General features: G+C 64.4%; 99 protein-coding genes and 1 riboswitch (1 of these 100 only partly in view). Of the genes, 52 read left to right on the forward strand and 47 right to left on the reverse strand.

What is annotated here, in order from left to right:
• Positions 1 to 159: 159 nt before the first annotated feature.
• The 6 genes from AABB87_RS14475 to AABB87_RS14500 all read right to left on the reverse strand — a co-directional run bounded on the left by AABB87_RS14475 (position 160) and on the right by AABB87_RS14500 (position 6,469).
• Positions 160 to 540 carry a nuclear transport factor 2 family protein gene (locus AABB87_RS14475; protein WP_341971885.1) on the reverse strand — a complete coding sequence of 127 codons (381 nt, stop codon included), beginning with the start codon at positions 538 to 540 and terminating at the stop codon, positions 160 to 162.
• A gap of 47 nt (positions 541 to 587) precedes the next feature.
• Complete coding sequence (locus AABB87_RS14480) at positions 588 to 1,553, reverse strand: ion transporter (protein WP_341971886.1); 966 nt, start codon at positions 1,551 to 1,553, stop codon at positions 588 to 590.
• Between the two features lie 282 nt (positions 1,554 to 1,835).
• Positions 1,836 to 2,597, reverse strand: coding sequence for a PEP-CTERM sorting domain-containing protein (locus AABB87_RS14485; protein ID WP_341971887.1), 762 nt, complete (start codon positions 2,595 to 2,597; stop codon positions 1,836 to 1,838).
• A 149-nt stretch (positions 2,598 to 2,746) separates the two neighbouring features.
• Positions 2,747 to 3,097 carry a hypothetical protein gene (locus AABB87_RS14490; protein ID WP_341971888.1) on the reverse strand — a complete coding sequence of 117 codons (351 nt, stop codon included), beginning with the start codon at positions 3,095 to 3,097 and terminating at the stop codon, positions 2,747 to 2,749.
• Positions 3,094 to 5,892 carry a serine/threonine protein kinase gene (locus AABB87_RS14495; protein WP_341971889.1) on the reverse strand — a complete coding sequence of 933 codons (2,799 nt, stop codon included), beginning with the start codon at positions 5,890 to 5,892 and terminating at the stop codon, positions 3,094 to 3,096. The genes AABB87_RS14490 and AABB87_RS14495 overlap by 4 nt, the downstream gene beginning before the upstream one ends.
• A 10-nt stretch (positions 5,893 to 5,902) precedes the next feature.
• A complete protein-coding gene (locus AABB87_RS14500) occupies positions 5,903 to 6,469 on the reverse strand; it encodes an ECF-type sigma factor (RefSeq protein ID WP_341971890.1) in 567 nt (188 codons plus the stop codon).
• Between the two features lie 335 nt (positions 6,470 to 6,804).
• Here AABB87_RS14500 and AABB87_RS14505 point away from each other — a divergent pair, with 335 nt between their 5' ends.
• Positions 6,805 to 7,356 carry a hypothetical protein gene (locus AABB87_RS14505; protein WP_341971891.1) on the forward strand — a complete coding sequence of 184 codons (552 nt, stop codon included), beginning with the start codon at positions 6,805 to 6,807 and terminating at the stop codon, positions 7,354 to 7,356.
• 134 nt (positions 7,357 to 7,490) lie between these two features.
• The gene (locus tag AABB87_RS14510) at positions 7,491 to 9,215 is read left to right on the forward strand and encodes an alkaline phosphatase family protein (RefSeq protein ID WP_341971892.1); all 1,725 of its coding nucleotides are present in this window, start codon (positions 7,491 to 7,493) and stop codon (positions 9,213 to 9,215) included.
• A 48-nt stretch (positions 9,216 to 9,263) separates the two neighbouring features.
• Here the strand turns inward: AABB87_RS14510 and AABB87_RS14515 are convergent, their stop codons facing one another.
• Positions 9,264 to 10,103, reverse strand: coding sequence for a substrate-binding periplasmic protein (locus AABB87_RS14515; protein ID WP_341971893.1), 840 nt, complete (start codon positions 10,101 to 10,103; stop codon positions 9,264 to 9,266).
• Positions 10,104 to 10,173: 70 nt separating this feature from the next.
• Between AABB87_RS14515 and trhA the strand changes: the two genes are divergently transcribed.
• Positions 10,174 to 10,812, forward strand: a complete 639-nt coding sequence (gene trhA, locus AABB87_RS14520; protein ID WP_341971894.1) for a PAQR family membrane homeostasis protein TrhA — start codon at positions 10,174 to 10,176, stop codon at positions 10,810 to 10,812.
• Between the two features lie 21 nt (positions 10,813 to 10,833).
• Here trhA and AABB87_RS14525 read toward each other — a convergent pair whose 3' ends face one another.
• On the reverse strand, positions 10,834 to 11,757 hold the full coding sequence (locus tag AABB87_RS14525; protein ID WP_341971895.1) for a GGDEF domain-containing protein: 924 nt from the start codon (positions 11,755 to 11,757) through the stop codon (positions 10,834 to 10,836).
• Positions 11,758 to 11,832: 75 nt separating this feature from the next.
• Positions 11,833 to 12,636 (reverse strand): head GIN domain-containing protein, encoded by an 804-nt coding sequence (locus AABB87_RS14530; RefSeq protein WP_341971896.1) that lies wholly within the window; start codon positions 12,634 to 12,636, stop codon positions 11,833 to 11,835.
• A gap of 192 nt (positions 12,637 to 12,828) precedes the next feature.
• On the opposite strand from AABB87_RS14530, the gene ypfJ reads away from it, so the two are divergent.
• From ypfJ to pssA, 6 genes are all read left to right on the forward strand, one after another.
• Complete coding sequence (gene ypfJ / locus AABB87_RS14535; protein WP_341971897.1) at positions 12,829 to 13,713, forward strand: KPN_02809 family neutral zinc metallopeptidase; 885 nt, start codon at positions 12,829 to 12,831, stop codon at positions 13,711 to 13,713.
• Between the two features lie 237 nt (positions 13,714 to 13,950).
• Positions 13,951 to 14,508 carry a hypothetical protein gene (locus AABB87_RS14540; protein ID WP_341971898.1) on the forward strand — a complete coding sequence of 186 codons (558 nt, stop codon included), beginning with the start codon at positions 13,951 to 13,953 and terminating at the stop codon, positions 14,506 to 14,508.
• Between the two features lie 85 nt (positions 14,509 to 14,593).
• Positions 14,594 to 14,833, forward strand: coding sequence for an HPr-rel-A system PqqD family peptide chaperone (locus AABB87_RS14545; RefSeq protein WP_341971899.1), 240 nt, complete (start codon positions 14,594 to 14,596; stop codon positions 14,831 to 14,833).
• A complete protein-coding gene (locus AABB87_RS14550) occupies positions 14,830 to 15,753 on the forward strand; it encodes an HprK-related kinase A (RefSeq protein ID WP_341971900.1) in 924 nt (307 codons plus the stop codon). Before AABB87_RS14545 ends, AABB87_RS14550 begins: the two co-directional genes overlap by 4 nt.
• A complete protein-coding gene (locus AABB87_RS14555) occupies positions 15,750 to 16,853 on the forward strand; it encodes a nucleotidyltransferase domain-containing protein (RefSeq protein WP_341971901.1) in 1,104 nt (367 codons plus the stop codon). The genes AABB87_RS14550 and AABB87_RS14555 overlap by 4 nt, the downstream gene beginning before the upstream one ends.
• Positions 16,854 to 16,925: 72 nt before the next feature.
• Complete coding sequence (gene pssA / locus AABB87_RS14560) at positions 16,926 to 17,546, forward strand: CDP-diacylglycerol--serine O-phosphatidyltransferase (protein WP_341971902.1); 621 nt, start codon at positions 16,926 to 16,928, stop codon at positions 17,544 to 17,546.
• A 39-nt stretch (positions 17,547 to 17,585) separates the two neighbouring features.
• Here the strand turns inward: pssA and AABB87_RS14565 are convergent, their stop codons facing one another.
• Positions 17,586 to 17,870 carry a DUF2917 domain-containing protein gene (locus tag AABB87_RS14565; protein ID WP_341971903.1) on the reverse strand — a complete coding sequence of 95 codons (285 nt, stop codon included), beginning with the start codon at positions 17,868 to 17,870 and terminating at the stop codon, positions 17,586 to 17,588.
• Between the two features lie 153 nt (positions 17,871 to 18,023).
• Between AABB87_RS14565 and AABB87_RS14570 the strand changes: the two genes are divergently transcribed.
• On the forward strand, positions 18,024 to 19,478 hold the full coding sequence (locus AABB87_RS14570) for an aminotransferase-like domain-containing protein (protein WP_341971904.1): 1,455 nt from the start codon (positions 18,024 to 18,026) through the stop codon (positions 19,476 to 19,478).
• Here the strand turns inward: AABB87_RS14570 and AABB87_RS14575 are convergent.
• From AABB87_RS14575 to AABB87_RS14630, 12 genes are all read right to left on the reverse strand, one after another.
• Positions 19,439 to 20,425 (reverse strand): DMT family transporter, encoded by a 987-nt coding sequence (locus tag AABB87_RS14575; RefSeq protein ID WP_341971905.1) that lies wholly within the window; start codon positions 20,423 to 20,425, stop codon positions 19,439 to 19,441. The genes AABB87_RS14570 and AABB87_RS14575 overlap by 40 nt on opposite strands.
• A gap of 376 nt (positions 20,426 to 20,801) precedes the next feature.
• Positions 20,802 to 21,086 carry a hypothetical protein gene (locus tag AABB87_RS14580; protein ID WP_341971906.1) on the reverse strand — a complete coding sequence of 95 codons (285 nt, stop codon included), beginning with the start codon at positions 21,084 to 21,086 and terminating at the stop codon, positions 20,802 to 20,804.
• Between the two features lie 36 nt (positions 21,087 to 21,122).
• Positions 21,123 to 22,385 (reverse strand): glycolate oxidase subunit GlcF, encoded by a 1,263-nt coding sequence (glcF, locus tag AABB87_RS14585; protein WP_341971907.1) that lies wholly within the window; start codon positions 22,383 to 22,385, stop codon positions 21,123 to 21,125.
• Positions 22,385 to 23,083: a class I SAM-dependent methyltransferase gene (locus AABB87_RS14590; protein WP_341971908.1), complete on the reverse strand. Its 699-nt coding sequence runs from the start codon at positions 23,081 to 23,083 to the stop codon at positions 22,385 to 22,387. The genes glcF and AABB87_RS14590 overlap by 1 nt, the downstream gene beginning before the upstream one ends.
• The gene (glcE, locus tag AABB87_RS14595; protein WP_341971909.1) at positions 23,070 to 24,167 is read right to left on the reverse strand and encodes a glycolate oxidase subunit GlcE; all 1,098 of its coding nucleotides are present in this window, start codon (positions 24,165 to 24,167) and stop codon (positions 23,070 to 23,072) included. The genes AABB87_RS14590 and glcE overlap by 14 nt, the downstream gene beginning before the upstream one ends.
• A 3-nt stretch (positions 24,168 to 24,170) precedes the next feature.
• The gene (locus tag AABB87_RS14600) at positions 24,171 to 25,646 is read right to left on the reverse strand and encodes an FAD-linked oxidase C-terminal domain-containing protein (protein ID WP_341972093.1); all 1,476 of its coding nucleotides are present in this window, start codon (positions 25,644 to 25,646) and stop codon (positions 24,171 to 24,173) included.
• A 62-nt stretch (positions 25,647 to 25,708) separates the two neighbouring features.
• A complete protein-coding gene (locus tag AABB87_RS14605) occupies positions 25,709 to 26,479 on the reverse strand; it encodes a PhaM family polyhydroxyalkanoate granule multifunctional regulatory protein (protein ID WP_341971910.1) in 771 nt (256 codons plus the stop codon).
• A 27-nt stretch (positions 26,480 to 26,506) separates the two neighbouring features.
• Positions 26,507 to 27,487 (reverse strand): TraB/GumN family protein, encoded by a 981-nt coding sequence (locus AABB87_RS14610; RefSeq protein WP_341971911.1) that lies wholly within the window; start codon positions 27,485 to 27,487, stop codon positions 26,507 to 26,509.
• Positions 27,484 to 27,987, reverse strand: a complete 504-nt coding sequence (locus tag AABB87_RS14615; RefSeq protein WP_341971912.1) for a retropepsin-like aspartic protease family protein — start codon at positions 27,985 to 27,987, stop codon at positions 27,484 to 27,486. Before AABB87_RS14615 ends, AABB87_RS14610 begins: the two co-directional genes overlap by 4 nt.
• A gap of 189 nt (positions 27,988 to 28,176) precedes the next feature.
• Positions 28,177 to 29,730 (reverse strand): ammonium transporter, encoded by a 1,554-nt coding sequence (locus tag AABB87_RS14620; RefSeq protein ID WP_341971913.1) that lies wholly within the window; start codon positions 29,728 to 29,730, stop codon positions 28,177 to 28,179.
• 73 nt (positions 29,731 to 29,803) lie between these two features.
• On the reverse strand, positions 29,804 to 30,142 hold the full coding sequence (gene glnK, locus AABB87_RS14625; protein ID WP_058721732.1) for a P-II family nitrogen regulator: 339 nt from the start codon (positions 30,140 to 30,142) through the stop codon (positions 29,804 to 29,806).
• Positions 30,143 to 30,193: 51 nt separating this feature from the next.
• A complete protein-coding gene (locus AABB87_RS14630) occupies positions 30,194 to 30,961 on the reverse strand; it encodes a TorF family putative porin (RefSeq protein ID WP_341971914.1) in 768 nt (255 codons plus the stop codon).
• Positions 30,962 to 31,271: 310 nt separating this feature from the next.
• Here AABB87_RS14630 and AABB87_RS14635 point away from each other — a divergent pair, with 310 nt between their 5' ends.
• Positions 31,272 to 32,795, forward strand: coding sequence for a YifB family Mg chelatase-like AAA ATPase (locus AABB87_RS14635; RefSeq protein ID WP_341971915.1), 1,524 nt, complete (start codon positions 31,272 to 31,274; stop codon positions 32,793 to 32,795).
• 121 nt (positions 32,796 to 32,916) lie between these two features.
• Here AABB87_RS14635 and AABB87_RS14640 read toward each other — a convergent pair whose 3' ends face one another.
• On the reverse strand, positions 32,917 to 33,636 hold the full coding sequence (locus tag AABB87_RS14640; RefSeq protein ID WP_341971916.1) for a glycine zipper 2TM domain-containing protein: 720 nt from the start codon (positions 33,634 to 33,636) through the stop codon (positions 32,917 to 32,919).
• Positions 33,637 to 33,986: 350 nt separating this feature from the next.
• Here AABB87_RS14640 and AABB87_RS14645 point away from each other — a divergent pair, with 350 nt between their 5' ends.
• Entirely contained in the window at positions 33,987 to 34,826 is an 840-nt protein-coding gene (locus AABB87_RS14645; protein WP_341971917.1) for a PEP-CTERM sorting domain-containing protein, read from the forward strand.
• Positions 34,827 to 34,880: 54 nt separating this feature from the next.
• On the opposite strand, the gene metH is transcribed toward AABB87_RS14645, so the two are convergent.
• Positions 34,881 to 37,619 (reverse strand): methionine synthase, encoded by a 2,739-nt coding sequence (metH, locus tag AABB87_RS14650; protein ID WP_341971919.1) that lies wholly within the window; start codon positions 37,617 to 37,619, stop codon positions 34,881 to 34,883.
• Between the two features lie 54 nt (positions 37,620 to 37,673).
• A riboswitch (S-adenosyl-L-homocysteine riboswitch) is annotated at positions 37,674 to 37,762 on the reverse strand.
• Between the two features lie 150 nt (positions 37,763 to 37,912).
• On the opposite strand from metH, the gene AABB87_RS14655 reads away from it, so the two are divergent.
• The gene (locus AABB87_RS14655; RefSeq protein ID WP_341971920.1) at positions 37,913 to 39,103 is read left to right on the forward strand and encodes an HD-GYP domain-containing protein; all 1,191 of its coding nucleotides are present in this window, start codon (positions 37,913 to 37,915) and stop codon (positions 39,101 to 39,103) included.
• Between the two features lie 42 nt (positions 39,104 to 39,145).
• Here AABB87_RS14655 and AABB87_RS14660 read toward each other — a convergent pair whose 3' ends face one another.
• The 5 genes from AABB87_RS14660 to AABB87_RS14680 all read right to left on the reverse strand — a co-directional run bounded on the left by AABB87_RS14660 (position 39,146) and on the right by AABB87_RS14680 (position 43,923).
• Positions 39,146 to 40,201: a homocysteine S-methyltransferase family protein gene (locus AABB87_RS14660; protein ID WP_341971921.1), complete on the reverse strand. Its 1,056-nt coding sequence runs from the start codon at positions 40,199 to 40,201 to the stop codon at positions 39,146 to 39,148.
• Positions 40,202 to 40,326: 125 nt separating this feature from the next.
• Positions 40,327 to 41,055, reverse strand: a complete 729-nt coding sequence (locus tag AABB87_RS14665; protein ID WP_341971922.1) for a PEP-CTERM sorting domain-containing protein — start codon at positions 41,053 to 41,055, stop codon at positions 40,327 to 40,329.
• Positions 41,056 to 41,256: 201 nt separating this feature from the next.
• Positions 41,257 to 42,102 carry a ProQ/FinO family protein gene (locus AABB87_RS14670; RefSeq protein ID WP_341971923.1) on the reverse strand — a complete coding sequence of 282 codons (846 nt, stop codon included), beginning with the start codon at positions 42,100 to 42,102 and terminating at the stop codon, positions 41,257 to 41,259.
• Positions 42,103 to 42,220: 118 nt separating this feature from the next.
• A complete protein-coding gene (locus tag AABB87_RS14675) occupies positions 42,221 to 42,907 on the reverse strand; it encodes a DUF4197 domain-containing protein (RefSeq protein WP_341971924.1) in 687 nt (228 codons plus the stop codon).
• Positions 42,908 to 42,909: 2 nt separating this feature from the next.
• Positions 42,910 to 43,923, reverse strand: a complete 1,014-nt coding sequence (locus AABB87_RS14680; RefSeq protein WP_341971925.1) for a fumarylacetoacetate hydrolase family protein — start codon at positions 43,921 to 43,923, stop codon at positions 42,910 to 42,912.
• 131 nt (positions 43,924 to 44,054) lie between these two features.
• Here AABB87_RS14680 and AABB87_RS14685 point away from each other — a divergent pair, with 131 nt between their 5' ends.
• The 3 genes from AABB87_RS14685 to AABB87_RS14695 all read left to right on the forward strand — a co-directional run bounded on the left by AABB87_RS14685 (position 44,055) and on the right by AABB87_RS14695 (position 48,109).
• Positions 44,055 to 45,110 carry a DUF3108 domain-containing protein gene (locus AABB87_RS14685; RefSeq protein ID WP_341971926.1) on the forward strand — a complete coding sequence of 352 codons (1,056 nt, stop codon included), beginning with the start codon at positions 44,055 to 44,057 and terminating at the stop codon, positions 45,108 to 45,110.
• A 193-nt stretch (positions 45,111 to 45,303) separates the two neighbouring features.
• A complete protein-coding gene (locus AABB87_RS14690) occupies positions 45,304 to 45,597 on the forward strand; it encodes a BTH_I0359 family protein (protein WP_341971927.1) in 294 nt (97 codons plus the stop codon).
• A gap of 121 nt (positions 45,598 to 45,718) precedes the next feature.
• Positions 45,719 to 48,109, forward strand: a complete 2,391-nt coding sequence (locus tag AABB87_RS14695; protein WP_341971928.1) for an ATP-binding protein — start codon at positions 45,719 to 45,721, stop codon at positions 48,107 to 48,109.
• An 88-nt stretch (positions 48,110 to 48,197) separates the two neighbouring features.
• On the opposite strand, the gene AABB87_RS14700 is transcribed toward AABB87_RS14695, so the two are convergent.
• Entirely contained in the window at positions 48,198 to 48,602 is a 405-nt protein-coding gene (locus AABB87_RS14700) for a response regulator transcription factor (protein WP_341971929.1), read from the reverse strand.
• 232 nt (positions 48,603 to 48,834) lie between these two features.
• On the opposite strand from AABB87_RS14700, the gene gshA reads away from it, so the two are divergent.
• Positions 48,835 to 50,127 (forward strand): glutamate--cysteine ligase, encoded by a 1,293-nt coding sequence (gene gshA, locus AABB87_RS14705; RefSeq protein ID WP_341971930.1) that lies wholly within the window; start codon positions 48,835 to 48,837, stop codon positions 50,125 to 50,127.
• On the opposite strand, the gene AABB87_RS14710 is transcribed toward gshA, so the two are convergent.
• Positions 50,118 to 51,101: a LysR family transcriptional regulator gene (locus tag AABB87_RS14710; protein ID WP_341971931.1), complete on the reverse strand. Its 984-nt coding sequence runs from the start codon at positions 51,099 to 51,101 to the stop codon at positions 50,118 to 50,120. The two genes, gshA and AABB87_RS14710, sit on opposite strands and share 10 nt — an antisense overlap.
• Before the next feature lie 118 nt (positions 51,102 to 51,219).
• On the opposite strand from AABB87_RS14710, the gene AABB87_RS14715 reads away from it, so the two are divergent.
• From AABB87_RS14715 to AABB87_RS14730, 4 genes are all read left to right on the forward strand, one after another.
• A complete protein-coding gene (locus tag AABB87_RS14715; protein WP_341971932.1) occupies positions 51,220 to 54,177 on the forward strand; it encodes a TonB-dependent receptor plug domain-containing protein in 2,958 nt (985 codons plus the stop codon).
• Between the two features lie 109 nt (positions 54,178 to 54,286).
• Complete coding sequence (locus AABB87_RS14720) at positions 54,287 to 56,371, forward strand: S9 family peptidase (protein WP_341971933.1); 2,085 nt, start codon at positions 54,287 to 54,289, stop codon at positions 56,369 to 56,371.
• Positions 56,372 to 56,475: 104 nt separating this feature from the next.
• A complete protein-coding gene (locus tag AABB87_RS14725; RefSeq protein WP_341972094.1) occupies positions 56,476 to 58,323 on the forward strand; it encodes a potassium transporter Kup in 1,848 nt (615 codons plus the stop codon).
• Positions 58,324 to 58,474: 151 nt separating this feature from the next.
• Positions 58,475 to 60,358, forward strand: a complete 1,884-nt coding sequence (locus tag AABB87_RS14730) for a potassium transporter Kup (RefSeq protein ID WP_341971934.1) — start codon at positions 58,475 to 58,477, stop codon at positions 60,356 to 60,358.
• Positions 60,359 to 60,637: 279 nt separating this feature from the next.
• Here the strand turns inward: AABB87_RS14730 and AABB87_RS14735 are convergent, their stop codons facing one another.
• A complete protein-coding gene (locus AABB87_RS14735; protein ID WP_341971935.1) occupies positions 60,638 to 61,408 on the reverse strand; it encodes a class II glutamine amidotransferase in 771 nt (256 codons plus the stop codon).
• Positions 61,409 to 61,489: 81 nt separating this feature from the next.
• Here AABB87_RS14735 and AABB87_RS14740 point away from each other — a divergent pair, with 81 nt between their 5' ends.
• The 6 genes from AABB87_RS14740 (at position 61,490) to AABB87_RS14765 (ending at position 69,294) form a co-directional block, all read left to right on the forward strand.
• A complete protein-coding gene (locus tag AABB87_RS14740) occupies positions 61,490 to 62,656 on the forward strand; it encodes a benzoate/H(+) symporter BenE family transporter (RefSeq protein WP_341971936.1) in 1,167 nt (388 codons plus the stop codon).
• A gap of 34 nt (positions 62,657 to 62,690) precedes the next feature.
• The gene (gene gshB / locus AABB87_RS14745) at positions 62,691 to 63,635 is read left to right on the forward strand and encodes a glutathione synthase (RefSeq protein WP_341971937.1); all 945 of its coding nucleotides are present in this window, start codon (positions 62,691 to 62,693) and stop codon (positions 63,633 to 63,635) included.
• A 47-nt stretch (positions 63,636 to 63,682) separates the two neighbouring features.
• Complete coding sequence (locus AABB87_RS14750; RefSeq protein ID WP_341971940.1) at positions 63,683 to 65,923, forward strand: FUSC family protein; 2,241 nt, start codon at positions 63,683 to 63,685, stop codon at positions 65,921 to 65,923.
• 169 nt (positions 65,924 to 66,092) lie between these two features.
• On the forward strand, positions 66,093 to 67,199 hold the full coding sequence (locus AABB87_RS14755; protein WP_058722514.1) for an S-(hydroxymethyl)glutathione dehydrogenase/class III alcohol dehydrogenase: 1,107 nt from the start codon (positions 66,093 to 66,095) through the stop codon (positions 67,197 to 67,199).
• Positions 67,200 to 67,203: 4 nt separating this feature from the next.
• Positions 67,204 to 68,049 (forward strand): S-formylglutathione hydrolase, encoded by an 846-nt coding sequence (gene fghA / locus AABB87_RS14760; protein ID WP_341971941.1) that lies wholly within the window; start codon positions 67,204 to 67,206, stop codon positions 68,047 to 68,049.
• Positions 68,050 to 68,082: 33 nt separating this feature from the next.
• A complete protein-coding gene (locus tag AABB87_RS14765; protein WP_341971942.1) occupies positions 68,083 to 69,294 on the forward strand; it encodes an MFS transporter in 1,212 nt (403 codons plus the stop codon).
• Here the strand turns inward: AABB87_RS14765 and AABB87_RS14770 are convergent.
• Both AABB87_RS14770 and AABB87_RS14775 read right to left on the reverse strand, forming a co-directional pair.
• Positions 69,278 to 69,799: a hypothetical protein gene (locus AABB87_RS14770; RefSeq protein ID WP_341971943.1), complete on the reverse strand. Its 522-nt coding sequence runs from the start codon at positions 69,797 to 69,799 to the stop codon at positions 69,278 to 69,280. The genes AABB87_RS14765 and AABB87_RS14770 overlap by 17 nt on opposite strands.
• 114 nt (positions 69,800 to 69,913) lie before the next feature.
• Positions 69,914 to 71,398, reverse strand: coding sequence for a cytochrome P450 (locus AABB87_RS14775; protein ID WP_341971944.1), 1,485 nt, complete (start codon positions 71,396 to 71,398; stop codon positions 69,914 to 69,916).
• 40 nt (positions 71,399 to 71,438) lie between these two features.
• Between AABB87_RS14775 and AABB87_RS14780 the strand changes: the two genes are divergently transcribed.
• Positions 71,439 to 72,431: a helix-turn-helix domain-containing protein gene (locus tag AABB87_RS14780; RefSeq protein ID WP_341971945.1), complete on the forward strand. Its 993-nt coding sequence runs from the start codon at positions 71,439 to 71,441 to the stop codon at positions 72,429 to 72,431.
• A 14-nt stretch (positions 72,432 to 72,445) separates the two neighbouring features.
• On the opposite strand, the gene yidD is transcribed toward AABB87_RS14780, so the two are convergent.
• From yidD to AABB87_RS14795, 3 genes are all read right to left on the reverse strand, one after another.
• Positions 72,446 to 72,946 carry a membrane protein insertion efficiency factor YidD gene (yidD, locus tag AABB87_RS14785; protein ID WP_341971946.1) on the reverse strand — a complete coding sequence of 167 codons (501 nt, stop codon included), beginning with the start codon at positions 72,944 to 72,946 and terminating at the stop codon, positions 72,446 to 72,448.
• Positions 72,947 to 73,039: 93 nt separating this feature from the next.
• Positions 73,040 to 75,862 carry a M16 family metallopeptidase gene (locus AABB87_RS14790; protein ID WP_341971948.1) on the reverse strand — a complete coding sequence of 941 codons (2,823 nt, stop codon included), beginning with the start codon at positions 75,860 to 75,862 and terminating at the stop codon, positions 73,040 to 73,042.
• 178 nt (positions 75,863 to 76,040) lie between these two features.
• The gene (locus AABB87_RS14795) at positions 76,041 to 77,414 is read right to left on the reverse strand and encodes a WS/DGAT domain-containing protein (protein ID WP_341971949.1); all 1,374 of its coding nucleotides are present in this window, start codon (positions 77,412 to 77,414) and stop codon (positions 76,041 to 76,043) included.
• Positions 77,415 to 77,677: 263 nt separating this feature from the next.
• On the opposite strand from AABB87_RS14795, the gene AABB87_RS14800 reads away from it, so the two are divergent.
• The gene (locus tag AABB87_RS14800) at positions 77,678 to 79,576 is read left to right on the forward strand and encodes an amidohydrolase (RefSeq protein WP_341971950.1); all 1,899 of its coding nucleotides are present in this window, start codon (positions 77,678 to 77,680) and stop codon (positions 79,574 to 79,576) included.
• A gap of 52 nt (positions 79,577 to 79,628) precedes the next feature.
• On the opposite strand, the gene AABB87_RS14805 is transcribed toward AABB87_RS14800, so the two are convergent.
• The gene (locus AABB87_RS14805; protein ID WP_341971951.1) at positions 79,629 to 80,630 is read right to left on the reverse strand and encodes a Bug family tripartite tricarboxylate transporter substrate binding protein; all 1,002 of its coding nucleotides are present in this window, start codon (positions 80,628 to 80,630) and stop codon (positions 79,629 to 79,631) included.
• A 313-nt stretch (positions 80,631 to 80,943) separates the two neighbouring features.
• Entirely contained in the window at positions 80,944 to 81,942 is a 999-nt protein-coding gene (locus AABB87_RS14810) for a tripartite tricarboxylate transporter substrate-binding protein (protein ID WP_341971952.1), read from the reverse strand.
• Between the two features lie 309 nt (positions 81,943 to 82,251).
• Between AABB87_RS14810 and AABB87_RS14815 the strand changes: the two genes are divergently transcribed.
• Together AABB87_RS14815 and AABB87_RS14820 are read left to right on the forward strand one after the other, a co-directional pair.
• Positions 82,252 to 84,150, forward strand: coding sequence for an ATP-binding cassette domain-containing protein (locus tag AABB87_RS14815; protein ID WP_341971953.1), 1,899 nt, complete (start codon positions 82,252 to 82,254; stop codon positions 84,148 to 84,150).
• Between the two features lie 25 nt (positions 84,151 to 84,175).
• Positions 84,176 to 84,592, forward strand: a complete 417-nt coding sequence (locus AABB87_RS14820; RefSeq protein WP_341971954.1) for a hypothetical protein — start codon at positions 84,176 to 84,178, stop codon at positions 84,590 to 84,592.
• A gap of 36 nt (positions 84,593 to 84,628) precedes the next feature.
• On the opposite strand, the gene AABB87_RS14825 is transcribed toward AABB87_RS14820, so the two are convergent.
• Positions 84,629 to 85,417, reverse strand: a complete 789-nt coding sequence (locus AABB87_RS14825; RefSeq protein WP_341971955.1) for a fumarylacetoacetate hydrolase family protein — start codon at positions 85,415 to 85,417, stop codon at positions 84,629 to 84,631.
• A 38-nt stretch (positions 85,418 to 85,455) separates the two neighbouring features.
• Positions 85,456 to 86,910 carry an aminotransferase-like domain-containing protein gene (locus tag AABB87_RS14830; protein ID WP_341971957.1) on the reverse strand — a complete coding sequence of 485 codons (1,455 nt, stop codon included), beginning with the start codon at positions 86,908 to 86,910 and terminating at the stop codon, positions 85,456 to 85,458.
• Between the two features lie 105 nt (positions 86,911 to 87,015).
• Here AABB87_RS14830 and AABB87_RS14835 point away from each other — a divergent pair, with 105 nt between their 5' ends.
• From AABB87_RS14835 to ppk2, 17 genes are all read left to right on the forward strand, one after another.
• Entirely contained in the window at positions 87,016 to 87,645 is a 630-nt protein-coding gene (locus tag AABB87_RS14835; RefSeq protein ID WP_341971958.1) for a LysE family translocator, read from the forward strand.
• 84 nt (positions 87,646 to 87,729) lie between these two features.
• Positions 87,730 to 88,950: an aminotransferase-like domain-containing protein gene (locus tag AABB87_RS14840; protein WP_341971959.1), complete on the forward strand. Its 1,221-nt coding sequence runs from the start codon at positions 87,730 to 87,732 to the stop codon at positions 88,948 to 88,950.
• 2 nt (positions 88,951 to 88,952) lie between these two features.
• On the forward strand, positions 88,953 to 89,801 hold the full coding sequence (locus tag AABB87_RS14845) for a PhzF family phenazine biosynthesis protein (protein WP_341972096.1): 849 nt from the start codon (positions 88,953 to 88,955) through the stop codon (positions 89,799 to 89,801).
• Positions 89,798 to 90,550 (forward strand): alanyl-tRNA editing protein, encoded by a 753-nt coding sequence (locus AABB87_RS14850; protein ID WP_341971960.1) that lies wholly within the window; start codon positions 89,798 to 89,800, stop codon positions 90,548 to 90,550. Before AABB87_RS14845 ends, AABB87_RS14850 begins: the two co-directional genes overlap by 4 nt.
• A 140-nt stretch (positions 90,551 to 90,690) precedes the next feature.
• Positions 90,691 to 91,182 (forward strand): GNAT family N-acetyltransferase, encoded by a 492-nt coding sequence (locus AABB87_RS14855; protein WP_341971961.1) that lies wholly within the window; start codon positions 90,691 to 90,693, stop codon positions 91,180 to 91,182.
• Positions 91,183 to 91,245: 63 nt separating this feature from the next.
• Entirely contained in the window at positions 91,246 to 92,157 is a 912-nt protein-coding gene (locus AABB87_RS14860) for an SMP-30/gluconolactonase/LRE family protein (protein ID WP_341971962.1), read from the forward strand.
• A 126-nt stretch (positions 92,158 to 92,283) separates the two neighbouring features.
• Entirely contained in the window at positions 92,284 to 92,859 is a 576-nt protein-coding gene (locus AABB87_RS14865) for an ATP synthase subunit I (protein WP_341971963.1), read from the forward strand.
• Between the two features lie 2 nt (positions 92,860 to 92,861).
• Complete coding sequence (gene atpB, locus AABB87_RS14870) at positions 92,862 to 93,773, forward strand: F0F1 ATP synthase subunit A (RefSeq protein WP_058721791.1); 912 nt, start codon at positions 92,862 to 92,864, stop codon at positions 93,771 to 93,773.
• 91 nt (positions 93,774 to 93,864) lie between these two features.
• Positions 93,865 to 94,110, forward strand: a complete 246-nt coding sequence (gene atpE, locus AABB87_RS14875) for a F0F1 ATP synthase subunit C (RefSeq protein WP_058721792.1) — start codon at positions 93,865 to 93,867, stop codon at positions 94,108 to 94,110.
• Between the two features lie 38 nt (positions 94,111 to 94,148).
• A complete protein-coding gene (locus tag AABB87_RS14880) occupies positions 94,149 to 94,619 on the forward strand; it encodes a F0F1 ATP synthase subunit B (protein WP_058721793.1) in 471 nt (156 codons plus the stop codon).
• Positions 94,620 to 94,621: 2 nt separating this feature from the next.
• Complete coding sequence (locus AABB87_RS14885; protein WP_058721794.1) at positions 94,622 to 95,155, forward strand: F0F1 ATP synthase subunit delta; 534 nt, start codon at positions 94,622 to 94,624, stop codon at positions 95,153 to 95,155.
• Between the two features lie 88 nt (positions 95,156 to 95,243).
• Positions 95,244 to 96,797 carry a F0F1 ATP synthase subunit alpha gene (gene atpA / locus AABB87_RS14890; protein ID WP_341971966.1) on the forward strand — a complete coding sequence of 518 codons (1,554 nt, stop codon included), beginning with the start codon at positions 95,244 to 95,246 and terminating at the stop codon, positions 96,795 to 96,797.
• A gap of 58 nt (positions 96,798 to 96,855) precedes the next feature.
• Positions 96,856 to 97,728: a F0F1 ATP synthase subunit gamma gene (gene atpG / locus AABB87_RS14895; protein ID WP_341971967.1), complete on the forward strand. Its 873-nt coding sequence runs from the start codon at positions 96,856 to 96,858 to the stop codon at positions 97,726 to 97,728.
• A gap of 56 nt (positions 97,729 to 97,784) precedes the next feature.
• Positions 97,785 to 99,203 carry a F0F1 ATP synthase subunit beta gene (gene atpD, locus AABB87_RS14900; RefSeq protein ID WP_058721797.1) on the forward strand — a complete coding sequence of 473 codons (1,419 nt, stop codon included), beginning with the start codon at positions 97,785 to 97,787 and terminating at the stop codon, positions 99,201 to 99,203.
• A 94-nt stretch (positions 99,204 to 99,297) separates the two neighbouring features.
• Complete coding sequence (locus AABB87_RS14905) at positions 99,298 to 99,711, forward strand: F0F1 ATP synthase subunit epsilon (RefSeq protein WP_058721798.1); 414 nt, start codon at positions 99,298 to 99,300, stop codon at positions 99,709 to 99,711.
• Between the two features lie 131 nt (positions 99,712 to 99,842).
• Positions 99,843 to 100,703 carry a D-hexose-6-phosphate mutarotase gene (locus tag AABB87_RS14910; protein WP_341971968.1) on the forward strand — a complete coding sequence of 287 codons (861 nt, stop codon included), beginning with the start codon at positions 99,843 to 99,845 and terminating at the stop codon, positions 100,701 to 100,703.
• Between the two features lie 74 nt (positions 100,704 to 100,777).
• Positions 100,778 to 101,617 (forward strand): polyphosphate kinase 2, encoded by an 840-nt coding sequence (gene ppk2, locus AABB87_RS14915; RefSeq protein ID WP_341971969.1) that lies wholly within the window; start codon positions 100,778 to 100,780, stop codon positions 101,615 to 101,617.
• A 73-nt stretch (positions 101,618 to 101,690) separates the two neighbouring features.
• Here ppk2 and AABB87_RS14920 read toward each other — a convergent pair whose 3' ends face one another.
• Genes AABB87_RS14920 through AABB87_RS14930 form a run of 3 tightly spaced genes read right to left on the reverse strand, consistent with a single transcriptional unit; the run spans position 101,691 to position 103,760 of the window.
• Entirely contained in the window at positions 101,691 to 102,194 is a 504-nt protein-coding gene (locus AABB87_RS14920) for a TPM domain-containing protein (protein WP_341971970.1), read from the reverse strand.
• Between the two features lie 5 nt (positions 102,195 to 102,199).
• Entirely contained in the window at positions 102,200 to 103,111 is a 912-nt protein-coding gene (locus tag AABB87_RS14925; protein WP_445944875.1) for a TPM domain-containing protein, read from the reverse strand.
• 13 nt (positions 103,112 to 103,124) lie between these two features.
• Complete coding sequence (locus tag AABB87_RS14930) at positions 103,125 to 103,760, reverse strand: LemA family protein (protein WP_341971972.1); 636 nt, start codon at positions 103,758 to 103,760, stop codon at positions 103,125 to 103,127.
• A 99-nt stretch (positions 103,761 to 103,859) separates the two neighbouring features.
• Here AABB87_RS14930 and hemE point away from each other — a divergent pair, with 99 nt between their 5' ends.
• On the forward strand, positions 103,860 to 104,948 hold the full coding sequence (hemE, locus tag AABB87_RS14935) for a uroporphyrinogen decarboxylase (protein ID WP_341971973.1): 1,089 nt from the start codon (positions 103,860 to 103,862) through the stop codon (positions 104,946 to 104,948).
• A gap of 390 nt (positions 104,949 to 105,338) precedes the next feature.
• Positions 105,339 to 107,453, forward strand: a complete 2,115-nt coding sequence (locus AABB87_RS14940) for a primosomal protein N' (RefSeq protein WP_341971974.1) — start codon at positions 105,339 to 105,341, stop codon at positions 107,451 to 107,453.
• A gap of 39 nt (positions 107,454 to 107,492) precedes the next feature.
• Here the strand turns inward: AABB87_RS14940 and AABB87_RS14945 are convergent, their stop codons facing one another.
• Positions 107,493 to 108,185, reverse strand: a complete 693-nt coding sequence (locus AABB87_RS14945; RefSeq protein ID WP_341971975.1) for an Hpt domain-containing response regulator — start codon at positions 108,183 to 108,185, stop codon at positions 107,493 to 107,495.
• A complete protein-coding gene (locus tag AABB87_RS14950) occupies positions 108,182 to 108,898 on the reverse strand; it encodes a response regulator (RefSeq protein WP_341971977.1) in 717 nt (238 codons plus the stop codon). Before AABB87_RS14950 ends, AABB87_RS14945 begins: the two co-directional genes overlap by 4 nt.
• A 257-nt stretch (positions 108,899 to 109,155) precedes the next feature.
• Here AABB87_RS14950 and AABB87_RS14955 point away from each other — a divergent pair, with 257 nt between their 5' ends.
• Together AABB87_RS14955 and AABB87_RS14960 are read left to right on the forward strand one after the other, a co-directional pair.
• Entirely contained in the window at positions 109,156 to 110,097 is a 942-nt protein-coding gene (locus AABB87_RS14955) for an ABC transporter substrate-binding protein (protein WP_341971978.1), read from the forward strand.
• A gap of 53 nt (positions 110,098 to 110,150) precedes the next feature.
• Entirely contained in the window at positions 110,151 to 112,667 is a 2,517-nt protein-coding gene (locus AABB87_RS14960; RefSeq protein ID WP_341971979.1) for an ATP-binding protein, read from the forward strand.
• A 16-nt stretch (positions 112,668 to 112,683) separates the two neighbouring features.
• Here the strand turns inward: AABB87_RS14960 and AABB87_RS14965 are convergent, their stop codons facing one another.
• Positions 112,684 to 113,298, reverse strand: partial view of an alpha/beta hydrolase family protein gene (locus AABB87_RS14965; protein ID WP_341971980.1) — the end only. Its footprint extends 1,875 nt past the window's final position; only the last 615 of its 2,490 coding nucleotides appear in the window; its start codon lies beyond the right edge, outside the window; the stop codon is at positions 112,684 to 112,686.

Raw genomic sequence — 113,298 nt, forward strand, 5'->3', positions numbered from 1 at the left:
GGACCCCGCAGGGGCCAGGCATTCGGGGCGGCTTCTTTGCCTTCTTTCTTGGGCGCCCAAGAAAGAAGGTCGCCCGCGGGGGCGAAATCCCCGCAACCCAACTTCGACTCCAACAACCGAGAGTTAGACCACCAAGAACAAAGGCAACTCCCCCCGCCTTCACGGCAAGAAGAAATACACCTCCGCGATCAAGCCCTCCCGGCATCGATACACCACCGCCACCTGCTGCACACCCTCACCCCGGCCATGCACCCGCTCATGGTCAATCACCGTATCGCCCATCACGATGCGCTGCGTCACTTCCGCCTGCACTTGCGGGGCGGCAAAAGGGCCTTGGCGGTAAAGCTCACGAAAGGCCGCTCGCCCCTGCAACTGCGGCTGCAAAGGCAATGGCGGCATGGCCGCGCCGCTAGCCAAGCGCCAAACCCGCACATCCTCGCTGTAGCAGGCCACAAACGAGTCCAAATCCTTCGCGTTGTAGGCCAGCAATTGGGCTTGTGCCAGTTCTTCCGCCGTGCGCATCATCGTCGTCCTGCTCATCCCCTGGGCCTTCATCGATTCACTCATTGAGTCATTCATTCAGTCATTCACTCGCTGTGATACGTGGGCAACTTGGCCCCGCAATTGCGGCAAAACTTCGAGTCCGGTTGATGCCCCTCGGTCAGGCACTCATGGCAAGTGCGCGTTGTCGTTTTGGGTGGGAACTGAAAGCGCTGGGCGCTCATTTCGGCGGTCACGATGCCGGTCGGCACCGCCAGCACGCCCCAGCCCATCAACATCATCAGCGAGGCAATCGCGCGGCCCAAATCCGTCTTGGGCGTCAGGTCGCCATAGCCCACCGTCGTCAGCGTGGTGATGGCCCAGTACACCCCCACCGGGATGCTGGTGAAACCATGTTCCGGCCCCTCAACGATGAACATCACCGTGCCCATGATCAGCACCACCATCAGCACCGCCGACAAGAACACAAAAATCTTGCGCCCGCTGGCTCGCAAGGCCCGGCCCAGGCTGATGTATTCCTGCAGATAAGCCTGCAGCTTGAGGATGCGAAACACCCGCAGCAAGCGCAGCACCCGCACATCCACCAGCGCATACAAGCTGGGCTCAAAAATCGCGAGGTAAGTGGGCAGCACCGCCAGCAAATCCACCAGGCCGTAAAAGCTCAGCGCATAGCGCAGCGGGTGGCGCACACACAGCAGGCGCAAGACGTATTCCGCCGTGAAGGCTGCGGTGAAGAAGTACTCAAAGCCGGTGAGCCAGGGGCCGTAGCGGCCGCGCAAATTGCCCACGCTTTCCAGCATCACCAGGGCCACGCTCAGCAGCACCATCAGGATCAGCGCCAAATCAAAGCGCCGGCCGGCCCGCGTGTCGGCCTCAAAAATGATGGTGTAGCAACGCAGGCGCCAGCCGCTCAGCGGCTTGCCGAATTCAGCGTTGGGTGCAGAGCTGTTGGCTGCAGCGGCTCTGCCTGCGGCGGCCCGAGCGGCCGAAGGCTGGTGCGCCGCAGGGGCGGCGGAAGAGCGAGAAGCGGAGGAGGAGTTTTTGCGCGCCATCCCCCAAGCCTAACTGAGGGCGGCTTGAGTTCAGCCGTCGAGTTGGCGAACAAGCTAGGTGCCCTTGTTCTGGACTTCCGGCCACCCGCCACCGCCTCGGCAGCACTCAGTGTGCGAGGCGCGTCGGCGACGGGTTTCTGCAAAAGCGCATTGCACAGCACCGCCGCTAGAGCGGTTGGGGTCAGGGCCGTTGGGAGCGGTTGGCGCGGTCGAGGTCTGGCCTCAAATTTAAACTTCAACGTAAAGGCCTGACCCCGTTCCGACCTTCCGTCCCTGAAAAGTTCAACGCGCCTGCGCAGGCCGACCCTTGCGGCGCAGGCGCCAGGCTAGGCCCAGGCCCAGGCCGCCGAGCAGCGCGAAGGCTGCGCTTGACGGTTCGGGCACGGCGGCCAACATCGTGCCGTTGAGCACAAAAGGCAGTTCCACGCCGACTTGGCTGCCGGCATCCAGGATGGCGGCGAAGCTGCTGCCGGCCGCCGAATACATGGCATTGCCAAGGCGAGCGTCCGAGGTGGGCGCCGTCCAAGGCCCGGAGCTGAGCGAGCCTGTCATGCTCCAGCGCAACCAGTAGTGCCCAGCGCTCAGGCTCACATCGGCGATGTCGGCGCTGGCGCGGTAAATTGGCCGGGTTTTGTCGGTCAAGTTGCTCTCGGTGACCCGGTAGCCGAGCAGGCCGCCGTTGCTCAGCGCGGTGATGCCGCTGGCGATGACGCTGCCGTTGTTTGCGTCGCCGGCCAGGATGCTCCAGCTGACGTCCTTCAGTGTGAAGGCTGTGGCGTTGTTCTGCAGCGCAAAGAAGTCGATGCTGCTGATCAGCCAGCCCGCGCCAGTGACGGTGAAGTCCTCGGCCAGTGCGTTCTTGGAAGCGGATTTCGCGCTGAAGCTGAAGGTCGCGGCCTTGGCGGCCCTGATCGACAAGCCGTTCGCGTCCACTACCGGGCCGTTGTTGTACAGCTCGGCGGCGCTTGCCCAGCCGGGCGCGGCGCTCATCAAAACAGTGCTGAGGGCCAGCGCGGCTGGGCGGAGGAGGGCGAGTTGCTTCATGCGGTCTGCTACCAGTCTGTGAGCTTGTGTGTTTGCTTGCTTGCTTTGTATGGCCGAACTCAAATCGCGAAGCAAAAAAAACCACAAGGCTTGCGCTTGTTCGGCGCGCGCAGTATCGCAGCCCGGCAAGTCAGCTCAGCGGACCGAAATCATTCCGGATCGTTTCTGATGAGCGGGTCATGGCTCAGGCTGCGGCCGCTGCTGTCTTCCACCACATTGATGGTGAAGTTCAGCGTGGCTGCCTTGGAGCAGCGGTCGCGCATAAAGACCTGGGTCGCGCTGACCGCCCACAGGTCGGGGAAGTCGGTCGTCGCCTCGCTGAAGACGATGGGCGCTGCGGGTTCGAAGCTATAGCCCGGCGTGGCCAGATCAAACTCGATCAGGCCGTTGCTGGTGCGGACGGTGATTTCGGCGGGGACGGTGGTGACCGTGGGCGGGTCGGTGGCGTCGCTGACGTTGACGGTGAAGGTGAAGACCGGTTTGTCGCTAGGTGTTGTCATGGTTTCCCTGTTGGCTGAGCTGAAGAAGTTGGCGCCTTTTGCAGCAGCGTTCGGAGTCGGAGGTAGTCCGGGTGCCGATAGCTGGAGGCCTCCAGCTTTTCGGCCAGCCGGCGCGCTTCTTCAATTGCATTCAAGCGGAAATGGGCCAATGCGGTCACGGCCAGCGCCGGCGCATCTGATTTTGTGACATCTGCACGCAAGCGCTCGACGGCCGCTTGCCAATGCAACTTGGCTTCGGTGACTTCGCTACTGCCCAAAAGCTCACCCAAGCTCAGTTCGACTCGGGCCAGTATCAGGCGCTGGTCTTTGTTGATGCGCGTGCCAGCCTGGATGCGTGCCTGCATATCGGCCATGTAGCTGGTCATCTCGGCGCTCAGCGCGTGGACTTGTGCTTCGCTGCGTTCGATCTGTGCTCGAAGCCACAGCAGACGACCACGCAAACTGCCTTGCCACTTCATCTGCTTGGCGTCCGTGGCCAGCAATAGAGCAATATCTGTCTTGAGCTGGTTCAGCAAGGGGGTCAGGTCTTGCCCACCACGGGCCACGCGGATTTCGGCCAAGCCTAAGCGCAGGGAGCAGAGTCTTTCCAAGGTATCAAGATTGCTCGTGTCTGCCGCAGTCAGCAGTTCGAGTTGTGCGACCGCCTTTTCGGATTCCTGCTGGGCAGCTTCGTTGTTCCCCGTAAAGAAAAGGGAACGGCTGACGTCATGATGAGCGTTGGCCTCTTGGTCCTGCATCAAGTGGTCCTGATCGCGGTTGGGAATGCCGCTCAGCACAGCCAGCTTGTTCTGGTCGGCCGCAAGGGCCTGCGTATAGCTTCCCAGGTATTGATGCGCCCGCGAGATCCAGCCCAGCGTTGAAATCTGTTGATCCCGCAAATCGGCTTGCGTCTTGGCCAGGTCCTCATAGACAAGCAAAGCCTCTTGGAAGTTTTGCAATGCCGCCTGAGCCTGACCGGCCTGCAGCTGCAAGATACCCAGGTTGCCCCTCGCATGCGCCCGCTCGGCCAGCCAATCCGGCTTGCCCGCCGCCAGCGGCCCAAGCTGCTCGGCCAATTCCAGGTAGCGCTTGAACTGCTTTTCGGCCTGCTCCGCCTGGCCCTGCCGCCTGGCGGCATCGCCAACCCAGAACACGCTTTGCGCATGGTCATAAATGCGCTGGCCGTCTTTGGGCGCGCGCTGCAGCAGTTCGGCAGTGCTGCCGGCGGCCGCGTCATACATGCGGCTGGCCTCGTCGAGCTTGCCGCGTTGCTGGGCAATCTGGCCCATCAGGTGCAGCGCCCGGGCGCGCCGGCCCAGTGCGTCAGCGTCCAGGCGGCCGGTTTGCTGGGCGGCGTAATAGCCCAGCGCCTTTTCGCCCACGGCATCCAACACATCCAGCCGGCCCACCGGCTCCAGCTTTTTGCGCAGATCGCCGAGCATGAATTCGATCAGGCCCTCGGCCTGGGCGCGTTGCGCTTGCGCCTCCTGGCCCTGGCGCAGCGCCACGCCGATGCTGACGCTCAGTGTCAGCAGACCCAGGGTGCCGGCCGCCACGGCGACGCGATGACGGCGCACAAACTTGGACAGGATGTAGGCGGCGCTGTCCGGCCGCGCGCTGATGGGCTCATGCGCCAGCCAGCGGCGCAGTTCCTCGCTCAGGGCGGCGGCATTGGCGTAACGCTCGGCGGGCACTTTTTTGAGCGCCTTGGCGACGATGGTGTCCAGATCGCCGCGCAGTTCGCGGGCGGCTCTCTTTTTGCTGAGGTCTTGCGCTTTGCCTTCCGCACTCTTGCCGCGCACGGCTTCGGAGAGTTTTTTGGGTTCCACCTCGACGATGCCGCGCATGCGCTCCAGCGGGGTGGTGTTGGCGTCGTTGTCGTTGGTGGCGGTGGGGTGGCGGCCGCTGAGCAGCAGGTAAAGCAGCACGCCCAGGGCATAGACGTCGGTGGCGGTGGTGACTTCGCTGCCTTGCACTTGCTCGGGCGCGGCGTAGCGGGGCGTGAAGGCGCGGCCGGCTTGCTGGGTGAGTTCGGAGGCGGCGCCGGCACTGGTGGCTGAACCCGTACCGGCACCCCCAGCAGCCGCGCCTGCCTCGTCGCTGGCTTCCAGCAGCTTGGCGATGCCGAAGTCCAGCAGCTTGACCTCGCCGTTAGCGGTCACGAGGATGTTGGACGGCTTCAGGTCGCGGTGCAGGATCAGCCGCGTGTGGGCGTGGGCCACGGCGGCCAGCACATCGCGAAACAGCAGCACGCGGGCGCGGGTGTCCAGGCCACGGCTGTCGCAGTATTGGTCGATGGGCTGGCCGGCGATGTATTCCAGCACCAGATAGGGGGCTTTGCTTTCGGCGGCCAGGCCGGCGTCCAGCAGGCGGGCGATGTGCGGGTGGGCCAGGCGGGCGAGGATTTGCCCTTCGCGGGCGAAGCGGCCGGCGTCCCCCGGGCCGACGAGGCCGGCCGAGAGGAATTTGATCGCCACCTCGCCCTCGAAGCGCCCGTCGGTGCGCCGCGCCAGCCACACCGCGCCCATGCCGCCATGGCCAATCTCGCGCACCAGGGTGTAGGCGCCCACCAGTTGGCCGGCGGCCAGGGTGTGGGCGGCCAGGCCGAGCAAGGGGGTGGCCAGATAGTCGGCCGCCTCTTGCTTGGCCTGGCGGGCTAGCAGCTCGGCCAGGTCGGCGGCCAACTCGGGGTCCTGGCGGTGCAGGGCCATCAGGCGGCTGGCGCGGGCGCTGAGGTCCAGGTCCAGCAATTCGTCCAGCAGGGGGCTGAGCTCGGGCCAGCGGGCTTTGTTGATGATGCGCTTGGCTTGACTCATCGGGGGCAATTCACTCTTGCAGGGCGAGGGAGAGAAACAGCCGGGCTTTTTGCCAGTCGCGCTGCACGGTGCGTTCGGTCAGGCCCAGGGCCTCGGCGATTTCGGCCTCCAGCAGGCCGCCGAAGTAGCGCATCTCTACCACCTGGGCCAGGCGCGGCTCAAGCGCAGCCAATTCGTCCAGGGCTTCATGCACGCGCAGGATTTCGTCGTCGCGCTGCTGGGGCAGCTCGGCATGGGCGGTGTTGAGGGTGATGTGGGTTTGCCCGCCGCCACGGCGCTCGGCGCTGGCGGCGCGCACCAGGTCGATGACGATGTGGTGCATGGTTTTGGCGGCGTAGGCCAGGAAGTGGCGGCGGTCGGCAAAGTCCAGCCCGGCTTGGGCTTGCAGGCGCAAATAGGTTTCATGCACCAGGCCGGTGGCGTCCAGCAGGGTCAGCTCGCCCGATTTGTGCAGGCGGCTGCGCGCCAGGCGCTGCATCTCGCCATACAAAAGGCTGAGCGCGCGCTCGCCCGCCTGGGTGTCGCCCGCGGCGGCGGCTTGCAGCATCTGGGTGATGTCGCTGGCGCTGGTGTTCACGTGATCCTCAATCCCTCGGTGTCTGTCTGACTGTTTTTTATCTGATTCTTGCCTCGGCACCGTGGGGCCGGGGTGGCGGCTGCGGGTGACGTGGGGGCAGGTCTTGCCCGGGCGGCGTGGCGCCTTTGCCCTCACTCTAGCGCCTGGCTTGCAGGGGCGGCAGTGCCGGCTAAAAAATTTTGCAATTCGGATGTCGGGTTTGTCGGCGGCAATCCGTTTTAAGCAATGAGGGCATGTTTGCGTGGCAAGGTCTGGGGAGGCCTGCATGGAGAACGCACCGCGCAGACATGGCCTCAATCCATTGCAGAACAAACGAAACCACGAGTTCGCCGCGCATGTTTCAGCCTACCGACAACGCCATTGCCTCTGCCGCCTCCGCCGCACGTTTGAGCTTGGTGGCAACGCCCGCGCCAGCCGGCGCACGCAAGCGCCCGGGCCGGCCGGAGGTTCTGAGCGTGGCGGACGAGGCGGGCTTGCTGAAATTGCTGCAGCGCGAGTTGGTGGCCAGCCGCCGCTGCGGCGCCGAGCCGGCTTTGCTGCTGATTGCCATTCAGGGCTTGAGCAGCCACGGCCAGCAACTCGTCACCCCAGCCCATTTGAACGGTGCGCGCCACGCCCTGGGCGAGCGCCTGCGCGGCCGGGTGCGCAGCCATGATGTGGTGGTGCGCCTGGACGCCAGCCAGTACGCGGTGATCCTGGGCAATATGGCCCAGGCCCGGCCCGAGTTGGTGCAGCAGCGTTTGCAGCAGCAGTTGGCGGGCACTTACGAGATCGAAGGCCAATGCGTCAGCCTGAGCCTGCGCATGGCCAGTGCCTGCGGCGAGCGCCAACGCCTCAGCGCGGCGGAGTTGCTGGCGCTGGCGCAGGGCCGCTTGCAGGGCCAGTAATCGGCAGCCCGGCCTTTGCTGGGCGAGCAGCGAGCGCGCGGCGCGAAAAACTGGCGGGCGCAGAGCGGCGCAAGCTGCTGTGATCGCCAGTGAATCGACTAAGCTTGCGGGCTGCGAAAACAATAAACAGCCCCATGTTCAAGCTCAAAATTTCATTCGTCCTGCTGGCCAGCAGCGCCCTTCTGGGTTGCGCGTCCGGCGGCAAACCAGCACTGCAGGCTACCAGCGCCGATAAGGCCCCGCTGATCGCCAAGGCGGGCCAGGATGTGGCGCCGCCCAAGCTGGTCGTCTTCATGGTGGTGGACGGTTTGCCGATGCGCCAGGTGCTGAACTACCGGGACCAACTGCAGCCCGATGGCTTCAAGCGCTTTCTCGACCGTGGCACCTGGTTTGCCAATGCCCATTACGGCCATGGCCACACCGTCACGGCGGCTGGCCACGCGGTGATGTTGACGGGCGCTTACCCGCAGCGCACCAGCATCATCAGCAATGAATGGCGTGACCCCAAAACCGGCGAGATGGTCTATTGCACCCAGGATACGGCGCACACCTACATCGGCAACAAGACCGCCCCGCTGGCAGGCACCAGCCCACGCAATCTGCGCGCCGAGACGGTGGGCGATGTGCTGCGCGGCGTGGACCCTGCGGCCAAGGTGATTGCCGTCTCCGGCAAAGACCGCGGCGCCATCCTGCCGGCCGGCCACAAGGGCACGGCCTATATGTATATGAGTGAGACGGGCCAGTTCGCCTCGAGCACTTACTACATGCCCGCCCACCCGCAGTGGGTCAAGGACTTCAATGCCGCCAAGCCGGCCGACGCCTTCTTCGGCAAGACCTGGGCGCCGCTGCTGCCCGAAGCGGCCTATGCCCGCTCGGTGCCGGACGGTCAGTTCTGGCAAGTCAACTCGGGCAATGGCAACAAGCTGCCGGCCATCTTGGGTGACAAGCACGAGAAGCCCGGCCCCTTGTTCTACGCCAATATCTTGCCCTCACCTTTTGGTGACGAGCTGACCCTGGCCTTTGCCCGCGCCGCCATCGAAGGCGAGGGCCTGGGCGGCGGTGTGCGCGCCAAGACCGATATCTTGTCGGTGAGCCTGTCCAGCCATGACTATGTGAACCATGCTTTCGGGCCGGAGTCGCGCCTCTCGCACGACCATTTCCTGCATCTGGACCGCTATCTGCAAGGCTTCTTCCAGTATCTGGACGCCAAGGTCGGCGCCGGCAACTATGTGGCCGTGCTGACCGCCGACCACGGCTTTGCCGACACGCCCGAGTGGGCCAAGTCGCAGGGCCGTGATGCGGACCGGGTCAACCCGGCGCAGGTGCTGTCTTGGGTGAATAGCGGTTTGGTGAAGAAGTTCGGCGAGGGCCGCTGGGCCACCGCCTTCTCGGCCGCCGGTGTTTTGTTTGACGACAAGCTGATGGCCGCCAAGGGCGTCAAGCCCGCTGATGTCTACGAAGAAACCAAGGCTTTGCTGCTGCAGATGAAGGGTGTTGCCGATGTCTTCACGCTGGCGCAGCTGCAGGGTACGGATACGCAGACGCCGTATCTGGCAGCGATGCGCAAGTCCTGGCACCCGGATGTGGCCGCGCCGGTGCAGATCCTGGTCAAGCCGGGTTGGTTGTTCGGCTCCCGTGTCGGCGGCAGCTCGCATGGCACGCCGTATGAGTACGACACCCATGTGCCCATCCTGAGCTGGGGCCCGGCCTGGGTGGGGCGTGGCGAGGTGAAAACGCCGGTGGAAGTGGCTGATATTGCGCCGACCCTGGCGAACATCTTGCATGTGCGCTCGCCCGCGCAAGCGCAGGGTCGGGTCTTGCCCCTGCCCAAGCCCGCCGTCGCTGCGGAATTGAAGTAAGTCTGCTGGCTTCGCCCAGCCAGGGCGGGCCTGCCGGCCCTGGCCGCCTTATTCCAGGCTGAGCATGGGATAGCGGGCGATGATGGCCGCCATCGCCCCGTCGCGCCGCATGGCATCGAAAGCCTGTTGCAGCTTGTGCCGCAGCGCCGGCTCGGAGGCCAAGTTCAGCGCCATCGACGAGGCCGTTTCGCGCAGCTTCAAAACCGGCTCTAGATCGGCGAAGTTATAGCCGTGCTGCTTGAGCATGGCCGGGGCCAGCACCCGGCTGATGGCCAGCAACTCGACCCGGTCGGAGAACAGGCGCCGCAGGGCGATGCTGTAGTCGGTGCTGCGGTCGAGGTGCTGTTCGCTGTCCAGCCCCAGGGAAAGCATCTCGCGCTCCGAGATGTCGCCCATCACCACCGCGGTGCGGTATTGGCGCAGGTCCTGCACGCTGCTGACGTTGACATCCAGCCTGGCCTTGCGCCGGAACACCATGCCGTGGCGTTTGGAGATGGCGCCCAGCCAGTAGAAGGCTTTCTCACGCTCGGGCAGGCGCACGATGGTGGGGATCAGCACGGCAGAGTCGCCTCGCGCCTTGGCCATCACCCGCTGCCAAGACGAAAACTCGAACTTGGGGCTCAGCTCGGCCCGCCGCAGCATTTCGCGCACCAGCTCCACCGCATAACCGGCGGGCTCGCCTTGCCCATCGCGGAAGGAAAAGGGCGGCAATTCCTCCATCATGACGCTCAGGCTGGGCTCGCTGTCGGCCGCCTTGGCTTCCCCGCGAGCTGCCGCCATCGCCATGCCCGCAGTGGCAGCCAACAAGTGGCGCCGCGTCAGGCTCGGCTCCGCCCAGCCGTGACCGGTGCTGCCAAGTGGCGGATTTAAGCGGGCGGGGTCTGACATGGCGCAAGTGCTTGTCGAATCTGAGGGGCCTTGTCGTCAACGGTCACATGAAGACTGTAAGAATGCCTGCATGAGCGCACGAAATCAATCTTTGGGCGAAGAGATTGCCAACGCCATCAGTCATGGCCTGGGCTTTTTGCTGGCCGTGGCGTCTTTGCCCATCCTCAGCATTGCCGCGGCGCGGCAGGGCGAAACACGCCATGTGGTGGCGGCCTGTGTGTTCTCGCTCACCATGATGCTGCTGTATCTGGTGTCCACGCTGTTTCACGCCATGCCGGAGGGCCGAGCCAAGCTGTGGCTGAACCGGTTGGATCATGCCGCCATCTATTTATTCATCGCCGGCAGCTACACGCCCTTCGCCCTGGGCGTTTTGCATGGGGCTTGGGGCTGGACGCTGTTTGGCTTGGTGTGGGGATTTGCCGGCCTGGGCGTGACGGCCAAGCTGTTCAACCGCCTGCGCCACCCGCTCTGGTCAACCGGGCTGTATGTGGCGATGGGTTGGCTGGTGATCTTTGCCCTGGGGCCTTTGACGGCGCGCATGGCCGCCGCTGGCTTGGCCTGGCTGGTCGCGGGCGGCGTGGCCTACACCTTGGGGGCGATCGTGTTTCTGCTGGATGGCCGCATCCGCTATGGCCATTTCATCTGGCACTTGTTCGTGCTGGCCGGCAGCGGCTGCCATTTCTTTGCTGCGCTCTGGTACGCGGTTTAGCACGCAGGATTTAGCGCGCCCTCATTCGGCCAGCACGTAGCGATTGCGGCCGGCCAGCTTGGCGCCGTAGAGCGCCGCATCGGCACGGCACAGCAGGGTTTCGGTGTTTTCGCCCCAGCTGGCTTGCGCCAAGCCCACCGAGCAGTGGTAGCCTAGCTCTGGATGATCCGGCAGGGGCCGGGCCTTGCGCACCCGCTCCAGCAAGCGCTCGATGATGGCTTGGGCCTGCGGCAGACCGGCGGCCGGTAGGATCAGCAAAAACTCATCACCCCCGAGGCGGGCACAGCCGTCCTCGCGGCGGCTGCCGGCCTGGAGCTGGCGGGCGAAGTCGATCAAGGCCAGATCGCCGGCCGCGTGGCCGAGGCTGTCATTGATCTGCTTGAAGTCGTCCAGATCGAGCAGGGCGACGCAGAGCGGCCAGGGCTCGCTGTCCATCAGGGCTTGATCCAGCAGTTGCAGGCCGTGGCGGCGGTTGCTCAGGCCGGTCAGCGCGTCGGTATTGGCGGCGGCCAGGGCCTTGACGTGGGCTTGGCGCAGGGCGCGGCCTTCTTGGCGCAGATTGCTGATATCGCTGGCGACGCACAGCATCCAGCCCTGTTGCTGAATGCTTTCGGTCATCCAGATCCAGCGCCCGTCGCACAGGTCGGCCTCGAAGGCCCGGTGCGCTGTTTTGCCGCGGCGGGAATGCACATTGGCGATCCAGGCCTCGATGTCTTGGGTTTCGATGCAGGCGCCGCGCCGGTGGGCGTAGTTGTCGCGCATCATGTCGGACCAGCTCATTTGCCCGTCGGGCTGCACGGCATAAGCGGCGCGAAACGCGCGGTTGGCATAGCGCAGCACATCCTGCGCATCAAACAGCGCCACCAGCAAGGGACTTTCTTCATGCATGCCGAGCAAGATGCCGGCCAATTCATCCTGCACTTGCAGGCCTTGCATGTCGCTCATCGACACCTCCAGAGAATGGCCCTATTCTGAGCCAATCAGCGGCGCGCGGCGGGAAAGTCTGGTGGCTAGTGCGCCTCAGCGTCGGTTGATCTCGCCCGAGCCGCTGACGTTTTGTTTGAGTACCGGGCGCCCGGCATAGCTCAAGTCGCCCGAGCCCTGCAAGGTGGCGTCGAGGTTTTGGGTTACGCCCAGGCTCAGGTCACCTGAGCCGCTCAGCTGGGCCCGGGCGCTGCTGCCGTTGAGGCTGCGCGCGTCCACATCGCCCGAACCCTGCAGCAGCCAGTTCTGCCGCTCGGCACGGCCGGCCACCGTGCAGTCGCCTGAGCCGGACAGCTTGGCGTCGAGCTCGTTCACCTCCAGCAAGCCGATGCGCAAGTCGCCCGAGCCATTCAGGCTCAGGCTGAGCTTGTCGCCCTTGAACTTGTCGATGGCAATATCGCCGGAGCCGCTGGACACCAGGGTTTGCAGGTTTTTGCTGTCCACCCACACGGTGGGGGCGTAGCGGGTGCTGAAGCCCGTGCCGGGCAGCAAACGCAGGATCAGGGTGTCGTCTTCGACGCGGGTGTCGATCAGAGGCTCGATATTGTCATCGGCGGAGACGCGGGCGGCGTCGGTGCTGGCCTGACTCAGGCGCACATTCATCGGGCCTTCGAGCCGCAGCTTGCTGAAGGGGCGCAGGGTGCGCGCCTTCTCGACGATCACGCCCGAGCCCTTGATGCGCTTGCCGGCGGGGCCGTAGTCCGTCGGACCGCTGAAACTGGCCGTCCAGCTATTGCCGTGGTTTTTGATGCGCAATTCCCAGTCATTGCTGTCGGCGGCGTGGCTGAGTCCAGTCAGTGCGAGCAGTGCTGTGGCGGCGATCAGTTTGAACTTGGGCATGGCGGCTCCTTGGCGTGGCATTTTGGCAATCGGTGGCGCCTTTGAAGGCACCAGCAAAGGGTGAGAATTGCCCGCAGTGTGGCGTTGACCATGCCGCCGCACCAAGCGGGACGCGACAGGCCGCACAATCCGCGGCACAGACGGTAGCGCCGCTGGGCGTGGAACAGAGCAGAACAGCACAAGGAGCCCAAGATGAAGTGGGAAGGTCAGCGCGAGAGCGAGAACGTCCAGGATTTACGGGGCAGCAGTGGAGGCAGTGGCGGCGGCCGGGGATTCGGCGGTGGCCGCGGCATCGGCTTGGGCGGCATCGTCATCGCTTTGCTGGCTTCCTGGGCCTTTGGCATCAATCCCATGACAGTCTTGGGCTTGCTTAGTGGGGGCGGCGCGCCGCAGTCCGAGCCCACGGCGCAGCACGCGCCTGGGGCTAAGCCGCAAGATTCTGCCGGACGCTTTGTCAGCGTGGTATTGGCAGACACCGAAGATGTGTGGGGCAGCTACTTCGCCGCCCAACAGCAGCAGTACGCGCCGCCCAAGCTGAGCCTGTTTCGCGGCAGCTACAAGACCGCCTGCGGCATGGGTGAGTCGGCCATGGGCCCGTTTTACTGCCCGGCCGACCGCACGGTCTATATCGATCTGGCGTTCTACGACACCTTGCGCACCCGTTTGGGCGCGCCGGGCGACTTTGCCCAAGCCTATGTGATTGCCCACGAAGTTGGTCACCACTTACAGAATTTGCAAGGCACGACCGAGAAGTTGGATCGCGCCCGCCAGCGGGTTTCCGAGCGTGACTACAACGCGTTGAGCGTGCGCCTGGAGTTGCAGGCGGATTGCTATGCCGGCGTTTGGGCCAAACACTCGCAGCAAAGCAAGGGTTGGCTGGAGCAGGGCGACATCGAGGAGGCGCTCAATGCCGCCGCCCAAATTGGCGACGACAAATTGCAGCGCCAGGCGCAGGGCCGGGTCGTGCCCGAAAGCTTCACCCACGGCAGCAGCGAGCAGCGCGTGCGCTGGTTCAAGACCGGCCTGGCAGCGGGTGAGCTGAAGGCTTGCAACACCTTTGGTGCCGGCGCTGTCTGAGCTTGGCCCCGGGAGAATTCCCGAATTGCCGAAATATCGCCTCAATTCAAGGGACACCACCCGTTCAAGGGGGGGGCGCGCGATGGCGGCAGCCATCGTTGTGTGGAACACTCCCGTGAAAGTCTCACCGCTCGACTCTAGTCCTCTTGCGCTAGGTCAGGTACCGATAAGCCGCAGGGAGAAATTGTCATGAACCAGCATCAACAGCAACCGCTAGATTCAGGCCAAGAGCCCGCCATGCCCCAAGTCGCCGCTACAGCCGCGTCTCGCATGGAAGCTCGTCGCCGCCTGCTCAAGGGCGGCTTGGCGCTGGCACCTGTGGCCATGACCGTGACCAGCCGGCCAGTGCTGGGTGCCAACCTTGAATGCCACGGCCCGACCGGCTTTCAGTCGGCCAATGTCAGCCGGGCCGTGGGCAAGACCGTGGATTTGGCTTGCGGCACGCGCAAGCGCCCTTCGGATTGGGCTTTGGCAACAACGACCTTCCCACAGGGCTTCACACGCAATACGCGCTTCTCTGACTTTTTCCCTGGTAGCAGCATCCCAGCGGGGACAACTTTTGGGGGCATCCTGGCGATGAGCTCCAGTACTTCGGCCGATGTCAAGATTGGCCGCTTGGTGGTTGCTGCGATTCTGAATTCGGTTACCGCAACGGTACCCTCGCGGGCGCAGATCATTGCGCTCTGGAATGGTCATGTGAACAAGACCTACAGCCCCTCTGGTGAAGCACCCTGGGATGACGCCAAGATCATCAAGTATCTGCAGTACACCATGGGCACGGTCGTTAGCTTCTGAATTTTCAAGCGACGAAGTTCAAGGGTCTGGCGTGCCGGGGGCACACACACATCAGTGGCGGGTGCTGAATTCGGCATCCTTGCGCATGCGCTTGCTTGACGAGCAGCAGCTGGTGTTCAATGAGTTGACGGGCGACACCCATTTGCTCTCCTTCAGCGGCCAGGAATTGCTGGGCTTTCTGGTCGATTCTTCTCCCCAAGCCTGGACCAGCGCGGCCTTGAGTCAGGCGCTGCTGGGGGAGAGCGACGCGGCGCTGGAAGCGCGCATCACGCAAAACCTGAACTACCTCGAGCAGCTTGGCTTGATCGAGCAATTGCCCTCGTGAGACTGGCGCAACTGCAGGCTGAGGCCCTGAGATCAGCCCTGCGCGGCGAGGGCTTGTTGATCCGCACCGGCCCGGTGCTGGTGCGCATCCGCTCCCGGCTCGACAGCGTGGCTGACGCGCTGGCCACGCTTTACGCCGATCAAACCCTGGGCACGGCCGAGGAATTCTGCGATTTCGACACTCGCATTGACGCGGTGGACGGCTTGCGCCACTGGTTGCGGCCGCAGGCGCAGTTCTCGTTTGAGGGCATTCGGCCCTTCAAGCCCATGGCCTTGCCGCATGCCTCGGCCATGCTGGAATGGGGCTTGAACTGGTGTGTGTCCGGGCACTGCCACCAATACATCATCATTCACGCGGCGGTGGTTGAGCGCGGTGGCCGGGCCATGGTGCTGCCGGCGCCGCCTGGCTCGGGCAAGAGCACCTTGTGCGCCGGGCTGGTGAATCGAGGCTGGCGTTTGCTGTCGGATGAGCTGACCTTGATCGACCCGCAAACCGGCGAGTTGGTGCCGCTGGCACGGCCCGTTAGCTTGAAAAACCGCTCCATTGAGGTCATCAAGGCCTTTGCGCCGCAGGCCGTGTTCGGCCCGCTGACGCGGGATACGGTCAAAGGCACGGTGGCGCATATGAAACCGCCCACCGACAGCGTCTTGCGCAATACCGAGCGCGCCCGGCTGGCTTGGGTGGTGTTCCCTCGCTATGTGGCGGGCAGCCCGGTGACGCCGCAGCCTTTGCCGCGCGCCGAGGCCATGATGGCCTTGGTGGACAACGCATTCAACTACCACTTGCATGGCCGCCAGGGCTTTGAGACCTTGGTGGACCGCGTGGCCGCCTCGCATTGCCTGCGCTTTGAGTACAGCGATCTGGAGCAGGCCTGCCAATTCTTCACCCAGCTGGCGGATGCTGCGGAGGTGTCGCCATGAGCCTAGGTCCGAGCTTGCTGGTGCAGGCCCTGGCGCGGCCGCAAGACTGCCTGGGCTGGACGCTGCGCCAATGGGAGTTGCTGCTGCAGCAAGGCCGCCGCGCCAATCTGCTGGGCCGCCTGGAGGTTGCCTTTGAGCGCGCCGGTGTGCTGGCGCAGTTGCCGCCCGGCCCGCAAAAGCATTTCGATTCGGTGCGCCGCGTGGCCGATAGCCAGCGCCGCGCCGTGCGCTGGGAGGCCCGCAAGATCGCCCAGGCCTTGCAAGATCTCAAAATGCCGGTGGTGGTGCTCAAGGGCGCGGCTTACGCGTTGAGCGAGCTGCCGCTGGCGCAGGGCCGTTTGTTCTCGGATGTGGATATTCTGGTGCCGCGTGATCGCCTGCCCGGCGTCGAGGCTTCCTTGATGGCCGAGGGTTGGCAGACCGGCCACCATGACGCCTACGACCAGCGCTATTACCGGGAATGGATGCACGAGATCCCGCCGCTGCAGCATGTGCTGCGTGAGACGGTGATTGATGTGCATCACAACATCTTGCCGCTGAGCGGGCGCATCCAGGTCGACGCGGCCAAGCTCTTGGCGAATGCCCAGCCGATTGCCGCTTGGCCGGGGCTGTACCGGCTGGCCGATGTGGACATGGTCTTACACAGCGCCTGCCATCTTTTCCTCGACGGCGAGTTCGACAAGGGCTTGCGTGACCTGCTGGATCTGGACGGCCTGCTGCGCCACTTTGGCAACGAGCCCGCCTTTTGGCCCGCACTCAGCGCGCGCGCTTTTGAACTGGGCCTGGCCCGGGTGCTGTTCTACGCCCTGCGCTACACCGGCCTGGTGCTGCACACGCCCATGCCCGAGATCAGCGCGGCCTTGCGCCAGGCCGGCCCGTCGGCCGGGATGTTGATGCTGATGGACGCGGTTTTCCTGCGCGCCCTGCAGCCCGATCACCCCAGCTGCGAGGACGGCTGGACCGGCAGCGCGCGGCGCTTTTTGTACCTGCGTGCACATTGGATGCGCATGCCCTTGGGGCTGCTGTTGCCGCATTTGATTCGCAAGGCACTGCGGCGCGAGCCCGAAGACGAGGCGACGCCGCCGGCACCGGCCGCCTAACCGCTTCGGTCCTGCGGCCAGGTCACTGGCTTGTTCGCCCGCCTGCCCGCTCCCATCGCGTATGCTTTGCGCATGAAGCCACGCAACAAACCTTTCGCCATGATTCGCGAGTTCCATCTCGCCGACTGGTTCACCCTGGGCAATGCCTGCGCCGGCATGGGCGCCCTGTTTTCGGTGATGTCCTATCTGCAGACCGGTCAGGTTCTGCACATTTACTACGCCTGTGCCCTGATCCCGGTGGCCTTTGTCTTTGATGTGCTGGACGGCCGCATCGCGCGCTGGCGCCAGCAGCAATCGGTGCTGGGGCGCGAGCTGGACTCCTTGGCCGACGTCATCTCATTCGGCGTGGCGCCTGCCGCCATTGCTTATGCCTGCGGCATGCAGGGCTTGTACGACCGCATCATCCTGGTCTTCTTCGTGGCCTGTGGCGTCTCGCGCCTGGCCCGCTTCAACATCACGGCCGAAGCGCTCAGCGAAGGCGGCAGCAAGGTCAAGTATTTCGAGGGCACTCCCATCCCCACCTCTTTGCTGCTGGTGATCGTGCTGGCCGTGGCCGCCATGCAAGGCGCCATTGGCGAGCAGATGTGGGGCGGCAAGCTGGACTTGTTCGGCTTCTATTTGCACCCGCTGGCGCTGATGTACGCGGTGTCGGGCTCGCTGATGGTGAGCCGGATTCGGATCCCTAAAATCTAAGACTTGAGCGATTCGCTCAGTCCCCATTAGCTCCGCTTCTCAAGTCAAACTCAGCCGCACCCCCGCCGCCCCGGCCGCACTCAGGTAGAAGCGCGCCGGGCCCAGCAAATGCATTTGCTGGCCGGCCTGAATGAACACATCCTCCGGCTTGCCCTGTTCGGTCAGCCACAGGCAGCCATGGCTGACGCGCAAGGTGCGCGATTGCCAGGCGCGCAGCGGCAGTGCCAGCGGCGCCTGGGCGGCAGCAAGATGAAGCTCGGCTTGGCGCTGTGAACCTGGCAGCGTGGCGGCGGAATGCGCATCGGTTCTGAGTAAGGTGTCCATGGCTGCAAGCTTGCGCCCTGCGCGCCGGCGGCAACAGAGGCACAGCGGCCCCAAGCAGGCAAGCACAGGCGGGCGTTTTGGCGGCACTGTGTTGGCTGGCTTTGCCCTCATCTGTATTGCTTGTAACCGCGGTGTACCGTACAGAATCGGCTCATGACCTATTCAAACCGCACCGAGCCGCTCTATCTTCAAATTGCTGACCGGCTGGCGCGCTCCATCCGTGCGGGCACCTTGGCGCGGGGCGAGCGCATGCCCTCGGTGCGGGACTTGGCGCGCCAAGAAGGCGTGTCGCAATCCACCGTCGTGCAGGCCTATCACTGGCTGGAAGATGCGCGGCTGATCCACGCCAAGCCGCGCTCGGGCTACTTCGTGCAAAGCCGCCCCGAGCCTTTGCCCGAGCCCAAGGCCTCACGCCCCAGCGGGCGCTGCTGCTCGGTGCGGGTGGGTGATCTGGGGCGCGAGGTGCTGAATCTGGCCGCGCAGCAAAACATGGTCTCCTTCGGCGCGGCCTGCCCGGGGCCGGAGATGTTCGACCAAGAACGCGTGCGCCGCGCCCTGACTCGGGTGGTGACGCGCCAGCGTGATCTGCTCTGCACCTACCCGCTGGGTTCGGGCCGTGAGGAGGCGCGCCGCGCCGTGGCCAGGCATGGCCTGAGCCTGGGCTGCGTGCTGCATGCCGACGACATCGTCATGACCAATGGCTGCATGGAGTCCATCACCCTGTGCCTGAAGACGGTCACCCAGCCCGGCGATGTGGTGGCGCTGGAGTCGCCCACTTACTTCGGCTTTCTGGAGATTCTGCAAAGCCTGCATCTGCGTGCGCTGGAGATTCCCACCCACCCGCGCCACGGCATCTCGGTGGACGCGCTGCAGCTGGCGCTGGAGACGCAAGACGTCAAGGCCGTGCTGGTGGTGCCCACGCTGTCCAACCCGCTGGGCGCCTGCATGCCGGTGCTTGAGCGCAAGCGCCTGGCTCAGTTGGTGGCCGCGCATGACATCGCCTTGATCGAGGATGTGATCTACAACGACCTGGCCGAGCAAGATGACAAGCGCCGCGCCGTCAAGTCTTTCGACACCAGCGGCCATGTGATGCTGTGCGGCTCCTTCAACAAAACCCTGGCGCCGGGCCTGCGCCTGGGTTGGGTGGAGGCGGGGCGCTGGTCAGCGCCGCTGCGCAAGATCAAGGATGTGCAGTCGGGCGCGCAAACCGCGGTGCTGGAGGTGGCACTGGCCGATCTGTTGAGCCAAGCCGGCAACGAAGCGGCGCTGCGCCAGATGCGCGCTAGCATCGCCGCGCGGGTGGACGAGGCGCGCGGCTTGATCGCCCAGAGCTTCCCCAAGGGCACCCGGGTCACCGACCCGGCGGGTGGCTACATCCTTTGGGTGGAGCTGCCCGGCGGCCTGGATGCGGTGGCGCTTTACGAGGCCTGCCTGGCCGAGAACATCTGCATCGCACCCGGCCAAATGTTCAGCGTCAGCCCGCGCTTCCGCTCCTTTGTTCGCCTGGGCGTGGGCGGCCGTTGGGGGCCGGAGCACCCGGCCGCGCTGCGGCGCATCGGCGCCTTGGCTCAGGCCTTGCTCGAGGCGCCGGGCTTGGCGGCAGCCTGAGGCTTGATGCGCAGCGCCCACCACACGCCACTCACCAGCAACGCGATACCCAGCACGGTCAAGGCCGCGGGTGCCTGACCGCTGAGCGTGAAGGCATAGGCCAGCGCGGACAGGGTTTCGAACACAATCAGCTGCCCGACGATATTGGTGGGCAGGCGCTGGCTGGCCTCGTTCCAGCACAGCGTGCCCACCCAGGAGGCAAACAGGCCCACGGCCAGCATCAAGCTTGCAAAAGCCAAGGGCCGCTGGCCCAGCGGCAAGCTGAAGTCTGCGGGCAAGGGCGGCAGGCCGGCGCTGTGCAGGCCCAGTAGCAGCGCGCCGCCCAGCAAAGACATGGGCAAGGTCACCAGACCCTGGGCGGTGGCCCAGACGCGTGGGCTGCGGTCCGCATGCGCGCGCAGCCAATCGGCATTGCGAATCGGGTACCAAGTCCAGCAGGCCACGGCGGCCACCGCCAGCAGGGCGCCTTCCAGGTAATGCTGAAAATTAGCCTGCGGCTTGGCGGCGAGTTGGCTCAGCTCGGTCTGGTTGACGCAGGCAATGCCCAGCGCGATCAAGGCCAGCGAGGGCGCCAGCCGGGCCCAGGGCAGCAGACCGTCGCGCGCGCGATTGCGCCGGTTGGAAATGACGGCAATCACCACCGGCAGGGTGCCGATGATGACGGTAGGCAGCGGCCCGCCGGCGCGCTGAATCGCGGCCGCCAGGCACAGGTAGTAGAGGAAGTTGCCGATCGCGCTGAGCTTGCAGGCCTCCAGCCAATCAGCGGCTTTGAGCTCGCGCAGGGCGGCGCGATCCATCAAGGCCAGCGGCAAAGCGATCAAGCCAAATGCCAGGTAACGGCCCACCACCAGCATCGCGGCCGGATAGTCCGGCAGGAGCAGGGGCGCCACAAACACCAAGCCCCACATCAGGCCGGCGCCCAGGGCAAACAAGAATCCTATCCACATGGGCGCAGTGTGCCTTGGCTCAGCGGCGTCTTCGCCTCTTGGGGTGGGTAAGTTTTGCGCGGGCCCAAAAAGAGAAACCGGACATCACGATGGCGATGCCCGGCTCTCGGCTCGGCTGGCTTGTCCTGGCAAACGCCGGACTGGCTGGCACAGGGTCCCTTGCGGGCTCCTCCCCCTGTTGTCTGATCTCGCATTGTCCGAAATCGGTATGACAGTGGTGCTGTGGTTTGCCCTTGATCGTGTGACGCGAGGGCGCTATGCGAACAATTTGAGGTTTTCCCGTGAATCTCCTGGCGGCGGCAGGCGGGTGCTGTGCATCCAGGGCTGCATGAGCAATCCTTGCGACCCTTCTCCGAGAATTGCGGGAACAACAGGGCTAAAGCGTGGGCTCGGGTCTCACCCATTCCGAAGGGGCGATGCCAAACAACTCTTCCGCACAGGCCAACGCCTCTTCCTCGGTTTCATGCCAAGAATCCGCGGCATACCGGCCATCCAAGGATTGGTAAACCAGCAAGAAGTTCTTGTTGCCATCGCTGGTGATCTCAAATCGGAACGCCAATTCGAGGGCGTTGTCATCATCCAGATCAGCCGGCGACCAGCCGCTATTGGGGTGGCCGAGGATGCGGACGACGCGGCTTTCGAGGATTGCGTAGGATTTCATTGAGGCGCTCTAACTCTGTTTTCCACGGACAAGCTCTCAGGCGCCAGGCAAGCAGTCCGCCAAAACCTCAACCCAATGCCGCACCGGCGTGCTGGTGCCGCTTTGCAGATGTTGGATGCAGCCGATATTGGCCGAGACAATCGTCTGCGCATGCAGGGGCGCCAGGGCTTGCAGCTTTTGGTCGCGCAGCTGTTTGGACAGTTGCGGCTGCAAGACCGAGTAAGTGCCGGCCGAGCCGCAGCACAGATGGCTGTCACAGCTGGCCAGTTTGACTTCGAAGCCCAGGGCGCGCAGGCCTTGCTCGACACCGCCGCGCAGCTGTTGGCCGTGCTGCAGGGTGCAGGGCGGGTGATAGGCCAACTTCTCGCGTGGCGTGCCTTGTTGCTGAGCACCTAGCTGCGGCAGCAGCAGCGGCACCAAGTCGGGCAGCAACTCGCTCAGGTCGCGGGTGATGGCGCTGATCTGCGCGGCCTTGTCGGCATAGTCGGGGTCATGAGCCAGGGCGTGGCCGTAGTCCTTCACCGTGACGCCGCAGCCCGAGGCGTTCATCACCAGGGCCTCGATCTTGCCGGCCTCGGTCAGCCCGGCCACAAGCGGCCACCAGGCGTCGATATTGCGGCGCATATCGGCCAGGCCACCCATCTGGTCATTCAAATGGCTGCGGATAGCGCCGCAGCAGCCGGCGCCATCGGCCACCAAAGTCTGAATCCCGGCAGCATCCAGCACCCGCGCCGTGGCGCTATTGATATTGGGCGCCATGCTGGGCTGCACGCAGCCCAGCAACAAGCCCATCTTGCGCGGGTGCTGCTTGCGGGGCCAGTCATGCGCGCTGCCGGGGGCTTTGCCAGGCACTTTGTCTTGCAGGGTGGTGGGCAGCAGGGGGCGCAACAGCTGCCCCAGGCGCATGGCCGGCGCGAAGGCGGGCGAGGTCAGGCCTTCTTTCAAAAGCCAGCGCACGGCGCGTTCCCCGGCGGGGCGCTCAACCTTGGCCTCGACGATGCCGCGGCCGATTTCCAGCAATTGGCCGTACTGCACGCCCGAGGGGCAAGTGCTTTCGCAGTTGCGGCAGGTCAGGCAGCGGTCCAGATGCAGCTGGGTGCTGCGGGTGGGCTCGGCGCCTTCCAGCACTTGCTTGATCAGGTAGATGCGGCCGCGCGGGCCGTCCAGCTCATCGCCTAGCAGCTGATAGGTCGGGCAGGTGGCGGTGCAAAAGCCGCAATGCACGCAGCGGCTCAAAATGGCCTGGGCCGCCTTGCCGTGGCTGGTGCCGCTGAACTCTTCGGCGAGTTGGGTTTGCATCAGGCGCTTTCCTGTCGTACGCGGTAGCTGAGGGTCCAGAAATAGTCCAGCTCACGCCATTGAATCTCGTCCGCAATGCCGGCCAGCAGGCGGCGCATCTGCGCTTCGCTGGGGAAGTTTTTCAGCACCTCGTGCTGGCTGCCGTCGCTGAGGCTGCGCAGCTGATAGCCATTGCCTTCCGCGTCCTTGCGGCTGATGGGCGTGCTGTCGCCTTCTACAAAGCGGTTGTCCATCAGCACCACGCGGGCGCCGTCTTGCAGCTGGCTGTGCAGGCCCAGCAACCATTCGCGCTGGCGTGCCTTGGGCACATGCGAGAACCACAGGCCGGCAAAGCCAGCGTCAAAAGGTGAGGGCGTGTCCGCCGCCACAACGCCGGGCGCGTAGGCGTCGGCCAGCATGAAGGCGACCTTGTCGAAGTCCAGGGGCTTGGCGCGGGCCTCGGCCAGGGTCTCTGGATTGATGTCGGTGCCCAGCCAGTGCTTGGCCTTGGCGGTGGCGGCGGGCAGCCAATAGCCCGTGCCGGTGGCGATCTCCAGCACCGTGCGGCCGCTGAATTGCTGGCGTAGCCAGGCTTTGATTTCGGCCAGATTGGCTTGGCGATGCGGCTTCTCAAACACCGCCTCATATTCCTTGGCGCGCTGGGCGTAATAGCGCTGCATGGCCAAGTCGCTAGGATCTTGCGGCTCAGAGTCCGGCATAAAGCCTCCCTGGATTGAAGATCCCTTGGGGATCGAATGATTTTTTTAGTTCTCGATGAATGCGCAGCAAGGGGGGCGGGAGCGGTGCAAAAACGCCCGCGCTTTTGTCCGTGGCGCGGAACAAGCTGGCGTGGCCGCCCGCTTGTGCGGCGGCCTCACGCACCTGGGCGGCGGGCATGGCGGTGGTGAGCCAGCGCTGGGCGCCGCCCCATTCCAGCAATTGCTCGCCGTGCAGCTTGTCCAGCGCGGGCGCGGTTTGGGGCAGGCTCAGGCGCCACAGCGCGGCGCCGCCTTGCACGGCCCGCTGGGCCGCTTGAAAGAATTCATCGCTTTGGTCGCGCAGGCCGAGCCAGAAGGGCTGCGCCAGCTCGGGCGCGATCAGCTCGCCACCCAGGCTCTGGCGGGCCGCGTCCACCGCCGCTTGTGCGCCACTCAGGCGCAGCAGCAGGGCGCCATCCCACCAAGCGCTGGCATTGATGGGCAGGGGCAGGCCGCCCCAGCGATTGAGCTGATTGAGCGCATGCGCCTGGCTCTGTTCGAAGCGCAAAGTGGCCTCGGCCACCGGCAGCGGCAGCACCTTCAGTGAGACCTCCAGAATCACCCCAAGAATGCCCATCGAGCCGGCGATCAGGCGCGAGACGTCGTAGCCGGCCACATTCTTCATCACCGTGCCGCCGAAGTTCAGCGCCTCGGCCTGGCCGTTGAGCAGGGTGATGCCCAGCACATGCTCTCGCAGGGCGCCCATGCTGGCGCGGGCCGGGCCGCTCAGGCCACTTGCCACCATACCGCCCACCGTTCCTTGGCCACCGAAGCGTGGTGGCTCAAACGCCAGGTGCTGGTTTTGCTCTGCCAGCACCTGCTCCAGCTCGGCCAGCGGCGTGCCGGCCTTGACCGTCACCACCAACTCGCTGGGCTCGTAGCTGCTGATGCCGCGCAAGCTGGCGAAATCGCTGATGCGCAACGGCAGGCCTTGCGGCACTTCGCCGTAAAAGGACTTGCTGCCCGAGCCCAGCAGCTGGACCGGGGCGCGCTCGGCGGCGGCGCTGCGGATGTGTTCTTGAATCTCCGTCAAGGCAAGTGTCATCAGTCAAAACCTCGGCAAATCGGGGTGGGCCAGCAGGCCGCGGCTGACATGCATGCGGCCGTATTCGGCGCAGCGGTGCAGGGTCGGAATGACCTTGCCGGGGTTGAGCAGCTCGGCGCCGTCAAATGCGCGCTTGACGGCCATCATCTGCTCCCGCTCGGCGGCCGAGAACTGCACGCACATGCTGTTGAGCTTTTCGATGCCCACGCCGTGCTCGCCGGTCACGGTGCCGCCCAGGGCGACGCTGGTTTCCAGAATCTCGGCGCCAAACTCCTCGCAGCGGCGCAGCTGATCGGGGTCGGAGCCGTCAAACAAAATCAGCGGGTGCAGATTGCCGTCACCGGCATGGAAGACATTGGCGCAGCGCAGCTGGTACTTCTTTTCCATCTCGGCAATGGCCAGCAGGATGGCGGCCAGGTTTTTGCGCGGGATGGTGGAGTCCATGCACATGTAGTCGGGGCTGATGCGGCCAGACGCGGGGAAGGCATTCTTGCGCCCGCTCCAAAAACGCAAACGCTGAGCCTCATCGGCACTCAGCTCGATGCGGCTGGCGCCGCTGCTCAGCAGCACGGCCTGCATGCGCTCGATCTCTTCGGCAACTTCCTCGGCGGTGCCGTCGCTCTCGCACAGCAAAATGGCCTCGGCCGTCAGGTCGTAGCCGGCATGCACAAAGTCTTCCACGGCCGCGGTCATGGGCTTGTCCATCATCTCCAGGCCGGCCGGGATGATGCCCGCGGCGATGATATTGGCCACCGCCGCGCCGGCTTTGCGCACATCGTCGAAGCTGGCCATGATGCAGCGGGCCAGTTGCGGCTTGGGGATCAGCTTGACGGTCACCTCGGTGGTCACCGCCAGCATGCCCTCGCTGCCGACGATCAGGCTCAGCAAGTCCAGGCCCGGCGCATCCAGCGCCGCGCCGCCGAACTCCACCGCTTCGCCTTCCATCGTGAAGCCGCGCACAGATAACACGTTATGCAGGGTGAGGCCGTATTTAAGGCAGTGCACGCCGCCGGAGTTCTCGGCCACATTGCCGCCGATGGTGCAGGCGATCTGGCTGCTGGGGTCGGGGGCGTAGTAGAGGCCGTGGACGGCCGCGGCTTCCGAGATGGCCAGATTGCGCACGCCGCATTGCACGCGCGCTGTGCGCGCCACCGGGTCGATCTGCACAATCTGTTTGAACTTGGCCAGGCTCAGCGTCACGCCCGCCGCATGCGGCATGGCCCCGCCCGAGAGCCCCGTGCCCGCGCCCCGTGCCACCACGGGCACGCCCAGCGCAAAACAGCTGCGCAAAATGGCCGCGACCTGTTCTTCGGTCTCCGGCAAGGCCACTACCAAGGGGCGCTGCCGGTAGGCGGTCAGGCCGTCGCATTCAAAGGGAATCGTGTCCTCGGCATGCCAGAGCAGGGCATGGCTGGGCAGGTGCTTGGACAGGGCCGCGACCACACGGGCCTGCGCTTGCACGCGCTGGTTGGGATCGATGACAGAGGAGGCGCCTTTGGCTTCAGGCGCACTAGTTGCTGCGTTCACGGGCGGGATGCTTCTCAGGGCTTGCTTTTCTTGACGGCGTTGCGCACCGCCGGCTTGTGGGCACTGGCCTTGGTGGCAGGCTTGGTGGCGGGTTTGGCCGCCAGGCTCTTGCTGACCGATTCCACCATGCTGCCGGCCACGGCGCCGGGCACAGCCGCCGCCTTGCGCAAGGTGTCGCCCGCGGCGTCAAACGATTGTTTGACGATGGCGCCGGCCAAGTTCTTAGCGGCGTCGGTGGCGTTTTCCTTCATCGCTGTGGCGGCCAGCTGGGTGAACTGCTGGCTCAGCGCGCCCCACCACTGCAGCGGGTCTACGGCGGCCGGGATGGCCGGGGCTGCTGTTTCAGATTTGTCGGCCTTGGCTTTGGCGGCGGGCTTGGGTGCTGGGGCAGGGGCAGGGGTCTTGGGCAAAGTTTGCGCGGCGGCGGCCATCACCTCCGGGGGAATGCCAGGCATGGCCGGCCAGGCGGGGGTGGACATGGCCTCGGCGGTGGGCAGCTTGAGGGCATTGCTCAGCTCGGCCAGCGGCACATTCAGCGACTTCAGCGTCGACAAGGTCATGCGCTGCACCTCCAGGGCCTGGATGGTGGCGCCCAACATGCGGGCGTTTTGTTCGAGCCAGAACTGCACGGTGCGCAGCTCTTCGATGCGTTTGCCCAGCTCTTCCGGGTTGAGCGTCGGCGCCACCCACTGGCCGATGCCGGGCAAGGCCGCCCCGGCGTTCTTCACCAAGCCTTGCAGAAAATCAAAACCGGGGACGAATTTGCTGAAGCTGTTGTCGGCCATGCTTTTGTGCTCCTTCAAGAGGGTCGTTCAATGCGAGGGGGATGACGCGGGCTGATGGTACGACGGATGCAATTGCTGCACCTCGAAGCCGTGCTCTTGCTGCAACAGCAAGGGCAGGGCGCGCGGCCCGCTCAGGTGCAAGCTGCCGACGGCGGCCAGCACCCGCCGGCCCTGCTTATGCAGCGCGGCAATGCCTTCGGCCAGGCCGGGGTTGCGCTCGTCGTTGAGGGCGCGCAGCTCGGCGCGGTCTTGCGCGTCGCCCACGCAGTCGCACCAGTCCGCATAGTTGCTCAGGGTGGCCATATCGCTGTTGGCCCAGGCCTGCGCCAGGCGCCGCGTGCTTTTGCGCAACTGGCCTTGTTCCAGCTGTTGCAGGCCTTTGCGCAGCTGGGTTTGTGCTTCCTTGGCATCGGTGGGCAGCAGCGCTTGTAGCTGGGTGTCCACGCTTTCCAGCGCATGGATGGGCACGCCGCTTTGGCGGGCCCAAGTGGAGAGCATCAACTCTTGGCCGAAGCTGGGGTCCATGCCGTCCCAACGGGCGTCCAGTGCCATGTAATTGCTCAGCTGCAGCAAAGGGTGAAGATGGGCCAAGGCCTGTTCGGGCAGGCAGGCTGCGCGTGCTTGGGCAGCCAGGCGCTTTTGCAGTGCGGGGCTGGCATGAAAGGGCTGGGCATGTTGGGGTGGCGCGCTCAGGGCTTGCAGGGTGGCGGGGTCGCTGAGGTCCAACTCCAGGGCCAGGCTGTCACTCTGCTTCATCGCCTCACGCAGCTTTGGGCCTGGGAAGAACCAGGCCATGCGGCCGATGTGCAGGGTGCCGTAGAGATAAGAGTCATGGCCGCCCTTGCGCAGGCGGTAGAGAAAGCCTCGGTCGGGTGCGGCCGCGGCCAGCTCGGCGGCTTGCGCTGCGCTGGGCAAGGCGGCTTGTGGCGGGCAGACGGGCTTGGCCTGGGCCTGCGGCAGCGGCAGGCTCAGAGTTAAGGCGAGGCTGAGCCTTAACAGTAGCTTCATGGCTTGGCGTTGCGGATCAAGAGTTCGCCGCCATGCTGGGTGAAGCTCAGCTTGGACAAGATGTCCATGCCCAGCAAGGGCGCATCGAGCGCGGGCAGCACGGTGACGGGCAGGCGCTGCGCGTTCACGCCGCCCTGCAGGCGCACATCGGCGCGGGCCCGGTAGCCCCGCGCCACGCCGCCGGCGGTGTTGGAGGCCACCTCGGCTTCGGCCCGCAGCCCCACTTGCTCGGCCAGAGCCTGCGGCAGTGCGGTGCTGGTGGCGCCGGTGTCGACCAGAAAGTCCACCGCCACGCCGTTGACCTCGCCGGGCCAGTGGAAATGACCATCACTGGCGCGGCGCAAGGTGATCTCACCGCCGTTGATGGACACCAGGCTCTGCTTTTGCTGGCGCTCCCAGGCCTTGAAGCCCAGGAACACCAGCAGCATCAGCAAAAGCCAGATGGTGGCGAGTTTGAAATAGCTGGGGAGTTCTTTGTGGGGGCTGTTGGCATGGCTCATGCCGACACCATGCCAGATTTTTGCGGAGCCAGAAGGCGTCGGCTGCAGGTTTTCGCCACTTGGAAGCGCACAAAAGAACAAGGCCAGCTGAACTTTCGTCCCGCTGGCCTTGCTGTGTGTGGGTGACTAGTCCGTCACCTGCCTGGCGCGCCAGTCAATGCTGGCGTGCCGGGCCTGTCCATCACTTTTTTACTTGTGATAAGCAGTCTCGCCGTGCGAGCTGATGTCCAGACCTTCGCGCTCTTCTTCTTCCGTCACGCGCAGACCGATCACCAGATCAACCACCTTGAAGGCGATCACCGAGACAACGGCCGACCAGATCACTGTCACGCCAACCGCCTTGGCTTGCACCAGGACTTGAGCGGCGATGGAGTAGGCGTCAGCCGTCACCGTCGTTGCCGTGACCCAGTCACCGACAAAGCTGGGACCGCCCAGGGCAGGAGAGTTGAACACGCCGGTCAGCAAGGCGCCGACGATGCCGCCCACGCCGTGGACACCGAACACGTCCAGCGAGTCATCAGCACCCAGCAGCTTCTTCAGGCCGGACACACCCCACAGGCAGGCGAAGCCGGCGATGACGCCGATCACCAAGGCGCCGCCGATGCCGACATTGCCGGCTGCAGGCGTGATGGCCACCAGGCCAGCCACAGCACCCGAAGCCGCACCCAGCATCGATGCCTTGCCCTTGAGCAGCGCTTCACCGACCGACCAGGCCAGCACCGCAGCCGCGGTGGCGACAAAAGTGTTCATGAAGGCCAGGGCAGCAAAACCATTGGCTTCCAGGGCGGAACCGGCGTTGAAACCGAACCAGCCCACCCACAGCAGCGAGGCGCCGACCATGGTCAGGGTCAGGCTGTGCGGGGTGAAGGCTTCCTTGCCGTAACCGACGCGCTTGCCGATCATGAAGGCGCCCACCAGGCCAGCCACAGCGGCGTTGATGTGCACCACGGTGCCGCCGGCGAAGTCCAGCGCGCCCCATTGCCAGATCATGCCGGCGCTGCTGGTGACCTTGTCGACCACATCGGCGCTGGTGTAAGCGTCAGGGCCGGCCCAGAACCAGACCATGTGCGCGATCGGCAGATAGCTGAAGGTGAACCACAGGGCCAGGAAGGCCAGCACGGCGGAGAACTTGGCGCGCTCGGCAAAGGCACCGACGATCAAGCAAGCGGTGATGCCGGCAAAGGTGGCCTGGAAGGCGGCAAACACCATTTCCGGGATGACCACGCCCTTGCTGAAGGTCGCCGCGTTGGCGAAGGTGCCGGTGGCGTTATCCCAGATGCCCTTCATGAACAAGCGGTCAGTGCCACCGATGAACTGGTTGCCTTCGGTGAACGCCAGGCTGTAGCCGTAAAGCACCCACAGCACCACGATCATCGAGAAGGCCACCATCACTTGCATCAGCACCGACAGCATGTTCTTGCTGCGCACCAGGCCGCCGTAGAACAGGGCAAGACCTGGCACCGTCATCATGATGACCAGCAGGGTGGACAGCATCATCCAGGTGGTGTCGCCCTTGTTGGGCACCAGGGCCGGAACGGCGGCGGCTTCGGCAGGCGCGGAAGCTGCGGCTGCTGCGACAGGCGCAGTGGCGGCAGCAGGCGCGGGCGCGGAAGCGGTGTCAGCAACGACAGCGCTGGCGGTAGCTGCCGCAGAGGCCGCGGCGCTGGCAGTGTCTTGCGCCCAGGCGGCGGGTGCGGCGAGCACCGTGGCGGCCAAGGCCAGACTGGCAAAGAGTTTCTTCATGTTCGAGTCTCCAGACGGGGGGAGCAAATTGAGCGTTGAGCGTGTGGAATCGGGCGCTGGTGCGCCCTGCGCTTTACAGGGCTTCGTTGCCGGTTTCGCCGGTGCGGATGCGCACGACCTGGTCCAGCGGCGAGACGAAGATCTTGCCGTCGCCGATCTTGCCGGTCTTGGCGGCGCCTTCGATGGCCTCGATCACTTGGTCGACCACGGCGTCATCTACGGCTGCTTCGATCTTCACCTTGGGCAGAAAGTCCACCACATACTCGGCGCCGCGGTACAGCTCGGTATGGCCTTTCTGGCGGCCGAAGCCCTTCACCTCGGTGACGGTCAGGCCTTGCACGCCGATGGCGCTGAGCGCTTCGCGCACTTCGTCAAGCTTGAAGGGCTTGATGACTGCAGTGATCATTTTCATGGTGGTTTCCTCGCGTGGTTCTATCTATCGTGATGCGGTGAGGCCGGCGGCTCAGAAGGTCTTCTTGACCGACACCACCAGATGGGTCTTGCCCAGGTTCTTCAGGGAGTCGGCATTGGCGCCGCCCATATAGGCGTCGGAATCGGTGCCGATGACGGCGGCGCCGAAGGTGAAGCCGGCGTAGTCCTTGTTCACCGTCAGGGCGTAGTCGGTGTAGCTGCCGGCGCTGAAGTTCTTCACCTTCTGGTAGCCGATATGCGGGGTCAGGGTGAAGCCCTCGCCCAGGTCGAAGGTGGCCGAGACATCGAAGTAGCCGCTGCCCTTGCTGTCGGCGGTGCCGAACAGATTGGTCACGCTGTGTGAGTATTTGGCAATCACCGGGCCGAAGCTCAGGGCGCCATAGACCTCGGTGGTGTTGGCGCTGGGGTTCAAGTTGTTGCTGGGGTAGATATAGCCCAGCACGCCGACGTCCATGGTCAGGCCCTTGGCCACTTCGGTCTTGTAGCCGCCGTAGAGGTCGATCTCGGCATTGGCGCCGCCGTTGTAAGGCGCGTCCTTGATCCACTTGATGGTCGAGGCCCAGGCGCCGACGTAGAAGCCGCTTTCGGACGCGTAGTCCACGCCACCTTGCAGGGCTGGGTCCATGCGCGATTGCGACAGGCCGCGGTAGCGGTACTCGCTGGTCAGGCTGAGGTTAAAGCTCAGTGGGCTGGCGGCTGCGGCTGCCGGCTCTTCGGCCAAGGCGGGCAAGGCAGCCGAGGCCAGCGCTAAGGCGAGGGCATGGGCGAGAGCGAGCGAGACGGGGAAGGCTGACTTCATGGCAAGACTCCTGGCAGTTTTCGAATGAAAGGAAGAGAACAAGCTTGGCGAAACACTTCGCTACAGGCATTGCAGCTTCCGTGCCAACTAGAACCCTGGCCCGCCCGCGCGCTCAAATCGCCACCCAGCCCCCGGGTCTGCCCTGAGTCGCTAAGCTCATCCCAGCACTTACCCTGAGTGACGTGGGCGACGAGCGCACCAGCACGGGGGTCGTGCGCAATGCCCTCTGCATCATCTTGGTGCGCGCACCGCCGCTGTGCGCAAGCCCTGCCAAAACCTGCTGCCAGCGCCCAAAAGGGAGTGTTTTTGCATGTCACTCGCCCTGCTTCATAGCCGCTCGCTCGATGGCATGAGCGCCGTTGCCGTCAGCGTGGAGGTCCATCTGGCCAACGGCTTGCCCAGTTTTACGCTGGTGGGGCTTGCCGACACCGAGGTCAAAGAAGCTCGGGAACGGGTGCGTGCTGCCTTGCTCAATAGCGGCTTGAGCTTCCCGCATAACAAGCGCATCACGGTCAATCTGGCACCAGCTGAGCTGCCCAAGGAGGGTGGCCGCTTTGATTTGCCGATTGCGCTGGGCCTGTTGGCGGCCAGCGGGCAGATTGATGCTGCGCGGCTGGCCGAGCTGGAATGTGCCGGCGAGTTGTCGCTGGGTGGGGAGCTGCGCCCGATTCGTGGCGCCTTGGCCATGAGTTTGGCCATCAGCCAGGCGCAACATCAGGGCGGCCCGGCGCGCGCGCTGCTCTTGCCTAAGGACAGTGCCGCCGAAGCGGCTCTGGTGGAGGATGTGCAAGTGCTGGCCGCTGGCCATTTGCTGGAGGTGGTGGCGGCGCTGCAGCCGGCGAGCGAGGAGGCGCTGCCGCGCGCGCAAGCCCTGCCGCGTCTGTCAGAGGCTGCAGGTCCCGATCTGCGCGATATCAAAGGCCAGGCTGGCGCCAAGCGGGCCTTGGAGGTGGCCGCGGCTGGCGAGCATTCCTTGTTGCTGGTCGGCCCGCCAGGCACCGGCAAGTCCATGCTGGCCCAGCGTCTGCCGGGCCTACTGCCGCCATTGAGCAAAGAGGAAGCCCTGGCCTCGGCCGCGGTGCTGAGCTTGGCTGGCCAGTTTCAGCCGCAGCGCTGGGCCCAGCGAGCGATGCGCAGCCCGCATCACACGGCTTCAGCCGTGGCCCTGGTGGGTGGCGGCTCGCCACCAAGGCCGGGTGAAATTTCACTGGCCTTGCATGGTGTTCTGTTTCTGGACGAATTGCCGGAGTTCAATCGCCAGGCCCTGGAGGCTTTGCGTGAGCCGCTGGAGACCGGGCGCATTTTGATCTCGCGGGCGGCCCGGCAGTCGGAATTCCCGGCGCGCTTTCAGTTGGTGGCGGCCATGAACCCTTGCCCTTGCGGGCAATTGGGCAATGCGGCCCAGACCTGCCGTTGTACGCCCGATCAAATCAGCCGTTATCAGGGTCGGCTGAGCGGCCCCTTCCTGGACCGGCTCGACATCTCCATCGAGGTGCCGGCCGTGCCACCCGCCGTGCTGGCGGCTCAGCCCGCCGGCGAAGCCAGCGCCACGGTGGCAGCCCGGGTGGCGCGGGCGCGTCAGCTGGCCTTGCAGCGCCAGGGCTGCAGCAATGCGCGTTTGACGGTGGCCCAGCTGGATCAATTCGCTCAGGCCGAGCCTGCGGCCCTGGCCTTTTTGCAAAAAGCGGCCGAGCGCCTGGCTTGGTCTGCCCGCAGCTACCACCGCATCTTGCGGGTGGCGCGCAGCATCGCGGATTTGGCCGAATCCGAGCAGATTCAAAGCGCCCAGATGGCCGAGGCGGTGCAGCTGCGGCGTGGGCTGGGCAAGAGCTGAGCCCGTGAGGATTGGGGAGCCGCTAGCCCCGCGGCCTTGGCAATGAGCAAAGCCCCTGGCGGGGCTTCGGTGCGTTTGCGTAGGCCAATTGAGTCGGCCCTAGAGCGACGTTGAGTCCGCCTTAAATCGGCGTCAGTTCACCATCACGCACGCGCACCGTGTCGTTGATGCGCACACGCGGGGCTTCGGCATATTCGTAGCTGCGGGTGCTGTTGTCCGAGAAGCTCACTTTGACCACCCAGACGGTGCGGGCGTTGCGCTTCTTCTCCATCTCGTTGCCAAAGTAGCCGCCGGCCGCTGCTGCGCCCACGGTGGCCAGCTTCTTGCCATTGCCGCCGCCCACTTGGTTACCCAACAAGCCGCCCAGAACGGCGCCACCCACGGCGCCCAAACCGCTGGCCTGGCCTTCATGCACCACTTGCTTAATCGACAAGACGGTGGCGCATTCCTCGCACCGTGCCACTGCTTTGCTGGGCTCCGGCTCGGCTGCGGCGATTTGCGTTTCAGGCGCTGGGGCAGGTGCTGCTTGATGGCTGGCGGGCTTGCTCGGCTTGACGGCCGGCTTGGCACTTGGCTGAGCCTGCGCCAGCTTGGGTGTCGCTGAGGCCGAGGCCGCGACGTTGCTGGGCAGTGCACTCAAGGCATTCGGCGTCTCAGTATTGCCAGGCGAGGGCGCGGCGGCGGCATCGCCGTTGACGGCCACAACAGGCGCAGCGGTATCGTTGGGCGCTGAGCCCGATTGCGAGCGGCCCAAGGCATAGACCCCAGCCAACAAGGCGGCCAGCAGGGCGATGCCGATATAGCGTTGTGACGCGGAACTGGAAACGGAAGAATTTGTCATGGGTGGAAATTAGCGAGAAAAACAGTAATGGCAAACCCCTAGTTCTGAAGCATGCCACGCCCGTCCTGCGATTCAGCGGAAACGCGCATCCAGCTTGTAAGTACTTGTCAACCTTGCCTCGCCTGCAGCAAAAGCAAGCGCACAAAGACTGCGCCACGAATTGAAATGCCTATGGCAAGGCGTGCCAAACACCATACCGCCCCAGGAACGAGGGGCGCGGAAAACCCCATTGGCGAGCGCAGCGCTTCTTGAAACACTAACTCGCAGAATGCTCAGCACCTGCGGATGGACGCAGTACTTGCAGAGCTGAACATGCAAACCTATTCAAATCATCCCTGGGAGGGATCTCGATGCAGCGCAAACTCTTGGTCGCAGCGGCACTAGCTGGCCTGTTGGCTCAACAAGCGGCTATTGCCGATGTGCAGAGCAGTATCAGCCTGAGCGGCTTTTCGGTGTCCTTGAAGGACTTGAATAGTTTTGACAATGTGGCGGCTGATTTGAGCTGGGCCAGCAACTGGTTCATGAGCACGGGTAGCTACTCGGCAACGCAGGCGGGCTGGAATCCGATCAGCGGCAACTACACCAGTGCCAATTGGGCGCCTGATGTCCGTAACTTCCATTACGAAAGCAACTGGGGCACCCAGATCAGCACCAGCTCCATGTTTGGACAGCAGTCAATTTCCTCCACTGGCGCAGGGCTTACCGATATCAGCCTGTCTGGCGCGGTGCATGCCGGCCAGCGCGAAAGCTCGTCGGCTTATCTGGCACAAGGCTTCACGCTCAGCGCGGGGACGCAAGCCACTTTTTCCGTGCTTATCACAGCCCAGTTTGCGGGAACTGCCTACACAGGAACTTGGGTTCCCGCAGGCCTTGGCTATGACATTCGCGCCGGGGCCAACTACTTTGCAGCACTCAAAGCGGGGTCTGTCTCCAATAGCTCGAACATGAACGGCTCTGGCAACTGGCTGGCGGACACTGATGCGTTCGAAGGCAGCACCGACGGCGAGCGCTTGAGCCTGACTATCAAGAACACCTCCAGCCAGTCCAAAACCTATATGTTCAGCGCCAACGCGCAGATGTGGGCACAGGAATTGACGGCTGCCGCCGTTCCCGAGCCCAGCAGCTACGCCTTGATGGCTCTGGGCTTGGTCGGCCTGGGGGCTCTGATGCGCCGCCGCGCCCAAGCCTGATCGGCCCAATCTGATTGGAGGCCCGCCTTGCCTGCGCAAGAGCGGGCTATTTTTTTACAACAGCGGCGCCAGCGCCCGCTCGGCCCCGAGCTTGTCCAAGGCCATGCGACGGCCCCAGTCCGCCACCTGATCGGCGCCGATGCGCCCGACATTGAAGTAGGCCGCATCGGGGTGGGCGAAGTAAAAGCCCGAGACGCTGGCGGCCGGGGTCATGGCCATGGATTCGGTCAGGCCCATGCCAATTTCTTCCGGCGCCAAGACCCGGAAGACTTCGCGCTTGACCAAGTGGTCCGGGCAGGCCGGATAGCCCGGCGCCGGGCGGATGCCGCGGTATTTCTCGTCGATCAAGTCCTCGGCCGTCAAGGCCTCGTCGGCGGCATAACCCCAGAACTCCGTGCGCACCCGTTGGTGCAGGCGCTCGGCAAAGGCTTCGGCCAAGCGGTCGGCCAGGGCTTTGAACATGATGGCGGAGTAGTCGTCCAGGTCGGCCAGGAACTGCGCTTCCTTCTTCTCCACGCCCAGGCCCGCGGTGACCGCGAACAAGCCGATGTAGTCCGGCACGCTGCCCTTGGGCGCGATGAAATCGGACAGGCAGCGATTGGGGCGCTTCACGCCGTCGACCACCGGCCGCTCGGATTGCATGCGCAGGCCATGCCAGGTCATCAAGACCTCGCTGCGGCTCTCATCGGTGTAGATCTCGATGTCGTCGTCATTCACCTGGGCGGCGGGGTAGAGGCCGAACACGCCATTGGCCTGCAGCCAGCGGCCTTTGATCAGGCGCTCCAGCATGCGCTTGCCGTCGCTGAATACGCGCTGCGCCTCGGTGCCAACGATCTCGTCTTTCAGAATCGCGGGGAAGGGGCCGGCCAAGTCCCAGGTCTGGAAGAAGGGGCCCCAATCAATGCTCTGGGCCAACTCGGCCAGGTCGTAATTGCGGATCACGCGGCGGCCGATGAATTGTGGTTTGGGTGGCTGGTAAGCCGCCCAGTCCAGCTGCGCCTTGTTGGCGCGTGCCTGCGCCAAGCTGACCATGGGGGTCTGCTTTTTGTTGGCGTGCAGTTGGCGCACTTGCTCGTAATCGGTCTTCAGCTCGGCGATGAACTTGGCGGCGCGCTCGTCCGAGAGCAGATCGCTGCACACGCCCACGCTGCGCGAGGCATCGGGCACATAGACCACCGGGCCTTCGTAATGCGGCGAGATCTTGACGGCGGTGTGCACCCGGCTGCAGGTGGCGCCACCAATCAAGAGCGGCGTGCCGCGCGAGCTGAAGTACTCGTCGCGCTGCATTTCCGCGGCCACATGCTGCATCTCTTCCAGGCTGGGCGTGATCAGGCCGGACAGGCCGATGATGTCGGCCCCTTCGGCCTTGGCGCGCGCCAGAATGTCCTGGCAGGGCACCATCACGCCCATATTCACGACCTCGAAGTTATTGCACTGCAAGACCACGGTGACGATGTTCTTGCCGATGTCGTGCACATCGCCCTTGACGGTGGCGATGACGATCTTGCCCTTGGGCTTGGCTTCGCCGCCGGCGGCAATCATGGCCAGCTTCTCGGCCTCGATGTAGGGCAGCAAATGCGCCACGGCCTGCTTCATCACCCGGGCCGACTTGACCACCTGGGGCAGGAACATCTTGCCCGCGCCAAACAAATCACCCACCACATTCATGCCGGCCATCAGCGGGCCTTCGATCACATGCAGGGGCCGGCCGCCGCTGGCTTGAATCGCCACCCAGGCTTCCTCGGTGTCGGCGGTGATGAATTCGGTAATGCCGTGCACCAGGGCATGGCTCAGGCGCTGATTCACATCACCCGCGCGCCAGGCCAAGCGGGCGGTGTCGTCAATGGCCATGCCCTTGGCACGCTCGGCCACTTCGATCAGGCGCTCGCCGGAGTCGGCGCGGCGGTTCAACACCACGTCTTCGACGCGCTCGCGCAGCTCGGCATCCAGATCGTCGTAAACGCCCACCATGCCGGCGTTGACGATGCCCATGTCCATGCCCGCTTGAATGGCGTGGTAGAGGAAGACGGTGTGAATCGCTTCGCGCACCGGGTCATTGCCGCGGAAGCTGAAGGAGACGTTCGAGACGCCACCGCTGACCTTGGCGCCGGGCAGGTTCTGCTTGATCCAGCGGGTGGCGTTGATGAAGTCCACAGCGTAGTTGTTGTGCTCTTCGATGCCGGTGGCGATGGCGAAGATATTCGGGTCGAAGATGATGTCCTCAGGCGGGAAGCCGACCTCGTCCACCAGCATGCGGTAGGCGCGCTCGCAGATCTCGATCTTGCGGGCATAGGTGTCGGCCTGGCCTTGTTCATCGAAGGCCATCACCACGGCCGCCGCGCCGTAGCGGCGCACCAGCTTGGCCTGGCGTTTGAATTCGGCCTCGCCTTCCTTGAGCGAGATCGAGTTGACGATGCCCTTGCCCTGGATGCATTTGAGGCCAGCCTCGATGACGCTCCATTTGGAGCTGTCGATCATGATGGGCACGCGGGCGATTTCGGGCTCACCGGCGATCAGGTTCAGGAAGCGCACCATGGCAGCCTGGCTGTCCAGCATGGCCTCGTCCATATTGATGTCGATGACCTGGGCGCCGTTCTCCACCTGCTGGCGGGCCACGGCCAGGGCGTCTTCGAACTGGCCGTTGAGGATCAGCCGGGCGAATGCCTTGGAGCCGGTGACGTTGGTGCGCTCGCCCACATTGACGAACAGCGTGCCCGCGCCGATCAGCTGGGCCTCCAGGCCGGAGAGCTTCATCGGGGGTGGGGTGACGGCGGAGTGTGCGGACGACGACATGGCGGACCTCAAGAGACGGTGGGCCGCAAACTCACCGCGGCCCAAAGGATAGGGATTCGGTGAGCGTCGTTGCTGGGCGCCTGCGGCACCCTTGTCCAAGCCTGGCAAACCCTTGACGGTTTGTCGCAACGCTCCTTGAACCAGGGCGCGATTTTACGCACAGGCATGGGCTTGAATCGCGTCCCATTCAAGCCGTCGCGCCAGATGCCGACAAAATAGCGTGCTTGGCCCTGCGTCAAAAATGCAAAAAGCCTGCGGACACCCTGCGCAAAACGAAAACAAACGAGCCCACTTTGGATCTGATTCCCTTTCCCCCTGTTGCCCTGCGCTTTGGCCAAGAGCTGCCCTATTCCGTGCGGGATGCCGAGGGCAAGCTGCTGATTGCCAAGGGCCATGTCTTGCTCGACAGCCCGCAGGTGCGCCAGATGATTGTTCGCGGCGTCTGGGTGCAGGCCCACGAAACCAAGGAATATCAAAAAGCCCTGGCCCACAAAATGGACACCTTGATGCACCAGGGCGCCGCGCTGGGCGCCATCATCAAGGCCGAAGCCGAGCTCAAGACCGAGCGCCAGGTGCGCCCCGAACTGGGGCCGCAAGCCGCCTGGGCCGATTTGCGCGTGCACGCCGCCAGCGTCTTGCGCGAGCCGCGGCAGGAGGACTTCAAGGCCCGCTTCCAGCAATTGCATAACGAGTCGCTGGAACGCTTGCTGCGCCAGCCCGATGCCACGCTGATGCTGCTGATCTTCGACGCCAGCATGGACTTCAACCAGTACAGCGCCCGCCACGCCATGCTGTGCCAGGTGCTAGCCGAGCTGTGCGGCCGCCAGCTGGGCCTGCCCGACGAGCAGCGCCTGGCCCTGACCCAGGCGGCGCTGAGCATGAATATCGGCATCACCGCCTTGCAAGATCGTTTGGCGGCGCAGCAAGACCCGCCCTCGGAGGCGCAGCGCCGCGATTTGATGGGCCATGGCGACCGCAGCGCCGAGTTGCTGCACAGCCTGGGCGTGCGTTCCGAGCTGTGGCTGCAAACCGTGCGCCTGCACCATGAGGCCGGCCCCGGCCCGCTGGCCGAGCGCTCGCCGGCCGAGCATTTGGCCCGCTTGCTGCGCCGCATCGATAGCTTTGCCGCCCGACTTAGCCCGCGCCGCTCACGCCTGGCGCTGCCCGGCGCCTCGGCCGGCCGCTCGGTCTATCTGGATGAGTTGCGCCAGCCCGATGAGGCCGGCGTGGCCATCGTCAAGACGCTCGGGCTTTACCCGCCCGGCAGCTTGGTGCGCCTGGCCAATGGTGAGGTGGGCATGGTGTTCAAGCGCGGCCACAGCGCCACCGAGCCGATGGTGGCGGCCCTGCTGGGCAAGAGCGGCAACCCCTTGAGCGAACCGGTGCCGCGAGACACCCGCCTGGCCACCCAGGCCATCGCCGCCAGCCTGGCGCCGCATGAGATGAAGCTGCTGGTGACGATGGAAAAGCTCCTGCGGCTATAGCCCCGGGCTATGCCTGGGCCTAGCCAGAGGGCAAGGGTGGGCTTAGGCCTCGACCAAGCTGCTGAAGAACTTGTCGCCGCTGAGTCGCGGCTTGTAGGCCGAAACCTGAGCCGCAATGGCCGCGATATGCGCGGGCGTGGTGCCACAGCAGCCGCCGGCGATATTGAGGAAGCCGCTGCGGGCGAACTCGCTCATCAGGCGGCCGGTGACATCGGGCGTCTCGTCAAAGCCTGTGTCGCTCATCGGGTTGGGCAGGCCGGCATTCGGGTAGCAGCTGATCGCCACATCGCCGGCCGCCTTGGACAACTCCTCGATATAGGGGCGCATCAGTGTGGCGCCCAGGGCGCAATTCAGGCCAATGGCCAGCGGCTTGGCGTGGCGCACCGAATGCCAGAAGGCGGTGACGGTTTGGCCCGAAAGAATGCGGCCCGAGGCGTCGGTGACGGTGCCGGAGATGATCACCGGCAGGCGCTCGCCCGTGTCTTCCATCAACTCGTCCAGGGCGAAGATGGCGGCCTTGGCGTTGAGGGTGTCGAAGATGGTTTCCACCAGGAACAGATCAACCCCGCCTTCCAGCAAGCCCTTGGCCTGCTCGTAGTAGGCCGCACGCAAGGTGTCGAAGTCGACATTGCGGGCACCGGGGTCGTTCACATCCGGGCTGATGGAGGCGGTGCGCGGCGTCGGGCCCAAGGCGCCGGCGGCAAAGCGGGGCTTGTCCGGCGTGCTGTATTTGTCGCAGGCCTGGCGCGCGATCTTGGCGGCAGCCACGTTCATTTCGTAGGCGAAGGCCTCCAGGCCGTAGTCTTCTTGCGCCACCGAGGTGGTGCCGAAGGTATTGGTCTCAATGATGTCGGCGCCGGCGGCCAGGTATTGCTCGTGAATTTCCAGAATCACGTCCGGCCGGGTCAGCACCAGCAGGTCGTTATTGCCCTTCAAGTCCTTGGGATGGTCGGCAAAACGCGTGCCGCGGAAGTCCGCTTCGGTGAGCTTGTAGCGCTGGATCATGGTGCCCATGGCCCCGTCCAGAATGGCGATGCGCTGCTGCAAGATGGCGGGCAGGGCCGCACCACGGGTAAGGGCTGGAGACGTCGTGTTCATGCCCGCATTGTAGAAACGAAGCGCACAGCCCCGGGCATCCCATGAAAAACGCCCGCTGCCGGGGTAGGCTGCGGGCGCATCTTTGTGTCATATGGGTGGGCGCTGGCCCCCCAGAAAGTAGTGGCTCAACAAGCCTTGCGACGGCGGACCACGCCCAGCATCAAGGCAGCACCAGCCAGCATCAGTGCGTAGCTGGACGGCTCGGGTACGGCAGCGGTCATGCCATTGATGGCGAAGGGCATCTCGGCCGTCAGACCCGAACCAGTGTCTGTCCAAGTTGCATAAGCGCCTCCCGAAGTAGCCTGTTGGGCATTGCCGATGCGGCCATCTGAGACCGGCGGTTGCCAGGGGCCAGAGGCGAGCGAACCCGTCAGGCTCCAGCTCAGCCAGTAATGGCCGGCAGCCAAAGTGAAGTCGGTGACATCGGCCTGCGCCTTGTAAATGCCGCGGGCCGTATTGGTCAATGTGGTGGGCGTCACGCGATAGCCCTGCAGACCACCATCGGTGAGCTTGGTCACGCCCGAGGCCACGACAGTGCCGGAGTTGACGTCGCCGAGATGGATGGCCCAGGTGGCTTGTTGGAAGGTGAAGCCGGTGGAGCTGGTCTGATAGCCGAAGAAGTCCAGGCTGCTGATGTTCCAGCTCTTGCCGGCCGCGATGGTGAAATCATCGGCCACCGAATTACCGACACTGGTTTGATCGCCCAGCCCCAAGGTCGTGTTGGGCGAGGTCAAGACGGACTTGCCGTTAGCGTCTACTACCGGGCCGTTGTTGTAGATTTCGGCGGCCTGGGCCGCGCCAGCACTGAGTGCCGCGGCAGCGGCAGCAAGAGTCAAGAATGCAAAGCGTGTCATTGTTAGTCCTTTGGTCTATCGCTTTTTGGGCTTCAGCACGGACATGCGAGGCTGGGCCGCATGTCATGGGTTCGTACACCCTGGGTTGAATGACCCGAGGCCGAACGCAGACACACGATAGCAACAATGCCAGGGGGCGCTACCCCCCTGTTCCTGGCCCTGGAAAACCCCAGGGATGGCGCTTGTTTTCGCCGTTATGGCTCAGCGGGCAGGGCGATTGCGCGGGCCGCGTTGGGCGCGATCACCGCCCTTGTTGTCGCGTCCTTCGCGGCCTCCAGCGCCGCTGGGGCCATTCGGGCGCGCATTGCGGGGCGCGAACTGCGGACGCGCTTCACGGGGTGGCTGAGCGGCACGCTCGGCCCGGGCGATTTCCAGCAGGCCGGGCAATTCCGCTTCCGTCACGCCCTTGAGCACGCAGAAGTTGGGCAGCGTCAGGGTGGTGCGCTCGAAGTCGTGCAGCAGGCCGGCGCGGTTGCGCGCCTGGGTCTGGGCCAGATCGCGCTCGGCTTGCTCGGCCGCCAAGCGTTCTTGTTGCAGGCCACGGCGGCGAGCCAGCTCTTCGCGGGCAGCCAGGCGGTGCTCTTCGCTCAGCTCGGCCACGGCTTGGCCATCCAAGTCGAAGCGGTGGGTGGCTTTGCCCAGGGCGATCAGATAGCCGGTGTTGCCGGTATGGCGGCGCAGAAAGCTCGACAGCTGGGCCTTGCTGAACTGGGCCGGAGCGCGCTCTTGAATATCGGCTTGGATGCGCAGCTTCAAAGGCTTGAAGACACCGCCACCGAAGATGGCCGGGAACAGCGCCTTGAGCTTGGCCGCGCATTCGGCGGGCGACATCTCGGGCGTGGCCTTGGCGGTGGCTGCGGCAGGCTCGGCCGGCGCAGCGTCGCCCTCAGCCGGGGCAAGATCGGTCGCAGCTGCAGCAGCATCAACTGCCGCGTCGTTGGCGGTCACGGGCGCAACAGCCACAGGGGTCTCGGCAGCTGGGGCGGAGGCCTCGTTCGAACCCTCAGGGGCGTTCAAATCGGCGGTCTCAAGAGAAGAATCGTTCATGGCAGGCGCGCTAGTGCGGCAAAAGTTCAAGCCGCTATTGTCCACCGCCGCGGCAGCCTGCTCTCAGGCTTTGCATTTCAGACCCTGGTAAAGGCTTCACCGCCCGAGCAAGGCCGCTTCAAAGCCCGCCGAAAACCTTCTTGAGAATCGCGCTGCCAGTGCCCACTGGGTCTTTGCGGATCTTGCGTTCTTCCTCGGCAATCATCAGGAACAAGCCGTCCAAGGCCCGGCCGGTGACGTATTGCTGCAGATTGGCGTCCTGGCTCTTGATCAGGCCCAGGCCGGCGGCTTTGCCGGCCACGGCGTTGTACTTGTCGGCCAGCGCCACTTTCTCGGTGGCATGGGTGACGATGGGCAAAAACTGCTTGCTGAGCGGCTCGCGTGTTTTGCTGACGAAGAACTGCGTCACCGAGTCGTCGCCGCCTTGCAGCAGGCGCACGCCGTCTTCCACGCTCATGGACTTGATGGCTGAACTCAGCAGCGGCCGGGCCGCTGGCACGGCCGCTTCCGCAGCGCGGTTCATGGCCGTCAGCAGGTCTTCGACCTGTTGGCCTTGACCCATCATCTTGAGCAGTTGCACGCCTTCTTTGAGCTGACCGGGCAGCTCGATGCGCACCGCGGGGTTGCCCAGAAAACCGTCCTTCTTGCCCAGATTGGCAATCGCCGCATCGGCCCCGCGGGCCAGGGCCGCGCGTATGCCCGAGGCGGCATCGCCTTCGCTGACAGCCGCCCAGCTCGGGCGCAGCGCCAGCAGGGCCGGCAGCAAAAGCAGGGTTCGGCGGTGGTGTTGGTGGCGCAAGCTCATGCTCAGATCTCCGGGTTGGGGTTGTCCAGCGCTTCATGCAGGGAGACGACATCTTGGTCGATGGCGCCGAACATGCTCAGGCCGTCGCGGCCCTTCATGTCGATGCGAATGCTGTCGCCGAACTTCATGAATTCGGTTTTGGGGGCGCCGCCTTCGATGGTTTCGATGGCGCGTCTCTCGGCAATGCAGCTGTAGCCCCGGCTCCAGTCCTTGTTGCTGACCGTGCCCGAGCCCACGATGCTGCCCGCGCGCACCTGCCGGGTTTTGGCAATGTGGGCAATCAACTGGCCAAAGTGGAAAGTCATCTCCGGCCCGGCTTCGCAAAGCCCCACCTTGCGGCCATTCCACATCGATTGCAGGCTCAGTTCGACCCGGCCGCCGCGCCAGGCCTCGCCCAGCTCATCGGGGGTGACAGCCACCGGGCTGAAGGCCGTGGCTGGCTTGCTTTGGAAGAAGCCAAAGCCCTTGGCGAGCTCGGCCGGGATCAGATTGCGCAAGCTCCAGTCGTTAGCCAGCATCAGCAGGCGCACACCGTCCAGGGCCTGATCCGGGCTGGCACCCATGGCCACATCGCCGGTGATCACGGCGATCTCGGCCTCGAAGTCGATGCCCATGGCTTCGGAGACGAAGCGCGCCGGGTCGCAGGGGCCCAGGAAGTCATCACTGCCGCCTTGGTACATCAGCGGGTCGAGGTAGAAGCTCTCTGGCACTTCGGCGCCACGTGCCTTGCGCACCAGCTCCACATGGTTCAGATAGGCCGAGCCATCGGCCCATTGGTACGCGCGCGGCAGCGGCGCCATGCACATCTTGGGGTCAAAGTTGAAGGCGTGGCGCAGCTTGCCGTGGTTGAGGCTGATGGACAGCTCCTCCAGCTGCGGGGACAAGAACCCCCAGTCGTCCAGCACTTGCTGCAGGCGGGTGGCGATGCCATTGGCGTAATGCGCCTGGCTGAGATCACGCGAGACGACGACCAGCTGGCCATCGCGTGAACCGTCTTTGTAGGTGGCAAGTTTCATGGGTGCGGCAAGGCTTGCGAAGAAGCGGGAACAATGCAAGTCTCGCATTCTCACCTGCGGCTGCGCGCGACTGCTCGCGCCAAGCTGTTGGCCCTTGTTCGTTCGCCCTTGCTCCGGTTCCTGCTCTCGCCATGTCCGCCCGTTCCGCATTCTTGTCGGCCTTGCCGCGCCGCAGTACCCGCCAGGCTCTGGCGGCGGCCGTGCTGCTGAGCTTGCTGGCCCATTTGGCTTTGCTGCTGCCGGCCAAGCGTGCGGCAGAGCCGGCCAGCGCGGTGCGCAGTGTCAAGGCCTTGATGGCGCTGCAAACGCGGGCATTGGTGCCGCAGCCAGCCGTGCAAAGCGCGGACAGCGAAAGCCCTTCTGTCCAGGCAGCCATTTCTGCTGTCATCGCACGCGGGCCCGCGCAGCGTCCGCCGGCAAAGCCAGATTCCCCCAGCGCGACAGCAAAGACGCCGCTCTCCGCCGCCCCCTTGGCTTTGGCCGATGCCACCGCACTTGCCGCCGCAGCTCCCGCCCGCCCCGGCAGTGCCCCGCCCAGCGGCGAATGGCATTACCTGCTGCGTTCTGGCGAGCGCGAGGGCCAGGCCAAGCTGGTCTGGCACAGCGAAGCCGGCCGCTACGCTCTGCGTCTGGAGCGCCAGCTGGAAGGTCGCGCCTTGCCCAGCTGGCATAGCCAGGGCACGCTGGACGGGCTGGGCCTGGCCCCGCAGCGCTACACCCAGCAACGCCGTGGGCGCGAGCAGGCGGCGATCAATTTCCGCGCGGGCGAAGGTCTGCTGAGTTTTTCCGCCAGCGATGCCCTGCTGCCCTTGGAGCCGGGCACGCAAGACCGTCTGAGCTGGTGGCTGCAGCTCAGCGCCCTGGTCGAGGCCGACCCGGCCTTCTACTCCGCCGGACGCAGCTTCAGCTTGCGGGTGGCGGGCTTGCGCGGCGTGGCGCTTGACTGGCAGTTCGAGGTGCTGGGCCTGGTGCCGTTGGCGCAAGACGATGGCAGCAGCGTGCTGGCCCTGCAACTGCGCCGCGCGCCTGTCGGCGCCTATAGCGGCGAGGTGCAGCTGTGGCTGGACCCGGCCCGCCATCACTTGCCCCTGCGCCTGAACTTTGAGCAGCCCGATGAGCAGGGCTGGAGCCTGCGCCTGCAGCCCGAACCCTCGTCTGGGCCGGCCGCCAGCGCCGCTGGCACCTGATCTGCGGGGAAACACGCTCCCTCACTTGCGGGAATACCGTCAATTTTTTGCGTCAGCAACACAAATTTCCTGATCTGAGCCTCCGAAGTGCCGCGTGATCTGAGACTATTTGTGCATGTGGTGGCGCCGTCTAGTGCCGATAAGGCTTGAAAGTGGCGCCGCTGGCCGCAGGTGATGCTGATAGGAGGTTTCCATGCACATGCTCTACAACTCCCCCAGCTTCAGTGTTGTTAAGTTCGACATACAGGTCAACGAGCCGCAGATGGGCGAGTTCCTGCAAGCCAATCCCGAGTTGCAACTGCAGCGCGGGGGCTACGAGATCGTCGACAAGTTCAGCCGCAAAGAAATCTTCATCGAAGGCGCGCTGGCCCAGCAGTTCCAGGACGGCGTTGAGGCCTTGATCGAACAAGACCCGAGCGAAGAAGACCTCGACGATTTCATCGAGAGCTTCGCCAGCATGGGCCATCAACCCGTCGTCATGCACTGAACCCGAGACCGGCGACTAGCCTTCGCCGGCGGGTGAAAAAGAGCGCTTGTACTGTGCGCCGAGCTAAGCCAAGATCGGGCAGCGCCAGGCTTGAGCTGGCGGCTTGATTGCGAGGGATGCCATGGTGAAGCGCTCAACCGCTGTTGTGAGCCCGACCGCGCCGCGAGGTGCCGCGCGGCCGCGTGCCGCCGCCGCGAGCAGCGCCGAGTTCAAACAAGACGGCCGCGTGCTGCCCTCGCCCGGGCTGAAGAACGCCGCCGTGCTGGACCGCATGTGCTCGCAGTTCGTGCTGACGCTGACCGTCAAGCATGCCGGCAAATTCAATCTGCGCCGCGACTTCAACGGGCTGCTGTCCTTTACCGGCCGTCATTTGGTTTGGCCTGTGCGGGTGCTGGGCCGGCTGCGCGACTACCTCAAGCTGCGCTGCCAGAACAACGAACTCTGGACCGGCCACGAAGCCCTTAGCGATGAGGACTTCTTGCTGCGCTACGGCGTTTGGACCGGGCCTTTTTCCGAGTCCACCTTGTTCTTCTACCTGGACGAATACGTCAAGGACGCGCCCAAGGACATGCTGGCTCTGCTGGCCACCACCAGCGAATGGCTGGACCGGCAGCTCAAGCGCGAATCCACCCTGGTCGAAACCAATATCGACGCGCTGGGCAATCTGCTGCAACTCAACCCTGCCGAACGGGCGCTGCTGCTTTACGGCACCCTGGCGCGCTACCAGCGCGAGTTGCGCGGCGCGCTTGTTGAGTTCAAGGTCAATACCGCTCAAGAAGCCTTCGCCACCATCGCCGCCGTGGCCGGTGTGAATGCCCAGGAAGTGGCCGAGGCCTTGCGCGCCGGTTCGCGGCTGGAGCGCATCGGCATGGTGGAGAACCTGATCTCCGAGCACAACATCACCGATCTGGCCGATCTGATGAAGGTGAGCGACCAGCTCCCGCCGGTCTTGATGCGCGAGTACAAAGGCCCGCATGATTTGATGGCGGTGTTCACCCGCCCGGCCTCGAAAAGCAGTTTGACTGCAGCCGATTTTGATTTCGTCAGCGACGATCTGGGCGTGGTGGGCAGCCTGCTGCGCGAAGCGGTGGCGCGGCATGACGCCGGCGTGAACATCTTGCTCTACGGCCCGCCCGGCACCGGCAAGACCGAGCTGGCCAAGGTGGCCGCGCAAGCCGCCGGGCTGGATCTTTACGAAGTGGAATACGCCGACCGCGATGGCAACTCGCTCTCGGGCCGCGACCGCTACCGCTCGCTGCAGATCAGCCAGGTTTTCCTCAAGGCCAGCGCCAATGTCGCGCTCTTGTTTGATGAGGTGGAGGACGTGTTCCCGCCGCTGTCCAGCGACACCGCGCAGCTGATGGCGCGGCTGGATTCCAGCGGCGAGCAGCCGGCCAATGGCTCGGTCAGCGGCAAGGCCTGGGTCAATCAGATTCTGGAAACCAACCCGGTGCCGGTGATCTGGGTTACCAACCGCATCGAGCAGATCGACCCGGCCTTCCGGCGCCGTTTTCAATATCACCTGGAACTGAAGTCGCCGCCGCCCGGGGCGCGCTTGCGCTTGGTCAGCACGGCGCTGGCCGATGTGCCGGTGGCGGAAGGTTTTGCCGCGCGCCTGGCCGAGCGGCGTGGCCTGACCCCCGCGCAGGTGCGCACGGCCGTGCGTTTTGCCCAATTGGCCGGCCCGCCCGAGGACTGCGAACGGCTGATCCTGCGCCAGCTTGAAAACGCCGACAAAGCCCTGGGCCACGCCAGCAAGGAGCGCGGCGCCCGGCCCATGGTGACGCAGTACGCGCTGGATTTGCTGAACTGTGAATCGCGCTTTGAGATCCCGCGCATCGTCGCCGCCTTGCAAAGGCGCAGCAGCGGCAATCTGTGTTTTTACGGCCCGCCGGGCAGCGGCAAAACCGCCCTGGCCGAGCACATTGCCCAGAGCCTGCAAAAGCCCTTGATGATCCGCCAGGCCAGTGACTTGAGCAGCAAATTCGTCGGCGAGACCGAGCAAAACATGGCCCGCATGTTCGAGGCCGCCGCCAGCGAGGGCGCGGTGCTGCTGCTGGACGAGGCCGACAGCTTCTTGCGCAGCCGCCGCATGGCCGAGCGCAATTACGAGGTCTCCGAGGTCAATGAGATGCTGGCCGGCATGGAACGCTTTGCTGGCATTTTTATCTGCACCACCAATCTGTTCGAAGACCTGGACGAAGCCGCCTTGCGCCGCTTTGCCTTCAAGATTGCGTTCAAGCCGTTGCGCGCCGATCAGCGCGAACGCATGTTCCGCCGCGAGGCGCTGGGCGACGATGAGGCTGCCTTGGATGCTGAGCAAACGGCCCGTTTGGCCGCGCTGGATGTGCTGACCCCGGGCGACTTCGCGGCCGTGCGCCAGCAGGTGGAAATCCTCGGCGAGGCGCTCACACCGGATGAGTTTTTATCTCAGCTGGAGGCCGAGCACCGTGGCAAGCCTGGGGTGCGGCAGCGGCGTGGCATCGGTTTTGCGGCGGCGCTGAAGCATTGAGTGTTGCACGCTCAGCGTGCGCGTTCGAGTGGTGGTGCTGAGCGAAGCTTGTCAGCCAAGCTTTGGCAGCAGGCGGGCCGCCCCTCGCTCAAATCCCCTCGGGGTCGACGCTCTCTGTGGGGCGGTTGCGCAAGAGCAGTTCGGTCAGCTCCAGCAGCTTGGCGGGGCTGAAGGGCTTGGTGAGAAAGATATTGGCGCCGGCCTCCAGGGCGCGGGCCTTGGTGGCGGGGCGGATGTCGGCGCTGAGCACCACGACCAGGGCACTGGCCAGGGCGGCGTCCGCGCGAATGCGTTGGCAGACTTCGATGCCGTCCAACTCGCCCGGCAGCATCACGTCCAGAAACACCAGGTCGGGCCGCAGGGTTTGCGCCATCGCCAAGCCTAAGCTGCCGTTGGGCGCCTCGTAAAGCGTATGGGTGGATTCTTCCAATGACCAACGTACTAAGCGGCGGATCTCGGCTTGATCTTCGATAAGCAAAATCTTGTGCGGCATGTTGGAAGGCTCGGCGGAGCACTGAGAAGCTTCGCGCATATTACTTTGCAATTAGGGGGCTTGGCATTGGCGCGGGCAGCCCCATGTGAACAACGGCACGGGCCTGTCGGGCTTGCGCCTGCGTGTGCCGGCTTGCTTGCCAGCCCGCATTTGGCTTTTCTGAGCGGATGCCCGACTCGCTCCTAGAATCACTCCACCCTTTCCGCCTCCCGCTTCCCCGAGTACATCCGCCATGGTTCCCCACCTCATCACCGCACTGACAGGCCCGATCAATGAGTTGGAGCAGCGTGTGCTCGAATCCATGCCAGCCATTGAGCGCTGGTTCCGGCTGGAGTGGATGGAGCACACGCCGCCCTTCTACAGCTCGGTGGATCTGCGCAATGCCGGCTTCAAGCTGGCGCCGGTGGACACCAATCTGTTCCCTGGTGGCTTCAATAATCTGACGCCGGAGATGCTGCCGCTGGCGGTGCAGGCCGCCATGGCCGCCATCGAAAAGATCTGCCCCGAGGCCAAAAACCTGCTGCTGGTGCCCGAGAACGACACCGGCAATAGCTTCTACCGCAGCAATCTGGCCACCCTGGTGCGCATCTTTACCCAGGCGGGCTTGAATGTGCGCCTGGGCAGCATGGACCCCGCCGTCGTCGGCCCGACCGAACTGGCCATGGCCGACGGCAGCAGCCTGACCCTGGAGCCGCTGCTGCGCACGCGTGGCCGCCTGGGGCTGAAGGGCTTCGACCCCTGCACGGTCTTGCTGAACAACGATTTGTCGGCCGGTGTGCCGCGCTCGATTGAACATCTGCACGAGCAATACCTGCTGCCGCCCCTGCATGCCGGCTGGCCGACACGGCGCAAGAGCCAGCATTTCAAGGCTTACGAGGAAGTGGCCAAGAAGTTCTCCAAGCTCCTGGGTATGGATCACTGGCTGATCAACCCGGTGTTCACGCCACTGCAAAGCGCCGACTTCAGCGCCGGCGCGGGGCTGGAGGCCCTGCAAACCCAGGTCGACACCATCCTCAACAAGACCCGCCGCAAGTACAAGGAATACGGCATTCAGGAGAAGCCCTTTGTGGTCATCAAGCCCGATGCCGGTACCTACGGCATGGGTGTGCTGACTGTGCGCGATGCCAAGGATCTGGCCGAGTTGGGCCCGCGCAAGCTCTTGGGCCCGGTGGACGATGGCGCGGCCGCCGAGCATCAAATCATCGTGCAAGAAGGCGTGGTCACGCATGAGCGGGTGCATGACGCTGTCGCCGAGCCGGTGGTCTACATGATGGACCGCTATGTGGTCGGCGGCTTCTACCGCGTCCATGCCGACCGCGGTGTGGATGAGAACCTCAACGCACCCGGCGCCAGCTTTGTGCCGCTGGCGTTTTCGCAGTCTTCGCAACTGCCGCGCTTGGGTGAGAAGCCTGGCGTCAGCGCACCCAATCGCTTCTATATGTACGGCGTGATCGCCCGTTTGGCGATGTTGGCGGCGAGCTACGAGCTGGAAGTCACCGACCCGGAAGCCGAGATCTACGCCTGACTTGGCTCCCGCCGGGCGTAGTCCCCGGCGACCTGATGCAGCAAGGCCTTGAAACGTTCCACCAGCTCTGACTGGGGTTCGCGCAGATGCCAGAGGGCCAGGTCGGCCAAGCCCACCTTCGCCTCCAGCGGCAGGATCTTGACGATGCCTTGCTGGGCGGCGAGCCGTGCCACATGCAGCGGCATCATGGCCAGCAAGGGCAGGCGTTTCATCATGTTGAGCACCAGCATGATGTCGCCGGTCTCGATCAGATTGCTCGGGGGTGCCAGCCCCAGCTCTTGCCACATACGGTCCATCAGGCCCCGCATGCGTGTGCCGGGCAAGGGGCCGACCCAGGCCAGTTCATTGAGCTGAGGCCAGTCCAGCTGGCGCTGCTTCGACAAGGGGTGGATGCAGCTGATCACCACCACCTCGTTTTGCTTGAGCAAGACCTGACCCTCGATATCGGGAGGCATCTCGATCGGCGGCACACGCGCCAGCACCAGATCGCGTCGACCTTGGCGCAGCTCGTCAATCAGATCGGTGAGCGCATGGGTGCGAACGCTGATGGTCACCAGCGGACGTTCCAGCTTCATCAAGGCCATGGCATCGGGCAGGAGCTGGGGCAGGGCGGCATTGGTGGCGCCGATTTGCAATTCACCATGGGTGCCGCGCACGATGGACGCCACATCCTCGCTACCGCGCCGCAGGTCAGCCTCCAGCTTGCGGGCCAGGGCGATGAGCCTTTCACCCAGCGCTGTGGCGTGAAAACCGCGCCCTCTGCGCATGAACAGGGTTTGTCCTAGGCCCAGCTCCAACTCGGCCAATGACTTGCTCACGGCGGGCTGTGTGACATGCAGCAACTCGGCCGCTGCGCCGATGCCTTTCCCCTCATTCAATGCAAGGATCAGGCGCAGATGACGCAGGCTCAGGCGCTTGGCGATGAAGGCCTCGGCCAACTGCGGATCGGCGGTGGGAGGTGTCGGTATAACCATCGGAACACTCTAGCAAACCAAATGTCATAAATACCTGGTAGCGGGCTCTTAATGTGCGGGCTTCGGCTGCGCCCTGACAGTGAGCGGGGGGCAGCAAATATCTGTGAGGAGGATCCCCATGAAGCATCGCCACAATCTGTTGATGTTGGCCGTTATCACCTGCTGCGGTACGGCATTCGCGCAAGATGCAGCCACGCCCGCCAAGATCGAACGCGTCGAGGTGACGGGCAGTTTGATCAAGCGCATCGACAAAGAAACGCCTTCAGTGGTGCAGACCATCTCGCGTGAAGACATTCGCAAGTCGGGCTACGCCAGCATCGAAGAGATGTTGCGCACGGTCAGCGCGGTGGACACATCGTCCATCGGCGACGGTGCCGGCTCTGGCTTTGTCTCGGGCTTGTCCACCATCTCGCTGCGGGGCTTTGGCTCGCAAGGCACGCTGACCCTGGTCAATGGCCGTCGCCTGGCGCCTGCCGCCGCAGTTGACGTCAACTTCGGCCGTGGCAATCTGGTCAGCGTCAACACCATCCCCAAGGGCGCGGTGGAGCGCATCGACATCTTGAAGGACGGTGCCTCGGCCATGTATGGCTCCGACGCCATGGCCGGTGTCGTCAACTACATCCTGCGCAAGGACTATGTGGGCGGGGAGCTGGGCGGCAGCTACACCGTCAACAACGACGGCGTGGGCGGCACTCGCTCGGCCAATGCAGCTTTTGGCTTCGGCAATCTGGCCACCCAACGTTTCAACGTCTATGGCGGCTTGGAGGTCAGCAAGCGTGATCGCGTCATGGCCACCGATCTGCGCAATCAAGGCAATCCGGGCTTGGCCGATCAGGTCTTGAACCTGGACGGCAGCCTGTCGCGCTTTGCCCCCAGTTCGGCGGCTTCACCCTATGCCAACTACTACCGTGTGCCCACCAGCTTGTCTGGCCGCACCACGATTGACGGCTATAGCGTCGCCAATAACAGCGCTTCGGGCGTGAACTTCCTCGGTAGCCTGGCGGGCTGCCCCGACGAGATGTTGGTGGGCAAGGGCCTGCCTCAGCGCCTGCCGGGCTTCTTGCCCGCCGGCACAGGCACCGACTACGGCACGGCCAATATGCCCAAGGGCATGTGCCGCTTTGATCTGGACAGCGCCACCGAAATCATCTCCAAGCAGGACCGTATCGGCGGTTCGATGCGCGGCACTTTTGCTGTCACACGCGACTTGACGGCTTATGCCGACGTGATGTTGTCCAAGACCACCACCGAGTCTTTGGTCACACCGCGTGCCCTGACCACCAGCTTGTTCACCCAGAGCACCGCCAAGAACGCCGTGCAGTGGCCCAAGCTGGACGGCACGATGCAGAGCTTCCCGGCCATCGTGCTGCCGGTGGGCCACCCGGACAACCCGACCAATGGCCAGGCCAAGCCCGAGGCGGTGCAACTGCTTTACCGCTTTGCCGACATCCAGCGCAGCGACACCACCGAGCTGCAAGCCTCGCGCTTCACCGTGGGCCTGGAAGGCGCGGTGGGCGATTGGGACATCGACAGCGCCCTGCTTTACAGCCGCCAGAACATGAGCCGTGTGCGCGGCAATGAGTTGCGTGCCTCCCTGCTCAGCAAGGCCATTGCCGACAAGACCTATCGTTTCGGCAAGCCCAATGATGCGGCGGCCATCGCCAGCGTGGCTTCGGACGCCGTCATCGACGGCAAGGCCAGCATCGCTTCGGTCGATCTGCGCGCCAGCCGTCTCTGGTTCGACATGGCCGGTGGCAAGGCCGGTGTGGCCCTGGGTGCCGAATTCCGCCGTGAGACCCTGGACTCGGTGCCCAACGACGCCTACCAAAGCGGCGACTTCATTGGCCTGGTGGCCAACGGCGCCTCGGGCGCCCGCAACTCCACCGCGCTGTTTGGTGAGTTGAGCCTGCCGGTGCTGAAGGACCTGGAAGTGCAGGCCGCTCTGCGTGCGGAGCGTTACAGCGACTTCGGCAACGCCAATACCGGCAAGCTGGGCTTCAAGTGGACGGCGGTGCCTTCGGCCATGCTGGTGCGCGGTACGGTGGCCACGGGCTTCCGTGCGCCCTCAATCTCGCAGATCGGCACTTCCTACGCCTCGTCCTTCCACTCCTTCGGTTCTTACGCCGTGGTGGATCCGCTGCGCTGCGACACCAGCAATCCTGCCAAGCCCATCAGCAAGTCTGATCCGGCCAATAGCCGCGACTGCAATGTGCTGGGCTTTAGCTCGCGCACGCCCAATCCGGGCAGCATCGCCACCACCATCGCGGCCAATCCAGACCTGAAGCCGGAGACCTCCAAGTCTGCGACCCTGGGCCTGGTGTTCTCGCCCAGCAAAGCGGTGGATCTGAGTCTGGACGCTTGGTATTTCGAGCGCCAGAACGAGATCCGCAGCCAGCGCGGTGTGGACATCATGGAGGCCGCCGCCAAGAACCCCGGCGCGCCTAACCCGCAGATCGTGCGCGATCCCAATCCCACGACCTGGTTGCCAGGTGTGGCCAATAGCGGCCCCATCTTGATGTTGGTGCGCCAGTACGGCAACTACAACTGGACCAAGACCGGCGGCCTGGACTATGACCTGACCGTGCGCTTCCCTGACACCGAGTTGGGTCGCTTCAAGCTCAAGGTGGACGGCACTTACACCCGCCGCTACGACTACAAGATCCTGGCCAGCAGCGACGTCACCTACGCCGTGGGCACGACCAATTCGGATGTACCCAAGACCAAGGTCAAGGCCACACTGTCTTGGGACGCCGGCAATTGGGACAGCTTTGCCCGCGTCTCGCATTCCGACGGCCTGAAGCGCTCGACCACCGACACCTGCCTGAGCTCGACCTCGGCGTCCAACACCTTGCTGCGCGACAACGGCTACTGCTACAACACGCCGCAGCAGTCCTTGGACCTGGGCACCACCTATCGCGGCTTCAAGAATGTGGCCTTGTCGGCCACCGTCTTGAACGTGATGGGCCGCTACGGCTTCAGCTCCGGCGTGCCTTCGGTGTTCAACTATTACGACCAAGGCGCGACCGACCAGCTGGGCCGCCGTTACACCATCAGCGCCAGCTATTCGTTTGATTGAGGCTTGATGATGGGCGGTGCTGCTGAGGCAAGCTCAGCGCACCGTTGTTCGCCAAGGGTCAATGCTCGCGCATTGGCCCTTGTTTTCTTGAGCTGGCGAAAGGCCGGAAATGAAGAAGTACCAAAGAACTTTGCAGGCTTGGCTGGGCGTGCTGCTGCTCAGCGCCTTCGCGCCGGGTTCACTATTTGCGCAAGAGCGTCGCTTGGAGCCCGGCCCCAGTCTCATCGCCGAGGGCATTCCGACCCTGTTCAAAACCAGCCAGCCGGCGGCCAAGGAGCTTGTCAGCGCGCGCTTTGTCGACTGGCATCCTCAGCGGCGCGAAATGCTGGTGTTGGCCCAGGCCGGTGGCAGCCTGCAATTGCATCTATTGAATGCCCCTGGCGCCAAGCCGCGCGCCTTGACCGAAGGGCGCGACGCAGTGGCCCAAGCCAGTTGGGAGCCGGAGCGCGGCGATTACTTGGTATTCAGCCGTGACCAAGGCGGGGACGAGGCCTTTCAGCTCTATCGCCTGAAGCCATCTGCCCAGGCCGAGCCCTTGGCGCAGCCGCTGCGCATCAGTGGCGCGGAGGGCCGAGTCAGCGACTATCAGTTCCTGCCCCAGGGCCGCGGCTTGGTCTATTTGTGGGAGCGCTTGAATCGACAGTCCGAGGCGGGCGCCAAGGCCGCGCGGCCGCTGAGTCGCTTGATGTGGGTGGATCCCGCGCAAGAGGCGCCCCAGCCGCGCGAGTTGGCAGCGGTGGAGGGCGGGCGTTTTACCGATTTGGCCGTCAGCACCGGCGGGAGCATTCTGCTCCTTCGCACCGTCCAGGGGCGCAGCCAGCTCCTGCGTTTTGACTTGGATGGCAAGCCCGGTCGGCCGCTCGGCGCTGCCCAAGACAAGGCCGAGGAAGATGTTGAGCAAGCCCAGGCACTCGCGCCGACCGATGCGCTCTGGCGCCGGCAGGCGCTCAAATCAGACTACCGCCATCTGGTGCGCCTGGATCTGGCCAGCGGCCAACGCCAGCCCTGGCTCAGCGAGATGCAGTCGGATCTGGAGGCCTTGGCCGTGCCGCCCCGCGCGGACGGCCGGCCAATGGCCTTGTTGAACAATGAGCAAGGCATCTCGGTCTTGCGCTTGTTCGATCCGCTGCAGGCCCAGACGCCGCCGCGCCGGGTCTTGACCCAGTTGCCGGCCGGCGTCACGCGCAATCTGCGCTGGCATGGCACCTTGCCCTTGCTGGGCTTTGAACATGCTTCGGCCCAAAGCCCTGGTCGCATCTATGCCTATGACAGCCAGACCGAAGAACTCCAGCTCTGGGCCGGCCGCCAGGAGGCGGGCAGCGGGGCGGAGTACAGCAGCCTGCAGTGGAAGAGCTTTGATGGCTTGCAGATCTCGGGCCTGCACATTGCGCCGCCCGCCCGCTTCCAAGGCCCACGGCCGGTCTATATCAGCATCCATGGCGGCCCGTCCTCGCAGTCAAGGCCCGGCTATTTGAATGCGACCCTGCGCCATCTGGTCGAGGTCATGGGCATGCATGTGATCCTGCCCAATGTGCGTGGCTCGGACGGCTTCGGCAAAAAGTTCTTGGGCCTGGACAACGGCCGCCGCCGCGAGGATTCGGTCAAGGACATCAGCGCCTTGCTGGATCTGATCGCCAGCCGCAGCGATATGGATGCGGCCAAGGTTGTGGTCGCGGGCGGCAGCTATGGCGGCTATATGGCGCTGGCCGTCGCGGTGCATGAGTCCAAGCGCATCGCCGGCAGCATCTGCCGGGTCGGTATCGCCAATTTCGTTTCGTTCTTGGAAAACACCGAGAGCTACCGCCGCGACAACCGCCGCGCCGAGTACGGCGACGAGCGCGAGCCCAAGATGCGCGAGTTCTTGCAGCAGATCTCGCCCTTGAACCGGGCCGAGGCGGTCAAGAAGCCGCTCTTCATCGTGCATGGCCGCAACGACCCGCGGGTGCCCTATGCGGAGGCGCAGCAAATGGTGCAGGCGGTGCGTGCACACGGCACGCCGGTGTGGTTCTTGACCGCTGAGGACGAGGGGCACAGCTTCACCAAGGCGGACAACCGCGACTATTTGTTCCAGGCCACGCTGGAGTTTGTGCGGCGCGTCACGGCTGCGCCGCTTGACCCGTTCGACGCCGCCGGAGCCAAACCTGAAAGCGAGGCCTTGGTCAAGACCCCAGTTGTTTTAGCAAAAGACGATTGACGCGGTGCAGCAAAGCAAGCGCAAAATGGCGTTTTGGTTTGACGCTGCTTCGCTCGCAGCAATATCACGTGAGTTCACCCAATTCGGCGCATTCGCCATCGGCCATGGCCGGTTTGACCCTGGGGGCCTTGGGCGTCGTTTACGGCGACATTGGTACCAGCCCGCTGTACGCCTTGAAAGAGGTGTTCCATGGCGGCCATGTGGCGCCGACGCCCGACAACATTCTGGGCGTGCTTTCGCTGCTGTTCTGGACGATGACCATCATCGTCTCGCTCAAGTACGTGTTGCTGATTCTGCGCGCCGACAACAACGGCGAAGGCGGCTTGATCGCCATGCTGGCGCTGGCCACCAATGCGGTGAACGGCAAGCCGGCGCTACGGCGCCGCTTGATGCTGGTCGGCATGTTCGGCACCGCGATCTTTTACGGGGACGCGGTCATCACCCCGGCCATGACGGTCTTGGGTGCGGTGGAGGGCATTGATGTCTACGCGCCGCAGTTCCATGAGGCCATCCTGCCGCTGACACTGCTGGTGCTGGCGGGCTTGTTTGCCGTGCAGCGCATGGGCACGGGCGGCATCGGCAAGGCCTTCGGCCCGGTGATGGTGCTGTGGTTTGTCAGCCTGGCGCTACTGGGCCTGCCGCATGTGGTGGAGAACCCGCAGGTCTTGGCGGCCATCAACCCCGCCTATGCCTGGCACTTTTGTATGACCCACAAGCTGGTGGCTTTCATTGCCCTGGGCGCTGTGGTGCTGGTGGTCACCGGTGGTGAAGCCCTGTATGCCGACTTGGGCCACTTTGGCAAAAAGCCGATCCGCATCGCCTGGTACGGCATCGTCATGCCTTCGCTGGTGATCAACTATTTCGGCCAAGGAGCGATGCTGTTGGACAACCCCGAGGGCATCAAGAACCCCTTCTTTTTGCTGGCACCGAGCTGGGCCGAGATCCCCTTGTTCGTACTGGCCACGCTGGCGGCCATCGTGGCCTCACAGGCCTTGATCACGGCCGCGTTTTCGGTCACCAAGCAGGCGGTGCAACTGGGTTTGCTGCCGCGCATGCGCATCCTGCACACCTCGGTGCGTGACACCGGGCAGATCTATGTGCCCTTTGTGAACTGGGGCCTGTTTGTTTTCATCGTCTTGGCGGTGGTTTTGTTCGGCTCCTCCAGCAAGCTGGCGGGCGCTTACGGCATTGCCGTCACCATCGACATGACCATCACCACGGTGATGACCTTCTTCGTCATTCGTCACGGCTGGAAGTACCCCTTGCCGCTATGCCTTCTGGCCACCGGCTTTTTCTTCGTCATCGACCTGACCTTCCTTGCCTCCAATATGCTCAAGCTGGTGGCCGGCGGCTGGTTCCCGCTGATGATTGGCATTGCCATGTTCACCTTGATGCTGACCTGGAAGCAGGGGCGGCGCCTGCTCAGCAACCGGCTGCGTGACGATGCCATTGAGCTGAAGAGCTTTCTGGAGGCCATCTTTATCAGCCCGCCGTTGCGGGTGCCGGGCACGGCGGTGTTCTTGGCGGCAGAGGCTGGCGTGACGCCGAACGCCTTGATGCACAACCTCAAGCACAACAAGATCTTGCATGCACAGAACCTGTTTGTGACCGTCAAGCATCATGAAGTGCCCTGGGTGGCGCCCGAGAAGCGCCTGAGCTTTGATAGCCTGGGCCATGACTGCTGGACGGTCAGCCTGCATTTCGGTTTCATGAATGAGCCGGATGTGCCTGAGGCCCTGCAGCTCTTGCGCCAGCATGGGGTGATGATGGAAGAGATGGAGACGAGCTACTTCCTGTCGCGGGACATCGTCATCCCCACCATCGGCAGCGGCATGGCGCTGTGGCGCGAGAAGCTGTTCGCCAATATGCACCGCAATGCGGCGGCAGCGGCTGACTTCTTGCACCTACCCACCAACCGGATCGTGGAGCTGGGGTCTAAGGTCGAAATCTGATTGCACAAGCGCCTGAGTGCCGCCGCCGCGCTCGCTGCCGCACCTTTGCGGCTGCCGGGCCATATCAGTCGAATTTGATGCGGTGCAGCAAAACAAGGCGCAGAATGCCTGTTTTCGATCAAGACGGCGCCTTGCGGCGCCGTACCCATCTGTGAGTTCTGAAACTACTGCGCACGGCAAATCGGCTTTGGCTGGCTTGACCCTGGGGGCGCTCGGCGTCGTTTACGGCGACATCGGTACCAGCCCGCTCTATGCCTTGAAAGAGGTGTTCAACGCGGGCCATGTGCCGCTCACACCGGCCAATATCATCGGCATCTTGTCGCTGGTGTTCTGGACTCTGACCATCGTCGTGTCCTTGAAATACGTCACCTTGATCATGCGGGCCAACAACAAGGGCGAAGGCGGCACCATGGCCTTGCTGGCGCTGGCCGGCACCGCGGTGGCAGACCGGCCGCGTTTGAAGCTGGCCCTGCTCTTGATGGGCATCCTGGGCGCGGCCATGTTTTATGGCGACGGCGTAATCACCCCGGCGATTTCGGTCTTGTCCGCGATCGAAGGCCTGGAGTTGGCCACGCCGGCTTTCAAGCCCTATGTAGTGCCCATCACTTTGGGTATTTTGTTCGGCCTCTACGCCATTCAAAAGCACGGCACCGGCGCCATGGGCGTGGTGTTTGGCCCCATCACCCTGATCTGGTTCTTGGTGATTGCCTACTTCGGTGTGGTCTGGATTCTGCGTGAGCCGGCCGTGCTGGCCGCCATCAACCCGCTGCTGGCGCTGGAGTTCGCCTTGACCCACGGCCATGTCACGCTGGTGGTGCTGGGCGCGGTGTTTCTGTCGGTCACCGGTGCCGAGGCCTTGTATGCCGATATGGGCCACTTCGGTCCCAAGCCCATCCGTCTGGCCTGGTTCGGCCTGGTCTGGCCGGCCTTGTTGTTGAACTATTTCGGCCAGGGCGCGCTGCTGCTGTCCAATCCCGCGGCGGTAGAGAACCCCTTCTTCCTGATGGTGCCCGAGGGCTTGCTTCTGCCCATGGTGGGCCTGGCCACCATGGCCACAGTGATTGCCTCGCAAGCCACCATTTCCGGCACCTTCTCGGTTACCAAGCAGGCGATTCAGCTGGGCTATCTGCCGCGCATGCGGGTGATTCACACCTCCATCAAGGAAACCGGCCAGATCTACATTCCGGCGGTCAATTGGATGCAGTTCGGTGCCATCGTGGCGGCTGTGGCCTTGTTCGGCTCCTCCTCTGCGCTGGCCACGGCCTACGGCATTGCGGTCACGGCCACCATGGTGCTGACCACCTTGATGACCTTCTTCGTTATCCGCTACCTCTGGAAGTACCCGGCTTGGCTTTGCTATGGCGCCACCGCCTTCTTCTTGTCGATTGAGCTGGTGTTCCTGTCCTCCAACGTCCTCAAGGTGTTCTCGGGCGGCTGGTTCACGCTGGCGATTGCGGGCGCGGTGTTCACCGTCATGCTGACCTGGAAGCAGGGCCGGCGCTTGCTCAGCGACAAGCTGCGTGAAGACGCGATCGACCTGAAGAGCTTTCTCGACGCGGTCTTCATCAGCCCGCCGCACCGCGTGGTGGGCTCGGCCGTGTTCTTGTCCGCCGAGCCGGGCACGACACCTAATGCCTTGCTGCACAACCTCAAGCACAACAAGGTGCTGCACGAGCAGAATATCTTCGTCACCGTCAAACACCACGAAGTGCCCTGGGTGACGGCAGCGGAGCGGGTTCATATCGAGGAGCTGGGCAATCGCTGCTGGCAGGTCAGCCTGAACTTCGGCTTCAAGGACGAACCCGATGTGCCCGCCGCGCTGACGCTGTTGGCCAAGCATGATGTGCAGCTGGACGATATGGAAACCAGCTATTTCCTGTCCCGCGACATCGTCATTCCCACCATCGGCAGCGGCATGGCCTTGTGGCGCGAAAAGCTCTTCGCCAGCATGCACCGCAACGCGGCGGCCGCGGCCGACTTCCTGCACCTGCCCGCCAACCGGATTGTGGAGCTGGGCTCCAAAGTGCAAATCTAATAGCTTTGCGGGACAGACCGCCCGAGGGGGGTACCCCCGAGTAGCTCTGTCCCCAACTGATCAGAAGTCTTGCGGGACAGACCGCCCGAGGGTACCCCCGAGTAGCTCTGCTTGGCCGCTGGCAGGCGGCCAAGCCTCCGTCAGGCGCCAATCAGGCCGCAGGGCCTGATTGGGTCCGGACGAAGTCCCCAACTGACTAGACGCTTTGCGGGACAGACCGCCCGAGGGTTGGGCGCCTGAGTAGCGCTGTCTCCAACTGAAGCCCGCGCCCAGCTCGGTTTAAGCCAGCGCCTCGCTGCGCTGCCCCTCTTCCGATAAGTGCACCACCATGCCCTGCGGAATCAACTCCCAGCCCTCATGCTCGCCTTCCAGCGGCTCCGAGGCAATCACATGGCCAAGCTCGCCATGCCGATGAAGATAGAGGGTAGGGGCGCGCTTATCGCTGGAAAAGCGGAAGGCGTGAATGGACTTGCCATCGGCCAGCGCGGCCGAAAAGCGCAGGGGCTGGTCGATGCCCAGCACATGCATCATCGCCAGCGTCTCGTTGAGCACTTGGCCCACAGCCTGGGTGATGCTGTCGCCCATTTCCATGCGGTTGATGATCATCAGGAACAGCAGTTCCGAGTCGGTCGCACCCTGGCGGTGGGCATAGAGATGATCGGATAGGCGCGACTCCATCGCACGGCGCAACTGGCCATAACCGCCAATCTGGCCGTTGTGCATGAAGAGATAGGGGCCGTAGTGAAAAGGGTGGCAGTTCTGCCGCGCGATGCCGGTGCCGGTGGCGGCGCGCACATGGGCAAAGAACAGCGGTGAGCGCACATTGCTGCACAGGGCGAGTAGGTTTTCGTCTGACCAGGCGGGCATCACCTCGCGGTAAATGCCGGGGCTGCTGCGTTCGCCATACCAGCCGATGCCGAAGCCGTCACCGTTGGTGACTGCCTTGGCCTCATCGGCCCGCAGCGACTGGCGCACCAGCGAGTGGCGCGGCGTGCAGACCAACTCTTCCAGAAAAATCGACTCACCCAGATAAGCAAGAAATCGGCACATAGGCGTCAGTTTGGCAGCAAGGCGTGGGGTCGGGAATCAGTAGAACTGCGCTGTGCGAAAGCCTTCGCTATGCTGGCGGGCATGACAAGCTGGCTTCGCGATCTTTCTGTTTCGGCTGTGGTGGCTGGTTTTGTAGCGGTTTTGGTGGGCTTCACCAGTTCGGTGGCCATCGTGTTCCAGGCCGCGCAGGCGCTGGGCGCCACGCCGGCGCAAACCAGTTCCTGGATGTGGGCCTTGGGCCTGGGCATGGGCTTCACCAGCCTGGGATTGTCCTTGTGGAGCCGCCAGCCGGTGCTGACCGCCTGGTCCACGCCCGGCGCGGCGCTGATCGCAGCAACCTCCGGCATCCCCATGGCCGAGGCGATTGGCGCCTTCTTGGTCTGCGCCGCTTTGATCATCTTGTTCGGCATCACCGGTTGGTTCGAACGTTTGATGGACCGCATCCCGCTGGCCGTGGCCTCGGCCCTGCTGGCCGGGGTGCTGGCGCGTTTCGGCCTGGACGCGGTCTTGACCGTTAAGACCGCGCCCCTGCTGGTGCTGAGCATGGCTGCGGCCTATCTGCTGGGCAAGCGCCTGTGGCCGCGCTATGCGGTGCCGGGCGTTTTGCTGGTGGGCGTGGCGGTGGCCGCCGGGCAAGGGCGCTTGCATTGGGGCGCGGTGGAATGGGCTTGGGCGCAACCGGTCTGGACCACGCCGGCCTTTAGCGTGGCGGCCCTGATCGGTGTGGCGCTGCCGCTCTTCCTCGTCACCATGGCCTCGCAAAACCTGCCCGGCGTGGCCGCGCAGCGGGCCTCGGGCTATCGCGCGCCGGTGTCGCGCAGCATCACGGTGACAGGTCTTGCCAGCCTGCTGCTGGCGCCCTTCGGTGGCTATGCCTTCAACCTCGCGGCCATCACGGCGGCGATCTGCATGGGCCCCGAGGCGCATGCCGACCCGCGCCGCCGCTACCTGGCCGCTTGCGCGGCCGGGGTGTTCTACATTGCCGTGGGCCTGGCCGGTGGCGCGGTGGTGGGCTTGCTGGTGGCCTTTCCGCGTGAGTTGGTGGCGGCGATTGCCGGCCTGGCTTTGCTGGGCACCATCGCCGGCGGCCTGAGCGCCGCGCTGAAGGAAGAAAAGCACCGCGACGCCGCCATCCTGACCTTTCTGGTCACGCTCTCCGGCCTGAATCTGCTCGGCATCGGCTCGGCATTCTGGGGCGTGGTGGCCGGCAGTGTGGCGCTATTGGTGCAACACTTGCGTTCGAGATAAAGACTGATTGAATGATTGACTGGAAGCTATTGCCATGAAACTGCTGTTCGTTGCCGACCCGATCGAGACCTTCAAGACTTACAAGGACTCCACCTTCGCCATGATGCGCGAGGCCGCCAAACGCGGCCATGAGATCTGGGCCTGCGAGGTGCCCGATCTGGTGTGGCGCAGCGGCGGCCGTGTGCTCGCCCGCAACGCGCGCGCCCTGACCCTGACCGGCGACGCGAAAGACTGGTACAGCGTGGCCGCCACGCAGGAGCTGGTGCTGGCCGAAACCGACGCCATCGTGATGCGCAAGGACCCGCCTTTCGACAGCGAGTTCTTCTACGCCACCCACTTGCTGGGCCAGGCCGAGCGCGAGGGCGCGCGCGTCTTCAACAAGCCCGCGGCGCTGCGCGATCACCCCGAAAAGCTGGCGCTGATGGAGTTCCCGCAGTACTGCACGCCCACCTTGGTGACTCGCTCGGCCGAGGTGGTGCGCGCCTTCCATGCCGAGCACAAAGACATCATCCTCAAGCCCCTGGACGGCATGGGCGGCACTGGCATCTTCCGTGTTGGCGCGGACGGGCTCAACCTCGGCGCCATCATCGAAACGCTCAACAAGGACGGCGCCGAAACCATCATGGTGCAGCGCTATTTGCCCGCCATCAGCCAGGGCGACAAGCGCGTGCTGGTGATTGGCGGCGAGGTGGTGCCTTTCTGCCTGGCGCGCATTCCGCAAGGCGGAGAGGTGCGTGGCAACTTGGCTGCCGGCGGCAAGGGCGTGGCCCAGCCGATCAGCGCGCGTGACCGTGAAATTGCCGAAGCCGTGGGCCCCATCCTGGCCCAGCGCGGCCTGCTCTTGGTGGGCCTGGATGTGATTGGCGACTGCCTCACCGAGATCAATGTCACCAGCCCCACCTGCTTCCAGGAAATCACCGACCAGACCGGCTTCGACGTCGCCAAGATGTTCGTCGATGCCTTGGAGCGCAGCCTCTGATGCGGCTGCTGCCGTTTGCTTCGCTGCAAAGTTGAAGCCCTGAGGCCATGCTGCGACAGCTTCCCCTCGCCCGGCACCTGACGGCTGCCCACATCAACGGCATCGGCGTGGCGCTAGGTGTGGCGACGGTGCAGGCGCTGTTCAGCCTGCTGCTGGGCCTGCCGGTCGGTTTGGCGGCAGCCGGTGGCGCGGTTTGCGCCAGCTTGCCGGATGTGCCTAATCCGCCGCAGCGGGTCTTGATGCGGGTCTTGCCGGCTGCCTTGGTTGCCGCCCTGGTGAGCTTGTCGGTGGGCTTGCTGCGGGCGTCACCGCTGGCGATGACGCTGCTGATCGCGCTGATCGCCTTTGCCAGCTTGCTGAGCATGGCCTGGGGCGCACGCGCCGGGCCGCTGTCGTTCACCGGCGTGTTGGCGCTGGTGTTTGCCATGGCCTGGGAGGCGCCGGCCACGCCGCTGGATGCCCTGATCCACGCCGCCTGGGTGGCGGCCGGTGCGCTCAGCTATGCGGTGTGGGCGCGATTCATGGCCGTGTTGCTGCGCCGCCGCTACCGCGAACTGGCGGTGGCCGCGGCCATGCGTGCCGCGGTGCGGCGCCTGCGTTCACGCGCCGAGCGTATTCGCGGCGATGTGCCGCTGGCCGAGGCCGGCATCCGCGCTTCGATTGCTGACGATGTGCTGCTGGCCGAAGCCTTACAAGCGGCCCGCGATCAGGTTTTTGCCGCCCAGCCCTCGGCCCACAGCCGGCGTCAGATCGATCTGGTGCTGGGCCTGATCGAGCTGCGTGACTTGTTGTTGGCCAGCCGGCTGGATCTGCATTTGCTGGGCGACGATGCGGCCGCCCTGGCTTGGCGCCATGCCCTGGCCGACACCTTGCTGCCGCTGGCTGCGGCGTTGGAAGAACTGGCGGCGCATGTGGACCGCGGCGCGCCTTTGCCGGAGGTCTCGCCCCAGCAATCGCCAGCGCTTTGGCGTGCGGATCTGGCCGCCCGCCTGGCTAGTGTTCAGGCGCCGGCGGGAGATGCTCGCCTCCACTTGGTGGACGCTTTGCAAAGCCGCATCGGCCATATGTTTGACGACATCGCCGCGATGGTGGCGCGCTGCCGCCAGCCTGACCGGGCCAGCGCCTGGACGCGTGAGCAGTTGCAGCTTTTCGTCTCGCCCGAGGGCTGGCCGCTGGCGGCGCTCAAACCCCATCTGAGCCTGCAGTCCAGCGTGATGCGCCATGCTTTGCGCGGCGGCTTGGCGCTGTCGCTGGCCTATGCCTTAGGGTTGATGTTGCCCTGGGCGGCCCACCCGCATTGGTTGGTGCTGAGCGTGTCGGTGGTGCTGCGCGGCAATTTGGAGCAGACCTTGTCGCGCCGCAACGACCGCATCATCGGCACCGTTATCGGTTGCCTGCTGGTGCTGGCCCTGGCGCAAGCAACGCGCCTGGGTGCCGGGCACGGCATCTTGGCCTTGAGCTTTTTGGTGGCGGTGGGCGTGGCCCATGCCTATGTGAATCAACGCTACCGGGTGGCGGCCACCGCGGCCACTTTGATGGCCTTGCTGCAACCCTTGCTGCTGGCAGCTGGCACCCAACCGGCGGTGGGTGAGCGCCTGGCGGATACGGTCATCGGCGCCTTGCTGGCCTGGGCGTTTTGCTTTGTGCTGCCTTCTTGGGAGCGCCGCAGCCTGCAGCGCCTCAACGGCCAGTTGCGCCTGGCCCTGGGCCGGCATGCGCGCAATGTCTTGCAATGGGCGCCGACGCAAGCCCAGCAACTGGCTCAGCGCCTGAGTCGCCAACAGGCCTACACGGCCTTGGCGGCGCTGGCCGCAGCGGCCCAGCGCACACGGGTGGAGCCGCGCAGCGTGCGCCTGCCCGAGCCCGAGATTGAAGCGGTGCTGAGCCATGGTTACCGGCTGATGGCTTTGCTGGGTGCCTTGCAACAACTGCTCAGCCGGCGCCGCGAGCGCCTGGACCCGACCCAGAGCCCGGCCGCCTTGCAGCTGAGCCTGGCCGCGCTGCTGCAGGCCTTGCAACAGCCAGGCCTGCCGGCGCCGGGATCGTCCACAAACGCTGAAAGCCTGGCAGGCGCCTCCGACCTTGCCGCAGCGGAAAGCTCGGCCGCTGCCGAGCGCCTGAGCACGCCCTTGGAAGACGAAGTCTGGCCCGAGCACCTGAGCCAGCAAGACCTCAGCCCCTGGTTGCTGCGCCGCCTGGGCCTGTGCCAGCGCGAGGCTGCCTTGCTGAGCGAGGCCATGCAGCGCCTGCAAACCGCCATGCCGCCCGAGCCGGCCCGCCAGCGCTGAACTGACGGGCTGACCCCCACGTTAAGAATGACCCGCGGTCAGCACAGCCGCGGCCTGCGGTTTATGCTCTGCGCCATTCGCAGGCCCAGGCGCCACGGGCATGTCCCGTCTGGCCTGCGCCGCGCTTCTCCTCCCCCAAAGTCCTTCACAAAGAAAGCCTCCCACCATGATCACCACCCGCGCAGCCGTGGCCTGGAAAGCCGGTGCCCCCTTGACGATTGAAACCGTGCAGCTCGACGGCCCGCGCGCCGGCGAAGTCCTGGTGGAAGTTAAAGCCACCGGCATCTGCCACACCGATTACTACACCCTCTCCGGCGCCGACCCGGAGGGCATCTTCCCCGCCATCCTGGGCCACGAGGGCGCGGGCATCGTGCTGGAAGTGGGCGAGGGCGTCACCTGGCTCAAGCCCGGCGACCACGTCATTCCGCTCTACACGCCCGAGTGCCGGCAGTGCAAGTTCTGCCTCTCGCGCAAAACCAATCTCTGCCAGGCCATCCGCCCGACCCAGGGCAAGGGCCTGATGCCCGATGGCAGCTCGCGCTTTTCCATCGACGGCAAGCCGATCTTTCACTACATGGGCACCTCCACCTTCGCCAATCACATCGTTGTGCCCGGCATCGCCCTGGCCAAGATTCGCGAGGACGCGCCTTTTGACAAGGTCTGCTACATCGGCTGCGGCGTGACCACCGGCGTGGGTGCCGTGCTGTTCACCGCCAAGGTCGAGGCCGGCGCCAATGTGGTGGTGTTTGGTCTGGGCGGCATTGGCCTGAATGTGATCCAGGGCGCCAAGATGGTGGGGGCCGACAAAATCATCGGCGTGGACCTGAACCCCGAGCGCGAGGCCCTGGCCCGCCAGTTCGGCATGACCCACTTCATCAACCCCAAGGAACACGCCAACGTGGTGGACGCGATTGTTCAACTCACCGACGGCGGCGCGGACTATTCCTTTGAGTGCATCGGCAATACCAAGGTCATGCGCGACGCGCTGGAGTGCACCCACAAGGGCTGGGGCCGCAGCATCATCATCGGCGTGGCCGAGGCCGGCGCTGAAATCAGCACCCGGCCCTTCCAACTGGTCACCGGCCGCAAATGGGAAGGCAGTGCCTTCGGCGGCGCGCGCGGCCGCACCGATGTGCCCAAGATCGTTGATTGGTATATGGAAGGCAAGCTCAAGATCGACGAGCTGATCACCCACAAGCTGCCGCTGGAGCGCATCAACGAAGGCTTCGATCTGATGAAGCGCGGTGAATCCATCCGCTCGGTGGTCGAGTTCTAAGCCCATGTTTGAGCCGATCTCCACCCATGCCAGCTTCGGCGGGCAGCAGCAGTTTTGCCGCCATGACTCCGAAGTCATCGGCCTGCCGATGCGCTTCGCCTTGTTCGTGCCGCCCGCACCCAAAGGCCTGCTGATCTTTCTGGCCGGCCTGACCTGCACCGAGGAAACCTTCACCATGAAGGCCGGCGCGCAGCGCGTGGCCGCTGAGCTGGGCCTGGCGCTGCTGATGCCCGACACCAGCCCGCGCGGCGCCAATGTGCCGGGTGAGGCCGAGCATTGGGACTTTGGAGTCGGTGCCGGTTTCTATCTCGATGCCACCGCCGAACCCTGGGCCCGCCATTGGCGCATGGAGAGCTATATCACCGAGGAGTTGCTGCCCCAGGTGCTGGCCGCCTTGCAGTTGCCGGCCGACAAGGTGGGCATTTTTGGTCACTCCATGGGCGGCCACGGGGCCTTGACCTTGGCCTTGCGCCACCCCGACAAGTTCCGCTCGGTCTCGGCGTTTGCCCCCATCGCCGCGCCCAGCCAATGTGCTTGGGGCCAGAAAGCCTTCAGCGGCTATCTGGGGCCGGACACCGCCAGCTGGGACGCGCACGATGCCAGTGCCTTGATGCTGCAGGCGCCCGGAGCAGGCGTGCTGTTCCCCGCCGGCATCTTGATCGACCAGGGCATGGCCGACAAATTCCTACTGGAAATGCAGCTGCTGCCCGAGCGCTTCGAAGCCGCCTGCCAGACCCGCGGCCAGCCGGTGACGATGCGCTGGCATCTGGGCTATGACCACGGCTATTACTTCATCGCCAGCTTTGTTGAGGACCACCTCAGGCACCACGCCAAGGCCTTGCTGGGCTAAGCCAGGCCGCATCCAGCGCGCAGCACCGGCCTCATGAAACCACTGGACGCCCAACAACTGCGCCGCATCCCCGCCAGCATCTGGGTGCTGGGCTTTGTCAGCTTGCTGATGGACGTTTCCTCCGAAATGATCCACAGCTTGCTGCCGCTGTTCATGGTGAGCGGCCTGGGCGCCAGCGCCCTGACTGTGGGCCTGATCGAAGGCATGGCCGAGGCCACGGCCTTGATCGTCAAAGTGTTCTCCGGTGTCTTGAGTGATTACCTGGGTCGCCGCAAAGGCCTGGCGCTGCTGGGCTATGGCCTGGGCGCGCTCAGCAAGCCGCTGTTCGCGCTGGCGCCGGGCATGGGCTTGGTGGTGACGGCAAGGCTGATCGACCGGGTCGGCAAAGGCATTCGCGGCGCGCCGCGCGATGCGCTGGTGGCCGACCTGACGCCGCCGCAAATCCGCGGTGCCGCCTTTGGCCTGCGGCAGGCACTCGACACGGTGGGCGCTTTTCTCGGCCCGCTGCTGGCGGTGGGCTTGATGCTGATGTGGGCGAATGACTTCCGCGCCGTGTTCTGGCTGGCGGTGATCCCTGGCGCCCTGGCCGTGCTGCTCTTGCTGTTCGGTGTTCAAGAGCCGCCGCGCAGCAGCACGGCGCCGCGGGTCAACCCGATCAAGCCCGCCAATCTGCGCCGCCTGAGTGCCGACTATTGGTGGGTGGTGGGCATTGCCGCGCTGTTCACCCTGGCGCGCTTCAGCGAGGCTTTTCTGGTGCTGCAAGCGCAGCGCACGGGCGTGCCCATGGCCTGGGTGCCGCTGGTGATGGTGGCGATGAATCTTGTCTACGCCCTGGCCGCCTACCCCTTTGGCAAGTTGTCAGATCATTTGGGCGAGTCCAAGCTCGGCTTGCTGGCGGGCGGCCTGGTGCTGCTGATCGCGGCGGATCTGGTGCTGGCCCGCGCCGAGCATTGGCCCATGCTGCTGTGCGGTGTGGCCCTGTGGGGCGTGCATATGGCCATGACCCAGGGCTTGCTGGCCACCTTGGTGGCCGACACGGCCCCGCCCGATCTGCGCGGCACCGCCTATGGCTTTTTCAATCTGCTCAGCGGCCTGGCCATGTTGCTGGCCAGCGCGGCGGCCGGCTGGCTGTGGGACGCGCATGGCGCCCCCAGCACCTTCTACGCCGGCGCGGGCTTTTGTGTGCTGGCGCTGCTGGTCTTGCTGGCCTACGCCAGGCGCACGCGGATTAGCGCAAGCGTTTGACGCGGGCGGTCTCGTTGCTGCCCTCGAGTTCCAGCATGAAGCTGCCCATGGCCGCTTTGCGGATCTCGACCTTGGGGTTCTTGAGGTAGACCACGGCGCGGCTGCCATCAATCACCTGCCAGGCCTGGCCGTTGCTCAGATAAATGATCTGGTTCGGGCCCCAGCCCTCGAAGAGGCCGTCGATCTGGCCGCTGATGACATTGGGTTCGTTCTTGGGTCTGTTCGTCAGGCCGAAGGTGTCGGCGACCGGGGCGGCGGCTGTGGCTGTGCTTGATGTCGCTGCTGCTGCGGCCGTGCCCACAGCCAACGGCACAGTGCTGGCTGCTGGCGCTTGGGGCTGCTTGGCCGTCTGATCGGCCAGGGCGTCGTAGCAGCTCAGCCGGGCTTTGGCCTCAGTCAGGGCGCGGCAGCTTTGCAGGCCGGCGCTGGGCAGCTCAGCCGCTTGAACCAAGCCGGCCATCAGGCCGGCGGCAGCGAGGAGGGCGATGGCTGCGGGGGCGGTCATGGGCTTGCGGCTAGGCGTGTGCATCGGGAGGCTCTGGGCTGATGGCGATGCCGCAAGCATATCGCCCTGCTTGGCCTGCCCCGCCCCGGGCTTTCCTGCCCGAGGCGGCGCCCGTCAATCAGCCCGAGCATCCAAGCGCCGATGCAAGCGCAGATGCAAGGGTTCATGCGGCCGCAAAGTGATGTTGAGCGTCGGCCGTGGCGGCTCGGCGCCGGGCACGGGTGAGAAGCGGAAGCGTTGCAGCAGCAGGGCCGCGATCAGGGTGATTTCGGTCATGGCGAAATGCTGGCCCAGGCAGACGCGTGGGCCGGCACCAAAGGGCAGGTAGGCGCCGCGCGGGATGGCGTGGGCCGCATCCGCCGCAAAGCGCTCGGGCATGAAGGCATCGGGCTGGGGAAACCAGCGCGGGTCGCGGTGCATCACGCCGGGCGTGAGCCGGATCATGCTGCCCTTGGGCAAGTGCCAGGGGCCGATGTCCAGGGCCTGCGTGCAGCGCCGTGTCAGCAGCGCCGGGGCGGGCGGGAACAGGCGCAGCGCTTCCTTGATGGTTTGCCCCAGATAGGGCAGGGCGGCCACATCGGCAAAGGCCGGGGCGCGTTGCTCAGGGCCCAGCAAAGCCTGAACTTCGGCGCTGGCCTGCGCGGCCGCCGCCGGGTGGCTGGCCATGCACCAGGCCCACCAGGTGAGCGCCACGGCGCTGGTTTCATGGCCTGCTAAGAAGGTGGTCATGCACTCGTCGCGCAGCTCTTTGTCGCTGAGGGCCTGGCCTTGTTCGTCACGCAAATCCAGCAGCATGCTCAGCAAATCTTGCGGCCCGGTGTGGCCCTCGGCCAGCAAGCGGCGGCGGGCAGCGATCTGGCCCTCCACCAGCTCATTCAACACCCGCAGGGCTTGCCGCTTGGCGCGCTTCCAGGGCGCCCACAGCGGCGCGCTGACGGGGTAGAACATCTCGCGGAAGCCCTCTTGGCTGAGCACGCGCAGGGCGGACTCGGCGGCGCGGGCCAGTGGCGTGGCGCTGCAGCTGAAGGTGGTGCGCAGAATCACGTCCATGGTCAGCTCGGTCATGGCGTGTTCAAAGTTCAACACCACGGGCGTATCGCCATGCGCTTGCGGCCACTTGGCGAGAGCCGCCTCACCGGCCTGCACGATGAGCGGCGCCAGCGCCGTCACCCGTTTGGGCGCAAAGCCCGGCTGCAGCATCTGGCGCTTGCGCTGCCAGGCGGGGCCTTCGGCAATCAGCACGCTGTGGCCATGGGCGGCAGCCATCACCTCGGTGCCGCGCTCCCAGCGGATCAGGCCTGCATGCGCGGCCACCAATAATTCGCGCACCGCATCGGGGTGGAAGAAGCTGTAGTCGCGGAACTGCGCCAGCCGCATATAGACCACATCGCCATGCTGGCGCTGCACACCCTGCAAAAAGCCAAGGTAGTCGCGCCCCATGGCGCGCAGCTGCGGCAGGCCGAACCAGCGGCAGGCCGGGCCAGGGGGCAGGGCGGGCCGAGTGGGGCTAGTGGACGGTTCGGGCACGGTCTTGACGGTGTTGTTCATGGCCGCCATCTTGCCCACCCGCAGCGCCCCTGTCTTGAACGAAAACGACATCGGCGCAGTGGCTGGATGCGCCCCTACACTGGACGCCACCATGCATGCCGAGCCTGCCGATTCATACGCCGATTCATACGCTGATCCCAGCGCGGAAGCTTGCCTTGAGCTTGATGATCCGCGTGAGCACACAGCGGTCAGCTTGGGTGAGCCGGGCCTGCATCCGCTGACACGCGCCAGCCTGATCCCGCCGCGGCTGAGCCTGGGCTCTTGCGTGCGTGGCTATATGACGCGCGATTTGCGCGCTGCCGCCGACTTGAGCTCCGCGCAGCGCAGCACCTGGTTTCCGGTCTCGCCGGTTTGCACCATCACCTGGTTTTTGCAAGGGCAGTGCGCCGAGGTGCTGTGTGAGCCGGGCGATGAGCTGGCGCAGCAAGAGCGCGGCCTGCGCTTCTTGCCCGAGCTGCCGTTTTTGGCTGGCCCGCACAGCCGGCCCACCAAGTTCCGCACCTTCGGCCCCGGCCACAGCTTTGTCGTGGTGCTGATGCCGGATGCCTTCAAGGTGCTGACCGGCCTGGACCTGCTGCAATGCCAGGACGCTGTCTTGCCCCTGCACGCGCATCTGGGCGCCGATTGGCAAGCCATGTCCGCCGCCGTGCAAGCCGCTGCGGATGACGCCAGCCGGGTGCGCGTGTTTGAGGATTTTTTGCAGCCGCGCTGGCAGCAATGCCGTGCCGAGGGCGGCCACGATATGCCGCGCTATCGCGATTGGATGGAGGCCTTGGCGGTGCGCGCCATCGCCGCCGGCAAGGGCCGCAGCATGCGCCAGGTGGAGCGCCGCATCAAGGCCTGGAGTGGCCAGTCCCTGCGCCAGCTGCAATCGGTGAGTCGCGCAGAGCAAAGCTTTTTTCGCGTGCGCGAAGCGCTGGAGCGCGGCCAGGTGGTGTGGACCGATCTGGCCTATGAATCGGGCTATGCCGACCAAGCCCATCTCTGCCGCGAAACCCGCCGCGTCACCGGTTTCAGCCCCGAGCTTTTGCGCCAGCGCATCGAGACGCATGAGGCCTTCTGGGCTTATCGGATCTGGAGCTAGCTCAGCGCGAAGCCTTAGGGTGCGGGCTTGTCTTGATTTGGCTTGCGCTCGCTCTGCTTGGGCGGCAAATGCCTGCGCCTTTCCGCCCAGCGCTCACGCGCGCGCTCCGCCTTGGTCTGCCGCCGGCTCGGCCAATCACAGCCGCTGCAGCCGTTGCAGCAGTCACACCAGGACAAGGCATCACACAGGCCCGAGAACATGCGGCTGCTGGGGATGTCGCAAGAAGGGCAGTCCCCCGGCAGGTCGCAGCCTGCATCGCAAAGCCCGCGCTGGCCGGCTTGGGCCAGGCGAGGTGAGGGTGCGCAGCCGTAGCGGCGGTGCGCAATGCCGCAGCGCTGCAGGCGTTCGCGCAGCAGACCCAGGCCCTGCCAGCAGCCATGGCGGCGTATCACCCGATAGCCCAGGGCGGAGCAACTGGCGCGGCCGCAGTGCACGCGGTAGGCGCAGCTGAAGCCTTTGTACGGGGACAGCCAGCGCTGATAGGCGCGGATCAGACCCAAGGCAAGAAGTCGCATGAGATTTTTTTGGGGGAATGAAAACGGCCCGAGACGCAGCCCCTGGCGGGGCCACGGCGCGGGCCGTGGGTCAGCTTAAACGCAGGCTGAGGGTCAGGGCTTGCCTGCTTCCTTGCCGTCTGTGGCGGCTGCCTTCTTCGCGGCGGCCGCAAAGTCGCCGGCATAGATGTGCAGGAACTTGGCCGGGTCAATCGCCTTGCGCAGCGCGGCGTTGACTTGGTCCAGCGTGGCCTTGCTGATCTGATCTTCGCGCTGCTGCGCGAAGCTCATCGTGCGGCCGGTGTGCAGCTGGCTGACCAGGCTGCCGGCCAGGCTGGCGTCTTGGGCGCGGCCGATTTTGGATTGCTCCAGCAGGGCTTGCTTGGCGTCGGCCAGTTCGGCGGCGCTGATGCCGTCCTTGATCAGCGCAGCCAGCTCTTCGCTGACGGCGGCTTGCACGCGAGCCAGATTTTGCGGGGCGTAGATGGCATACATGATTGCGCCGCCGACGGGCTCAAAGCTGCCGGCGCTGAGCTGGCTGCCCGCACCGTAGCTGATGCCTTCCTTCTGGCGCAGACGGTCCATCAAGCGCGACTTGACGCCGCCACCCAGCACCTTGTTGGCCAGGGCCAGCGGCACATAGTCCGGCGCGTCGTCCTTCAGCGCGAGTGGCAGGGCGGCGACATAGAAGGCATTGGCCTTGTCGGGGGCTTCGAGCTGAGTCGCGCCGGGCTTGGCGGCGCTGGGCTCGCTGACCAGGCGGGCAAACTTGCTCTTGCTCTTCCAGTCGCCGAACAAGGCCTTGAGTTGGGCTTGCGCCTCGGCATTGTCGAAGTCGCCAACCAGGGCCAGCTTGGCGTTGTCGGCGCCGTAGAAGTTGCTCCAGAAGCGCTTCACATCTTCGAGCTTCAGGGCCTTGAGCTGGGCCGCGCTGTCGTCAAAGCTCATGAAGCCGCGCACATCGCCCTTGGCGTAGGGGTTGCGGGCCTTGTCCAGGGCTTGTGAGGCCATGGCTTGGGGCTCGCTGCGCTGGGCGTCGATCTGGGCCAGGTTCTCTTTCACCGACTGCTCAAACTCGCTGGCCGGGAAGGTGGGCGCACGCAAGATTTCGCGCAGCAAGTCCAGCACAGCGGGCAGGTTTTTGCGGGTGGTGTCGAACTGCACATTGACGGTCTGGCCGCTGCCGCTGATCTGCAAGCGCGCCTTCAGCTCGTCGAGCTTGGCGGCGATGTCGGCGCGGCTGAGCTTGCCAGCGCCGCGGTTCAGCAGCTCGACGGTCATGGCGGAAGTGGTGGCCTGGTTCATCAGGCTCTTGGCGTCGCCAAAGTCCAGGCGCAGGGAGCCGCTGACGGTTTCGCCGCGTGTCTTCTTGGCGGTCAGGGCCAGCTTCATGCCATTGGGCAGGGCGCTGCGCAGGGTGCGCTGTTCGATATTGGCGGGGCTGGTGTCGAAGTTCTCGCCCTCGGCCACGGCGGCACGGCCTTGGTAGCCGGTCACCAGCTTGGCCACGTCCACGGCGGCCGGCATCACGGCGCGGTCGGGCGCCTTGGTGGGCACGAACTGGCCGTAGGTGCGGTTGCTTTCCTTGAAGTAGTTCTCGGCCACGCGCTGCAGGTCGGCCACGGTCAGGGCCTCGATGCGGTCACGCTGCAGGAAGAACAAACGCCAGTCGCCCGAGGCGATCGACTCCGACAGCTGCACGCCCAGGCGCTGCGGGTCGTTCATGGTCTTCTCGATCTCGCTTAGCAAGCTGGCCTTGGCGCGCTTGAGTTCGAGTTCGGTGATGGGCTTGCTCTTGATTTGCTCCAGGCCGGCGATCAGGGCGCTGCGGGCCTCGGCCAGCTTCTGGGTCTTGCCCAGCTCGGCCATGAAGATGATGTAGCCGGGCTCCGCCAGCTCAAAGTTCCAGGGCGCGATGGAGACGGCCTTCTTGCCCTCCACCAAGCTCTTGTGCAGGCGACCGTTGGGCGAGTTGGCCAGCACCTCGGCCAAGGCGGCCATGGCGGCGGAATCGGCGTGGCTGGCGGCAGCGCTGCGATACAGCACAGCGGCCAGCTGGGTGTCGCCATTGCGGCTCAGAGTCACTTCGCGGGCGCCGTTTTGCACCGGGTCTTGGGTGTAGGTGGGCGCCAGCACGCGGGTGGGCTTGGGCAGCGCACCGAAGACGCGCTCAATCTGCGCCAGGGTCTTGGCCGGGTCGAACTTGCCCGAGACCAGCAGCACCGCGTTGTCGGGCTGGTAGTACTGGCGGTAGAAGGCTTGCAGGTTTTCGATCTTGACGTTCTCGACGTCGGTGCGGGCGCCGATGGTGCTCTTGCCGTAGTTATGCCAATCGAAGGCGGCTGCGGCCATGGCCTGCCACAGCGAGCGCTGCGGGCTGTTCTCGCCCATCTCCATCTCGTTGCGCACCACCGAGAACTCGGTGTCCAGATCCTTGCGCGCCACATAGCTGTTCACCATGCGGTCGGCTTCCATCTCCAGCGCCCAGATCAGGCTGTCTTCATTGGCGGGGAAGGTTTCGAAGTAGTTGGTGCGGTCGTAAAACGTGGTGCCGTTGAACTGCATGCCGCGCTTGCCCAGCTCTTGCATGATGTTGCCGCGCGTGGGCGTGCCCTTGAACACCATGTGCTCCAGCAAATGCGCCATGCCGGTTTCGCCGTAGTTCTCATGCCGGCTGCCGACCAGATAGGTGATGTTCACCGTGGTGGTGGGCTTGGAGGCGTCGGGCGCCAGCAGCACGCGCAGGCCGTTGGGCAGGCGGTATTCGGTGATGCCCTCGACCACGGCGGTTTGTTGCGCCTTGGCAGTGGCGCCCGCTGTGGCTGCAGCCGGTGCGGCAGCTGGGGCAGGGCTTTGGGCAAAGGCGTCAGCGGCCGGATACAGGCTCAGGCTGCCCAGGGCAGCGGCGATCAGAAAAGCGGTGGTACGCAAACGCATCGAATGGCTCCGAGGATGTGGGTGTCAGGTCTTGCCTGCCTGCGGGGTAGGCTGGCGGGCAAGCGGCCCAGTATAGGCAGGCCCAAGGAGGCCTTTTTGCTGGCGCCAGGCACTCTTCACCTCGGGGCGGCTGCAGGCCGCCCGCCATGAACAAAGCGTTAACTTTTGCGCGCTTGGGCTAGCTCAGCTGCGCGTCCGCCCCGGCCAGGGCTTGGGCCGGCAGGGGCGCGGGGCTGGTGGCCGGCGCAGCCTGCTCGCGGGTGGCGAGTTCCAGCCGCGTGAAAGCCTCGCCCACCAGCGCCATCAGGCGCGGTGCGTCGGCCACCTGGGCATGGTCGGCAAAGAGGCTGACCTGAATCTGGCCGGCATAAGACATCAAGGCAAAGCCCACGCCCATGGTGCCGGCCTGCGGCACCCAACACGCCATGCGGCTCAAGCGCGCACCGGCCAGATAGCGCAGCTGCGTCGGGCCTTCCACATTGGTCAGCACCACTGAGCCCTTGCTGGTGAAGATCTTCAGCAGCAGGTTCTGCAGCAGGCGCGGCAAAAAGCCGGTGAGCGTGAGGAAGAACATGGTGGCATGCGGCTGATGCGAGGCCTTGATGGCGCGCATATGGCGGCTGGTCTGGCGCAGTTGCTCGCTGGCGTCGGCCTCGCAGGTGGGCAGGTCCACGGCCACCAGGCCGAAGTGGTTGCCCAGCAAGAAGGCATCGCCCTTATTGCGCAAATTGAAAGTCACGGCGCCACGCACCGCACGCTCATCAACCCGCTCGCCTTGCTCTTGCAGGTATTGCCGCAGCGCACCTGCCACCGCCGCCACCCAGACATCGTTGATGGTGGCATTCATGCGCTTGGCCACGCTGCGCAGCATGGCCAGGTCCAGCGGGGGCAGCAGCAGCAAGGATTTCTCGCGGCTCAACGGCGCCTTCAGGCGGGTGCGCAGATCGGGGCGCAGCAGGGTCAGGCGCGCCAGTTGCGCGCTGATCCGGCTCCAGAACAGCAGGCGCTGCGCCTTCTTGCAAATCGGGTTGACCACCGCTCGGCAATGCTGGGGGTGGCCTTCGAGGGCGGGCGCAAAGCCGTGGTCATGGCTGTCGTCGGTGAGGTGCTTGAGCACATGCATCAGGCCTTCACCATCGGTGATGCAGTGGTGCAGGCGGAACACGATGGCATAGCCGCTGCCGCGATGCTGCACCACCTGCATATGCCACAGCGGCCGCTCATGCGGCAGGGCGTGCAAGGCTTGGGCGGCGAAGTGCTGTTGCAGTTCGGCGTCGTTGAATTCCTGATCAAGCCGGGTGAGCTCCACATGGCGGCGGATGTCGAACGCTGGGTCGCGCACCCAGCAAGGGGCGCCATTGCGCTTGGCCACGATCTGGGTGAAGCGCGGGTAGTTGGGCAGGCGGTGCTCGATGTTGGCGCGCAGCTCCTCGAAGTCGAGCCGGCCCTCGAAAACGAGCACGCTATTGATCACCATCAGGTTCTTGCCCGCGTCCATGCGGAACCAGGAATAGTCGCGGCGCGTCATGGGGGCGAATTCGAAGGGGTTCATGGTGGGCCCACGTTTTGTGACTGCTTCAGAGGCGTTTGGATGGCGTCGCCATGATGCGCAGGTGTGCCGCCTTAGCGCTGACTTTGCGAGCCAAGTTCTTGGTTTTGGGTACCCTCCATTCGATCGGGCGGGTCAACCCCAGCTTCTGCCCCGGCCCCGGCCGAGGGAGGCGTTAGACGCCCGAAACGGGGACGCGCAGCGCATGCGGGACTGGCTGCGCCTTGCCCTAATATGGCAGCTCAGCAATCCAAAAGGGGACGGTCGTGCGATTTGAAAATCATCGTTGGGCGGCCGCTGCCCTGGCGGGTTTGGCACTCAGCGTGCTCGGCGCCGGTGCAGCCCGCGCCTGTGAAGACTGTGTGGACGATGACCCGGCCGACGCGATCTATTTCGGCGGCCCCATCGTCACCGTCAACGATGCCCAGCCGAGCGCGCAGGCTGTGGCCATTCGCGCCGGCCGCATCATCGGCGTTGGCAACAAGGCCCAGCTCACGCATGAGTTCAAGGGCGCCAAGACCCGCTTGGTCGACCTCAAGGGCAAGACCATGCTGCCCGGCTTCATCGATGCCCATGGCCATATGAGCAGCGTGGGCCTGCAGGCCGTGGCCGCCAATGCCTTGCCGCCACCGGATGGCCGTAATAGCTCAATCCCGGCGCTGCAGAAAACTTTGAAGGACTGGGCTGCCGCCTCGCCGCTGCCGGGCAAGTACGGTCTGATCGTCGGCTTCGGCTATGACGATTCCCAGCTCAAAGAGCAGCGCCATCCAACTCGCCAGGAGCTGGACGCCGTTTCCACCACGCTGCCGGTGATCGTGATTCACCAGTCCGGCCATCTCAGCGCCTACAACAGCCGGGCGCTTGAGTTGGCTGGCCTGACGGCGGCATCCAAAGATCCGCAAGGCGGCAAGATCCGCCGCGAAGCCGGCTCGCAAGAGCCCAATGGCGTGTTGGAGGAAACCGCCCACTTCGCGGCCCTCTATCAATTCCTGGCCAAGCTGGGGGCGGGCGAGAGCATGGCCTTGCTCGAGGCCGGCCAGCAGCTCTATATGAGTTTTGGCCACACCACGGCGCAAGACGGCCGCACCGACCCCGGCACCCTGAGCCTCTTGCCCAAGGCGGCCGAGTCCGGCAAGCTCAAGATCGATGTGGTGGCTTACCCGGACTTGGCGGTCTCGGCCGAGGACCCGCTGCTGCGCAGCCCCTGGCAGGGCCGCAAATACCGCGATCACTTCCGCATCGGCGGCGTCAAGCTCAACTTCGACGGCTCGCCGCAAGGCAAGACCGCCTGGCTGAGCAAGCCTTATTACAAAGTCCCGGAAGGCGAACCCGCCAGCTACGCCGGTTACGCCACCTTCAAGGATGAAGAGGCCAACGCCCTGGTCACCAAGGCCTTCAAGAATGGCTGGCAGGTGCTGGCGCACACCAATGGCGACGCGGCGATTGCGCAGTATCTGAATGCCATCAAGGTCGCGACCGAGGCCGTGCCCGGTGGCGTGGACCGCCGCCCGGTGATGATCCATGGCCAGACGCTGCGCGCCGATCAAATGGACTTGCTGCAGGCCCAGGGCGTGTTCCCTTCGCTCTTCCCCATGCACACTTTTTACTGGGGCGACTGGCACCGTGATTCGGTGCTGGGCCCCGAGCGTGCCGCCAATATCTCGCCCACCGGTTGGATGATGGCGCGCGGGATCAAGTTCAGCTCCCACCACGATGCGCCGGTGGCTTTGCCGGACACCTTGCGGGTGCTCTCGGCCACGGTGAATCGCACCACCCGCACGGGCAAAGTGTTAGGCCCTGAGCACCGCGTCGAGCCCATCGTCGGCATCAAGGCCATGACTTTGTGGGCGGCGTATCAGCACTTTGAGGAAGCGGAAAAGGGCAGCATCGAGGTCGGCAAGCTGGCCGACTTTGTGCTGCTGGACAAGAACCCTTTGACCTACCCGCGCCTGAAGATCGCGAGCATCAAGGTCATGGAGACGATCAAGGAAGGGCAGACGGTTTATCTGCGCGCCGGCGCGGCCAAGTCCAATGCGGTCAAGGGTCAGTCCGCGCAAGTCCAGGGCTGCGCCGAGTCAGCGGATTGCTTCCGCCTAGCCAGCCGGGCCTTGGGGGAGGCCGGGATGATTACTCTGCATGGAGCCGCTGAAGGCCACAGGCATTGATGGCTTGACGAGCAAAAAAAGGGGGGCCTTGCGGGCCCCCTTTGTCTTGCGCTTAGCCCAGCTTCAGCAGGTGCAGCACCACGCGTGCGGTGGTCTGCTCGGTCTCCACCAATTCGGCGAAAGGCGCGCCGCTGGTGTAGGCATTGCTCCAGCGGTTCTTCTTCAGCTCGGCTACCCAGGCCGGGCTGGCGTTCAAGGCTGCGCTCAGGCGGATGTGCTTTTGAATTTGGGCCGGGTCCAGGCCGGGCGGGGCGAACAGGCCGCGCCAGTTGGAAATATCGGTGGCCACGCCCTGGCTGCGCAGGGAGCGGATGCCGTCGCTGTCGGCGCGGCTGGAAATGGCCAGGGCGCGCACCGCGCCGCTGTCCAGGGCTTGCTTGGCTTCCGAGAAACCGGTGATGCCCACATCCAGCTCACCTTTGCCCATGGCCGTCAGCAACTCACCGCCGCCGGCAAAGGGCTGGTAGCTCAGGTTGGCCGGCGGAACCTCCAGGGCGCGACCCATCATGCCCATCAGCATATGGTCGACGCCGCCAGCGCTACCGCCGCCGAAACGGATGCTCGCGGGCGCCGTCTTGAGCTTGGCGTTCAGATCGGCCTGGCTGCGCAGGGGTGAGTTTTTGGGCACGATCACCACCAGCGAGCTGGCTGTCAGGCGGGCGATGGGTGTCACCCGGCGCATGTCCACCGTAGCGCGGTTCAGGGCGATGGCGCCCAGCATCACCATGCCGCCCACCATCAAGGTACCCGGCTGGCCGGCGTACTTTTCGACGAAATAGGCCAGACCGGGCACGCCGCCCTTGCCGGGTTTGTATTCAAACTCGACCTGCTCCACCAGCTTGCTGGCCTGCAAGGACGAGGCCATGGCGCGTGCGGTCTGATCCCAGCCGCTGCCTTGGGCAGCGGGCACCAGCAGGCGCAGCGGACCATAGGCTTCAGCGGGCTTGGTGGCTGCCGCAGTCGCCATTGACTTGGCTTGTGCCAGGGCCATGCCCGGCAAGGCCGAAGCCGCAGCAGCGCCGGCGCCAGCCAGCAATATGGTTCTTCTTTGCATCTCGATACCCAGGTTTCGCTCACAAGAAATGGCAGTCTTGCGTGGGGCCAAGGCTGCTGAAGCGCGGGATTCTGGCAGGCGCTTCGCCTAAGCAGAGCCACAGAAGACGCCGTTTTGCCAATTCCTTGGCTGAATTGAGCGCCGCCTGGGCGGCGTGGTCAAGCCGAGCGCCACCAAGCGCCATGTCTTGTCGGGCCTGGGGCTTGGGGTCATCAAGGCCGTGGCGACGCATCTGCAACGGGCGGCAAGAGCCCACATGCATGGATGGCTGGACGAAAAAAAGGGGCCCTTGCCGGCCCCTTTTGTCTTGCGCTTAGCCCAGCTTCAGCAGGTGCAGCACCACGCGTGCCGTGGTCTGCTCGGTCTCCACCAATTCGGCGAAGGGTGCGCCGCTGGTGTAGGCATTGCTCCAGCGGTTCTTCTTCAGCTCAGCCACCCAGGCCGGGCTGGCATTCAAGGCCGCGCTCAGGCGGATGTGCTTTTGAATCTGCGCCGGGTCCAGGCCGGGTGGCGCGAACAGGCCGCGCCAGTTGGCCATATCGGTGGCCACGCCCTGGCTGCGCAGGGAGCGGATGCCATCGCTGTCGGCACGGCTGGAAATGGCCAGGGCGCGCACGGCGCCGCTGTCCAGGGCTTGCTTGGCTTCCGAGAAGCCGCTGATGCCCACATCCAGCTCGCCCTTGCTCAAGGCCGCCACCAACTCGCCACCGCCGGCAAAAGCTTGGTAGTGCAGGCTAGCGGGTGGCACTTCGAGCGCGCGACCCATCATGCCCATCAACATATGGTCGACACCGCCGGCGCTGCCGCCGCCGAAGCGAATCGAGGCCGGCGCGGCTTTGAGCTTCTCATTCAACTCGCCCTGGCTGCGCAGGGGCGAGTTCTTGGGCACCAGCACCACCAGCGAATCGGCCGTCAGGCGGGCGATGGGTGTGACCCGGCGCATGTCCACGGTGGCGCGGTTCAGGGCAATCGCACCCAGCATCACCATGCCGCCCACCATCAAGGTATTGGGTTGGCCGGCGTACTTTTCGACGAAATAGGCCAGGCCGGGCACGCCGCCCTTGCCGGGCTTGTACTCAAACTCGACCTGCTCCACCAGCTTGCTGGCCTGCAAGGCCGCGGCCATGGCGCGAGCTGTCTGGTCCCAGCCGCCGCCTTGGGCCGAGGGCACCAGCAAGCGCAGCGGACCATAGGCTTCGGCGGGTTTGGCGGCTGCCGTGGCGTTTGACTTGGCTTGCGCCAGAGCCATGCCCGGCACGGCCGAGGCCGCTGCGGCGCCGGCGCCTGCCAGCAAGATGGTTCTTCTTTGCATCTGGAAACCTGATTCGATCACAACAATAAATGGCAGCCGCGCATGCTGCGGGTCTGCTGAAGCGCGGGATTCTGGCAGTCGTGCTGCCTAGTCAAAACTACAAAATACGCAGTTTTGCCAATTCCTTGGCTGAATTGAGCTTTTGCGGCGTCGCTCGCGCCGCGGAGCCCGGCTTTGTCCACCCAGGCTGTGGGTAACTATGGGGATGTCCACTGGCCAATCGTCGGCAGGGCCCTATTCATCGATGTTTTGCTGCTTTGCTCGAAAATGTGGCAGTTTGGCGGGCGGCGTCAACGACAATCGAGGGCTATGGCAGTCCTATCTATCTCCAACGCCCATCTCGCTTACGGCCACGTTGCCTTGCTCGATGGTGCCAATTTCTCGCTCGAAACGGGTGAGCGCGTCGGCCTCATTGGCCGCAACGGTACCGGCAAATCGTCGCTGCTGAAGGTGCTGGCCCAGATCGACAAGCTCGATGACGGCCTGCTGCAATTGCAGCAAGGCCTGACCAGCGTCTACGTGCCCCAAGAACCAGAGTTGCGGCCCGAAGCCAGCATCTTCGACGTGGTCAGCGAGGGCGTGGCCGAGGCCAAGGCCTTGCGCGAGCGTTATGAGATCCACGATCCCGAGGACGACCTGGAGTGGGTGGCCGAGCGCATTGAACACCTGGGCGCCTGGAACTGGGAGCAGCGGGTGGAAGAAACCTTGCAGCGCCTGAACCTGGACGGCACCCGCATTGTGGGCGCCTTGTCGGGCGGCCTGAAGAAGCGCGTGGCCCTGGCCCGCGCCCTGGTGGCCCAGCCCGATGTGCTGCTGCTGGACGAGCCGACCAACCACCTGGACTTGGATGCCATCACCTGGCTGGAAGAGCTGCTCAACGGATTCAAGGGCAGCTTGCTGCTGATCACCCACGATCGCAGCTTCCTGGACAACGTGGCCAATCGCATCGTCGAGTTGGACCGCGGCCAGCTGCGCGGCTATCCCGGCAACTTCGCCGCCTTCACCGCCGCCAAGGCCTATGAGCTGGAAAACGAGGCGCTCTTCAATGCGCGCTTTGACAAGATCCTGGCGCAAGAAGAAATCTGGATTCGCAAGGGCGTTGAAGCCCGCCGCACCCGCAGCGTGGCCCGCATTCAGCGCCTGGAAAGCATGCGTTTGCAGCATGCCGCCCGCCGTGATGTGCAGGGCAAGGTCAAGCTGGACATCGACACCGGCGGCGCCAGCGGCAAGATCGTGGCCGAGCTGGATTGCGTCAGCAAGAGCTACGGCGGCCGCACCATCGTGCGTGACTTCACCGCCACCATTCTGCGCGGCGACAAGGTCGGCCTGGTGGGCGCCAACGGTGCCGGCAAGACCACGCTGCTGAAGATGATTCTGGGCCAGCTCGAACCCGACAGCGGCAAGGTCCAGATGGGCAGCAAGATCAATGTGGCCTATTTCGACCAGATGCGCGATGTGCTGGACCTGGACGCCACCCTGGCCGATACCATCAGCCCCGGCAGCGAGTGGATCGAGATCGGCAACCAGAAGAAGCATGTGAAGAGCTATCTGGGCGACTTCTTGTTCTCACCCGCGCGCGCCAATTCACCGGTCAAGAGCTTGTCCGGTGGCGAGCGCAACCGCTTGCTGCTGGCGCGCTTGTTTGCCCGCCCGGCCAATGTGCTGGTGCTGGACGAGCCCACCAACGACCTGGACATCGAAACCCTGGAACTGCTGGAAGAGCTGCTGGCCGATTACGACGGCACCGTCTTCCTGGTCAGCCATGACCGCCGCTTCCTTGACAACGTGGTCACATCGACCATCGTCAACGAAGGCGACGGCCGCTGGCGCGAATACGAAGGCGGCGTGCAGGACTGGTTGATCCAATCCAAGCGCGCAGCCGCCATCCGCGCCAAGCAGGAGCCCGCCCCGGCGGCGGCAGCTGCTGCAGCGCCTGCGCCAGCACCTGCCCCTGCGGTTTCTCCCGATGCCCTGGTGTCGGCCAAGCCACGTAAGCTCAGCTACAAGGAACAGCGCGAGTTGGACGAGCTGCCCGCCAAGGTCGCGGCCCTGGAGGCCGAGCAAGTGCAACTCAATGCTTTGCTCAACGGCACCGAGCTCTACACCAAGGGTGCGGCGCGCATTGCCGAAGTGACCGAGCGGGCCGCCAAGATCGACGAAGACTTGCTGATGTTGATGGAGCGCTGGGAAGTTCTCGAAGCCAAGTAAACCAAGCACGGGGAAGGGCAAAAGCATGGACTTGCAACAGGAATGGGTGGCACTGCAAAACAAGTTCGAGCAATACGAATTTGTCGCCTGGGCCAACAAGCTCGCGGCCGTGTTTTTGCTCGCTCAGATGAATGCGGGGCGCTTGGTGCTGGCGCTGATTGCCCTGCTGTGGCTGCAAGAGGCCGTGCTCAAGACCTTCCAATCCCGCCTGGGCGAGCGCCTGCTCAAAGTGGAGCAGGGCATGCGCAAGGGCGTGACGGACGCGTTCTCGGCCGGCGCCATGCAGTTGCACAGCGACTGGCTGGCCAGCCGCCCCGGCACGGCTGGCTTGCTGTCGCAAATGCTGCGCCAGTTGCTGCGCCCGACCGTGGCCTTGCCCTATCTGCCGCTGATGCTGTTCGCCTGGTATCGCACCGGTCTGTGGACCGGCATCTGGTACTGAACCGGCGCAGGCAAGCGCAACGCGTTTTAAAGCGCGTTAAAGCGCGATTTGCAATTCACCCAGGCCGCTAAAGCCCAGGCTGAGCTTGTCGCCGGGGTGTAAACCCAGCAAGACCAACCAGGCGCCGGTGGTAACCACCGTGCCGGCCTGGACGCTGGCACCGTTTCGGCTCAGATGGCGCAGCCAAGCCGGCAGCAGCCACGTCGGGTCGCCCAAGGGGTGGCTGCCGCTGGCGCGTAGCGGCGCTTCATCATTGCGTTGAATCCAGCACGACAGCGCCGCCCAGTCGGGTGGTTGCTGAGGATCAAAAGCCTGCCAGGGTCCCAGGGCCAGAGCGCCATGCGACAAGCAGTCGGCCTGGCGCAGCAGCGCCGGCGCCTCACCCGCTTCGGCCCAGCGTGAACTGACCAACTCCGCTGAGACGGCGAAGGCGTCCACCAGCTGCATGGCCTGGGCATGGCTCAGCTGGGCGGCTTCTTGTGCGCTGATGTCAACGCCGATGCGCAGGGCGATTTCGGCCTCGATGCCAGGCGCGCGCAGGCTCAGATCGGCGAAGCTGGCCGGGCTTGTGCGAACGCCTGCAGGCGCCAGCGGCGCATGGCTCAGCTCGCTGCTGCGGCTGGCGCCGCCACTCTTCCAAAACTTTGCGGCCTGTTGGCCTGAGGCCCAGCCCAGGCGGGCGGACAGCTGGTCTTGCACCGCGTAGGCGCTGGCGCTATCGGGCACGCAGGCCGTCCAGTCGGCGGCCGGCAAGACCTGACCGTCGGTCCGGGCCCGGGCCAAGGTTTGCGACAAGTTGTTGAGGCTGTGCGGTGCTTGTGTCATGCGAGTGAGTGTCGCAGCAAGTGCTTGCCGCAAGGGCTTCAGCCGCCACGCTTGCGGCAATGCTCCAGCAATTTCCAGAAATGGGCGTCTTGCGCGGTGGCGTAGTTGATGCGCATCAGCGTGCCGGGTCGGCGCGTCGGGCTGAACAGGGCGCCTGGGGCGATCAGCCAGTTCTCGTTCATCATTTGCTGGGCCAGCTTTTCGGTGTCCATGCCCGTGTCCAGCCAGCCGAACAGGCCGGCGGGCGGCGTCACCGAGTGGCATCCCGCCGCCTCGGCCAGGCGCAAGCTGCGCTGGCGCGCCGCGTCCAGCCGGGTCAGCACCCGCTCGGCATGGCGGCGCAGCAAGCCTTTTTCCAGGCAATGCGCCACGGCGCGTTCCAGCAAGGGGCTGGTGGTGAGCGTGCTGAGCAGCTTGAGTTGGGTCAGCGCCGCGATGCGTGCAGGGCTGGCCGCCACATAGCCGACTCGCCAGGCGGGGGTGAGAATTTTCGAGAACCCGGACACATAAATGGTGCGCCGCAGCCCGTCCAGGGCCGACAGGCGCGGCGCGTGATTGGGGGCTAGAAAGGCGTAGGTGTCGTCTTCAACGATCTGGAAGTCGGCGCTCTCCGCCAGCTTGAGCAATTGGTGGGCCTTGGCCAGCGAGAGCGTGTTGCCGGTCGGGTTGTGCAGCACCGACACGGTGACGTAGAGCTTGGGCGCGTGCTGGGCCACCAGCTGGGACATCACTTCCAGGTCGGGGCCGTCGGCGCCGCGCGGCACCGGCAGCAAGCGCATGCCGGCCTGGCTCAGGCGGGCGAACTCAATCGCCCAGCCGGGCGCGTCCACCAGCACTGCGTCGCCGGGCTGCAGCAGGCTGCGGGTCAGCAGATCCAGCGCGTGAGTGGCGCCCACCGTGCTGACGATTTGCTCGGGTGCCGCTGCGATGCCGAGGTCGCTCATGCGCGCCGCCAGGGCCTCACGCAGGCGGGCGTCACCGGCCGGCTCGCCGTAGTGCAGGGCCAGCTGGGCGCTGGCGCTGCCTTCGTTCAAGACCTTGCGCATGGCGGACTGGATCATGGGCAGATCCAACCACTCGGCCGGCAAGGTGCCCAGGCCGGGCGCACGCTTGGCATCAGCCTGGAACATGCCGCGAATCAGCGCGCTGGCGTCCACCGGCGCCGTGCTGGCGGGCTGTGGGCCGGCGCGGCTGGCCCGCTGGGTGGATGCGAGCGTTTCACGGACAAAAAAGCCGCGTTGTTTGCGCGCTTCCAGCAGGCCCTGAGCCAGCAACTGGTCATAAGCGGCCACCACGGTGTAGGGGCTGACGCCATGCTGGCGCGCGCAGTCGCGCACCGAGGGCAGGCGGCTGCCGGGCAGCATCAGGCGCTGCTGAATGCGCTCGGCATAGCGGGCCGCCAACTGCTGGGCCAAGGGCGTGGCGGATTGGCGTGAGAGGCCATTGGCGCCATGGGAGATCGCCGTTGCCATGCCGCTTGTGTTGGTGTTCATGCCGATACAGATGCGTTTTATGTTCTGAAAAGTGTACTGGTTCTGTGCTGTTGGCGGCAATAGACTGGCAGCAATGAAAGTGCCTCGCCCAAGGAGTTTGTGAGCATGAATACAGAAATGACGCTGGCCGTGATGGGCTTCGCCGCCGTGAGTTCCATCACGCCGGGGCCCAATAACATGATGCTGCTGGCCTCCGGGGTGAACCATGGCTTTCGCGCCACCGTGCCGCATATGTTGGGCATCAGCATTGGCTTTGCGATCCTGATGTTGGCGGCCGGCTTCGGCCTCGGGGCCTTGCTGACCCAGTGGCCCCAGCTGCATTTGGGGCTGAAAGTGGTGGGCATTGGCTATATGGTCTGGCTGGCCTGGCGGCTCTGGCATGCGGAGGCTCCGGCGCAGCCGGGCCAATCCTCGGCCACGGGATCAGCAGCCTCGGCAGCATCGGCCGGGCCGCTGGGCTTTTGGGGCGCGGCGGCCTTTCAGTGGGTCAATCCCAAGGCCTGGATGATGGCCGTGGGTGCGGTGGCCGGCTTCATTGCGCCGCACAGCGGGGCCGGGGCGGTGCTGGTTTTGAGTCTGATCTGCGCCAGCGTCAACCTGCCTTGCATCAGCGTCTGGGCCCTGGGTGGCGCCAAGCTGAGCCGCCATCTGGCCGAGCCCAAACGCCGCCGTGTGTTCAATGCTGTGATGGCGATCTTGTTGTTGGCCAGCATCTGGCCGATGCTCAAGACCTGAGCCGGGCGCCAGCCGGGTGCTCGCAGGCCTCACAATCAAGCATCAATCAAAATTGCCTTTTTGCAAAAATCGGAGACTGTTCAGATGACGACCACGCCCCCTTCGGCCTTCCACCTGGCGCGTCGTGCCGCGCGCATGAACCCTTCCGTCATCCGCGAGATCCTCAAGGTCACCGAGAAGCCTGGCATCTTGTCCATGGCCGGTGGCCTGCCTTCCAGCGACACCTTTCCGGTCGAGGAAATCAAAGCCGCTTGCGACCGGGTGCTGACGCAGAACCCGCGCGAGGCCCTGCAATACGCCGCCAGCGAGGGCTTTGCGCCCCTGCGTGAGTGGGTGGCGGCGCGCGTTGCGTCGCTGGGCATGACGGTGTCGCCCGACCAGGTGCTGGTGACCAGCGGCTCGCAGCAGGGCCTGGATCTGGTGGGCAAGATTTTGTGTGACGCCGGTGCGCCGGTGGCGGTGGAAACGCCCACCTATCTGGGGGCGCTGCAGGCCTTCACACCGTTCGAGCCGAATTTCGTCAGCCTGGAAAGCGACGAGCAAGGCGTCTCGCCCGCCGCGCTGGCGCGCTTGCCGCATGACGCCCCGGGCACGCGCTTCGCTTATCTGCTGCCCAATTACCAAAACCCCACCGGTCGGGTAATGAGCGCACAGCGCCGCATCGACGCGATGGAAGCCGCCCGCACAGCCGGCGTGCCGGTGATTGAAGACAACCCGTATGGCGACCTTTGGTACGACGAGCCGCCGCTGCCCTCGCTGTCCAGCCTGTGGCCCGAGGGCTCGGTCTATCTGGGGAGCTTCTCCAAGGTGCTGACGCCGGGCTTCCGTTTGGGATTCTTGATCGCTCCGCAGAGCCTCTATCCCAAGCTGCTGCAAGCCAAGCAGGCGGCCGATTTGCACACGCCCGGCTTCAACCAGCGCGTGGTCTACGAGGTGATTCGCAATGGCTTCCTTGACGAGCATGTGCCCAAGATTCGCGCGCTTTACAAGGCCAACCGCGATGCCATGGCCGAAGCGCTGAAGCAGCATCTGCCGGCCGGTTGTGAATACCAAACGCCCAAGGGCGGCATGTTCTTCTGGATCCGCCTGCCGGAAGGCTTGGATGCGATGGATTTGCTGCCCAAGGCGGTGGATGCGGGCATTGCCTTCGTGCCCGGCGCGGCCTTCTATGCCCAGGCGCCGGATCCGCGCGCGCTGCGCCTGTCCTTTGTGACGCTGACGCCGCCGCAGATCCACGAGGGTGTGGCCATTCTGGGCCGGGTCTTGCGTGAAGCTCTGGACGGCGCGATTGAACACGCGCCATGAGTTTGCAAACGCGCAGATTCGCTCAAGTTGATGTGTTCACGGCCATGGCCTTGCGGGGCAATCCGCTGGCCGTGGTGATTGACGGCGAGGGCCTCAGCGACGCCGCCATGGCCGCTTTTGCCCGCTGGACCAATCTCAGCGAAACCACCTTCATCCTGCCGCCCACCGATGCGGCCGCCGATTACCGGGTGCGCATCTTCACGCCCGGCGGCGAGCTGCCTTTCGCGGGCCACCCAACCCTGGGCACGGCGCATTGCTGGCTGGCCAACGGCGGTGTGCCCAAGACCAAGGGCATGCTGGTGCAGGAATGCGGCATCGGTCTGGTGCGCGTTAAGCGCCAGGCTGACCGCAACAAGGAGCGCCTGGCCTTTGCTGCGCCAGCGCTGCGCCGCAGCGGGCCGGTCGAGCCGGAGCTGCATGCCCAGGTCTTGCGTTCCTTGCGCCTGAGTGCCGAAGATGTGTTGGACGTGCAGTGGGTCGACAACGGCCCGGCCTGGATGGCCGCACGCCTGAAAAGTGCCTCCGCCGTGCTGGACTTGAAGCCGGATTTTGTGGCGATGCAAGGGCTCAAGCTGGGCGTCGTCGGTGCCTACCCCTCGGGCTCGCCCCAGCAGTTTGAGGTGCGTGCCTTTGTGCCTGATCTCGGTGTGCCAGAGGACGCCGTCACCGGCAGCTTGAACGCCGGCCTGGCCTTGTGGTTGCAAGGGGCAGGTCTTGCCCCGGCCAAATACATTGCCGCGCAAGGAGCGGCGCTGAGCCGTGCCGGCCGGGTGCATGTGCAGCGCGAGGGTGATGAGGTCTGGGTCGGCGGCGATGTGACGCCCATGATCGAAGGCGTGGTGCGCTTGTGAAACACAGCGAGGCGCTGTTCCGTGAGGACGCGCAGCTGCGCGAATGCGGCGCCACGCTGCTGCGGATTGACGAGCGCGGCTTGCTGCTCGACCGCACGGTCTTCTATCCCCAGGGCGGCGGCCAAGCTGGCGATTCGGGTGAGCTGCTGCTGCCCGATGGTCGCGTGCTGGTGTTGGCCGATACGCGCAAGGGCAAGGATGAGGGTGGGCGCGGGGGCGATGAAATCTTGCATCTGCCCGCCGCCGGGCAAGAGGCCTTGCTGGCCGAGTTGAGTGCGGGCCAGCCTGTCTCGGCAAGGATCAACTGGGAGCGCCGCTTTGCCCATATGCGTTTTCACACCGCTACCCATCTGCTGTGCGCTCTGGTGCCACAGCCGGTGGACGGCTGCTCCATCACGGCCGGCTACGCTCGCCTGGACTTCCATATGAGCGAGCCGCTGGACAAGGACGCCTTGACCGCCGGCCTGGCGCGCTTGGTGGCTGAGGCGCATCCGGTGAGTCAGCGCTGGATCAGCGACGCCGAGCTCGATGCCAACCCCAGCCTCGTGCGCAGCATGAGCGTGCAGCCGCCGCGTGGCTCCGGCCGGGTGCGCTTGCTGGAGATTGCCGGCGTTGACTTGCAGCCCTGTGGCGGCACCCATGTCAGCAACACGGCCGAGATCGGCGCTGTCATCGTGACCAAGCTGGAGAAGAAAAGTGCGATGACCCGTCGGGTCGTTCTGGGCTTTGCCCAGGAGGGCGAAGCCTGAAGCACTTTTCTTCGGGGAGCACTCATATCCGCGCAGCGGATGTGGGTGATCACCAAAAGATGACCGGCATGATCCGCAGCGGCGCTGAAAATCGCGCTGACCCTGGCGCTCGCTGCGGCGCTATGTAAACTGTGCGCCTCATGGCCAGCCCCGAAATACAACTCGTCACGCCCGATTCCGCTGAGGCTTGGGCTTTGGTGCGCGATATGTTGCGCGACTACCAGGCCAGCTTGTCGGTGCACCTGGGCTTCCAGGATTTCGACCAGGAATTGCTGGACTTACCCGGCCAATACGCCCCCGAGCCTGGTGGCTTTTTGCTGGCGCTGGTGGACGGTGCGCCCGCGGCTTGCGGTGGCTTCCGGCGCTTGGCCGATGTTGACTACGCCAATGCCTGTGAAATGAAGCGCCTCTATGTGCGCCCGGCATTCCGCCGCTTTGGCTTGGGGCGCATGCTGGCCCAAGGCTTGATCGACGCGGCCCGGCAGTCGGGTTACTCCGTGATGCTGCTGGACACTCTGGACGATATGGAGGCGGCACGCGGGCTTTACGAAAGCCTGGGCTTTGAGTCCATCCCGCCTTATTACTTCAACCCGATTCCCGGCGCGCACTATTTGAAGGTCGAACTCGACTGAGTGAGTCGGTTTCACGCGGTTACCACCGTAGGATGGCGCTTTGCTTGTTGCGAGCCTCCAGCCATGTCCGCCAGCCCTGCGCCCTATCTGATTGAATTGGCTCACGCCACACCCGCCTCCCTGGGGGAGTCGCCGCTGTGGGACGCGGCCACGCAAAGCCTATTCTTTGTAGACATTCCCGAGCGCCGGGTACTTCGCCTGCGGACTGAGACCGGCGACTTGCGCCATTGGCAGCTCGATAGCGAACCCGGCTGCATCGCGCTGATCGAGGGTGGTGGCTTGTTGCTTGCGCAGCGCAATGGCCTGTGGCGCCTGGATCCCGAAACCGGGGTGCACACCCAGCTGGCCGCCGCACCTTTCGATAGCGCGGCCCAGCGCTTCAACGATGGCAAGCCAGATGCGCAGGGTCGCTTCTGGGTCGGCACCATCGATGATGCGCGCCTGCCGCACGCTGGTTTGTATCGTTATGCCGGCGGCGCCATCACGCGCATGGCCGAAGGCATCGTCACCTCCAACGGCTTGGCCTGGAGCCCGGATGCGTCGCGCATGTATTGGTCAGACACCAAGGCGCATGAGATCTATGCACTGAGCTTCGATGCCCAGGCCGGCAGCATCGGCGAGCGCCAGTTGTTCGCTAAGTTCCCGTCGCGAGTGGCTGAGCAGCCTTTGGAGGCTTATGCCGGCCGGCCCGATGGCGCCGCAGTGGATGTGGAGGGCTGCTACTGGGTGGCGATGTTCGAGGGTCAACGGCTGTTGCGGCTCTCGCCTGAGGGTGCGGTCTTGAACGATATTGCGCTGCCTGTGCGCTGTCCGACCATGCCTGCGTTCGGCGGCGCTGACCTGCGCACGCTCTACATCACTACGGCGCGCGCGGGTCGTCCGACCGAGGAGTTGGCGGCCCAGCCCTGGGCCGGCTGCGTTCTGAAAATGCGCGTCGATGTGTCTGGCTTGGCGCCGAACCGGGTCAAGCTCTGAGGCTTGAGTTGGGCCAAAACGGCGCTGTGAAGCGCCTGGCGGCGTTCGGCCTGAGCAGTCGGCTCTAAAAATCCTCGGGTTTGCCCATATAATCTTTGGGTTTTGCCGACAGGCGTTCCGAAAGTCATGGGTCAAAACCAAGTGCCGAATAGCAGTGAAGGCCGTGGTGGCCATGGCAGTAGGGGGCTTGTAAGCCAAGGAGTGCAAACTCCCTCGCTTGATCCGAAGTCATGGCCGTCTTGGGATGATGAGGTCGAGCCAGAGTCTTTCAAGGTGCTGTCGCGAGAAGAAGCGCAGGCCTTGCGAGTCAAACACCCGCCGGTGTCACCCTGGCGAGTGGTCGCAGCGCAAGCTGCGGTGGGCGTGGTGATGGCAGTGCTTTGGGTGTTGTTCACCGGGCAGGCCAGCAAAGGGTGGTCGGCGCTTGCGGGCACGGCTACCGTGGTTTTGCCAAATGCCTTGATGGCGTGGGGCATGACCGGGCTCTCCAGAGGGATTCCAGGCGCTGAGGCGCTGGGCTTCATGTTCTGGGAGTTGATAAAGATTATGTCGAGCGTTGCCATGTTGGCAGCGATCGTGGTTTGGATGCCTGATCTGAGTTGGCCGGCGTTGCTGGTGGCTTTGGTCGGGTGCTTGAAGGTTAATTGGTTGGCTCTGCTTTGGCAGGGTCGGTTGAAACAAGTACAGCGGGACGGTATCTGACGATGGCAGCCGAAGAGCACGCACAAGTTGCACAACAGCACGCGCCGAACGCGGGCGAATACATCCAGCACCATTTGCAGCACATGCAAATGAACTTCTCGGGTGAGATGGTCAAGCAGACCGACATCGTTGACTTCAGCCTGTTCAATCTGGACTCGCTGATTTATTCGGTGATCCTGGGTCTGATCGGTTGCTTCGTGCTTTGGCGCGCCGCCCGCAAGGCCACCTCCGGCGTGCCGGGTCGCTTCCAAGCGGCTGTGGAAATCTTGTCCGAAATGGTCGAGAACCAAGCCAAGGGCGTGATCCACAATGCCACCAGCCGTAAGGTGATTGCACCTCTGGCGCTGACCGTGTTCGTCTGGATCTTCCTGATGAACTTCATGGACATGCTGCCGGTTGACCTGCTGCCTGCGCTGTGGGCCAAGATTTACGGTGGCATGGGCCACGACCCGCACCACGCTTATATGCGTGTGGTGCCGACGGCCGACTTGTCCACGACTTTGGGCTTGTCGACCAGCGTGTTGGTCATGTGCTTCTTCTACAGCATCAAGATCAAGGGCATCGGCGGCTGGACGCATGAGCTGCTGGCCGCGCCTTTCGGTGACAAGTGGTTCCTGTATCCGGTTAACTTCCTGATGCAGCTGATCGAGTTTGCAGCCAAGACCGTGTCTCACGGTATGCGGTTGTTCGGCAATATGTTCGCTGGCGAGCTGGTGTTCATGTTGATCGCGCTGATGGGCGGGGTCTGGGCCTGGGAGTTGAACCCCTTGTCGGGTGGCTTCTGGCTGGGCCTTGGCCATCTGGTGGCCGGGACCGTGTGGACGCTGTTCCACATCCTGATCATCACCCTGCAGGCCTTCATCTTCATGATGCTGACCTTGATCTACACCGGCCAGGCTCACGACTCTCACTGAGTTGGCGGCACTGACTGATTGCTGATCACGTATTTCCCTAGTTTTACCTTTCTTTTTTCTTTTCTTTCTTAAATCCATTCAGGAGCAAATCATGGAAAACATCCTCGGTCTCGTCGCGCTGGCTTGCGGTCTCATCGTTGGTCTGGGCGCTCTGGGCGCTTCTATCGGCATCGCGCTGATGGGTGGCAAGTTCCTGGAATCTTCGGCTCGCCAGCCTGAGCTGATGAACGAACTGCAAACCAAGATGTTCATCTTGGCTGGTCTGATCGACGCTGCCTTCCTGATCGGTGTGGCTATTGCTCTGCTGTTCGCATTCGCCAAGCCTTTCGCCATCTAATTGATGCGCCAACCTTTCACGGTTGAAAGGATCGTGCTGTGAATATCAACGCAACCCTGTTCCTGCAAGCAATCGTCTTTGCGATTCTTGTGTGGTTCACCATGCGCTTCATCTGGCCTCCCATGATGAAGGCCTTGGATGAGCGCGCGCAAAAGATCGCCGACGGCTTGGCCGCGGCCGACAAGGCCAAGGCCGAGTTGGCTAACGCCAACAAGAAGGTCGACGAGCAATTGGCACTGACCCGTGGCGAAACCACCAAGCTGCTGGCCGACGCTGAAAAGCGCGCCGCTGGCATCGTGGCTGCTGCCGCTGGAATCGCCGAAGAGAAGGCTGCCAAGATCGTGGCTGACGCGCAAGCCGAAGCTGCGCAGGAGTCCGTGCGTGCCCGTGAGGTTCTGCGTGAGCAGGTCGCCGCATTGGCCGTCAAGGGCGCCGAGCAGATTCTGCAGCGTGAGGTCAATGCCAGCGTGCATGCCGAATTGCTGGGCCGTCTGAAGACGGAGCTGTAATCATGGCAGAGCTCGCAACCATTGCCCGCCCGTACGCTGAAGCGCTCTACCAAGTCGCTCAGAAGCACGACGTCAAGGCTTGGGCTGACAAGCTCGATGTGCTGGCTGCAGTGTCGCAAGACGCCGATCTGCGCCAGTTCGCCGACAGCCCCAAGTCAACGCCTGAGCAGGTGCTGGCCGTTCTGACGGCCGCCGCCAAGCAAGACCTGACCCCCGAGCTGCAGAACTTTCTGCAGGCGGTGATCGCCAACGGCCGGCTCACTGCCTTGCCTGAAGCGGTGGCACAGTTTCATGTGCTGGCCAATGCGGCTGCGGGCGTGGCTGATGCGCATATCTACAGTGCCTACGCCATCGAACCGGCCCAGTTGGCCGAAGTGATGGTGTCGCTGGAGAAGCGTTTCGGTCGCAAGCTCTTGCCACAAGTCACGCTCGAGCCCTCACTGATTGGCGGTATCCGTGTGGTGGTGGGCGACGAGGTGTTGGACACCTCGGTCAAGCACCGTCTGGAACGCATGAAAGTGGCGCTCACCGCCTAAGGGCGAAACGAGCGCGACGCCGACACCTAACCGTTCATCCCTGCGTCGGGCACTGGCAACAGTGGCCCGGCCAGGTGGGAGCCTCGCAATGAATTTGAATCCTGCAGAAATTTCCGAACTGATCAAGAGCCGTATTGAGGGTCTTGGCGCTTCGACCGACGTGCGCAACCAAGGTACGGTTGTGTCCGTGTCCGACGGCATCTGCCGCATCCACGGCCTGTCCGACGTGATGCAAGGCGAAATGCTGGAGTTCCCCGCCGGTGCCGATGGTCAGCCCACTTATGGCCTGGCCCTGAATCTGGAACGCGACTCGGTCGGTTCCGTGATTTTGGGTGCTTACGAGCACATCTCCGAAGGCGACACCGTCAAGTGCACGGGCCGCATTCTGGAAGTGCCGGTTGGTCCCGAGCTGATTGGCCGTGTGGTCAACGCCCTGGGTCACCCCATCGACGGCAAGGGCCCGATCAACGCCAAGATGACGGACGTGATCGAAAAGGTCGCTCCCGGCGTGATCGCCCGTAAGTCTGTGGACCAGCCTGTGCAAACCGGCCTGAAGTCCATCGACTCCATGGTGCCCGTTGGCCGCGGCCAGCGCGAGCTGATCATTGGTGACCGTCAGACCGGCAAGACTGCCGTCGCGATCGACGCCATCATCAGCCAGAAGGGTCAGAACATGACCTGTATCTACGTCGCCATCGGTCAGAAGGCGTCGTCGATCAAGAACGTCGTGCGCGCTCTGGAAGCCAACGGCGCGATGGAATACACCATCGTCGTGGCTGCTTCGGCCTCTGAATCCGCTGCGATGCAGTACGTGTCGGCCTACTCGGGCTGCACGATGGGCGAGTACTTCCGCGACCGCGGTCAAGACGCGCTGATCGTGTATGACGATCTGTCCAAGCAAGCTGTGGCTTACCGTCAGGTTTCGCTGCTGCTGCGTCGTCCTCCAGGCCGTGAAGCCTACCCTGGCGACGTGTTCTATCTCCACAGCCGTCTGCTGGAGCGTGCAGCTCGCGTGAATGCCGACTATGTCGAAGCTTTCACCAAGGGCGAAGTGAAGGGCAAGACCGGTTCTTTGACCGCGCTGCCAATCATCGAAACCCAAGCCGGTGACGTGTCCGCTTTCGTTCCGACCAACGTGATCTCGATCACCGACGGTCAGATCTTCCTGGAAACCAGCCTGTTCAACGCCGGTATCCGTCCCGCGATTAACGCCGGTATCTCGGTGTCGCGCGTGGGTGGTGCTGCTCAGACCAAGCTGATCAAGTCCCTGTCCGGCGGTATCCGTACCGACTTGGCCCAGTACCGTGAACTGGCTGCGTTCGCGCAGTTCGCTTCCGACCTGGACGAGTCCACCCGCAAGCAGCTGGACCGCGGTGCTCGCGTGACCGAGCTGCTCAAGCAAGCTCAGTACTCGCCCCAGCCGATCAGCCTGATGGCTTCGACGCTGTACGCGGTGAACAAGGGCTTCATGGACAGCATCGACGTCAAGAAGGTTCTGGCTTTCGAACACGGCATGCATCAGTTCCTGAAGACCAGCCACGCCGCTCTGCTGGCCAAGCTGGAAGCCGACAAGGCGATGGACAAGGATGCTGAAGCCGAGTTGAACGCCGCCATCACGGCCTTCAAGAAGTCCTTCGCTTAATGCCCATGACGGGGCGGCTCACGCAAAACTGAACCGCCCCATCTGAACAGGAGAAATCATGGCATCAAGCAAGGAAATTCGCGGCAAGATCAAGTCGGTCGAGAACACCAAGAAGATCACCAAGGCCATGGAAATGGTCGCGGCTTCGAAGATGCGCAAGGCCCAGGAGCGCATGCGCTCTGCTCGTCCTTACAGCGAGAAGATCGGCAATATCGCCGCCAATCTCGCCCAGGCCAATCCCGAGTACCAGCACGCTTTCCTCGTCCAGAACGAAGGCGCCAAGGCAGTCGGTTTTGTCGTGGTGACGACGGACAAGGGCCTGTGCGGTGGTTTGAACACCAATCTTCTGCGCGCTGCGACGACCAAGTTGAAAGACTTGGAAGGCGAAGGTCAAAAAGCTGAGGTCGTTGCCATCGGCAACAAGGGCCTGGGCTTCATGAACCGCATCGGCGCTAAGGTGGTGGCTCAGGTCACGCAGATGGGCGATCAGCCGCATATCGACAAGATCGTCGGCCCGGTCAAGGTGTTGCTGGACGCGTATGTCGAGGGCAAGCTCTCGGCCGTCTACCTCTGCTACACCAAGTTCATCAACACGATGAAGCAAGAACCGGTGGTTCAGCAGCTCTTGCCGCTGAGCGCCGAAGGCATGAAGACCGGTGGCGGCCAGCACTCGTGGGATTACATCTACGAGCCGGACGCGCAATCCGTGATCGACGAGCTGATGATGCGCTACGTCGAGGCACAGGTCTACCAAGCCGTGGCAGAAAACATGGCGTCCGAGCAATCGGCACGCATGGTGGCGATGAAGGCTGCGACCGACAACGCCGGCACCCTGATCGGTGAGCTCAAGCTGGTCTACAACAAGACCCGCCAGGCTGCCATCACCAAAGAGTTGTCCGAAATTGTCAGCGGCGCGGCCGCTGTGGGCTGATCTCAGCCCCCAGCACGCTCCAGCAATAGCTACGAATACTGATTGAAGGAAACGATATGTCGAACACTCAAACCAACGCCGTTGGCAAGATCGTTCAGTGCATTGGCGCGGTGGTGGACGTGGAGTTCCCCCGCAACCAGATGCCGAAGATCTATGACGCGCTGAAGATGGAAGGCTCCACGCTGACGCTGGAAGTCCAGCAACAGCTGGGCGATGGCATCGTGCGTACGATTGCTCTGGGTTCGTCCGACGGCCTGCGCCGCGGCACCCAAGTCTTCAACACCGGCGAGAACATTCAAGTTCCGGTCGGCAAGGCGACTCTGGGCCGCATCATGGACGTGCTGGGCGCGCCCATCGACGAGCGTGGCCCCGTGGCTCAGACGCAAATCGCGTCGATCCACCGTCAAGCTCCCGCTTACGACGAACTCAGCCCCTCGCAAGAGCTGCTGGAAACCGGCATCAAGGTGATTGACTTGATCTGCCCGTTCGCCAAGGGCGGCAAGGTGGGTCTGTTCGGTGGCGCCGGCGTGGGCAAGACCGTGAACATGATGGAACTCATCAACAACATCGCCAAGGCCCACAGCGGTCTGTCGGTGTTCGCTGGTGTGGGTGAGCGTACTCGTGAGGGTAACGACTTCTATCACGAGATGGCCGATTCGGGCGTCGTGAACCTCGAGAAGCTCGAAGACTCCAAGGTCGCCATGGTTTACGGCCAGATGAACGAGCCTCCAGGCAACCGTCTGCGCGTGGCCCTGACCGGTCTGACCATCGCCGAGTCCTTCCGTGACGAAGGCAAGGACGTGCTGTTCTTCGTGGACAACATCTACCGCTACACCTTGGCCGGTACCGAAGTGTCCGCGCTGCTGGGCCGTATGCCTTCCGCCGTGGGTTACCAGCCTACGCTGGCCGAAGAAATGGGCCGCTTGCAAGAGCGGATCACTTCGACCAAGGTCGGTTCGATCACGTCCATCCAGGCCGTTTACGTGCCAGCGGATGACTTGACCGACCCCTCGCCTGCGACGACTTTCGCCCACTTGGATTCCACCGTTGTGTTGTCGCGTGACATCGCTTCGCTGGGTATCTACCCCGCCGTGGACCCGCTGGACTCGACCTCGCGTCAGCTGGACCCGAACGTGGTCGGCGAAGAGCATTACCTGACCGCCCGTGGCGTTCAGCAAGTGCTGCAGCGCTACAAGGAACTGCGCGACATCATCGCGATTCTGGGTATGGACGAGCTGTCGCCTGAAGACAAGCTGGCCGTGAGCCGCGCTCGTAAGATCCAGCGTTTCCTGTCGCAGCCTTTCCACGTGGCCGAAGTGTTCACCGGCTCGCCCGGTAAGTACGTGCCTCTGAAGGAAACCATCCGCGGCTTCAAGATGATTGTTGCTGGCGAATGCGACCACCTGCCTGAGCAGGCCTTCTACATGGTTGGCACGATCGACGAGGCCTTCGAGAAGGCCAAGAAGCTCGGCTAAGTTGCCGCAGTGAGTGCAGCTTGAGCGGATCGGTCGGTGGCAACACCTGCTGATCCCTTCAAAGCCTCACTTGTTCACTCAAAGGAAGATTGAAATGGCAACTATCCATGTGGATGTGGTCTCCGCCGAAGAGCAAATCTTCTCCGGCGAGGCCAAGTTTGTTGCATTGCCGGGTGAGAGCGGTGAGCTGGGCATTCTGCCTAAGCACACGCCCTTCATCACCCGCATCAAGCCCGGTGCTGTGCGCATCGAGAAGGCTGACGGCGGCGAAGAGTTTGTCTTCGTGGCCGGTGGCATTCTGGAAGTGCAACCTGGCCGGGTGACCGTGCTGGCCGACACCGCGATTCGCGGCAAGGACCTGGACGAAGCCAAGGCCATCGAAGCCCGCAAGATCGCGCAAGAAGCCATGAAGAACGCCAAGTCGGACATCGACTTCGCTGCCGCTCAAAGCGAATTCATGGCGATGGCTGCGCAGATCGCTGCGTTGCAGAAGTTCCGCAAGCGTTAATCCAGTTAACGCGCAAGCGCTGCAAGGAGACGCCCGCCAACGAGAGTTGGGCGGGCGTTTTTCATCGTGGTGCCAGCTGAGTCTCATCAGTTCCCTGATCGCCCAATAACCCGTATTTCTCCTCATCCGCCATGTCCACACCGATCGCCATCACCCGCCACCAAGGCCTGGACGCCTTGGAACTGCTCGCCCCTGACGGTGCCCGCGCCACCGTGTTGCTGCATGGCGGCCATGTGCTGTCCTGGGTGCCCGCCGGCGCTACCGAGCAGCTCTACGTTTCGCCCACGTCGGCCTATGTATCCGGCCAGGCCATCCGTGGCGGCGTGCCGGTGATCTTTCCGCAGTTCGGCGATCGCGGCCCCTTGAAGAACCACGGCTTTGCGCGCAGCAAGCCATGGCAGTTGGTGATGGCCGAGCAGGGCGCTGACGACGCCCTGGCGGTGCTGCGCCTGACGGACGACGCTGCGAGCCGCATGTTCTGGCCGCATGCCTTTGAGCTTGAGCTGAGCTTGCGTGTCAGCGGCCGGGTCCTGCAGATTGAGCTGGCTTGCGTCAACAAAAACGAGAGCGAGGCCTTCGACTTCACCGCGGCGCTCCACAGCTACTTCCGCATCAATGATCTGGATGAATGCAGTGTCCATGGCCTGTCGGGCCTGCACTACTGGGACAAGGTTGACGGCGCGGAGAAGACCCAGCGCGTGGAGTTGCTGCTGCCCGCGGGCGAGTTGGACCGGGTCTATCACCAGGTCAAAGAACCCATGCTGCTGCGCGAGCAGGGCATCAGCACCGAACGCCGTTTGCAGATTCAGCAGCAAGGTTTTGATGATGCGGTGGTGTGGAACCCGGGCCCCACAAAGTGCGCCGCGCTGAGCGATATGCCGGACCAGGACTACATGCAAATGCTCTGCATCGAGGCGGCCACCGTGGAGCACCCGATCCGCCTGCAAGCGGGCGAAGAGTGGATTGGACGCCAGGACCTGATCTTGCTCTGAGCCGCGCCTCTCAAGCAGCCTCTGCGGGGGTTAAGCTCCACCCTTCAATTGACGCATTGACGATGGAGGCGCGGATGGGAACAGGAAAGGCGAAAAGCAAGCTCAAGCCGAGCGCTGTTGTGGCTGAAGCCGCTGAGCCCAAGCGGCTCAGCAAGTCAGACTACCTTGCGCAACTCGAGCCTCTGCATCTCGAGCTCAACAATATGGCGCGCTGGTTGCAAAAGACCGGCAAACGCTTGCTTGTGCTGGTGGAGGGGCGCGATACCGCTGGCAAAGGCGGCGTCATTTCTGCGATCTCCGAAACCTTGAACCCGCGCCAATGCCATACCGTGGCGCTGAGCAAGCCCAGTGACCGGGAGCAGGGCGAGTGGTACTTCCAGCGCTATGTGCCGCACCTGCCGGTGGCGGGTGAGATCGCCCTGTTTGACCGCAGCTGGTACAACCGCGCCGGTGTCGAGACGGTGATGGGCTTTTGCACGCCGGCGCAAACGCAAGCGTTTTTGCAGCAGGCGCCTGCATTTGAAAAGCTCTTGGTCGATGACGGCATCTTGCTGTTCAAGTACTGGTTGACCGTGGACCAGCAGCAGCAGGAAATCCGCTTTGCGGAACGCTTGGCCGATCCGCTCAAACGCTGGAAGCTCTCTCCCATCGACCTGCAAGCCCGCGCCAAGTACAAAGAGTATGGGGAAGCCCGCGAGGCCATGCTCAAGGCCACGCACAGCAAGCATGCACCCTGGGCCTTGGTGGATTTCAACGACCAGCGGCGTGGCCGGCTGACCCTGATCCGCCATCTGCTGGATCATCTGCCCGATGTGTCCTGTGCACCGACCAAGCTGAAGTTCCCGCCCTTGGGTCAGGCGCCACTAACGGAAATTTTCGGCGGCAAGCTCAAGCCTTTGCCGAACAAGTTCTGAACCCGACCTGCATCGTGGGCCAGGGCGTCGTGTAGCAGTCTAGGCATTCCTTCTGCTGGCCTTGGCCCCAAAATCAAAGAATCACCACCCGGTCCGGCAATTCGTTGGGGTTGATAGTGCCGGGCCGCAAGGGGAAGTGCTCGGCCAACAGGGCATCGACAGCTGACACGGCTTCGATCAACCCAGCCTCACAGCCGCCGCCCTTGAGTTGCTCGCGCAACGCCGCGACCACGCTCTGCCATTCTGCCGCCGTGACGTGGGCGTTGAGGCCGCGATCGGCCACGATCTCAATCGCCCTGTCGGCAATCTGCAGATAGATCAGCACCCCGTTGTTGGCTTCGGTGTCCCAGACCCGCAGCTTGCCGAACAGGGTAACGGCGCGCTGGCGCGCCGTCAGGCCCTTCCATAAATACGACAGCGGCAGGCCGCCCTCTACGCAGATGCAAATCTCGCCGCTGTGATGGCGCTCGCTTTGGAGGACCAGGGCCTGCAGGTTCTCGACGGCGGCTTGCGGCAGCAGACGCTCCACATCTTTGTGGTCGATCCAGCGGTGTTTGAAAAAGCGTTGCAAGGTCATCTTGTTCACCAATCACCGGAGGCACCGCCGCCGCCAAAGTCGCCGCCGCCGCCCGAGGAAAAGCCGCCTCCGCCGCCGCCACCAAAGCCGCCGCCACCGCCACCGCCTCCACCTCCGCCAAAGATGATGGGGCCGCTGCCGCCTCCGCCACGTCTGCCCCCGCCGCCGCCAACGCCCATCACGCCGACCAAGACGAGCGCAACCACGCCCGCCAGCCCCGCCACGATCAGGCTGCCCGCCAGCACCCAGCCCAGTACGCCAGCGGCGCCGCCGGTCAGCAGGCTGCCGAGTTTGCGGCCGAAGATGCCGGTCAACACGGCGCCCAGCACCGGCACGCCAATAAAGATCAGCGCGCCGAGTTCTTCAAAGTTAAAACCTTGTGAGGAGGCCTTCTTGGCGCCGGACGGTTGGCTGGGCAAGGGCAGGTTCTCGCCGCGTATGCGGGCCAGCAGTTGATCGACGCCAAGATTCAAGCCGCCCGCGTAGTCGCCCTTGCGAAAGGCCGGTGTGATGGCGTTCTGGATGATCTGGCTGGCGGCCAGGTCGGGCACAGCGCCCTCCAGCGCCTTGGCCACCTCGATGCGCACCTTGCGGTCATTCTTGGCCACGACGATCAGCATGCCGTCGCCCACGCCGCGCCGGCCGATCTTCCAGCTCTCACCCACGCGTTGCGCGTAGGCGGCAATGTCTTCCGGCTGGACGCTGGGCACGAGCAAGATCACCAGCTGGGAGCCGGCCGCTTGCTCAAAGGCAGCCAGCTTGGCCTCCAGGGCGGACTGCTGCGCTGCGCTGAGCGTGGCGGTTTGGTCGATGACACGGCCGCTCAGGGCCGGAACGGGCAGAACGTCCTGGGCCCACAAAGCCGGTGCCCAAACCAGGCACAGCAGCAAGGCCCAAAGACTTGCAAGGCGGCGCATCATGGGCGCTGCCTTATTTAGAGGCAGCTGGGGCGGCAGGCTTGGCGGTATCGAAGCTCACCGCCGGCGCGGTGCTGATGGCTGCGGCGTTCTCGACCGTGAAATTGGGCTTGACCTCATAACCCATCACCTTGGCGGTGAGGTTGCTGGGGAAGCTGCGCGCCAGCACGTTGTACTCGGCCACGCTCTTGATGTAGCGATTGCGGGCCACGGTGATGCGGTTCTCGGTGCCTTCGAGTTGCACGCGCAGATCCTGGAAGCCTTGATTGGCCTTGAGGTTGGGGTAGTTTTCGCTCACCACCAGCAAGCGCGACAGCGCGCTCGACACTTCGCCTTGCGCGGCCTGGAACTTCTTCAGCGCCTCGGGGTCCTTGGCCAGCTCGGGCGTGACTTGGATGCTGGTGGCCTTGGCGCGGGCCTCGATCACCTTGGTCAGTGTCTCTTGCTCGAAATTGGCCTCGCCTTTGACGGTGTTGACGATATTGGGGATCAGGTCGGCACGGCGCTGATACTGGCTCAGCACCTCGGACCAACTCGCCGTGACGCTTTCGTCCAGCTTCTGGAACTCGTTATAGCCGCAGCCCGACAGGCCCACGGAAGCGGCGAGAACAAGGGCGGCCAGGGACGTGCGTTGGAACATGCGGGTCATGAAAATCCTCCAGAAATTGATCGTGCAACGAGGCGAAGTATCACTCTGCTTTGAGCCATATCGAATGGCAAGGTTCACGAGCAAGGATAATCGCGGCCCATGAGCGCACCATTACAAAACGACACCTTCCTGCGCGCCTGCCTGCGCCAGCCCACTGACTACACCCCCGTCTGGCTGATGCGCCAGGCCGGACGCTATTTGCCCGAGTACCGCGACACGCGTTCCAAGGCCGGCAGCTTCATGGGCCTGGCCACCAATCGCGACTACGCGACCGAGGTCACGCTGCAGCCGCTGGAGCGCTATCCGCTGGACGCCGCCATCCTGTTCAGCGACATCCTCACCGTGCCCGACGCCATGGGCTTGGGTCTGACTTTCGCGCAGGGCGAGGGCCCCAAGTTCGCCAAGGTCGTTCGCGACGAAGCCGCCGTGGCTGAACTCGCCGTGCCGGACATGAACAAGCTGAAGTATGTGTTCGACGCTGTCTCGTCGATCCGCAAAGCCCTGAACGGCCGCGTGCCCTTGATTGGCTTCTCCGGCAGCCCTTGGACGCTGGCCTGCTATATGGTCGAGGGCGGTGGCTCGGACGACTACCGTCAGGTCAAGAGCCTGATGTACGCCCGCCCCGATCTGATGCATCGCATCCTGGCGATCAATGCCGACTCGGTGGCCCAGTACCTCAACGCGCAAATCGAAGCCGGCGCGCAGGCCGTGATGATTTTTGATTCCTGGGGCGGCGTGCTGGCCGACGGCATGTTCCAGCAATTCAGCCTCGAATACTCCCGCCGCGTATTGGCGCAGGTGAAGACCGAGCATGAAGGCAAGCGCATTCCGCGCTTGCTGTTCACCAAGGGCGGCGCCCTGTGGCTGGACGAGCTGGCCGATGCCGGCGCCGATGTGGTGGGCCTGGACTGGACTGCCAATCTGGGCCGCGCCCGCGCCCAGGTGGGCAACCGCGTGGCCTTGCAGGGCAATCTGGACCCCAACGTGTTGTTTGCCCCGCCAGACGCCGTGCGTACCCAGGTGCGCGCCGTGCTGGACAGCTTTGGCAACCCGCGCCGTGCCGACGGCAGCTGGGATGGCCATGTGTTCAACCTGGGCCATGGCATCAGCCAGTTCACGCCCCCTGAACACGTGACAGCCTTGGTGGACGAGGTGCATAGCTACTCACGCAAGCTGCGCGCACTTTGACGGAGCAAGCGCCGCGCCAGGGTGTTTTCTGGCGTGGATAAAACGTGAAGTAAGCACTCAGGTTTTGACTTATCCCCAAAACAGGGCAGCTTGCCCACAGGGGGAATCCATGTTGCAGCGCAGCCTATGGTTTTCCCGATTGAATGCTAAGTGCTTGATTTAAAACAGTTTGTAAACTTTCCCCCGAAATTCGTCGTCGACGGCTGGCTTGGGTGACAGAGACAAATTGATACGGTTGCCAGCACTTTTCCCACAAAGTTATCCACAGCTGAATTGGCGCTCAAATCGGCGCCATTCCTGGCCCTTCTAAATCATGCACTTAGCGCGTAAATCTAAGGTTAGGACTAAGAACTTATCCGGGAATAGCTGGGTTTGGCCGGGCGCCTGCGCATGAGTGAACCGGTGGCTGATGCGTCCGCCGACCAGCCCGCCGCGATGGTGAGGCTGCGTGTGGCGGTGGATACGCCGCAACACAGCGGCTTGACTGGGCCGCTGGACTATCTGAGCCCTCAGCCGCTTGCTCCGGGCAGCTTGGTGCGCGTGCCGCTGGGGCGGCGTGAGCTGATGGGCATTGTTTGGCCGGGGGAGCCCTCTGGCGACACCGACCCGGCATTGCTGAGGCCCATTTTGTCGGCCTTGGATGGCTTGCCGCCGCTCAGCGCCGCCTGGTGCCAGTTGGTCGAATTCGCGGCCAGCTATTACCAGCGCAGTGTGGGCGAGGTGGCTTTGTCGGTGCTGCCGCCGCAGCTGCGTGAGCTGGACGGGCAAAAGCTCAAGCTGCGCCTTAAGCGCGTGGCCAAGCTGGGGGCCGAGTCCCGGGGCGCGCAAGCAGAGGCGGGCCGTGCGGCCGCAGCCCAGCCGCCCGAACTCAGCCCCGCGCAAGCCGAGGTATTGCGTCAGCTGGACGAGATGCTCACCAGCCCGGCCCCCGCGCCGGTCTTGCTCTACGGCATCACCGGCAGCGGTAAGACCGAGGTCTATTTGCGCGCGGCCGAACATGCGCTGCAGCAGGGGCGGCAAGTGCTGGTCTTGGTGCCCGAGATCAATCTGACCCCGCAGCTGGAAGCCCGCTTCGCCGAGCGCTTTGCCGACCGCAGCATCGTCTCCCTGCACAGCGGCCTGACGCCGGCGCTGCGCCTGCGCCACTGGCTGGCCGCCCACCTGGGCGAGGCCGAACTGGTCTTGGGCACCCGCCTGGCCGTGTTCGCCTCGATGCCCCGCCTGGGCCTGATCGTGGTGGACGAGGAGCATGACCCCTCCTACAAACAGCAAGACGGCGCGCGTTATTCGGCGCGCGACTTGGCGGTGTACCGCGCCCATCTGGAGAAGCTGCCGGTCATCCTCGGCTCGGCCACGCCGTCGCTGGAAAGTTGGCAGCGCGCCAACGAGGGGCGCTACAAGCGCCTGGCCTTGCCCGGCCGCATCGGCGGCGGCGCCTTGCCCAAGGTGCGCTTGTTTGACATGAAGCTCTTGCCGCTCAGCAAGGGCGTGACCACGGCGCTGACGCGGCCGCTGATCGAGGCCTTGCGCAGCCGGCTCGAACGCGGTGAGCAGAGCTTGATCTTTCTGAACCGGCGCGGTTATGCGCCGGTGTTGCACTGTGGTGAGTGCAACTGGAAGAGCGATTGCCCGCACTGCAGCGCCTGGCGCGTTTTCCACAAGGGCGACCGCACGCTGCGCTGCCACCATTGCGGCTTCACCGAGCGGGTGCCCAGCGCCTGCCCGACCTGCGGCAACCAGGACATCGCGCCGCTGGGCCGCGGCACCGAGCGCCTGGAAGAGCAACTGGCCGAGACCTTCCCCGAAGCCCGCGTCGCCCGCATCGACGCCGATTCGACCAAGCACAAAGGCCAGCTCGAAGCCCAGCTGCAGGCCGTCCACGCGGGCGAGGTGGACATCCTGGTCGGCACGCAAATGATCACCAAGGGCCACGACTTCCGCGGCATCACCCTGGTCGCCGCCATCAACCCGGACGGCGCCTTGTTCAGCAGCGACTTCCGCGCTCCCGAGCGCTTGTTCGCGCTCTTGATGCAAGCCGGCGGCCGGGCAGGGCGTGATGCCGCCCAGGCCGCCCGCAGCGAGATGTGGGTGCAGACCTGGCATCCCGAGCATGCGCTGTACAAGGCCTTGGCCAAGCATGACTTCGAGGCCTTTGCGGCCAGCCAGCTGGCCGAGCGTGAATCCGCCGGCCTGCCGCCCTATGCCCATCTGGCCCTGTTGCGTGCCGAAGGCCGCACAGCGGAGGCGGCCAAGGGCTTTCTCGACGCCGCGGCGGCCTTTGCCCAGCAGATGCCCGAGGCGGCGCAGGTTCTGGTCTACCCCTGCATTCCGATGAGTGTGGCGCGGGTGGCCAATGTGGAGCGCATGCAGATGTTGGTGGAAGCCAGCAACCGCAGCGCCCTGCAACGCCTTCTGTGGCACTGGATGCCCGAGCTGCACGCCCTGAAGCGCGAACACAAAGGTTTGTTGCGCTGGGCGGTGGATGTGGATCCGCTGGCGATTTGAGTCGTCAGCGCCAACGCACGCCGGCTGGCTTAGCCGCGCTCAGCGCAGCTGCGTCAGCACCTGCCTGAGCCGCTGCCACAGGGGTGCGGCCTTCGTCCAGTCGCCCTGGCCCGCCGCTTGCTCCAACTGCTTAGCCAGATCATGGCCCGCGGTGTCGCCCAGCATCTGCAGCGCTGACTTGAGGCTGTGCGCCAGCAATTGCAGCGCGCCGGCATCCGCCCGGGCACAAGCGAGGTCGCCGCTGGCTAGGTCGGCCGGGAACTGCTTCAAGCAGCTTTGCCGGAAGGCGGTGTACAGGGCTTGGTCGCCTTGAAAGTGCTGGGTTAGCACTTGCGGCGCGGCGCCTGGCGCGGCTTGGCCAAGTGCCAAGGCCTCTTGCACGCAAGCCAGTAAGTCGGCCAGCGAACAGGGTTTGGAGAGCAAGCGCCAGACATGGGGCTGCTGCAGGCGCGCCCGCACCGCTTCGTTCAGGCCGGCGCTGAAGATCACCAGCTTGGCCTGGCCTTGCAAGGCGGGCTGCTCGCCCAGCACCTGCACCAGCTCGAAGCCTGTGCGCACGGGCATCATCAGGTCGGTCAGGATCAGCGCGGCGGCGTGTTCGGCCAAGCTGGCCAAGGCGGCATCGACGCTGCTGCAGCAGTGCAGTTCAATCGGCAGATCTTCCAGCGCCGCGCGCACGAAATGCTGGACGGGGAGGTTGTCCTCCACCAGCAAAACGCGCGGCAGACTCATGAATGGCTGTCGGCCAAGTCAGCAACTGGCACGGCGTCAGCCAAGGCCTCGCGCAGCAGGGGGGGCAAGTCCCTCACGAGATTGGGTTTGTGCACCACCGGCACGCCGGTCAGCGCAAAGGCGTAGGGCGCACGCTGCTCTTCGTCCAGCGAGGTCACCACGATCAGCTTGCTTTGCGCAAACTGCGCTTGCGAGCGCAGGCTGGTGATCAGGGTGGCGCCGTCAATGCCGGGCAACAAGATGTCGACGATCAACACATCGGGCAGCAATTGCCCGCACATGGCCAGGCCAACGATGCCGTCTTGCGCGATGTGCAAGTCAACGCCGGGGAAATGCTGGCCCACCAGCAGCGACACCAGATTCTGAAAGTGCACCGAGTCCTCGATCAGCAGCACGCGCGGCGCCGTGGTCGTGCGTCCGCTGCGGTTGCCGCGTGGGCGCGACTGCAGGCTGGTGCCCGCGCCGGGATCAGGGCGGCGTTCTGTGCGGGCGCTGCCGTTGGCACTGCTGCTACTGCCGCGGCGCTGGGCCGTCCAGGCTTCCACCGAAATGCGCGAAATGCGTCTATGCCCGCCCGGCGTCTTCCAGGCCACCAGATCGCCCCGATCGACCATCAGCTGGACCGAGCGCACGGCCAAACCCAGCATGCGAGCGACCTCCATGGTGCTGCAGTCCGGGCTGTCGTTGGCGGCTTGTGCTTTATTGTTGGGCATTGTTCGATTTTGCCGAAATTTCGCACAGGCCGGCGCAAAATCCCCCGGCAAATCAGCACCATTGATAAATTCATTGGTGAAAATGACAGTTAGCCCTACCGCGATTGTGCAAACTGGCGGCAGTCTTGGTGAGCAAGCCCACAGACCGGCGCTAGCTTGGGTGAATGCGCACAAGGGCCGCTTTTTGCGCGTGGAGAGCATCGATGCGCGGGCAATCAGGCTTGGCTGCGGGGATGATGCGAGAAGCGCGGCGCTCGATGTCAGATTGGCGCGGCGAGGTGCTGGATTTTTTGCTCTGCCAATTCACCCAAGCCCTGGAGAAACACAAGATGTTGCAAGCAGGAAAGTTGGCCGGCCAGTGGGCTGCGGTGTTGAGCTTGGCGGCGCTGCAAGGGCTGCTGCCCGCCGTCGCGCAGGTGGCGCCATCCACGCAGGGCGCCAAACTCGGCCCGGCCGGCGCTCCTGCGCAGGCGGGACCCTCTGTGCTCGAACGGGTGCGTGGCAGCGGCGTGCTGCGGGTCTGCATCTGGCCGGACTATTACGGTGTCACCTACCGCGACCCGCGCAATCAGCAGTTTGCCGGCATCGACATCGAGCTGTCGGCCGAGTTGGCGCGTGACCTCAAGGTCAAGCTGCAATACGTGGAATCTTCCTTTGTGCAGCTGATCGCCGATGTGACCGGTGAGCGCTGTGACGTCGCCATGTTTGCCATCGGCGTGCTGCCGCAGCGCAAAGAGCACCTGAGTTTCAGCCAGCCCTATTTGCGCAGCGATATCTACGGCGTGGCCAGCCGCACCAGTCGCAGCGTGCGCGAGTGGGCCGACATCGACAAACCCGGCGTGGTGGTGGCCGTGCAGGCCGGCACCTTCATGGAGCCGGTGATGGCCGCGGCGCTGAAGAATGCCCGCATGACCGTGGTCAAGCCGCCCGCCACCCGTGAGCAGGAATTGGAAAGCGGCCGTGTCGATGTTTTCATGACCGACTATCCCTACAGCCGGCGCCTGCTGGAGAACGCGGACTGGGCCAAGCTGATTGCGCCGCCGCAGCCCTTCTACACCTTGCCCTACGCCTATGCGGTCAAGCCGGGTGATGCGGCTTGGCTGGCGCGGGTGGATGAGTTTGTGGCCGCCATCAAGCGCGACGGCCGTTTGGCGGCAGCGGCCAAGCGTCATGGCTTGAGCGCCATCGTCGTGAACTAAGCGCTGCGGCCGAAAATCACATGTCCGCCGCGCCAGCCTTCAGTCGCAGATTGATGCTTCGCCAAGCGTCCAATCGCATTGTCTTGCTCGCGGGGGGCTTGCTGGCCGCGGCCTTGGTGCTGACCTTGGTGAGCTTGGCCTGGTATGAGCGGCGCGAAGCCTTGCTCAGCACTTTTGAGCGCAGCGAACTGCTGGCGCGGGTCTTGTCGGACCACGCCACGGGCAGCGTGGAAACCTCGTCGCTGATGCTACGCACCTTGGCCGAGACCATTTCTCAGCAATCGCACGCAGAACCAAACCGCTTGCAACCCATGCTGAGCAATTCCCTGCAAGGCCTGCCCTTTTTACGCAGCCTGGCGGTGCTCGATCCTCAAGGCCGGGTCTTGGCCAGTTCGATTCAGGACGATGTGGGCCATGTGATCGATCTCAAGCGGCTCGGGCCTTGGCCGGCGGTGGGGGCCGAGCGGCTGCACAGCTTGCTGGCTGGCCGCGGCTTGGCCGATTTGGCGCCCGGCCCGGCACCGGCGCGGGTCACGGTCACCATGTTGCCGCTCTTGCGCCAGGTGCGCACGGCTAATGGCGCCAACCTGCTGCTGGTGGCCCTGATCAACCCCGAGACCCTGGCCACCTACCAACAGCTGACCATGGCGGGCAGCAAAAGCATTGCCGCGCTGATGAGTTACGAGGGGCAGGTGGTGGCCGCCACGGAAACCATCAGCGTGGAACCTTCGGCACGCCTGCTCACGCACCCGATCTATACCGACTGGCTGCCCAAGCGTGAGCATGGCAGCTATGTGGGTGCCGGTGTGTTGCCGGGCGAACAGGTGGTGGCGTTTCGGGTCTCGCGCACCCGGCCTTTGCTCGTGTCGGTGGAGCTGGATCTGTCCACCGCCTTGCAAGGCTGGCGCGACAATATGTTGTGGTTGCTCGCCTTCGGGGCTGGCGCGCTGAGCCTGATTGCTGGCGCCTGCGTCATCGCCTTGCGCAGCTTGAGTGTGCGTGAATCGGCCCGCAAAGCCCTGGACGCGGCCCATGAGCAAGTCGCTTGGCGTGAGCGTGAATTGCAGGTCTTGCTGAAAAGCCTGCAGGAGTTGGTGTTCCGCACCGACGCTCAGGGGGCGATCACTTACGTCAATGCGCGCTGGGAAGTGCTCAGCCAGGAGCGCGCCGAGCAAGCCATCGGCCGCCATCTGCAAGAACTGGTGGAGCCTGCGGGTCGGAAGCAGGTGCAAGCCCTGTTCAACCCGGACGATCGCATCGGCATCCGCACGGCAGCGATCACGGTGCGCGCGGCCAGCGGTGAGTTGCTGTACTTTGATGTGGCGGTGATGCCGCTGTTCGGCCCGGTGGCCGGGCGCAATACCTTGATTGGTTTTGCCGGCAGTGCGATTGATGTCACCGACCGCACCAACTCACGCCAGCGCCTGCAGCAGCAGCTCGCCTTGACCGGTGTGCTGCTGGAAATGAGCCCCTTGCCGGTGGCCATGTACGACCAACACTTCAACTACATCAGCCTCAATCAGGCCTGGGAGCAGTTCACCGGCTTGCGCCGCGGCGATGTGATCGGCAAGCCGCTGGGCCGCAGCCTGTTGGCGTCCGATGCGGCCCAGCACCGCGAGCAAGACAAGAAGCTGATGGCGCAAGCCAAGGTTCAGGGCATGGCCCTGGGCGGTCAGCTGCGTTACGAGGCCCAGCTGATGGGCGCCGACGGCCAGCGGCACGATGTGCTGATCACCAAGGTGCTGGTGCCGGATGAAAACGGCGGTGTGCGCGGCACGCTGTGCACGCTGATGGATGTGACCGAGTTCCGCAATGCTGAGCGCGCCACCCGCGAGGCCCGCGATGTGGCGCAGGAAACCTCGCGCGCCAAGTCAGAGTTCGTGGCCAATATGAGCCATGAGCTACGCACGCCGCTGCAGTCCATCCTCGGCTTTTCGGAGCTGGGTTTGAAGAAGGCGCGCGAGCATGCCTCGCTGGTGGAGATGTTCGGCGAAATCCACGCTTCAGGTCAGCGCATGCTGGCGCTGGTCAATGACTTGCTGGACGTGGCCAAGATCGAAAGCGCCGTGGGCATTTTTGAGCTGGAGCGCACCGACTTGCGCGGCCTGGTGCAGCAAGTGCTGCGCGAGCTGCGGCCCTTGCTGGATCAACGCCATTTGAAGCTGAACCTGCAGCTGCCCGACCAGCCCCTGGCGGCCCAGGTGGATGCGGTGCGCTTCTCGCAAGTGCTGCGCAATGTGCTGGCCAATGCGATCAAGTTCTCGCCGCAGGGTGGGCTGCTGCGGCTCAGCGCCGAGCGCAGCGCCAACGGTGAAGCCCATCTCAGCGTGGCCGACCAAGGCCCAGGCATCCCTGAAGCCGAACTGGAAAAGATCTTCGAGGCCTTTGTGCAGTCCAGCCAAACCAAGGACGGCGCCGGAGGCACCGGCCTGGGCCTGGCGATCTGCCGCAAGATCGTGGAAGTGCACGGCGGCCGCATTTATGCAGAGAACGGCGTAGGCGGCGGCGCCGTGCTGCACATCGTGCTGCCGCCGCGCTCCTCACCGGACTCGCAGATGGGCAGCTTCTGATTGGATCTCCGCGATTTCAGTTGTCGCCGCGCGGGTCACCCAAATAGCGCTTGAGCCAGTTGCTCATTTCCCACTGCACATGGCCCACCGATTCGCGCGCCGTGTAGCCGTGTGATTCGAAGGGCAGGGACACATAACGCACCGTGCCGCCGGTGCCGGCCAGCGCTTGGTAGAGGCGTTCTGATTGCAGCGGGAAGGTGCCGGAGTTGTTGTCCGCCTCACCGTGGATCAGCAGCAGCGGCTCGCGGATCTGATTGGCCACCAGGAAGGGCGACAGCTTCAAATAAACATCGCGCGCCTCCCACAGTGAGCGCCGCTCGCTCTGGAAGCCAAACGGCGTCAGCGTGCGGTTATAGGCGCCGCTACGGGCGATGCCGGTCTTGAACAGCGAGGTGTGGGCCAGCAGATTCGCCGTCATGAAGGCGCCGTAGCTGTGGCCGCCCACCGCCATGCGCTTGGGGTCTACCACGCCCAGCTCTTCGGCCTTGTCGATGATGGCGCGGGCATTCATGGTGATCTGCTCCACGAAGCTGTCGTTCACCGTCTTGGGGTCGCCGACGACCGGCATGGTGGCATCGCTGAGCACCACAAAGCCGTCCATCGCCAGCATCAAGGGGCTCAGCGGCGCGAA

Origin of the sequence: Roseateles sp. PN1, from assembly GCF_038419725.1 — a bacterium.
In the GTDB taxonomy this organism is placed as follows: domain Bacteria; phylum Pseudomonadota; class Gammaproteobacteria; order Burkholderiales; family Burkholderiaceae_C; genus Paucibacter_A.

Bases quoted from the DNA above. Each gene is read 5' to 3' on its own strand.
- AABB87_RS14665 (WP_341971922.1), bottom strand. From the start codon at position 41,055: ATGACACGCTTTGCATTCTTGACTCTTGCTGCCGCTGCCGCGGCACTC.
- atpB (WP_058721791.1), top strand. From the start codon at position 92,862: ATGGCAGCCGAAGAGCACGCACAAGTTGCACAACAGCACGCGCCGAAC.
- atpD (WP_058721797.1), top strand. From the start codon at position 97,785: ATGTCGAACACTCAAACCAACGCCGTTGGCAAGATCGTTCAGTGCATT.
- AABB87_RS14675 (WP_341971924.1), bottom strand. From the start codon at position 42,907: ATGAGCTTGCGCCACCAACACCACCGCCGAACCCTGCTTTTGCTGCCG.
- AABB87_RS14635 (WP_341971915.1), top strand. From the start codon at position 31,272: ATGTCACTCGCCCTGCTTCATAGCCGCTCGCTCGATGGCATGAGCGCC.
- AABB87_RS14670 (WP_341971923.1), bottom strand. From the start codon at position 42,102: ATGAACGATTCTTCTCTTGAGACCGCCGATTTGAACGCCCCTGAGGGT.
- fghA (WP_341971941.1), top strand. From the start codon at position 67,204: ATGTTTGAGCCGATCTCCACCCATGCCAGCTTCGGCGGGCAGCAGCAG.
- AABB87_RS14735 (WP_341971935.1), bottom strand. From the start codon at position 61,408: ATGTGCCGATTTCTTGCTTATCTGGGTGAGTCGATTTTTCTGGAAGAG.
- pssA (WP_341971902.1), top strand. From the start codon at position 16,926: ATGAAGCCACGCAACAAACCTTTCGCCATGATTCGCGAGTTCCATCTC.
- glcE (WP_341971909.1), bottom strand. From the start codon at position 24,167: ATGACACTTGCCTTGACGGAGATTCAAGAACACATCCGCAGCGCCGCC.
- AABB87_RS14680 (WP_341971925.1), bottom strand. From the start codon at position 43,923: ATGAAACTTGCCACCTACAAAGACGGTTCACGCGATGGCCAGCTGGTC.
- AABB87_RS14855 (WP_341971961.1), top strand. From the start codon at position 90,691: ATGGCCAGCCCCGAAATACAACTCGTCACGCCCGATTCCGCTGAGGCT.
- AABB87_RS14510 (WP_341971892.1), top strand. From the start codon at position 7,491: ATGTTCAAGCTCAAAATTTCATTCGTCCTGCTGGCCAGCAGCGCCCTT.
- trhA (WP_341971894.1), top strand. From the start codon at position 10,174: ATGAGCGCACGAAATCAATCTTTGGGCGAAGAGATTGCCAACGCCATC.
- AABB87_RS14475 (WP_341971885.1), bottom strand. From the start codon at position 540: ATGAGCAGGACGACGATGATGCGCACGGCGGAAGAACTGGCACAAGCC.
- AABB87_RS14825 (WP_341971955.1), bottom strand. From the start codon at position 85,417: ATGACACAAGCACCGCACAGCCTCAACAACTTGTCGCAAACCTTGGCC.
- AABB87_RS14690 (WP_341971927.1), top strand. From the start codon at position 45,304: ATGCACATGCTCTACAACTCCCCCAGCTTCAGTGTTGTTAAGTTCGAC.
- AABB87_RS14620 (WP_341971913.1), bottom strand. From the start codon at position 29,730: ATGAAGAAACTCTTTGCCAGTCTGGCCTTGGCCGCCACGGTGCTCGCC.
- AABB87_RS14575 (WP_341971905.1), bottom strand. From the start codon at position 20,425: ATGTGGATAGGATTCTTGTTTGCCCTGGGCGCCGGCCTGATGTGGGGC.
- AABB87_RS14515 (WP_341971893.1), bottom strand. From the start codon at position 10,103: ATGTCAGACCCCGCCCGCTTAAATCCGCCACTTGGCAGCACCGGTCAC.
- AABB87_RS14885 (WP_058721794.1), top strand. From the start codon at position 94,622: ATGGCAGAGCTCGCAACCATTGCCCGCCCGTACGCTGAAGCGCTCTAC.
- AABB87_RS14505 (WP_341971891.1), top strand. From the start codon at position 6,805: ATGTTTCAGCCTACCGACAACGCCATTGCCTCTGCCGCCTCCGCCGCA.
- AABB87_RS14840 (WP_341971959.1), top strand. From the start codon at position 87,730: ATGACGACCACGCCCCCTTCGGCCTTCCACCTGGCGCGTCGTGCCGCG.
- AABB87_RS14910 (WP_341971968.1), top strand. From the start codon at position 99,843: ATGTCCACACCGATCGCCATCACCCGCCACCAAGGCCTGGACGCCTTG.
- AABB87_RS14750 (WP_341971940.1), top strand. From the start codon at position 63,683: ATGCTGCGACAGCTTCCCCTCGCCCGGCACCTGACGGCTGCCCACATC.
- metH (WP_341971919.1), bottom strand. From the start codon at position 37,619: ATGTCGTCGTCCGCACACTCCGCCGTCACCCCACCCCCGATGAAGCTC.
- AABB87_RS14480 (WP_341971886.1), bottom strand. From the start codon at position 1,553: ATGGCGCGCAAAAACTCCTCCTCCGCTTCTCGCTCTTCCGCCGCCCCT.
- yidD (WP_341971946.1), bottom strand. From the start codon at position 72,946: ATGCGACTTCTTGCCTTGGGTCTGATCCGCGCCTATCAGCGCTGGCTG.
- AABB87_RS14805 (WP_341971951.1), bottom strand. From the start codon at position 80,630: ATGCAAAGAAGAACCATATTGCTGGCTGGCGCCGGCGCTGCTGCGGCT.
- AABB87_RS14930 (WP_341971972.1), bottom strand. From the start codon at position 103,760: ATGACCCGCATGTTCCAACGCACGTCCCTGGCCGCCCTTGTTCTCGCC.
- AABB87_RS14630 (WP_341971914.1), bottom strand. From the start codon at position 30,961: ATGAAGTCAGCCTTCCCCGTCTCGCTCGCTCTCGCCCATGCCCTCGCC.
- AABB87_RS14660 (WP_341971921.1), bottom strand. From the start codon at position 40,201: ATGAACACGACGTCTCCAGCCCTTACCCGTGGTGCGGCCCTGCCCGCC.
- AABB87_RS14770 (WP_341971943.1), bottom strand. From the start codon at position 69,799: ATGACCGCCCCCGCAGCCATCGCCCTCCTCGCTGCCGCCGGCCTGATG.
- AABB87_RS14610 (WP_341971911.1), bottom strand. From the start codon at position 27,487: ATGAAGCTACTGTTAAGGCTCAGCCTCGCCTTAACTCTGAGCCTGCCG.
- AABB87_RS14830 (WP_341971957.1), bottom strand. From the start codon at position 86,910: ATGAACACCAACACAAGCGGCATGGCAACGGCGATCTCCCATGGCGCC.
- hemE (WP_341971973.1), top strand. From the start codon at position 103,860: ATGAGCGCACCATTACAAAACGACACCTTCCTGCGCGCCTGCCTGCGC.
- AABB87_RS14860 (WP_341971962.1), top strand. From the start codon at position 91,246: ATGTCCGCCAGCCCTGCGCCCTATCTGATTGAATTGGCTCACGCCACA.
- atpG (WP_341971967.1), top strand. From the start codon at position 96,856: ATGGCATCAAGCAAGGAAATTCGCGGCAAGATCAAGTCGGTCGAGAAC.
- AABB87_RS14530 (WP_341971896.1), bottom strand. From the start codon at position 12,636: ATGCCCAAGTTCAAACTGATCGCCGCCACAGCACTGCTCGCACTGACT.
- AABB87_RS14955 (WP_341971978.1), top strand. From the start codon at position 109,156: ATGTCAGATTGGCGCGGCGAGGTGCTGGATTTTTTGCTCTGCCAATTC.
- AABB87_RS14780 (WP_341971945.1), top strand. From the start codon at position 71,439: ATGCATGCCGAGCCTGCCGATTCATACGCCGATTCATACGCTGATCCC.
- glnK (WP_058721732.1), bottom strand. From the start codon at position 30,142: ATGAAAATGATCACTGCAGTCATCAAGCCCTTCAAGCTTGACGAAGTG.
- atpE (WP_058721792.1), top strand. From the start codon at position 93,865: ATGGAAAACATCCTCGGTCTCGTCGCGCTGGCTTGCGGTCTCATCGTT.
- AABB87_RS14720 (WP_341971933.1), top strand. From the start codon at position 54,287: ATGAAGAAGTACCAAAGAACTTTGCAGGCTTGGCTGGGCGTGCTGCTG.
- AABB87_RS14700 (WP_341971929.1), bottom strand. From the start codon at position 48,602: ATGCCGCACAAGATTTTGCTTATCGAAGATCAAGCCGAGATCCGCCGC.
- AABB87_RS14605 (WP_341971910.1), bottom strand. From the start codon at position 26,479: ATGGCCGACAACAGCTTCAGCAAATTCGTCCCCGGTTTTGATTTTCTG.
- AABB87_RS14865 (WP_341971963.1), top strand. From the start codon at position 92,284: ATGGGTCAAAACCAAGTGCCGAATAGCAGTGAAGGCCGTGGTGGCCAT.
- AABB87_RS14685 (WP_341971926.1), top strand. From the start codon at position 44,055: ATGTCCGCCCGTTCCGCATTCTTGTCGGCCTTGCCGCGCCGCAGTACC.
- AABB87_RS14740 (WP_341971936.1), top strand. From the start codon at position 61,490: ATGACAAGCTGGCTTCGCGATCTTTCTGTTTCGGCTGTGGTGGCTGGT.
- AABB87_RS14950 (WP_341971977.1), bottom strand. From the start codon at position 108,898: ATGCCCAACAATAAAGCACAAGCCGCCAACGACAGCCCGGACTGCAGC.
- AABB87_RS14835 (WP_341971958.1), top strand. From the start codon at position 87,016: ATGAATACAGAAATGACGCTGGCCGTGATGGGCTTCGCCGCCGTGAGT.
- AABB87_RS14490 (WP_341971888.1), bottom strand. From the start codon at position 3,097: ATGACAACACCTAGCGACAAACCGGTCTTCACCTTCACCGTCAACGTC.
- gshA (WP_341971930.1), top strand. From the start codon at position 48,835: ATGGTTCCCCACCTCATCACCGCACTGACAGGCCCGATCAATGAGTTG.
- AABB87_RS14570 (WP_341971904.1), top strand. From the start codon at position 18,024: ATGACCTATTCAAACCGCACCGAGCCGCTCTATCTTCAAATTGCTGAC.
- AABB87_RS14810 (WP_341971952.1), bottom strand. From the start codon at position 81,942: ATGCAAAGAAGAACCATCTTGCTGGCAGGCGCCGGCGCCGCAGCGGCC.
- AABB87_RS14715 (WP_341971932.1), top strand. From the start codon at position 51,220: ATGAAGCATCGCCACAATCTGTTGATGTTGGCCGTTATCACCTGCTGC.
- AABB87_RS14485 (WP_341971887.1), bottom strand. From the start codon at position 2,597: ATGAAGCAACTCGCCCTCCTCCGCCCAGCCGCGCTGGCCCTCAGCACT.
- AABB87_RS14555 (WP_341971901.1), top strand. From the start codon at position 15,750: ATGAGCCTAGGTCCGAGCTTGCTGGTGCAGGCCCTGGCGCGGCCGCAA.
- ypfJ (WP_341971897.1), top strand. From the start codon at position 12,829: ATGAAGTGGGAAGGTCAGCGCGAGAGCGAGAACGTCCAGGATTTACGG.
- ppk2 (WP_341971969.1), top strand. From the start codon at position 100,778: ATGGGAACAGGAAAGGCGAAAAGCAAGCTCAAGCCGAGCGCTGTTGTG.
- AABB87_RS14540 (WP_341971898.1), top strand. From the start codon at position 13,951: ATGCCCCAAGTCGCCGCTACAGCCGCGTCTCGCATGGAAGCTCGTCGC.
- AABB87_RS14925 (WP_445944875.1), bottom strand. From the start codon at position 103,111: ATGCGCCGCCTTGCAAGTCTTTGGGCCTTGCTGCTGTGCCTGGTTTGG.
- AABB87_RS14640 (WP_341971916.1), bottom strand. From the start codon at position 33,636: ATGACAAATTCTTCCGTTTCCAGTTCCGCGTCACAACGCTATATCGGC.
- AABB87_RS14920 (WP_341971970.1), bottom strand. From the start codon at position 102,194: ATGACCTTGCAACGCTTTTTCAAACACCGCTGGATCGACCACAAAGAT.
- glcF (WP_341971907.1), bottom strand. From the start codon at position 22,385: ATGCAAACCCAACTCGCCGAAGAGTTCAGCGGCACCAGCCACGGCAAG.
- AABB87_RS14710 (WP_341971931.1), bottom strand. From the start codon at position 51,101: ATGGTTATACCGACACCTCCCACCGCCGATCCGCAGTTGGCCGAGGCC.
- AABB87_RS14815 (WP_341971953.1), top strand. From the start codon at position 82,252: ATGGCAGTCCTATCTATCTCCAACGCCCATCTCGCTTACGGCCACGTT.
- AABB87_RS14795 (WP_341971949.1), bottom strand. From the start codon at position 77,414: ATGAACCCCTTCGAATTCGCCCCCATGACGCGCCGCGACTATTCCTGG.
- AABB87_RS14790 (WP_341971948.1), bottom strand. From the start codon at position 75,862: ATGCGTTTGCGTACCACCGCTTTTCTGATCGCCGCTGCCCTGGGCAGC.
- AABB87_RS14960 (WP_341971979.1), top strand. From the start codon at position 110,151: ATGCTTCGCCAAGCGTCCAATCGCATTGTCTTGCTCGCGGGGGGCTTG.
- atpA (WP_341971966.1), top strand. From the start codon at position 95,244: ATGAATTTGAATCCTGCAGAAATTTCCGAACTGATCAAGAGCCGTATT.
- gshB (WP_341971937.1), top strand. From the start codon at position 62,691: ATGAAACTGCTGTTCGTTGCCGACCCGATCGAGACCTTCAAGACTTAC.
- AABB87_RS14495 (WP_341971889.1), bottom strand. From the start codon at position 5,892: ATGAGTCAAGCCAAGCGCATCATCAACAAAGCCCGCTGGCCCGAGCTC.
- AABB87_RS14695 (WP_341971928.1), top strand. From the start codon at position 45,719: ATGGTGAAGCGCTCAACCGCTGTTGTGAGCCCGACCGCGCCGCGAGGT.
- AABB87_RS14765 (WP_341971942.1), top strand. From the start codon at position 68,083: ATGAAACCACTGGACGCCCAACAACTGCGCCGCATCCCCGCCAGCATC.
- AABB87_RS14725 (WP_341972094.1), top strand. From the start codon at position 56,476: ATGGCCGGTTTGACCCTGGGGGCCTTGGGCGTCGTTTACGGCGACATT.
- AABB87_RS14775 (WP_341971944.1), bottom strand. From the start codon at position 71,398: ATGTCGTTTTCGTTCAAGACAGGGGCGCTGCGGGTGGGCAAGATGGCG.
- AABB87_RS14565 (WP_341971903.1), bottom strand. From the start codon at position 17,870: ATGGACACCTTACTCAGAACCGATGCGCATTCCGCCGCCACGCTGCCA.
- AABB87_RS14905 (WP_058721798.1), top strand. From the start codon at position 99,298: ATGGCAACTATCCATGTGGATGTGGTCTCCGCCGAAGAGCAAATCTTC.
- AABB87_RS14525 (WP_341971895.1), bottom strand. From the start codon at position 11,757: ATGAGCGACATGCAAGGCCTGCAAGTGCAGGATGAATTGGCCGGCATC.
- AABB87_RS14615 (WP_341971912.1), bottom strand. From the start codon at position 27,987: ATGAGCCATGCCAACAGCCCCCACAAAGAACTCCCCAGCTATTTCAAA.
- AABB87_RS14590 (WP_341971908.1), bottom strand. From the start codon at position 23,083: ATGCCGGACTCTGAGCCGCAAGATCCTAGCGACTTGGCCATGCAGCGC.
- AABB87_RS14645 (WP_341971917.1), top strand. From the start codon at position 33,987: ATGCAGCGCAAACTCTTGGTCGCAGCGGCACTAGCTGGCCTGTTGGCT.
- AABB87_RS14940 (WP_341971974.1), top strand. From the start codon at position 105,339: ATGAGTGAACCGGTGGCTGATGCGTCCGCCGACCAGCCCGCCGCGATG.
- AABB87_RS14820 (WP_341971954.1), top strand. From the start codon at position 84,176: ATGGACTTGCAACAGGAATGGGTGGCACTGCAAAACAAGTTCGAGCAA.
- AABB87_RS14580 (WP_341971906.1), bottom strand. From the start codon at position 21,086: ATGAAATCCTACGCAATCCTCGAAAGCCGCGTCGTCCGCATCCTCGGC.
- AABB87_RS14945 (WP_341971975.1), bottom strand. From the start codon at position 108,185: ATGAGTCTGCCGCGCGTTTTGCTGGTGGAGGACAACCTCCCCGTCCAG.
- AABB87_RS14545 (WP_341971899.1), top strand. From the start codon at position 14,594: ATGCGCTTGCTTGACGAGCAGCAGCTGGTGTTCAATGAGTTGACGGGC.